At 74.5% G+C, this 107562-nt stretch carries 122 protein-coding genes and 2 pseudogenes (1 of these 124 running past the window's edge); 70 read left to right on the forward strand and 54 right to left on the reverse strand.

All coding sequences use genetic code 11. The features are described from left to right. From ACZ6Z8_RS22230 to ACZ6Z8_RS22250, 5 genes are all read left to right on the forward strand, one after another. Nucleotides 1-123, forward strand: the final stretch of a protein-coding gene (locus tag ACZ6Z8_RS22230) for an NUDIX domain-containing protein (RefSeq protein WP_465611789.1). Its footprint begins 384 nt before the window's first position; the window shows 123 of its 507 coding nt (coding positions 385-507); its start codon lies off the left edge, out of view; it ends in the stop codon at nucleotides 121-123. A 216-nt stretch (nucleotides 124-339) separates the two neighbouring features. Further along, on the forward strand, nucleotides 340-990 hold the full coding sequence (locus ACZ6Z8_RS22235; RefSeq protein WP_465611790.1) for a hypothetical protein: 651 nt from the start codon (nucleotides 340-342) through the stop codon (nucleotides 988-990). 328 nt (nucleotides 991-1318) lie between these two features. Then, nucleotides 1319-1615 (forward strand): hypothetical protein, encoded by a 297-nt coding sequence (locus ACZ6Z8_RS22240; RefSeq protein ID WP_465611791.1) that lies wholly within the window; start codon nucleotides 1319-1321, stop codon nucleotides 1613-1615. A gap of 370 nt (nucleotides 1616-1985) precedes the next feature. After that, nucleotides 1986-3395 carry an MFS transporter gene (locus ACZ6Z8_RS22245; RefSeq protein ID WP_465611792.1) on the forward strand — a complete coding sequence of 470 codons (1410 nt, stop codon included), beginning with the start codon at nucleotides 1986-1988 and terminating at the stop codon, nucleotides 3393-3395. 216 nt (nucleotides 3396-3611) lie between these two features. After that, nucleotides 3612-4715 carry an NADH:flavin oxidoreductase/NADH oxidase gene (locus ACZ6Z8_RS22250; RefSeq protein ID WP_465611793.1) on the forward strand — a complete coding sequence of 368 codons (1104 nt, stop codon included), beginning with the start codon at nucleotides 3612-3614 and terminating at the stop codon, nucleotides 4713-4715. Nucleotides 4716-4864: 149 nt separating this feature from the next. On the opposite strand, the gene ACZ6Z8_RS22255 is transcribed toward ACZ6Z8_RS22250, so the two are convergent. The 3 genes from ACZ6Z8_RS22255 to ACZ6Z8_RS22265 form a co-directional block, all read right to left on the reverse strand. Continuing rightward, nucleotides 4865-7063: a hypothetical protein gene (locus tag ACZ6Z8_RS22255; RefSeq protein WP_465611794.1), complete on the reverse strand. Its 2199-nt coding sequence runs from the start codon at nucleotides 7061-7063 to the stop codon at nucleotides 4865-4867. Nucleotides 7064-7065: 2 nt separating this feature from the next. Next, nucleotides 7066-7377 carry a hypothetical protein gene (locus ACZ6Z8_RS22260; protein ID WP_402825696.1) on the reverse strand — a complete coding sequence of 104 codons (312 nt, stop codon included), beginning with the start codon at nucleotides 7375-7377 and terminating at the stop codon, nucleotides 7066-7068. A 212-nt stretch (nucleotides 7378-7589) separates the two neighbouring features. Then, nucleotides 7590-8633 (reverse strand): hypothetical protein, encoded by a 1044-nt coding sequence (locus ACZ6Z8_RS22265; RefSeq protein WP_465611795.1) that lies wholly within the window; start codon nucleotides 8631-8633, stop codon nucleotides 7590-7592. A gap of 125 nt (nucleotides 8634-8758) precedes the next feature. Here ACZ6Z8_RS22265 and ACZ6Z8_RS22270 point away from each other — a divergent pair. After that, a pseudogene (locus ACZ6Z8_RS22270) lies at nucleotides 8759-8918 on the forward strand (RNA-guided endonuclease TnpB family protein); the annotation flags it as partial. 77 nt (nucleotides 8919-8995) lie between these two features. Here the strand turns inward: ACZ6Z8_RS22270 and ACZ6Z8_RS22275 are convergent. The 3 genes from ACZ6Z8_RS22275 to ACZ6Z8_RS22285 form a co-directional block, all read right to left on the reverse strand. Further along, entirely contained in the window at nucleotides 8996-9892 is an 897-nt protein-coding gene (locus tag ACZ6Z8_RS22275) for a hypothetical protein (protein WP_465611796.1), read from the reverse strand. Next, on the reverse strand, nucleotides 9889-10884 hold the full coding sequence (locus tag ACZ6Z8_RS22280; RefSeq protein WP_465611797.1) for a hypothetical protein: 996 nt from the start codon (nucleotides 10882-10884) through the stop codon (nucleotides 9889-9891). The genes ACZ6Z8_RS22275 and ACZ6Z8_RS22280 overlap by 4 nt, the downstream gene beginning before the upstream one ends. A gap of 61 nt (nucleotides 10885-10945) precedes the next feature. After that, on the reverse strand, nucleotides 10946-11872 hold the full coding sequence (locus tag ACZ6Z8_RS22285; RefSeq protein WP_465611798.1) for a hypothetical protein: 927 nt from the start codon (nucleotides 11870-11872) through the stop codon (nucleotides 10946-10948). 336 nt (nucleotides 11873-12208) lie between these two features. Between ACZ6Z8_RS22285 and ACZ6Z8_RS22290 the strand changes: the two genes are divergently transcribed. Both ACZ6Z8_RS22290 and ACZ6Z8_RS22295 read left to right on the forward strand, forming a co-directional pair. After that, on the forward strand, nucleotides 12209-12403 hold the full coding sequence (locus ACZ6Z8_RS22290) for a hypothetical protein (protein ID WP_465611799.1): 195 nt from the start codon (nucleotides 12209-12211) through the stop codon (nucleotides 12401-12403). A 130-nt stretch (nucleotides 12404-12533) separates the two neighbouring features. Continuing rightward, complete coding sequence (locus tag ACZ6Z8_RS22295) at nucleotides 12534-12956, forward strand: carboxymuconolactone decarboxylase family protein (protein WP_465611800.1); 423 nt, start codon at nucleotides 12534-12536, stop codon at nucleotides 12954-12956. Between the two features lie 34 nt (nucleotides 12957-12990). On the opposite strand, the gene ACZ6Z8_RS22300 is transcribed toward ACZ6Z8_RS22295, so the two are convergent. Then, on the reverse strand, nucleotides 12991-13809 hold the full coding sequence (locus ACZ6Z8_RS22300) for a hypothetical protein (RefSeq protein WP_465611801.1): 819 nt from the start codon (nucleotides 13807-13809) through the stop codon (nucleotides 12991-12993). Nucleotides 13810-13926: 117 nt separating this feature from the next. Here ACZ6Z8_RS22300 and ACZ6Z8_RS22305 point away from each other — a divergent pair, with 117 nt between their 5' ends. After that, nucleotides 13927-14916, forward strand: a complete 990-nt coding sequence (locus tag ACZ6Z8_RS22305; protein ID WP_465611802.1) for an ADP-ribosylglycohydrolase family protein — start codon at nucleotides 13927-13929, stop codon at nucleotides 14914-14916. Between the two features lie 98 nt (nucleotides 14917-15014). Here the strand turns inward: ACZ6Z8_RS22305 and ACZ6Z8_RS22310 are convergent, their stop codons facing one another. Continuing rightward, nucleotides 15015-16004, reverse strand: coding sequence for a GlxA family transcriptional regulator (locus ACZ6Z8_RS22310; RefSeq protein WP_465611803.1), 990 nt, complete (start codon nucleotides 16002-16004; stop codon nucleotides 15015-15017). 71 nt (nucleotides 16005-16075) lie between these two features. Between ACZ6Z8_RS22310 and ACZ6Z8_RS22315 the strand changes: the two genes are divergently transcribed. Both ACZ6Z8_RS22315 and ACZ6Z8_RS22320 read left to right on the forward strand, forming a co-directional pair. Next, nucleotides 16076-16399 (forward strand): cupin domain-containing protein, encoded by a 324-nt coding sequence (locus tag ACZ6Z8_RS22315; protein WP_465611804.1) that lies wholly within the window; start codon nucleotides 16076-16078, stop codon nucleotides 16397-16399. 197 nt (nucleotides 16400-16596) lie between these two features. Further along, nucleotides 16597-17226 carry a hypothetical protein gene (locus ACZ6Z8_RS22320; protein ID WP_465611805.1) on the forward strand — a complete coding sequence of 210 codons (630 nt, stop codon included), beginning with the start codon at nucleotides 16597-16599 and terminating at the stop codon, nucleotides 17224-17226. Between the two features lie 34 nt (nucleotides 17227-17260). Here ACZ6Z8_RS22320 and ACZ6Z8_RS22325 read toward each other — a convergent pair whose 3' ends face one another. Both ACZ6Z8_RS22325 and ACZ6Z8_RS22330 read right to left on the reverse strand, forming a co-directional pair. Continuing rightward, complete coding sequence (locus ACZ6Z8_RS22325) at nucleotides 17261-17689, reverse strand: hypothetical protein (protein ID WP_465611806.1); 429 nt, start codon at nucleotides 17687-17689, stop codon at nucleotides 17261-17263. Between the two features lie 46 nt (nucleotides 17690-17735). Further along, entirely contained in the window at nucleotides 17736-18257 is a 522-nt protein-coding gene (locus ACZ6Z8_RS22330; RefSeq protein WP_465611807.1) for a peptidylprolyl isomerase, read from the reverse strand. Nucleotides 18258-18350: 93 nt separating this feature from the next. Between ACZ6Z8_RS22330 and ACZ6Z8_RS22335 the strand changes: the two genes are divergently transcribed. Next, the gene (locus tag ACZ6Z8_RS22335) at nucleotides 18351-18578 is read left to right on the forward strand and encodes a hypothetical protein (RefSeq protein ID WP_465611808.1); all 228 of its coding nucleotides are present in this window, start codon (nucleotides 18351-18353) and stop codon (nucleotides 18576-18578) included. 163 nt (nucleotides 18579-18741) lie between these two features. Here the strand turns inward: ACZ6Z8_RS22335 and ACZ6Z8_RS22340 are convergent, their stop codons facing one another. Then, the gene (locus ACZ6Z8_RS22340; protein WP_465611809.1) at nucleotides 18742-20115 is read right to left on the reverse strand and encodes an ALF repeat-containing protein; all 1374 of its coding nucleotides are present in this window, start codon (nucleotides 20113-20115) and stop codon (nucleotides 18742-18744) included. A gap of 198 nt (nucleotides 20116-20313) precedes the next feature. Between ACZ6Z8_RS22340 and ACZ6Z8_RS22345 the strand changes: the two genes are divergently transcribed. Continuing rightward, on the forward strand, nucleotides 20314-21261 hold the full coding sequence (locus ACZ6Z8_RS22345) for an NAD-dependent epimerase/dehydratase family protein (protein WP_465611810.1): 948 nt from the start codon (nucleotides 20314-20316) through the stop codon (nucleotides 21259-21261). Nucleotides 21262-21379: 118 nt separating this feature from the next. Continuing rightward, entirely contained in the window at nucleotides 21380-21595 is a 216-nt protein-coding gene (locus ACZ6Z8_RS22350) for a hypothetical protein (protein ID WP_465611811.1), read from the forward strand. 22 nt (nucleotides 21596-21617) lie between these two features. Here ACZ6Z8_RS22350 and ACZ6Z8_RS22355 read toward each other — a convergent pair whose 3' ends face one another. Then, nucleotides 21618-21947 carry a DUF1330 domain-containing protein gene (locus tag ACZ6Z8_RS22355; RefSeq protein WP_465611812.1) on the reverse strand — a complete coding sequence of 110 codons (330 nt, stop codon included), beginning with the start codon at nucleotides 21945-21947 and terminating at the stop codon, nucleotides 21618-21620. A 181-nt stretch (nucleotides 21948-22128) separates the two neighbouring features. Between ACZ6Z8_RS22355 and ACZ6Z8_RS22360 the strand changes: the two genes are divergently transcribed. Further along, nucleotides 22129-22719 (forward strand): hypothetical protein, encoded by a 591-nt coding sequence (locus tag ACZ6Z8_RS22360; RefSeq protein ID WP_465611813.1) that lies wholly within the window; start codon nucleotides 22129-22131, stop codon nucleotides 22717-22719. Nucleotides 22720-22888: 169 nt separating this feature from the next. On the opposite strand, the gene ACZ6Z8_RS22365 is transcribed toward ACZ6Z8_RS22360, so the two are convergent. Next, nucleotides 22889-23680: a DUF4253 domain-containing protein gene (locus ACZ6Z8_RS22365; RefSeq protein WP_465611814.1), complete on the reverse strand. Its 792-nt coding sequence runs from the start codon at nucleotides 23678-23680 to the stop codon at nucleotides 22889-22891. 344 nt (nucleotides 23681-24024) lie between these two features. Here ACZ6Z8_RS22365 and ACZ6Z8_RS22370 point away from each other — a divergent pair, with 344 nt between their 5' ends. From ACZ6Z8_RS22370 to ACZ6Z8_RS22380, 3 genes are all read left to right on the forward strand, one after another. Beyond that, nucleotides 24025-24888: an alpha/beta fold hydrolase gene (locus tag ACZ6Z8_RS22370; protein WP_465611815.1), complete on the forward strand. Its 864-nt coding sequence runs from the start codon at nucleotides 24025-24027 to the stop codon at nucleotides 24886-24888. 213 nt (nucleotides 24889-25101) lie between these two features. After that, nucleotides 25102-25668, forward strand: a complete 567-nt coding sequence (locus tag ACZ6Z8_RS22375) for an SMI1/KNR4 family protein (RefSeq protein ID WP_465611816.1) — start codon at nucleotides 25102-25104, stop codon at nucleotides 25666-25668. Between the two features lie 122 nt (nucleotides 25669-25790). Next, nucleotides 25791-26342 (forward strand): hypothetical protein, encoded by a 552-nt coding sequence (locus tag ACZ6Z8_RS22380; protein ID WP_465611817.1) that lies wholly within the window; start codon nucleotides 25791-25793, stop codon nucleotides 26340-26342. Nucleotides 26343-26690: 348 nt separating this feature from the next. Here the strand turns inward: ACZ6Z8_RS22380 and ACZ6Z8_RS22385 are convergent, their stop codons facing one another. Together ACZ6Z8_RS22385 and ACZ6Z8_RS22390 are read right to left on the reverse strand one after the other, a co-directional pair. Further along, nucleotides 26691-27722: an aldo/keto reductase gene (locus tag ACZ6Z8_RS22385; RefSeq protein ID WP_465611818.1), complete on the reverse strand. Its 1032-nt coding sequence runs from the start codon at nucleotides 27720-27722 to the stop codon at nucleotides 26691-26693. Between the two features lie 44 nt (nucleotides 27723-27766). After that, nucleotides 27767-28120, reverse strand: a complete 354-nt coding sequence (locus ACZ6Z8_RS22390) for a hypothetical protein (RefSeq protein ID WP_465611819.1) — start codon at nucleotides 28118-28120, stop codon at nucleotides 27767-27769. A 419-nt stretch (nucleotides 28121-28539) separates the two neighbouring features. On the opposite strand from ACZ6Z8_RS22390, the gene ACZ6Z8_RS22395 reads away from it, so the two are divergent. From ACZ6Z8_RS22395 to ACZ6Z8_RS22410, 4 genes are all read left to right on the forward strand, one after another. Continuing rightward, nucleotides 28540-29115: an XRE family transcriptional regulator gene (locus ACZ6Z8_RS22395; RefSeq protein WP_465611820.1), complete on the forward strand. Its 576-nt coding sequence runs from the start codon at nucleotides 28540-28542 to the stop codon at nucleotides 29113-29115. A 113-nt stretch (nucleotides 29116-29228) separates the two neighbouring features. Further along, nucleotides 29229-29843 (forward strand): ParH-like protein, encoded by a 615-nt coding sequence (locus ACZ6Z8_RS22400; RefSeq protein ID WP_465611821.1) that lies wholly within the window; start codon nucleotides 29229-29231, stop codon nucleotides 29841-29843. Further along, complete coding sequence (locus tag ACZ6Z8_RS22405) at nucleotides 29840-31222, forward strand: MAB_1171c family putative transporter (protein WP_465611822.1); 1383 nt, start codon at nucleotides 29840-29842, stop codon at nucleotides 31220-31222. Before ACZ6Z8_RS22400 ends, ACZ6Z8_RS22405 begins: the two co-directional genes overlap by 4 nt. Then, complete coding sequence (locus tag ACZ6Z8_RS22410; protein WP_465611823.1) at nucleotides 31219-31347, forward strand: hypothetical protein; 129 nt, start codon at nucleotides 31219-31221, stop codon at nucleotides 31345-31347. The genes ACZ6Z8_RS22405 and ACZ6Z8_RS22410 overlap by 4 nt, the downstream gene beginning before the upstream one ends. Before the next feature lie 137 nt (nucleotides 31348-31484). Here ACZ6Z8_RS22410 and ACZ6Z8_RS22415 read toward each other — a convergent pair whose 3' ends face one another. After that, nucleotides 31485-32306 (reverse strand): DUF4253 domain-containing protein, encoded by an 822-nt coding sequence (locus ACZ6Z8_RS22415; protein ID WP_465611824.1) that lies wholly within the window; start codon nucleotides 32304-32306, stop codon nucleotides 31485-31487. A gap of 119 nt (nucleotides 32307-32425) precedes the next feature. Here ACZ6Z8_RS22415 and ACZ6Z8_RS22420 point away from each other — a divergent pair, with 119 nt between their 5' ends. Next, complete coding sequence (locus tag ACZ6Z8_RS22420; RefSeq protein ID WP_465611825.1) at nucleotides 32426-32920, forward strand: hypothetical protein; 495 nt, start codon at nucleotides 32426-32428, stop codon at nucleotides 32918-32920. Between the two features lie 147 nt (nucleotides 32921-33067). Continuing rightward, nucleotides 33068-33898 (forward strand): hypothetical protein, encoded by an 831-nt coding sequence (locus ACZ6Z8_RS22425; protein WP_465611826.1) that lies wholly within the window; start codon nucleotides 33068-33070, stop codon nucleotides 33896-33898. 726 nt (nucleotides 33899-34624) lie between these two features. On the opposite strand, the gene ACZ6Z8_RS22430 is transcribed toward ACZ6Z8_RS22425, so the two are convergent. Then, nucleotides 34625-34939 carry a hypothetical protein gene (locus tag ACZ6Z8_RS22430; protein WP_465611827.1) on the reverse strand — a complete coding sequence of 105 codons (315 nt, stop codon included), beginning with the start codon at nucleotides 34937-34939 and terminating at the stop codon, nucleotides 34625-34627. A 245-nt stretch (nucleotides 34940-35184) separates the two neighbouring features. Between ACZ6Z8_RS22430 and ACZ6Z8_RS22435 the strand changes: the two genes are divergently transcribed. Beyond that, entirely contained in the window at nucleotides 35185-35643 is a 459-nt protein-coding gene (locus ACZ6Z8_RS22435) for a hypothetical protein (RefSeq protein ID WP_465611828.1), read from the forward strand. Further along, nucleotides 35640-35990 (forward strand): transcriptional regulator, encoded by a 351-nt coding sequence (locus ACZ6Z8_RS22440; RefSeq protein ID WP_465611829.1) that lies wholly within the window; start codon nucleotides 35640-35642, stop codon nucleotides 35988-35990. The genes ACZ6Z8_RS22435 and ACZ6Z8_RS22440 overlap by 4 nt, the downstream gene beginning before the upstream one ends. Before the next feature lie 203 nt (nucleotides 35991-36193). On the opposite strand, the gene ACZ6Z8_RS22445 is transcribed toward ACZ6Z8_RS22440, so the two are convergent. After that, nucleotides 36194-36637, reverse strand: a complete 444-nt coding sequence (locus tag ACZ6Z8_RS22445; protein WP_465611830.1) for an ATP-binding protein — start codon at nucleotides 36635-36637, stop codon at nucleotides 36194-36196. 240 nt (nucleotides 36638-36877) lie between these two features. Here ACZ6Z8_RS22445 and ACZ6Z8_RS22450 point away from each other — a divergent pair, with 240 nt between their 5' ends. The 5 genes from ACZ6Z8_RS22450 (at nucleotide 36878) to ACZ6Z8_RS22470 (ending at nucleotide 40792) form a co-directional block, all read left to right on the forward strand. Next, entirely contained in the window at nucleotides 36878-37693 is an 816-nt protein-coding gene (locus ACZ6Z8_RS22450; RefSeq protein WP_465611831.1) for a helix-turn-helix domain-containing protein, read from the forward strand. 24 nt (nucleotides 37694-37717) lie between these two features. After that, complete coding sequence (locus ACZ6Z8_RS22455; RefSeq protein WP_465611832.1) at nucleotides 37718-37930, forward strand: DUF397 domain-containing protein; 213 nt, start codon at nucleotides 37718-37720, stop codon at nucleotides 37928-37930. 689 nt (nucleotides 37931-38619) lie between these two features. Further along, a complete protein-coding gene (locus ACZ6Z8_RS22460) occupies nucleotides 38620-39039 on the forward strand; it encodes a YciI family protein (RefSeq protein WP_465611833.1) in 420 nt (139 codons plus the stop codon). Beyond that, the gene (locus ACZ6Z8_RS22465) at nucleotides 39039-40370 is read left to right on the forward strand and encodes an RNA polymerase sigma factor (RefSeq protein ID WP_465611834.1); all 1332 of its coding nucleotides are present in this window, start codon (nucleotides 39039-39041) and stop codon (nucleotides 40368-40370) included. Before ACZ6Z8_RS22460 ends, ACZ6Z8_RS22465 begins: the two co-directional genes overlap by 1 nt. Before the next feature lie 116 nt (nucleotides 40371-40486). Further along, the gene (locus tag ACZ6Z8_RS22470) at nucleotides 40487-40792 is read left to right on the forward strand and encodes a hypothetical protein (RefSeq protein ID WP_465611835.1); all 306 of its coding nucleotides are present in this window, start codon (nucleotides 40487-40489) and stop codon (nucleotides 40790-40792) included. Nucleotides 40793-41246: 454 nt separating this feature from the next. Here ACZ6Z8_RS22470 and ACZ6Z8_RS22475 read toward each other — a convergent pair whose 3' ends face one another. Beyond that, complete coding sequence (locus ACZ6Z8_RS22475; protein WP_465390020.1) at nucleotides 41247-41324, reverse strand: 50S ribosomal protein bL37; 78 nt, start codon at nucleotides 41322-41324, stop codon at nucleotides 41247-41249. 102 nt (nucleotides 41325-41426) lie between these two features. Here ACZ6Z8_RS22475 and ACZ6Z8_RS22480 point away from each other — a divergent pair, with 102 nt between their 5' ends. Then, nucleotides 41427-42053 (forward strand): hypothetical protein, encoded by a 627-nt coding sequence (locus ACZ6Z8_RS22480; protein WP_465611836.1) that lies wholly within the window; start codon nucleotides 41427-41429, stop codon nucleotides 42051-42053. Nucleotides 42054-42147: 94 nt separating this feature from the next. Here the strand turns inward: ACZ6Z8_RS22480 and ACZ6Z8_RS22485 are convergent, their stop codons facing one another. After that, entirely contained in the window at nucleotides 42148-42936 is a 789-nt protein-coding gene (locus tag ACZ6Z8_RS22485; RefSeq protein ID WP_465611837.1) for an alpha/beta fold hydrolase, read from the reverse strand. A gap of 136 nt (nucleotides 42937-43072) precedes the next feature. Here ACZ6Z8_RS22485 and ACZ6Z8_RS22490 point away from each other — a divergent pair, with 136 nt between their 5' ends. After that, complete coding sequence (locus ACZ6Z8_RS22490; RefSeq protein WP_465611838.1) at nucleotides 43073-43999, forward strand: LysR family transcriptional regulator; 927 nt, start codon at nucleotides 43073-43075, stop codon at nucleotides 43997-43999. Between the two features lie 115 nt (nucleotides 44000-44114). On the opposite strand, the gene ACZ6Z8_RS22495 is transcribed toward ACZ6Z8_RS22490, so the two are convergent. Further along, complete coding sequence (locus ACZ6Z8_RS22495; RefSeq protein WP_465611839.1) at nucleotides 44115-44684, reverse strand: DinB family protein; 570 nt, start codon at nucleotides 44682-44684, stop codon at nucleotides 44115-44117. 941 nt (nucleotides 44685-45625) lie between these two features. On the opposite strand from ACZ6Z8_RS22495, the gene ACZ6Z8_RS22500 reads away from it, so the two are divergent. The 6 genes from ACZ6Z8_RS22500 (at nucleotide 45626) to ACZ6Z8_RS22525 (ending at nucleotide 49191) form a co-directional block, all read left to right on the forward strand. Continuing rightward, nucleotides 45626-46279 (forward strand): hypothetical protein, encoded by a 654-nt coding sequence (locus ACZ6Z8_RS22500; RefSeq protein WP_465611840.1) that lies wholly within the window; start codon nucleotides 45626-45628, stop codon nucleotides 46277-46279. A 196-nt stretch (nucleotides 46280-46475) separates the two neighbouring features. After that, the gene (locus ACZ6Z8_RS22505) at nucleotides 46476-47339 is read left to right on the forward strand and encodes a BPL-N domain-containing protein (protein ID WP_465611841.1); all 864 of its coding nucleotides are present in this window, start codon (nucleotides 46476-46478) and stop codon (nucleotides 47337-47339) included. 214 nt (nucleotides 47340-47553) lie between these two features. After that, on the forward strand, nucleotides 47554-47814 hold the full coding sequence (locus ACZ6Z8_RS22510; RefSeq protein WP_465611842.1) for a hypothetical protein: 261 nt from the start codon (nucleotides 47554-47556) through the stop codon (nucleotides 47812-47814). Further along, complete coding sequence (locus ACZ6Z8_RS22515) at nucleotides 47804-47944, forward strand: hypothetical protein (protein WP_465611843.1); 141 nt, start codon at nucleotides 47804-47806, stop codon at nucleotides 47942-47944. The genes ACZ6Z8_RS22510 and ACZ6Z8_RS22515 overlap by 11 nt, the downstream gene beginning before the upstream one ends. A gap of 204 nt (nucleotides 47945-48148) precedes the next feature. Continuing rightward, nucleotides 48149-48940, forward strand: a complete 792-nt coding sequence (locus ACZ6Z8_RS22520) for a MerR family transcriptional regulator (RefSeq protein WP_465611844.1) — start codon at nucleotides 48149-48151, stop codon at nucleotides 48938-48940. Next, nucleotides 48937-49191 (forward strand): hypothetical protein, encoded by a 255-nt coding sequence (locus ACZ6Z8_RS22525; protein ID WP_465611845.1) that lies wholly within the window; start codon nucleotides 48937-48939, stop codon nucleotides 49189-49191. The genes ACZ6Z8_RS22520 and ACZ6Z8_RS22525 overlap by 4 nt, the downstream gene beginning before the upstream one ends. On the opposite strand, the gene ACZ6Z8_RS22530 is transcribed toward ACZ6Z8_RS22525, so the two are convergent. Both ACZ6Z8_RS22530 and ACZ6Z8_RS22535 read right to left on the reverse strand, forming a co-directional pair. Then, nucleotides 49154-49585 carry a VOC family protein gene (locus tag ACZ6Z8_RS22530; RefSeq protein ID WP_465611846.1) on the reverse strand — a complete coding sequence of 144 codons (432 nt, stop codon included), beginning with the start codon at nucleotides 49583-49585 and terminating at the stop codon, nucleotides 49154-49156. The genes ACZ6Z8_RS22525 and ACZ6Z8_RS22530 overlap by 38 nt on opposite strands. Nucleotides 49586-49610: 25 nt before the next feature. After that, entirely contained in the window at nucleotides 49611-49961 is a 351-nt protein-coding gene (locus ACZ6Z8_RS22535) for a helix-turn-helix transcriptional regulator (protein WP_465611978.1), read from the reverse strand. Between the two features lie 147 nt (nucleotides 49962-50108). Between ACZ6Z8_RS22535 and ACZ6Z8_RS22540 the strand changes: the two genes are divergently transcribed. After that, a complete protein-coding gene (locus ACZ6Z8_RS22540; protein WP_465611847.1) occupies nucleotides 50109-51200 on the forward strand; it encodes a PP2C family protein-serine/threonine phosphatase in 1092 nt (363 codons plus the stop codon). Nucleotides 51201-51948: 748 nt separating this feature from the next. Here ACZ6Z8_RS22540 and ACZ6Z8_RS22545 read toward each other — a convergent pair. Further along, complete coding sequence (locus ACZ6Z8_RS22545; protein WP_465611848.1) at nucleotides 51949-52497, reverse strand: hypothetical protein; 549 nt, start codon at nucleotides 52495-52497, stop codon at nucleotides 51949-51951. Nucleotides 52498-53588: 1091 nt separating this feature from the next. Here ACZ6Z8_RS22545 and ACZ6Z8_RS22550 point away from each other — a divergent pair. Next, nucleotides 53589-54224, forward strand: coding sequence for a carbonic anhydrase (locus ACZ6Z8_RS22550; protein ID WP_465611849.1), 636 nt, complete (start codon nucleotides 53589-53591; stop codon nucleotides 54222-54224). Between the two features lie 327 nt (nucleotides 54225-54551). Then, nucleotides 54552-55187 carry a flavin reductase family protein gene (locus ACZ6Z8_RS22555; protein ID WP_465611850.1) on the forward strand — a complete coding sequence of 212 codons (636 nt, stop codon included), beginning with the start codon at nucleotides 54552-54554 and terminating at the stop codon, nucleotides 55185-55187. A 25-nt stretch (nucleotides 55188-55212) separates the two neighbouring features. Here the strand turns inward: ACZ6Z8_RS22555 and ACZ6Z8_RS22560 are convergent, their stop codons facing one another. The 4 genes from ACZ6Z8_RS22560 to ACZ6Z8_RS22575 all read right to left on the reverse strand — a co-directional run bounded on the left by ACZ6Z8_RS22560 (nucleotide 55213) and on the right by ACZ6Z8_RS22575 (nucleotide 64130). Continuing rightward, complete coding sequence (locus ACZ6Z8_RS22560) at nucleotides 55213-55860, reverse strand: hypothetical protein (RefSeq protein ID WP_465611851.1); 648 nt, start codon at nucleotides 55858-55860, stop codon at nucleotides 55213-55215. A 2199-nt stretch (nucleotides 55861-58059) separates the two neighbouring features. After that, nucleotides 58060-62193 carry a Pls/PosA family non-ribosomal peptide synthetase gene (locus ACZ6Z8_RS22565; protein ID WP_465611979.1) on the reverse strand — a complete coding sequence of 1378 codons (4134 nt, stop codon included), beginning with the start codon at nucleotides 62191-62193 and terminating at the stop codon, nucleotides 58060-58062. Between the two features lie 1318 nt (nucleotides 62194-63511). Further along, complete coding sequence (locus tag ACZ6Z8_RS22570; RefSeq protein ID WP_465611852.1) at nucleotides 63512-63898, reverse strand: DoxX family protein; 387 nt, start codon at nucleotides 63896-63898, stop codon at nucleotides 63512-63514. A 64-nt stretch (nucleotides 63899-63962) separates the two neighbouring features. Continuing rightward, a complete protein-coding gene (locus tag ACZ6Z8_RS22575; RefSeq protein WP_465611853.1) occupies nucleotides 63963-64130 on the reverse strand; it encodes a hypothetical protein in 168 nt (55 codons plus the stop codon). 261 nt (nucleotides 64131-64391) lie between these two features. Between ACZ6Z8_RS22575 and sigJ the strand changes: the two genes are divergently transcribed. Further along, nucleotides 64392-65354 carry an RNA polymerase sigma factor SigJ gene (gene sigJ / locus ACZ6Z8_RS22580; RefSeq protein WP_465611854.1) on the forward strand — a complete coding sequence of 321 codons (963 nt, stop codon included), beginning with the start codon at nucleotides 64392-64394 and terminating at the stop codon, nucleotides 65352-65354. A 205-nt stretch (nucleotides 65355-65559) separates the two neighbouring features. Next, nucleotides 65560-65937 carry a nuclear transport factor 2 family protein gene (locus ACZ6Z8_RS22585; RefSeq protein WP_465611855.1) on the forward strand — a complete coding sequence of 126 codons (378 nt, stop codon included), beginning with the start codon at nucleotides 65560-65562 and terminating at the stop codon, nucleotides 65935-65937. A gap of 132 nt (nucleotides 65938-66069) precedes the next feature. Here the strand turns inward: ACZ6Z8_RS22585 and ACZ6Z8_RS22590 are convergent, their stop codons facing one another. From ACZ6Z8_RS22590 to ACZ6Z8_RS22600, 3 genes are all read right to left on the reverse strand, one after another. Beyond that, on the reverse strand, nucleotides 66070-66843 hold the full coding sequence (locus tag ACZ6Z8_RS22590; RefSeq protein WP_465611856.1) for a DUF6193 family natural product biosynthesis protein: 774 nt from the start codon (nucleotides 66841-66843) through the stop codon (nucleotides 66070-66072). 72 nt (nucleotides 66844-66915) lie between these two features. Further along, the gene (locus tag ACZ6Z8_RS22595) at nucleotides 66916-67644 is read right to left on the reverse strand and encodes a dienelactone hydrolase family protein (protein ID WP_465611857.1); all 729 of its coding nucleotides are present in this window, start codon (nucleotides 67642-67644) and stop codon (nucleotides 66916-66918) included. Nucleotides 67645-67687: 43 nt separating this feature from the next. Next, complete coding sequence (locus ACZ6Z8_RS22600; protein WP_465611858.1) at nucleotides 67688-68026, reverse strand: hypothetical protein; 339 nt, start codon at nucleotides 68024-68026, stop codon at nucleotides 67688-67690. 278 nt (nucleotides 68027-68304) lie between these two features. Here ACZ6Z8_RS22600 and ACZ6Z8_RS22605 point away from each other — a divergent pair, with 278 nt between their 5' ends. From ACZ6Z8_RS22605 to ACZ6Z8_RS22635, 7 genes are all read left to right on the forward strand, one after another. After that, entirely contained in the window at nucleotides 68305-68538 is a 234-nt protein-coding gene (locus ACZ6Z8_RS22605) for a hypothetical protein (protein ID WP_465611859.1), read from the forward strand. 147 nt (nucleotides 68539-68685) lie between these two features. Further along, nucleotides 68686-68967 (forward strand): hypothetical protein, encoded by a 282-nt coding sequence (locus tag ACZ6Z8_RS22610; RefSeq protein ID WP_465611860.1) that lies wholly within the window; start codon nucleotides 68686-68688, stop codon nucleotides 68965-68967. A 155-nt stretch (nucleotides 68968-69122) separates the two neighbouring features. Then, nucleotides 69123-69632, forward strand: coding sequence for a hypothetical protein (locus tag ACZ6Z8_RS22615; RefSeq protein WP_465611861.1), 510 nt, complete (start codon nucleotides 69123-69125; stop codon nucleotides 69630-69632). 382 nt (nucleotides 69633-70014) lie between these two features. Beyond that, nucleotides 70015-70593, forward strand: coding sequence for a hypothetical protein (locus ACZ6Z8_RS22620; protein WP_465611862.1), 579 nt, complete (start codon nucleotides 70015-70017; stop codon nucleotides 70591-70593). Nucleotides 70594-70635: 42 nt separating this feature from the next. Beyond that, complete coding sequence (locus ACZ6Z8_RS22625; protein WP_465611863.1) at nucleotides 70636-71175, forward strand: EF-hand domain-containing protein; 540 nt, start codon at nucleotides 70636-70638, stop codon at nucleotides 71173-71175. A gap of 36 nt (nucleotides 71176-71211) precedes the next feature. After that, a complete protein-coding gene (locus ACZ6Z8_RS22630) occupies nucleotides 71212-71382 on the forward strand; it encodes a hypothetical protein (protein WP_465611864.1) in 171 nt (56 codons plus the stop codon). A 174-nt stretch (nucleotides 71383-71556) separates the two neighbouring features. Further along, nucleotides 71557-72342 carry an NAD-dependent epimerase/dehydratase family protein gene (locus ACZ6Z8_RS22635; protein ID WP_465611980.1) on the forward strand — a complete coding sequence of 262 codons (786 nt, stop codon included), beginning with the start codon at nucleotides 71557-71559 and terminating at the stop codon, nucleotides 72340-72342. Between the two features lie 159 nt (nucleotides 72343-72501). Here the strand turns inward: ACZ6Z8_RS22635 and ACZ6Z8_RS22640 are convergent, their stop codons facing one another. After that, nucleotides 72502-73068 carry a dihydrofolate reductase family protein gene (locus tag ACZ6Z8_RS22640; RefSeq protein ID WP_465611865.1) on the reverse strand — a complete coding sequence of 189 codons (567 nt, stop codon included), beginning with the start codon at nucleotides 73066-73068 and terminating at the stop codon, nucleotides 72502-72504. A 311-nt stretch (nucleotides 73069-73379) separates the two neighbouring features. On the opposite strand from ACZ6Z8_RS22640, the gene ACZ6Z8_RS22645 reads away from it, so the two are divergent. Further along, entirely contained in the window at nucleotides 73380-74675 is a 1296-nt protein-coding gene (locus ACZ6Z8_RS22645; protein WP_465611866.1) for a hypothetical protein, read from the forward strand. 197 nt (nucleotides 74676-74872) lie between these two features. After that, on the forward strand, nucleotides 74873-76351 hold the full coding sequence (locus tag ACZ6Z8_RS22650) for an eCIS core domain-containing protein (RefSeq protein ID WP_465611867.1): 1479 nt from the start codon (nucleotides 74873-74875) through the stop codon (nucleotides 76349-76351). 33 nt (nucleotides 76352-76384) lie between these two features. On the opposite strand, the gene ACZ6Z8_RS22655 is transcribed toward ACZ6Z8_RS22650, so the two are convergent. From ACZ6Z8_RS22655 to ACZ6Z8_RS22675, 5 genes are all read right to left on the reverse strand, one after another. Further along, a complete protein-coding gene (locus tag ACZ6Z8_RS22655; protein WP_465611868.1) occupies nucleotides 76385-77038 on the reverse strand; it encodes a DUF1707 SHOCT-like domain-containing protein in 654 nt (217 codons plus the stop codon). 140 nt (nucleotides 77039-77178) lie between these two features. Then, the gene (locus ACZ6Z8_RS22660; RefSeq protein ID WP_465611869.1) at nucleotides 77179-77676 is read right to left on the reverse strand and encodes a nucleotidyltransferase domain-containing protein; all 498 of its coding nucleotides are present in this window, start codon (nucleotides 77674-77676) and stop codon (nucleotides 77179-77181) included. Next, nucleotides 77673-78185, reverse strand: a complete 513-nt coding sequence (locus ACZ6Z8_RS22665; RefSeq protein ID WP_465611870.1) for a hypothetical protein — start codon at nucleotides 78183-78185, stop codon at nucleotides 77673-77675. Before ACZ6Z8_RS22665 ends, ACZ6Z8_RS22660 begins: the two co-directional genes overlap by 4 nt. A 550-nt stretch (nucleotides 78186-78735) precedes the next feature. Next, complete coding sequence (locus tag ACZ6Z8_RS22670) at nucleotides 78736-79200, reverse strand: MarR family transcriptional regulator (protein ID WP_465611871.1); 465 nt, start codon at nucleotides 79198-79200, stop codon at nucleotides 78736-78738. A 211-nt stretch (nucleotides 79201-79411) separates the two neighbouring features. Then, a complete protein-coding gene (locus ACZ6Z8_RS22675) occupies nucleotides 79412-79930 on the reverse strand; it encodes a MarR family winged helix-turn-helix transcriptional regulator (RefSeq protein ID WP_465611872.1) in 519 nt (172 codons plus the stop codon). A gap of 51 nt (nucleotides 79931-79981) precedes the next feature. Between ACZ6Z8_RS22675 and ACZ6Z8_RS22680 the strand changes: the two genes are divergently transcribed. Further along, nucleotides 79982-80464 (forward strand): hypothetical protein, encoded by a 483-nt coding sequence (locus ACZ6Z8_RS22680; RefSeq protein ID WP_465611873.1) that lies wholly within the window; start codon nucleotides 79982-79984, stop codon nucleotides 80462-80464. A gap of 27 nt (nucleotides 80465-80491) precedes the next feature. Here ACZ6Z8_RS22680 and ACZ6Z8_RS22685 read toward each other — a convergent pair whose 3' ends face one another. Next, entirely contained in the window at nucleotides 80492-81202 is a 711-nt protein-coding gene (locus ACZ6Z8_RS22685; RefSeq protein ID WP_465611874.1) for a DUF4232 domain-containing protein, read from the reverse strand. A 291-nt stretch (nucleotides 81203-81493) separates the two neighbouring features. Here ACZ6Z8_RS22685 and ACZ6Z8_RS22690 point away from each other — a divergent pair, with 291 nt between their 5' ends. Continuing rightward, nucleotides 81494-81859 (forward strand): hypothetical protein, encoded by a 366-nt coding sequence (locus ACZ6Z8_RS22690; protein ID WP_465611875.1) that lies wholly within the window; start codon nucleotides 81494-81496, stop codon nucleotides 81857-81859. Nucleotides 81860-82110: 251 nt separating this feature from the next. Next, on the forward strand, nucleotides 82111-83460 hold the full coding sequence (locus tag ACZ6Z8_RS22695; protein WP_465611876.1) for a bifunctional folylpolyglutamate synthase/dihydrofolate synthase: 1350 nt from the start codon (nucleotides 82111-82113) through the stop codon (nucleotides 83458-83460). 465 nt (nucleotides 83461-83925) lie between these two features. Here the strand turns inward: ACZ6Z8_RS22695 and ypfJ are convergent, their stop codons facing one another. Further along, nucleotides 83926-84819: a KPN_02809 family neutral zinc metallopeptidase gene (gene ypfJ, locus ACZ6Z8_RS22700; protein ID WP_465611877.1), complete on the reverse strand. Its 894-nt coding sequence runs from the start codon at nucleotides 84817-84819 to the stop codon at nucleotides 83926-83928. Nucleotides 84820-85415: 596 nt separating this feature from the next. Here ypfJ and ACZ6Z8_RS22705 point away from each other — a divergent pair. Beyond that, nucleotides 85416-86081: a class I SAM-dependent methyltransferase gene (locus ACZ6Z8_RS22705; protein ID WP_465611878.1), complete on the forward strand. Its 666-nt coding sequence runs from the start codon at nucleotides 85416-85418 to the stop codon at nucleotides 86079-86081. A 55-nt stretch (nucleotides 86082-86136) separates the two neighbouring features. Here the strand turns inward: ACZ6Z8_RS22705 and ACZ6Z8_RS22710 are convergent, their stop codons facing one another. Further along, complete coding sequence (locus ACZ6Z8_RS22710) at nucleotides 86137-86517, reverse strand: hypothetical protein (RefSeq protein ID WP_465611879.1); 381 nt, start codon at nucleotides 86515-86517, stop codon at nucleotides 86137-86139. Between ACZ6Z8_RS22710 and ACZ6Z8_RS22715 the strand changes: the two genes are divergently transcribed. Further along, on the forward strand, nucleotides 86516-86647 hold the full coding sequence (locus ACZ6Z8_RS22715; protein ID WP_465611880.1) for a hypothetical protein: 132 nt from the start codon (nucleotides 86516-86518) through the stop codon (nucleotides 86645-86647). The two genes, ACZ6Z8_RS22710 and ACZ6Z8_RS22715, sit on opposite strands and share 2 nt — an antisense overlap. Next, nucleotides 86644-86736, forward strand: a complete 93-nt coding sequence (locus ACZ6Z8_RS22720) for a hypothetical protein (RefSeq protein ID WP_465611881.1) — start codon at nucleotides 86644-86646, stop codon at nucleotides 86734-86736. The genes ACZ6Z8_RS22715 and ACZ6Z8_RS22720 overlap by 4 nt, the downstream gene beginning before the upstream one ends. A 188-nt stretch (nucleotides 86737-86924) precedes the next feature. On the opposite strand, the gene ACZ6Z8_RS22725 is transcribed toward ACZ6Z8_RS22720, so the two are convergent. The 4 genes from ACZ6Z8_RS22725 to ACZ6Z8_RS22740 form a co-directional block, all read right to left on the reverse strand. Then, nucleotides 86925-87377, reverse strand: coding sequence for a hypothetical protein (locus ACZ6Z8_RS22725; RefSeq protein WP_465611882.1), 453 nt, complete (start codon nucleotides 87375-87377; stop codon nucleotides 86925-86927). Between the two features lie 103 nt (nucleotides 87378-87480). Continuing rightward, the gene (fusA, locus tag ACZ6Z8_RS22730; protein WP_465611883.1) at nucleotides 87481-89613 is read right to left on the reverse strand and encodes an elongation factor G; all 2133 of its coding nucleotides are present in this window, start codon (nucleotides 89611-89613) and stop codon (nucleotides 87481-87483) included. Nucleotides 89614-90054: 441 nt separating this feature from the next. After that, the gene (locus ACZ6Z8_RS22735) at nucleotides 90055-90597 is read right to left on the reverse strand and encodes a hemerythrin domain-containing protein (RefSeq protein ID WP_465611884.1); all 543 of its coding nucleotides are present in this window, start codon (nucleotides 90595-90597) and stop codon (nucleotides 90055-90057) included. A 79-nt stretch (nucleotides 90598-90676) separates the two neighbouring features. Next, nucleotides 90677-91651: a DMT family transporter gene (locus tag ACZ6Z8_RS22740; protein WP_465611885.1), complete on the reverse strand. Its 975-nt coding sequence runs from the start codon at nucleotides 91649-91651 to the stop codon at nucleotides 90677-90679. A 48-nt stretch (nucleotides 91652-91699) separates the two neighbouring features. Here ACZ6Z8_RS22740 and ACZ6Z8_RS22745 point away from each other — a divergent pair, with 48 nt between their 5' ends. From ACZ6Z8_RS22745 to ACZ6Z8_RS22765, 5 genes are all read left to right on the forward strand, one after another. Next, nucleotides 91700-92239, forward strand: coding sequence for a MarR family winged helix-turn-helix transcriptional regulator (locus tag ACZ6Z8_RS22745; RefSeq protein ID WP_465611886.1), 540 nt, complete (start codon nucleotides 91700-91702; stop codon nucleotides 92237-92239). Between the two features lie 3 nt (nucleotides 92240-92242). Continuing rightward, nucleotides 92243-92617, forward strand: a complete 375-nt coding sequence (locus tag ACZ6Z8_RS22750) for a DUF6328 family protein (protein ID WP_465611981.1) — start codon at nucleotides 92243-92245, stop codon at nucleotides 92615-92617. A gap of 161 nt (nucleotides 92618-92778) precedes the next feature. Continuing rightward, entirely contained in the window at nucleotides 92779-93378 is a 600-nt protein-coding gene (locus tag ACZ6Z8_RS22755; RefSeq protein ID WP_465611887.1) for an AAA family ATPase, read from the forward strand. A gap of 237 nt (nucleotides 93379-93615) precedes the next feature. Further along, nucleotides 93616-94140: a P-loop nucleotide/nucleoside kinase family protein gene (locus tag ACZ6Z8_RS22760; protein WP_465611888.1), complete on the forward strand. Its 525-nt coding sequence runs from the start codon at nucleotides 93616-93618 to the stop codon at nucleotides 94138-94140. Nucleotides 94141-94232: 92 nt separating this feature from the next. Continuing rightward, the gene (locus tag ACZ6Z8_RS22765; RefSeq protein WP_465611889.1) at nucleotides 94233-94466 is read left to right on the forward strand and encodes a hypothetical protein; all 234 of its coding nucleotides are present in this window, start codon (nucleotides 94233-94235) and stop codon (nucleotides 94464-94466) included. Between the two features lie 42 nt (nucleotides 94467-94508). Here ACZ6Z8_RS22765 and ACZ6Z8_RS22770 read toward each other — a convergent pair whose 3' ends face one another. Together ACZ6Z8_RS22770 and ACZ6Z8_RS22775 are read right to left on the reverse strand one after the other, a co-directional pair. Continuing rightward, nucleotides 94509-94808 (reverse strand): hypothetical protein, encoded by a 300-nt coding sequence (locus tag ACZ6Z8_RS22770; RefSeq protein WP_465611890.1) that lies wholly within the window; start codon nucleotides 94806-94808, stop codon nucleotides 94509-94511. 137 nt (nucleotides 94809-94945) lie between these two features. After that, complete coding sequence (locus ACZ6Z8_RS22775; RefSeq protein WP_465611891.1) at nucleotides 94946-95395, reverse strand: winged helix-turn-helix transcriptional regulator; 450 nt, start codon at nucleotides 95393-95395, stop codon at nucleotides 94946-94948. Nucleotides 95396-95518: 123 nt separating this feature from the next. Here ACZ6Z8_RS22775 and ACZ6Z8_RS22780 point away from each other — a divergent pair, with 123 nt between their 5' ends. Further along, entirely contained in the window at nucleotides 95519-96457 is a 939-nt protein-coding gene (locus ACZ6Z8_RS22780; RefSeq protein WP_465611892.1) for an NADP-dependent oxidoreductase, read from the forward strand. Between the two features lie 144 nt (nucleotides 96458-96601). Here ACZ6Z8_RS22780 and ACZ6Z8_RS22785 read toward each other — a convergent pair. Continuing rightward, nucleotides 96602-96763 (reverse strand): annotated as a pseudogene (locus tag ACZ6Z8_RS22785) (AMP-binding protein); the annotation flags it as partial. A 76-nt stretch (nucleotides 96764-96839) separates the two neighbouring features. Here ACZ6Z8_RS22785 and ACZ6Z8_RS22790 point away from each other — a divergent pair. Beyond that, complete coding sequence (locus ACZ6Z8_RS22790; protein WP_465611893.1) at nucleotides 96840-97499, forward strand: GNAT family N-acetyltransferase; 660 nt, start codon at nucleotides 96840-96842, stop codon at nucleotides 97497-97499. Between the two features lie 342 nt (nucleotides 97500-97841). After that, the gene (locus ACZ6Z8_RS22795) at nucleotides 97842-98312 is read left to right on the forward strand and encodes an HIT family protein (protein WP_465611894.1); all 471 of its coding nucleotides are present in this window, start codon (nucleotides 97842-97844) and stop codon (nucleotides 98310-98312) included. Nucleotides 98313-98377: 65 nt separating this feature from the next. On the opposite strand, the gene ACZ6Z8_RS22800 is transcribed toward ACZ6Z8_RS22795, so the two are convergent. Continuing rightward, nucleotides 98378-99136 carry a maleylpyruvate isomerase family mycothiol-dependent enzyme gene (locus ACZ6Z8_RS22800; protein WP_465611895.1) on the reverse strand — a complete coding sequence of 253 codons (759 nt, stop codon included), beginning with the start codon at nucleotides 99134-99136 and terminating at the stop codon, nucleotides 98378-98380. 195 nt (nucleotides 99137-99331) lie between these two features. Between ACZ6Z8_RS22800 and ACZ6Z8_RS22805 the strand changes: the two genes are divergently transcribed. Then, complete coding sequence (locus tag ACZ6Z8_RS22805) at nucleotides 99332-99937, forward strand: SMI1/KNR4 family protein (RefSeq protein WP_465611896.1); 606 nt, start codon at nucleotides 99332-99334, stop codon at nucleotides 99935-99937. 82 nt (nucleotides 99938-100019) lie between these two features. Here the strand turns inward: ACZ6Z8_RS22805 and ACZ6Z8_RS22810 are convergent, their stop codons facing one another. Then, complete coding sequence (locus tag ACZ6Z8_RS22810; protein ID WP_465611897.1) at nucleotides 100020-100736, reverse strand: HAD family hydrolase; 717 nt, start codon at nucleotides 100734-100736, stop codon at nucleotides 100020-100022. 58 nt (nucleotides 100737-100794) lie between these two features. Next, nucleotides 100795-101832 carry a helix-turn-helix transcriptional regulator gene (locus tag ACZ6Z8_RS22815; protein WP_465611898.1) on the reverse strand — a complete coding sequence of 346 codons (1038 nt, stop codon included), beginning with the start codon at nucleotides 101830-101832 and terminating at the stop codon, nucleotides 100795-100797. A gap of 96 nt (nucleotides 101833-101928) precedes the next feature. Between ACZ6Z8_RS22815 and ACZ6Z8_RS22820 the strand changes: the two genes are divergently transcribed. Continuing rightward, nucleotides 101929-102378, forward strand: coding sequence for a VOC family protein (locus ACZ6Z8_RS22820; RefSeq protein ID WP_465611899.1), 450 nt, complete (start codon nucleotides 101929-101931; stop codon nucleotides 102376-102378). A 47-nt stretch (nucleotides 102379-102425) separates the two neighbouring features. Here ACZ6Z8_RS22820 and ACZ6Z8_RS22825 read toward each other — a convergent pair whose 3' ends face one another. Next, nucleotides 102426-102800 (reverse strand): ArsR/SmtB family transcription factor, encoded by a 375-nt coding sequence (locus tag ACZ6Z8_RS22825; protein WP_465611900.1) that lies wholly within the window; start codon nucleotides 102798-102800, stop codon nucleotides 102426-102428. A gap of 126 nt (nucleotides 102801-102926) precedes the next feature. Between ACZ6Z8_RS22825 and ACZ6Z8_RS22830 the strand changes: the two genes are divergently transcribed. Then, nucleotides 102927-104177, forward strand: coding sequence for an MFS transporter (locus ACZ6Z8_RS22830; RefSeq protein WP_465611901.1), 1251 nt, complete (start codon nucleotides 102927-102929; stop codon nucleotides 104175-104177). A gap of 221 nt (nucleotides 104178-104398) precedes the next feature. On the opposite strand, the gene pgm is transcribed toward ACZ6Z8_RS22830, so the two are convergent. The 3 genes from pgm to ACZ6Z8_RS22845 all read right to left on the reverse strand — a co-directional run bounded on the left by pgm (nucleotide 104399) and on the right by ACZ6Z8_RS22845 (nucleotide 107407). Then, the gene (gene pgm / locus ACZ6Z8_RS22835) at nucleotides 104399-106039 is read right to left on the reverse strand and encodes a phosphoglucomutase (alpha-D-glucose-1,6-bisphosphate-dependent) (protein WP_465611902.1); all 1641 of its coding nucleotides are present in this window, start codon (nucleotides 106037-106039) and stop codon (nucleotides 104399-104401) included. A gap of 183 nt (nucleotides 106040-106222) precedes the next feature. Beyond that, nucleotides 106223-106522 (reverse strand): YciI family protein, encoded by a 300-nt coding sequence (locus tag ACZ6Z8_RS22840; protein ID WP_465611903.1) that lies wholly within the window; start codon nucleotides 106520-106522, stop codon nucleotides 106223-106225. 9 nt (nucleotides 106523-106531) lie between these two features. After that, the gene (locus ACZ6Z8_RS22845; RefSeq protein ID WP_465611904.1) at nucleotides 106532-107407 is read right to left on the reverse strand and encodes a GNAT family N-acetyltransferase; all 876 of its coding nucleotides are present in this window, start codon (nucleotides 107405-107407) and stop codon (nucleotides 106532-106534) included. Nucleotides 107408-107562 lie beyond the last annotated feature (155 nt).

A 107562-nucleotide genomic window follows, 5' to 3' on the forward strand; every position in this document is an offset into this window, starting at 1 on the left:
TCCAAGCTGCGCGAGGTCATGGCCGAGGACCAGTACCGGCGCGTCGACGACGCCTGGGACGCCTGGGAGCACGGCGCCGGCCTCCCGCTCCTCATCCAGGGCGTCCCGGTCCCGGTGGGCTGAGACCGGCGCGGGTATTGACCGGACCGCCGCGCCCCGGACCGGACGAGCGTTTCGTCTCCCGTTCCACTGTCGAACGCCAACTCGGCCAGGACGGTCGGCCGCTGGGCCGTTCAGGCGATGCGCCCCTCCTTGTCCACCAGTGGCGGTTTGGGATGCTCGGGGCACCGGAAGCCTTCACCCCAGGAACATTGTTCTCTACACGAAGGGTCCGGTGCCATGAAAAGCCTCGCACGGAGGTTGCTGCTGCTCTCCGCCGCTACCGCGACGGCGGCCGCGGTCAGCGTTGTCCCGGCGCCCTTCGCCCAAGCCCGCACCGAACTGGTCTCTCCTCCGCAACTGGGCATCCGGTTCAACGCGGACGGAGATCCCGGCCAGTGCGGTGGAAGAACCGGCGACCAGTGGAAGAACGACTTCGACGCGACCGAACCGATCCGCTTCGACACGGACTCCCGACCCGGCGGCTGTCAGCTCTCGTTCGGCGTCTACGACCCGGAGGAGCTGCTGAGGGGTTCGTCCGTCACCTACACCTTCGCGGTCACCCCCGGCGGCGATCCTGCCCAGTGCGGAAACCCGGGCACCCACCAGATGCCGATCAGCAAGACGTCCCGGACCTTCGGCCCCACCATCCGGATCGACACCGACAACCGACCGGGCGGATGCGATCTCACGTTCGCCCTGTCGAGTCCCACGGGCATGAATATCGGTGTCAACTACTTCTCGGACGGCGACCGTTCCCAGTGCGGGAACGCCGGCCCGGATTTCGGCCTCTTCAGCCCCGTGGCCAACGACCGCCAAGTCCCCGTCCGCATCGACACCGACGACCGGCCCGGCGGATGCGGGCTCCAGCTCCGGCTGGCGAGCTTCTAGTCCGGGAGGAAACGGCCGCGGCGCTCGTCGCACCCGGCGCATCCCGAAGGGGGCGCCCCTGGGGGGCCGCCCCCGAGCCGTTGACATCGGTTCGCGTGCTCCACGAAGCTTCTGCTCCGTTTCAGATGATCGACGGCGGCGGCGCCGACACCTTCGCCTCCTCCCAACTGGCCCTTGCGCCCGCACGGCGTGCACGCCTACTACGGCCCCTTCATGGGCGTGCCCACCCTGCGCCCCACCGACCTGCCGAACAGCATCCTGCTCACCTATCCGGTGGTGCCCCCACCACGTCCCCACCCGCGAGGCCCTGCTGCGGCGCAGCGCCGAGGTGTTCGACCTGGTGCTGGAGGGGCGGTTGACCCAGCGGATCGGCGGCCGTTACCCGCGGGCATCCGCCGTCTGCAGGGCAGTGGCGAGGGTGGGGGCGGGGCTGGGTGCCGAGCGGGAGGCGGCGGCGTTGCCGGCGGGGGTGCAGGGCGGGGTGCTGATCCTGGTGACCACGGGCTCTGCCGTCCATCCGGAGGCGGCCCTGGACTCGGCCCTGGACTCGGGCCTGGACTCGGGCCTGGACTCGGGCCTGGACTCGGGCCTGGCGCGGTTGCGGGAGGCCCGGCCGGTGCCCTGACCCGGGTGCGCCGATGGTCTGGACCAGGAGTCGAAACTGTGGCACTCGCCACGCCCGCGGGCGCCCGTCGTGAGAAGGCTCACCCGCGGCGGTCCGGGCGGGCGACGGACGGCGACGACGCCCGTGAGGACTGGGCGAGCCTTGGTTCGGTACGGTCGAAGGCCTTGTCCGTTTCGGGACCAAGGTCATCGATCCGGTTGACCTTGGACCTGGTGGTCATCCCTGTGGATCCGGGCAACCGTGGACGGTCGCCCGGTGTGATCGGGCGGTGGCGCCGTCCAGCGTGGGCGGCGTCGTTCCCTGCCGTCTACCCGGCGCACGGCGTGTGTGAAGAGCGCGCGGCCGTACGCTCCGGAGGACCCCGAAGCCCATGCCCCAGACCATCGACAACGCCCCGTATACCGCCTTCCACCGCCGGCTGGCGCTCGCCTGTTCCGGTGGGCCGCTGCTCGACGGCTACATCCTGAGCATCGTCGGCGTCGCCCTGATCGGGATGCGCCCCGACCTGGGCCTGTCCACCGCGCAGGTCAGTCTGATCGGCGCCGCCGCCCTGGTGGGCATGTTCGTCGGCGGCGCCCTGTTCGGCGTGCTGACCGACAAGATCGGCCGGGAGGTGATGTACACCGCCGACCTGCTGGTGATGGTCGCCTGCTCGGTGCTCTCCTTCTGGGTGGACGACGTGTGGGCGATCGCCGTGCTGCGCTTCGTGCTCGGCATGGCTGTGGCCGCCGACTACCCGATCGCCACCTCCCTGCTCGCCGAGTGGCTGCCCGCCAAGCACCGCGGGCGGCTGCTCGGCCAGCAGATCGTCGCCTGGTACGCCGGCTCGGTGCTCGCCTACGTGGTGGGCTACCTGTTCCTGGAGCTGGCCGGACCGGGCAGCTGGCGGTGGATGCTGGCCAGTTCCACGGTGCTGTGCGTGGTGTTCCTGGTGATCCGGCGCGGCTCGCCGGAGTCGCCGCGCTGGCTGGCCGCCAACGGCCGGGTGGGCGACGCGGTGCGCGTGGTGGAGAAGCACCTCGGGGTGCGGGTGGACGGTCGTGAGCTGATGCCCGATCCGGCCGAACGCGCCCGGCGCAGCAGCGGGCTGCGGCTGCTGATGACGCCGCCGTACCGGCGCCGCACGCTGTTCTGCGGCCTGTTCTTCCTGTGCCAGGTCGGCCCGCTGTTCGCGATGCTGACCTTCGGTCCGCAGATCCTGTCCTCCTTCGGCATGCCCGGCGGCACCGTGATGGAGACCCTGGGCACCGGGCTGATCAGCCTGGTCTTCCTGCTGGGCTGCTACCCGGCGCTGCGCCTGATCGACACCAGGGGCCGGCGCCCCGTCATCATCTGGTCCTTCGCGCTGATGACCGTTCCGCTGGCGCTGCTGGGGGTGTGGCCCTCCGCGCCGGCCGCCGTGGCGCTGACGGCGCTGTGTGCGTACGCGTTCCTGTGCGGCGGGCCGAACGTGCTCGACTGGACCTACCCCAACGAGCTGTTCCCGACCGAGATCCGGGCCACCGCCGTGGGGGTTGCCACCTCGGTGAGCCGGATCGGCGCGGCGGTGGGCACCTATCTGCTGCCGCTGTCGCTGACCGGGCTGGGCACCGGGCCGACCATGCTGATCGCCGCGGGGACGACGGCGCTGGGGCTGCTGGTGTGCGTGCTGTGGGCGGAGGAGACCCGCGGCACGGCGCTGGGCGCGGCGCCGGCCGGCGACCCTGCGGCGGCGGCCACGGCGGCGGCGAAGGCGCCGGCCGTCCCGTCCCAGCGCGTACCGCAGACGGCGCGCGGCTGACGGCCGGCGCGTGAAGGCGGCGGCGCCGTCCGGGATGCTTCCCGGGCGGCGCCGCCGTCGTTGCTCACCGGTGGTCGTCCCGCGTGCCGTCGGCGCGGTCAACCGCGTCCGCCGGGCCCCGTTGAAAGTACCGTCCCGTGCAACTATTGTTCAGACGCATAAAGCGCATCAGCAAGCGCCTGCGTTCTGGCGCCGCCGATCCCACGGGAGTCCGACATGAGCACCACCCTCTTCACCCCGTACACCCTGCGGGACGTGACCGCCCCCAACCGGGTCTGGATGCCGCCGATGTGCCAGTACAGCGCCGCCCCGGCCGGGGACGCGGCCGGGGTGCCCACGGACTGGCACTACACCCACCTCGCGGCGCGGGCCGCGGGCGGCACCGGGCTGATCATCGTGGAGGCCACCGCGGTCAGCCCCGAGGGGCGCATCAGCCCCTACGACCTCGGGCTGTGGAACGACACCCAGCTGGAGGCGTTCCGCCGGATCACCTCCTTCCTCAAGGAGCAGGGCACCGTCGCGGCGATCCAGCTCGGCCATGCCGGGCGCAAGGCCTCCACCGAGCGGCCGTGGGTCGAGCGCGGGCGCGCCCTGGCTCCCGGGGAGGAGCATGGCTGGGTGCCGGTCGCTCCCAGCGCCGTGGCCTTCTCCCCCGATCACACCACGCCCGATGAGTTGACTGTCGATCAGATCCGGGAGCTCGCCGGGAAGTTCGCCGACGCCGCTCGGCGCGCGCGGGAGGCCGGCTTCCAGGCCGTCGAACTCCACGGCGCCCACGGCTACCTGATCCACCAGTTCCTCTCCCCGCAGAGCAACCACCGCACCGACGCCTACGGCGGCGACTTCCAGGGCCGCATCCGCTTCGCCCTGGAGGTCGTCGACGCGGTGCGCGCGGTGTGGCCCGAGGAACTGCCGCTGTTCTTCCGCGTCTCGGCGACCGACTGGCTCACCGAGAACCCCGAGGACGGCCGCCAGGGCTGGACCTCCGAGGACACCGTGCGCCTGGCCAAGGAGCTCCAGGCGCACGGCGTGGACCTGCTGGACGTCTCCACCGGCGGCCTGGTGCCCGACGCCCGGATCGAGGCCGCGCCCGGTTTCCAGGTGCCCTTCGCCGAGGCGGTGCGCAACGAGGCCGGGCTGCCGGTGGCGGCCGTCGGCCTGATCACCGACCCCGCCCAGGCCCAGGACATCCTGGCCGCCGGCCGGGCCGACGCCGTCCTGATCGGCCGCGAGCTGCTGCGCAACCCCTTCTGGGCCCGCCACGCGGCCGGCGCGCTGGGCGGCGAGGTCCACTCCCCCGTCCAGTACCACCGCGCCTGAGCACGGCCCACGGCCCCCGGGCGCGGACGAGGGGCGCCGCAGGACGGCTGTCCTGTGGCGCCCCTCCACCTTTTCACTCCCACCGGTTCAACGGCCGTACGGGCCGCGCGGGTTCACGGCCCCGGGGCCGAAGCCGCCGCCGGCGGTGGTCAGGAGTTGCCGCGGCCCAGGAAGTGGCCGGCGGTGGTGGCGCTGGTGGAGCGGCGGTCGTGCGAGGCGTCCTCGACGACGTGGATCATGCTGCTGTCCGGGTCCATGCCGCGGTCCTTGGCCCAGCCGCTGACCAGGTGGGTCATCTCGTTGTTGGCGTCCAGGTAGGTGTCGGAGATCTTGGCGTTGGCGATGCTGTTGTTGTGGTCCTTCATCTGGTTGTCCCACTCCCAGGCCCAGGTGTCGACCAGGCGCTGGGCGCTGTCGCCCACCCACGGGATGGGGGTCAGCGGCGCGCCGACGACGTGGTAGGCGACCTTGGCCTTCCAGTCGGCCTGGAGGTTGGCGTCGTCGCGCTGGCCCATCGCGACGTCGGCGCGGATCGCGTCGTAGACGCCCAGGCTCGCGGCGCCCTTGTTCATGACGTCCTGGATGTCGTTCTGCGAGGGGTTGGGCCCCATCGAGGACAGCTCCTGGGCGATCTTGGCGCTCTCGGCCTGGTGCAGGGTGGCGTAGGCGTCGGGATTGTCGGACAGCCCGCGCATCACGCGCACCAGGCTGTCCTCGCCGACGCCCATGTGGACGGTGCCGCTCGCGTCGGTCCACACCGCGCTGCCGTGGTCCATGTACTGGGAGTTGCGGCCGTTGAAGATCTCGTGGGTGTCGTTGGTGTAGTCCGCCAGGGCGTTGGCCAGCGGCTGGCGCAGGTTGGCGTTGACCTTGTTGCCGCCCTGTCCCTCGTCCAGGGTGGTGACGGTGTCGTGCATGATCCGGGCCTGGGCCTCGGTGTGGTGGCCGCTGTGCGGGGCGCCGGCCGGCTGGCCGGTGGTGGCGGCCTCCAGGGCCGCGCCCAGACCGCTCTGCGACAGCGGGTCGGGCACCTTGACCACGCCGGCGTACGGGTTGGCGATCCAGCCGTCGGGCCACTTGCGGTCCTTGAGCAGGTAGTGCAGGTGCTGGTTGCCGCCGCCGGACTTCGGGTCCAGGTAGGCGGTGGCGGCGTCGGGCTCGCGGCCCATGACGGCCAGCACGTTGTCCAGCGGGTCCGCGCCCAGCGCCCCGCCGTCGTGGCTGGCCTTGTAGCTCCACGCGTCGGGGTGCTTCTTCTCCGTCTCGGTGACGTCGTCGGCGAGGTCGCCGAGCATCGGGGCCGAGTACTTGGCGTCCCCCTTGGTCATCAGGGTGGTGAGGATCTGGTAGCCGTACACCGGGTCGGTGTTGGAGCCGTAGTTCTTGTAGCCGACGTCCTTCACGCCCTGGCGCCAGCGGCGGTAGAAGTCGGTGCCGGTGTCCTGGGTGGCGGAGGCCAGGGCGTGGGTGAGGCCGCCCTGCAGGTCGGTGTAGGCGGCCTTCTTGTCGCCGCCGGGGCTGCTCAGCTGCTGCGACAGCTTGATCATCCCGTCCGGGCCGAGCCGGTCGAGCAGGCCCTGGGAGAAACCGGGGCGGTCGGCCTTGTCCTTCATCAGGTCCTGCAGCTCGGTCAGCTGCTGCGGGGTGAGGTCGTCCAGGTGGGTGGCCAGGTCGGCGGCGCGCTGGGCGTCCCCGGCGTCACCGCCGCCCACCGCGTTGCCGTTGAAGGTGGTGTCCAGCGGGTTGCCGGCCTTGGAGGCGCCGCGCAGGGCGGCGGCGATGCGCTCGTCGGCGCGGGTGGCGGCCTGGACGCCGGCCGCGATCGCCTTGGTCCACTTGTCGGCCGCGTCCTGGTAGGACTGGCGGGCCTCGGGGTCGTGGTGCAGCGCCTGGCGGGTCGCGGGGTCGAGCGTGCTCTCGTCGAACACCGCGGTACCGGTGCCGGTGACCTTGAAGCCGTCCTTGACCGCGCCGTCCGCGGCGTCGCGGGTCTGCTTCTGGGCGGCGGCGAAGTCGGTGTGCGCCTCGTCGAGCAGCGAGGCCATCGCGTTGGCCTCGGTCTGGGCGTCGACGATCTGACCCTTGGTCGCCAGCAGCGCCGTGTTGGCCAGGTTCGCCGTGTTGCCGGTCCACCACGGGCCCCCGGCCAGGGCGTTGCCGGTGCCCAGCCCCCCGGTCCCGCCCGTGAACAGGCCGCCGCCGCCGATCCCGGTGCCGCTCCCGCCCAGGACGTCCTGCTCCATGGTGGTCTGCATGGTGTGGAAGCGCGTGGCCATCGCACGCCACTGGGTGGCGGCGGCGCTCAGCGCGTCGGTGTTGGCGTTGAGTACGTCTTCGTATCCGAGCATCGTTACGGCACCTGGAGGGACTGGGCGATGGACTGGTTGGTGGCGCGGTAGTTGGCGCCGGTGCTCTGCATCGCGGCGGCGTTGGCGTTCAGCCGGCCGGTCAGCGCCTGGACTTGCTGGTGCCACTCGTCCAGCGAGTCCTTCAACGCCCCGGCGCTGTCCCAGCCTTTGAGACCGGCGACGGCCGTCCCGGTCGCCTCGTCGGCGACCTGGCCCGCGCCCGGGCAGTCGTGGGCCAGATTGGTCAGCGTGGCGTGCGCCTTGTCCAGGGCGCCGTGGTCGACCCCGAATCCGCCTGGTGCTGGTGTGCTCATCCGTTCATCCCCCATGTGTGGTGACCCGATGGTGTGGTCACCGGGCGCCGATGATCGTAGATCCACCAGGGCCGGACTGGGCACGGAATTGATCAGGGATTCGTCACCGTTTCGTCACCGTCCGGCGAAACGGCCGCCGTTCGAGGCGGCGGCAGCCGCGCAGGGCCCCGCACCCCCGGGGAAGGGGGTGCGGGCCCTGGCGCCGGGTGCGGTCAGGCCAGCAGGTCGCACTGGAGGGTGACGACCTGGCGGAACGCCGTGGCCGGCACCCCGCGGGGATTGGTCATCGTGATCACGGCCACCACGTCGGAGGCCGACACGTACGCCACCCGCGTGGTCGGCACGCCCTTGCCCGTGCTCTCCTGGGAGTCCTTGCGGGTCACCTCGATGCCCGCGACGGTGTCCCAGCCGTCGCCGGAAGCCATCTTCGCGTCGGGGGCGGCCTTGAGCTGCAGGTCGGTGCGCCCGCGGAAGTAGGTCGCCCGGGCCTCGTTCGGGGAGCCGAAGCGCAGCAGCCGGATCCGGGTCATGGTGCCGTCGGAGGCCGTCCACTCCCGGACGGTGGCCGCACGGCACACGTTCTGCAGCAGCAGGCCGTGCAGCCTGGCCGGGTTCTGCAGATCGGATCCCATCGCCTCACAGGCCACCCAGTCGGCCGGGGCCGTCCCGCCGGGGGCGGCGGAGGCGGACGGCGCGGCGGAGGCGCCCGGGCTCGCCGAGGGGGTGTCCGAGGGCGCGGACGTCGCCGGGGCCGAAGCCGTGGCGGTGGCCGTGGGCGCGGTGGGCGCCGGGAAGACCGGCGGGTTCACCGAGCCGCCGGCCTCCTTGGGGGCGGGCAGCAGCAGGTAGCGCAGGTCCGCCTGGTGCAGGCCCTTGCTCTCGTCCTTCAGGTCCGGCGCGGCCTTGCCCGAGGGCAGCGGAGGCAGCGTCAGGGGCGCGAAGGTGTAGCGGCCGTCGTCGGCGGTGGCCAGACCGGGGATGTCGGTGCGCTCGGGCGCGGTGACGGCCAGCGCGGTGCCGGTGCCCGCGAGCGCGAACACCAGGACGGCGCAGCTCCAGCGCACCGCGGCCTTGCGGCGCCGGGTGCGGCGGGCGGCCCGCTCCTCCGGGCTCTCGGACGGCGCGGGGGTCTGAAAGGCGTCGGGCTGCGGGTCGTCGATCGTGACGGCGGCCCAGGGGTTCTCGCCGGCCCCGGGGGTGACGGTCTTGTCGTCCGGCTCCGGTGCGGGCTGCGGCGCGGTGGCGTGGTCGGTCATCCGGACTCCTTCGTGGAAGCCCCTGGCTTCAGCCCGGGGAGGAAGCGAAACTCCCGCGGAGCGGGGCAGGAACGGCCTCTTCGCCGCCAAGGCGGTACGGCGTCGCGGCAATTGATCTCCAGTAGGTGCAAGGGGCGTTCTCGAACTTCTGGCACAGACGGGCCAGATAGCCCCGGTTCAAGTCGAGGAAGAAATCCCGCGACAGCGCCGAATACACCACGTCCGCGTTCCGTTTCCGTGACGGAAAGCTGACGCTGGCCACGATGGCCGAGCCGCTGGATGGTCCCACCGCAGCGCCGAGGCGCAGCGGCTCAGCCGCGAGGCTGAGGGGAATTCCCCCGCCCTCAGGCGGGGGAGAGACGTCAAACGGATGCTCCGGGGCTGGCGAGGCGGTCGAGCTGCATGGTGAAGAGGCCGACGATCTTGTCCTTGGGCAGCGGTGCCACGCCCTCGACGCTCATGACCACCAGCAGGTCGCCCTCGGCGGCCGAGCACTCCAGGTAGTCGATCGGCGCGGAGGGCGGCGCGGGCATCAGGTAGCAGTGCGCCTCGGGGTGGCCCGGGATCTGCGGGCCGGAGCGGAAGATGCCGGTGTCGCCGGTGAACACCGCGGTGTACTCGTTGATCCGTTGCACCTCCTGCTGGTTGAACTGGCGCAGCCGCAGTCCGACCACCAGGTTGTTGCCGTCGTTGCGGTAGGTCCGCACGCCGGTGCCCTTGACGTGCAGCCCCTCCCAGTAGGAGCGCAGCTTGTCGCGCTTGTCCTTGGGGATCTGCTGGAGCTCGGCGTCCAGTTCGTCGGAGATCTGCCCGGCGCCGAGCTCGGTGTCGTTGCCGTGACCGCCCTCGTCGGGGCCGAGTTCGAAGCCGGCCGGGACGGGCAGCAGCAGGTCGCGCAGCGAGCCGAAGTGGCTGCCGTTGGACTTGGCGCCGTACGGCGTGGGGGTGGCTGTCGGGGTGGGGGCGCCGGCGGGGCCGGCGGCGGTGGCCGGGGCGGGGTCGTCGTACTGGGTCTTGATGATGCCGACGCCGATGACCACGCCCACCAGCGCGGCGGCCACCGTCGCGGCGCCCGCGCGCAGCAGGCGGCGGGAGGCGGGGCGGGGCGCGGCGGGGGGCTGCTCGGGGGTGGATTCGGCTGCGGGGTCGGGGAGTTCGGGTGCGGGCGCGGTGGTCTCGGGGGCGGTGGGTTGGGGGGCGGTGGGTTGGGGGGCGGGCGTGGTGGGCGGCGTCGCGGTCACGGTGTCGTCGTCGGTCATGCCAGTCGCTCCCACTGCTGCTTGGCCAGGGCCTTGAGTTCCTCGCCGTCCACGGGCTTCGGGCTGAAGATCTCCACCTTCATCTGCACCGTGCCGCGCTGGGCCTGGGCCTGCCCGTAGTAGTACCGGTCCTCGGTGTCGGACCACTTCCTGGGCGTGAAGTCCACGCTGTAGCCGCCGTTGGCGTCGGCGGCGAAGGGCATCCGGAAGCCGGAGGCGGCGGCCTCGGCCTCGTCGATGTGCTCGGGGGTGTACTGGGTGAGCGAGACGCGGTAGCGGGTGTCGCCCTTCATCCAGTCCACCTCGGCGGCGCGCCGGAAGCCGGAGGAGGCCAGGTCCTTGAAGACCCGGGCCGCGTCGCTCTTGCGCTCGGCGAGTTCGCCGATCGACATCCAGCCCGGCTTGTTCGGGTAGTCGCCCCAGGCGGTGCTGCCGTCGGGGGCGCTGACCAGCAGCTTGAGCAGGTCGCCCTCGATGGCCGGCGGCCCGGGCTGGACGGCGGCCAGGGCGGCCGGGTCGACCACCTCGGCCGGGTAGGCCGGCAGGGCCACCTGCAGTGGCGGCAGGGGCGTGGGCGGGCGCTGGGCCTGGATCGCGTAGCCGACGCCGCCGCCGGCCAGGGCGCCGACGACCAGCGCGCAGACGGACAGCAGCACCGGGCGGGGGCGGCGCGGGGCGCGCGGGGCGGACTCGGGGCCGGCGGACAGGAGGTCGGCGGCGTCGAGGTCCTGGTGCGGCGTCCGCTCGGCCTCCGGCCCGTCGGACGGCCCGTCGGACGGGCCGTCGGAGCCGAACGGGACGGGCGGCACGGGAGGCACCGGCGGGACCGGGGGCACGGGCGGGACCGGCAGTTCGTCCGGCACCGGCGGGAGCGGCGGCACGGGAGGCACCGGGGGTACGGGCGGCAGCGGCGGTTCGGCCGCCGCGGACGGCTCGGCCGGAGCGGACGGCTCGGCCGGAGCGGGCGGCGGCTGCTCGGGTTCGGTGGTCACGGAAGTGGCTCCAGACAGGAGGAAGGGAGGACGACGACGTGCGGCGGACGCGGGCGCGGGCTCAGCCGCCGGAGGCGAGCCACTCGCGCTGGCGCTTCATCAGGTCGTTGAGCAGCGCCTTGTCCGGCGTGCCCTTGACGTCGACGTCGACGGTGTACTGGACGTCGCCCTGGCTGGAGACGCCGGTCATCGAGCCGGTGTACGCCTCGTGCTTGGGTGCGCGGCGGAAGCCGTGGGCGTTGGGGTCGCCGTCGATGTCGATCGGCTCCTGCGACTTGATGGTGTAGCCCTGGACGAACCTGCTCGCCGTGTCGGCGGAGCCGAAGTGCAGCAGGGTGACGGTCACTTGGGCCTTGCCGTCGGCCGTGCGGTAGGTGCGGGTCGCCCCGTCCCGGTAGCCGAGCCGGTTGAGGATGGTGTCGATGTCGTCCTGCTTGCCGAAGATCTCGGAGACGTCGTCGTGGGTCATCGGCATCCCGTCCGCGGGCCCGTAGGACTCGCCGCCGGCGGGGATCGGGAGCAGGAAGTAGCGCAGGTCGCCCTCGTGCTTGCCGTTGCTGACCGTGCCCTTGACGGTGCTGGCCGGGGCGGGCTCGCTCGGCACGACGGTCGGCACCGGGACGGCGGAGGGCGTCGCACTCGCACCGGCGCTCGGCGAGGCGGTGGCGCGGGGCGCGGGCGCGGCGGCCGGGCGGCTGTCGGGCTTGCCGACCGCGACGGTCACCGCGGCGCTGGCCGCCGTGACGGCGAGCAGCCCGGCGGTGGCCAGCGCGACGCCGACGGCGCGCGGCAGCCGCCGCGGGGCCGGGGCCCGGTCCGGCGCGGGCACGGGCGCGGGCGCGGGCGCGGCAGCCGCTTCCGGCGCGGCTGCGGGCCCGGGTACGTCTGCGGGTGCGGCCGTGGGTACGGCGGCCGGTTCCGTCACCGCGGCAGCCGGCTCCGGCGGCGGATCGGCGAAGGCGGCGCTCTCGTTCTCGGGCGCGGACAAAGGACTCCCCCCAAAGGGAAAAATGTGGGATCTCGCACGCGGGCCACTGTCGGATCCCGCTCCCCCAAGCGGCTCGCCGGACCGTCCGTCACGTGTCTCAGCAGGGATTATGAGAGTCCGATGACATCGACGCCAACAAAATCAATCACCACACTCCCACCCATTGCTTGATCAATTGGACACTCCGTGATCCAACCGCAACACCGCCCCGGCGGCGGCGCCACGGTGGCCCGGTGACGGGCAGTCGGGCAGTCGGGCAGCGGTGCCGGTGGTGGTGCGGGGGCCGAGCGGGGGCGCAGCCACCTGTACTACCTGGACGTCGACTTCGCGGAGACGGTGCGCCGCCACGCCAGCCGGCCGCAGGCGGGCGGGTTCTCGCCCGAGGACATGGCCGGCTGGTACGGGGAGCGGGGCCTGCTGCCGGGCGGTGTCGAGCGGGTCGTCCCGCAGACCGGTGTGCTGGACGGGACGCCGGCGCGGATCGTCGCCGGCACCGCGCTGACCCCGCCCGGGTGGACGCCCCGGCCCTGAGGACGTGTCGTGCGGCCCGGGCTTGAGTTGGAGCGCACTCCAAGTCCTACGGTTCATGCCGTGGTCACGACCGCAACGGCCGGGACCACGGCACGAGCACGAGTACGGGTACGAGGAGAGGACAGGCGCCATGGGTGTTCACGACAGCGGGGCCGACCAGCGGCAGGAGCGTTTCGACCGGGGCATGGAGATGCTCACCCGGGTCGACGGCGAGGGCGGGCAGCGGGTGATCGACGCGCTGGCCGACATCAACCCCGAGCTGGGCCACCAGGTCGTCGCCTGGGGCTTCGGCGAGATCTACAGCCGCCCCGAACTGGCCCCGCGCGACCGTCAGTTGGTGACCCTGGGGATGCTCACCGCGCTGGGTGGCTGCGAGCCGCAGCTGGAGGTGCACATCAACGCCGCCCTCAACGTCGGCCTCACCCCCACCCAGATCACCGAGGCCCTGCTGCACTCCGCGGCCTACTGCGGGTTCCCCAAGGCCCTGAACGCGACCTTCGTCGCCAAGAAGGTCTTCGGCGAGCGCGGCCTGCTCCCGGTCACGGCGAACTGACGCCGCGCCGGGAGCGGTGGCCCGCCGCCCGGGCTCAGAGTGCGGACTCGTACGCGTAGACGGTCTTGCCGACGGCGTCCTGCAGCGAGGACAGGCGCTCGACGAGCTGCTGGCGGTCGGTGGCGCGGCCGTCGGCCCACTGGCCGAGGGCGACGAGCATCGCGCGGCCGCCGCTGCCGAAGGCCTGGACCATGCCGCTGTCCGGCGGCAGCGTCCGCAGCCCGGCGGCGGGCGGCGGGGCCTGGGCGGCGACCTCGAAGTCCTCGAAGTCCGCGGACAGCCGGGTGGCCAGGTGGACGGTCTCCCCGGGGTCCGTCATGGTGAACAGCGCCAGGTTGAACTGGTCGTCCTGGGCGTCCTTGTAGAGGGCGACCTGCTCGGCCACACAGCCCTTGCCCGCCCTGATCATGGCGATCAGGGCGGGGGCGACCGAGTCCCGCTCGGTGCACGAGGGCAGGGTGGCGGAGGCGACCCTGGCGTAGACGGCGCCGGAAGCCGTCTTCACCTCGGCGGGGAAGACCTGGTCCAGTGGTATCGGCGGGTGCTGCGCGGCGGCGGAGGAGGCGGGGGTGCCCGCGGCGGCGGCCGTCGGGGTGAGGGCGGCGACGGGGGCCGCGGCGGGCGGGGCGGGCGGGGCGGAGGTGTCCGCGGAGGGCTGCAGGAGTTCGACACCGAGCAGTGTCAGGGCGGCGGCTGCCAGGGCCATGGCCGCGTTGCGCGGCCAGACCCGCCTGGGCTGCGGTTCGGCGGCCCGGCGCTCTGCCTCCTCCTGCGCGGCCACGGCCTTCACGAACTCGTTCCACTGCTCGTCATCGGACTTGTCCCGGCTCGGGCCCGGGTCGTCGTTTCGCATACCGACGTACGGTAGTGATCATGACTGACACCTCCCGCCACGGGATGGTCACGTCTTGATCAACTTGTGCCGTCGGGACCTGGCCCACTGCGCCGGAAGCGGTGCGAGGATGCGGGGATGACATCATCCGCCGCACGCGACGCACTGGAGGGCCTGGCGCTCGGGGACGGCTTCGGGGAGCGGTGGTTCCCGCTCTTCCGCAAGCCCAAGCTGGCGTTCACACAGATCCGGGCCCGGCAGGTGCCGCCGGAGTCCCCGTGGCACTGGACCGACGACACCGCGATGGCGCTGTCGGTGTACGGCATCCTCACCGCCTACGAGGCGGTGCACCAGGAGAAGCTGGCGCAGGCCTTCGGGTCGACGTACCTGGCCGACGCCTACCGCGGTTACGGCAACGGCATGAGCGTGCTGCTGCCCAGGCTGGCCGAGCGGCCGTCGAGCTGGCGCGCCGAGTCGCGCAAGCTGTTCGACGGGCAGGGCAGCCTGGGCAACGGCGCGGCGATGCGGGTGGCGCCGCTGGGCGCCTGGTTCCACGCGGACCTGGACGAGGCGGCGGAGCAGGCGGCGCTGTCGGCCGAGGTGACCCACGCTCACCCCGAGGGGGTGGCCGGGGCGGTGGCCGTGGCCCTGGCGGCCGCGCTCGCCGCACGCGGGCGCGCGGTGGCGGGGACGGACGCGGTGGCGGGGACGGACGTGGCGGCGGGGACGGAGCCGGTGGCCGGGGCCGAGCTGCTGGCCGAGGTGGCCGGGCGCACGCCGCGCGGCCCGGTGCGCGAAGGGCTGGAGCGGGCCGCCGCCCTGGCGCCGGACACCGAGCCCTGGCGGGCCGCGGACCTGCTGGGCAACGGGCAGCGGGTGCGGGCCGGCGACACCGTGCCGTTCGCCCTGTGGTCGGCCGCGCACCACCTGGACAGCCTCACCGACGCGCTGTGGACCACAGCCGAGGGCTTGGGCGACGTGGACACCACCTGCGCCATCACCGGCGGCGTGGTCGCCGCCCGCACCGGCCTGGGCGGGGCGGCCGCGGCGTGGCTGGCCAGGCGCGAACCGCTGCCGGAGTGGGTGGCCCGGGCGGAGGACGAAACCCCGGTGCGGAACGGGAGTTGACCCATCCGGCCGCCCGCCGACCGGCCGGGGCGGCCGGGGCGGCGGCCGCCGGTCGGGCGGGGCCTCGCCCGGCTCCTCGAACTGACCGGGCGCAGCGGCTAGTTGGGGCTTCCGCCGAAGGTGCGGCGGTAGGCGCCGGGGGTGGTGCCGAGCGCGGCGTGGAAGCGGCGGCGCAGGTTGACGGCGGAGGCCAGGCCCACCCGGGCGGCGACGGCCTCCACCGGCAGGTCGGTCTGCTCCAGCAGGGCCCGGGCGGCGTCGATGCGCCGGGCCAGCAGCCACTGGCCGGGGCTGGTGCCGAGCTGCTCGGTGAAGCGCCGGGCCAGGGTGCGTCCGGACAGTCCGGCGCGGGCGGCCAGGTCGTCCAGGGTCAGCCGCTCCCCCAGCCGTTCCTGGACCCACTCCAGCAGCGGGGCCAGTGACTCGTCCGCGCGGGCGGGTGCCGGGGCGGCGGCGTACTGCAGCTGGCTGCCCTCGCGGTGCGGGGGCAGCACCATGTGCCGGGCGACCTGGGCGGCGTAGGCGGCGCCGTGGTCGCGGCGCAGCAGGTGCAGGCACAGGTCGATGCCGGCGCCGGAGCCGGCGCTGGTGGCGACGTCGCCGTGGTCGACGTACAGCACGTCCCGGTCGACGTCCAGTGCCGGGTGCTGGGAGGCGAGTTGGGCGGTGCGGGCCCAGTGGGTGGTGGCGCGGCGTCCGTCGAGCAGTCCGGCCTGGGCCAGGACGAAGGCGCCGGTGCAGATGGAGACGATCCGGGCGCCGCGGGCGTGGGCGGTGCGCAGGGCGTCCAGGACGGCGGCCGGTGCGGGCGAGCCGGGCGGCTGCCAGCCGGGGACGACGACGGTGTCGGCCCGCTCCAGCGCCTCCAGGCCGTCCTCGACCAGCAGCGGGACGCCGAGGGTGGTGGGCAGTGGGCCGGGGGCTTCGGTGCACAGGGCGAAGTCGTAGTGGGAGGGCAGTCCGGCGCGTTCGGTGCCGAAGGCCTCGGCGGCGCAGGCGAGTTCGAACGGTGCCTGGGGTGTGCCGAGCAGGGCCACGACCCGGTGGCGGGGTGCTGGCGCGGGTGCTTTCGCGGCAGGGGCGTTCATGGCAGGAATGTACCTGAGGATGTCTTTCGGGACACTGGGGCGGGCGGGGGCCGGGCGGTCACAGTGGGGGCATGGACGAGAACGACGCACTGAAGACGACCCTGCTGGCCGACGACGTGGAGCCGGTGGAGGTCGGGCCGGGGATCCTGCGGCGCCGGCTGACCGCCACCGGGTACGCCCGCGCCTGGCTGATCGATTTCGCGCCGGGCAGCCGGTGGCCGGAGGTGGACGTGCACGAGACCGAGGAGCGGTACTACGTGCTCAGCGGTGAGGTGATCGAGGGCGAGGAGCGCCATCCGGCGGGCAGTTACGTGGTGTTCGCGCCGGGCAGCCGGCACCGGCCGCGCACCGAGACCGGTGCGCGGATCCTGGGGATCACCCTGTCCGCCGTGTGACGGCGGGGCGGGCGCCGGCCGGTCGGCCTTGTCACCGTTGCGGGGTGGGCCTGGTCACGGGGGTCGGGCGGCCCGAGGATCGGGTACCGGGGCCACCGGGACGGGTGGCGGGGCCGTGGCATCGGGGGGCGGGGCTGGTGGGGGCGGGAGCGGTTCGGGCGGGAGCGGTTCGGGCGGCAGCGGGCGGGGACCGGCTGGTGCGGGGCTGCGTGGCGGTGGCCGTGGCGGCGGTGGTGACGCTGGCGCTCGCGGGCTCGGCGGCGGTGTGGCGGTGGTCGCAGGACGATCCGGTGGGCGGGTGGCTGTGGTGGCTGGGCGCCGGCGCGGCGGCGGTGGCCCTGGCGGTGTCCGTGGTGCTGCGCGGGCGTGATCCGCAGGCGCCGGCCGGGACGGGCGCGCGGGTGGTGGGGGCCTTGCTGCTGGCGTTGGTCGCGGTGTTCCTGGCCGCGCAGGTCGCCGGGACCGTGCGGGAGCGGCTGAGCCGTCCGCGCAGCGCGACGGCCCGGGTGACGGGCTGCCGGGTGAGCGGCCAGGAGCCGGGCGGGGAGGGCGGCGGCCTGGGGGCGAAGACCTACGCCTGCACCTTCCGCTGGAGCGTCGACGGGCGGGAGTTCGGCGCGGAGCGGCCGGAGGGGCCGTATCCGCAGGGCACGGAGGTCACGGTGTGGCTGGACGGGCGGGGGCGGATGAGCACCGGGCGGCCGAGCCGGCTGGCGGTGCCGCTGTTCGCCGCCCCCGTCCCGTTCGCCCTGTACGGGGCGGGGTTCCTGGGCCGCTGGGCGGCCCAGGACGCGGCGGGGTGGTGGCGCCGGGCGGCGCGGGACTGAACCGCCCGGCCCCGCCGTGTGCGGTGGCGGGCCGTCAGCGGGGCGGGCTCAGCCAGGGCCTGTCCGGCGTCCCGAGGAGGGCGAGCACCTCGCGCACCGCCGCCTGCCCGGCCCTGCGGTAGGCGTACTCGCTGGTGTCGACCTGGTGCACCACGGTGCGGTGCACCACCAGTGCCAACGCCACTGCGGTTCCGGGCAGTTGCCCGGCCAGTTCGGCGCGCACGCCCTGCGCCAGCGCCGCGTGGTAGCGGTCGAGGTCCTCCTGCGGCATGGGGCCGCCGTGCACGGTGGCGTCGGCGGCGACCTCCAGGTGCACGCCCTCCTCCCACGGCTCGAAGTCGACCAGGGCGTCCGCCATCGAGCTCGGGCAGCCCCCCTGCCGCACGAAGCGGGCCCGTACGCCGCGCACCGGCCGGGGCGGGAAGGCCTCCGGTCCGGCGCTCGCGGCGCTCACGGCCGTCACAGCGCGCTCACGGCGCTCACGGCGCTGACAGTGGTCACGGCGGCCGTCAGGAGTGGGTGATCTCGACCTTGGTGACCACCACGTCCTCGACCGGGCGCTCGCCGTCGGTCGGGGCGGCGGCGATCGCGTCCACCACGGCCTTGGAGGCGGCGTCGGCGACCTGGCCGAAGATGGTGTGCCGGCGGTTGAGGTGGGTGGGGGTGCCCACCGTGATGAAGAACTGCGAACCGTTGGTGCCCGGGCCGGAGTTGGCCATCGCCAGCAGGTACGGCTTGTTGAAGAACAGTTCCGGGTGGAACTCGTCCGCGAAGGCGTAGCCCGGGCCGCCGGTGCCGGTGCCGGTCGGGTCGCCGCCCTGGATCATGAAGCCCTTGACCACCCGGTGGAACGTCGTCCCGTCGTAGTACGGGCCGCTGCCCGGCTCACCGGTGCGCGGGTCGGTGTACTCCCGCGCGCCCTCGGCGAGTTCGACGAAGTTGCGGACCGTCTTCGGCGCGTGGAACGGGAACAGTTCCAGCCGGATCGGGCCCGCGGTGGTGTGCAGGGTGGCGAACCGGGCGTTGGCCACGGGTTTCTCCTTCTTCGTCGGTCGTGTTCGGTGACGGAAATCCTGGCACATGGCAGGATTCGTGGCCGAACCGGCGAGGGAGGAGCGGGGTCCGTGACGGTCGCAGCGGTGCTGGTCGCAGTCTTGGTGCTGGTGCTCGCCGGGTGCGGGTGCGTGGTGTGGGCCGAGCGCGGCGGCCCGCGCTGGGCGCGCGCGCTCGCGGCGCTGACGCTCGGCGCGGGCGGCCTGCTGCGCGGAGCGGAGCAGCGCCGGCGGAGGCGGGAACGGCGGGAGCGGTGGCTGCTGGGCAAGGGCGGCAGCGGCCAGGGCGGCGGGGACTGAGCCAACCGAACGCGGGCGCTGAGCGCGGGTTGCCGAGCGCGGGTTGCCGAGCGCGGGTTGCCAAGCGCGGGTTGCCGAGCGCGGGTTGCTGAGCGCGGGTTGATTGAGTGCTCGCGTCCCCGGCCGCCGCGGGGTGTGCGGCGGCCGGGGACGCGGGCGGGTGTCAGCTCTCGGTGGAGCGGCGGCGGCGCGAGACCGCGACCAGCGCCGCGCCCGCGGCCAGGGCGGCGGCGGCGCCGCCGGCCTCCCAGCCGAGGCCCTCGGTGCCGGTGGCGGCGAGCGAACCGGTGGCGGCGGCAGCGGTGGTGCCGCTGCCCGTGACGGCGGCGGTGCCGGTGTCGGTGGCCGTGGTCAGGCCCGCCTGCTGGACGGTCTGCGGCTGCCCGGCACCCTGGTCCTGCTGCCCGGCGCCCTGGTCGGCCGGCTTGTCGGCGGGCTTGTCCGCCGGCTTGTTCGCGGCGGCCTCGTCCGCGGCGCGGGCGGTGGCCCAGCCCTCGGCGAGGAACGCGGCGATGTCGGCGTCGCTGCCCTCGAACGCCTTGGCGGCGGCGGCGCGCACCGCCGGGCCGCCGGTCTCCATGAGCTGGGAGACCTTGATGCGGTTGTCCGTGGCGCGCAGCTGGGGCAGGTCGCGCAGGAACTGGGCGACGTCGGCCGGGGTGCCGGCGAGCGCCTTCTTGGCGGCCTCGACGGTGTGCGGGCCGGTGTTCTTGTCGGCCAGCGAGGCGACCACCGCGACGCGGTTGTCCGAGGCCTCGGCGGCGGGCCAGCCCTCCGCCAGCCACTTGGCGACGTCCGCGTCGCTGCCGTCCAGCGCCTTGGCCGCGCCCTCGCGCGCCTCGCGGCCGCCGGTGGCCAGGATCTGCGAGACCTTGACCCGGTTGTCGTCGGCGCGGTTCTTGGCCAGTTCGACCGTCAGGAAGTGCCGCAGCTCGGCCGCGCCGCCCTTGAGCGCCTTCTGGGCCGCCTCGCGCACGCCGCGGCCGGTGTTCGGGTCGGCCAGGATCTTCTGGATCTCGGCCCGGTCGGCGTCCTCGGCCTGGGCGGCGGGCAGATCCTCCGCGAAGAACCTCAGGACCGCCGCGTCGCCGCCGTCCAGCGCCTTGCCGGCCGCCGCGCGCACGGCCGGGCCGCCGCCGTCCATGGTCTGGGCGAGCTTCACCCGCAGGTCGTCCATGCGGTTCCTGGGCAGTGCGACCGTCAGGAAGTGCCGCAGCTCGGCGGCGCCGCCCTTGAGCGCCTTCTCGCCCGCCTCGCGCACCCCGCGGCCCGTGCTCGGGTCGGCCAGGATCTTCTGGATCTCGGCCCGGTCGCGCTGCTCCTGCCCCTCGGGGGCCTTGGGGCCGCTGCTGTTGCCCGGGCCGCCGTTGACGCCGTCGTCGCCGGGGGTGACGTCCGGCACGGAGCCCGAGGCGGTGTCAGGACCGGAGACCCCGGCCGGCTGGGGGGCGTCGGCGGCGGAGGCCGAGGAGGGGAACAGAACGGCGGGGGCCAGGACCGCGGCGGCGACGACGGTGGACACCCGGGGCAGCTTCATGCAGTGGAACCTGTTGTTTCCTGTGAAGAGATCATGAACGCCCCACAGCATAGATCCTCTTTTACGCTTGCCATACCAGATATTTGCCACCCTCCCCGGCCCCTCCCCGCCCTCTCCCCGGGCCCCTCCCCGGCCCCTCCCCGGGCCGCGCTCCGACGGCGTGTCACACCTGTCGGCGCCACCCCCTAGGGTGGGCGGGTGAGCTTCCATCTCGTCGTCGGACACGGGCCCGCCGGGGCCGCCACCGCCCGCCTGCTGGCCGAACAGGGCCACCGGGTCCGGGTCGTCACCCGCAGCGGGCGCCCCGCCGGACCGCCCGTCGACGGCGTCGAGCACCTCGCCCTGGACGCGACCGACCCCGCCCGCCTGGCACAGGCCGCCCGCGGCGCCGACGCGATCCACGGCTGCGCCGCACCGCCGCTGCCCCAGTGGGCCGCGCGCTGGGGCGCCCTCGCCTCCGCACTGTGCGCGGCCGCCGAGGACAGCGGCGCCGTGCTGGTCATGCTCGGCAACCTGTACGGCTACGGCCCGGTCGAGGCAGCGATGACCGAAGGCCTGCCGCTCGCCGCGACCGGTCCCAAGGGCCGGGTACGGGCGGCGGCCTGGGAGCAGGCGCGGGCCCTGCACGAGGCCGGGCGGATCCGCGCCGTGGAGGTGCGGGCCTCGGACTTCTTCGGCCCCGGCGTCACCGACGGCGGCCACCTGGCCTCCCGTGCGATGCCCAACCTGCTCAAGGGCCGTCCGGTCGCCGTCCTCGGCGACCCGGACGCCCCGCACAGCTGGACCTACCTGCCCGACGTGGCCCGCGCGATGGCCGAACTCGCCACCGAGGAACGGGCCTGGGGCCGCCCCTGGCACGTCCCCACCGCCCCCGCCCTGCCGGTGCGCACCATGGTCGAACGCCTCGCCGCCGAGGCCGGCACCGCCCCCGTGCCGGTGCGCCGCCTCTCCCCCGCCGTCCTCGCCGTGGCCGGCCTCTTCTCCCCCCTGCTGCGCGAACTGCGCGAGACCCGCTACCAGTTCGACCGCCCCTTCGTCATGGACTCCTCCGCCTACGAGGCCACCTTCACCCTCCGCGCGACCCCGCTGGAGCAGCAGCTCACGGCAACGGTCGGCTGGTGGCGCGAGCGGCTGCGGAGGTCCTGAGGGGCGGTGGGCGACGGGCTTTGCCGAGGACCGGGGGGATCCTTTTGTCCACGCCCGGACTTCCGGTCGCCGCCGGTGCGGTGGCCGTCGCCGCTGTCGCCGCCGTCGCCCTGACGGGGTGCAGGGCCGACACCGCGGGCCTGTCCGGCTCGCTGCGGGCCGGTGGTTCGCCTTCCGCGAGCGGCGGTTCCCGTCCGCCACCCAGGGGGTGCCGGCCGTCCGGATCGGCGACAAGGTCCGCTTCCTGGACGGCGACGACATCGTGGAACGGAGGCCGCACGCCGAGGAGTTCGCGGCGCCGATCGCCGAGCGCATCAAGGGCGTTGCGCCCTGACGGCTGCCGGGCGCTCGCCGACTCAGTGCTCCTTGAGGGCGTCAGCGCCCCGGTAGCCGGCCGGCACGCCCTCGATCAGGATGATGTCCGCCACCATGTGCCGGGTGCGCAGCGGCAGGATCTCCTGGTAGGCGGGCGAGTCCCACCAGGCGCGGGCCCGCTCCAGGTCGGGGAACTCGATGACGATCGTGCCGCCCGTGCCCCAGCGGCCCTCCACCGTCTCGTACGGGCCGCCGTGGACGATGAAGCGGCCGCCGAAGGGGTCGAGGGTGGCGTCGATGCGCTCCAGGTACTCGACGATGTCGGGGCCGAACTCGACCGAGTGGACCTGGGCGATCGCGTAGGCGGTCATGGGGTGCCTCCTGGGGGGGGCTCGTGGTGGGTGGTTCCCGCTGGCGTCTGCGACGGTACGGGGCGGCGGGGGCCGGGCGAATCAGTCACGCATCGGTAGGGGTGACGTACGTGCGGCCCTGATGGTTCGTGTAAAGTCCGCCCAGCTCAAGCGCTTGACCGAGACGAGACGGAGGGGCGGCGTGCCGGAGAGTGCCAAAGACGGGCCGCAGGGCGGCAGAACGACGACGCGGAACCGGCGGGCCCTCGCCGTCGCGGCGTGGGCGTGTGCCCTCGGCGTGGCGGGGATCGGCGGGGCGCAGCTGCTGACCGGCTCACCGGGCACCGCCCCGGCGGCGCCGGACGCGGCGGCCACGGCGGTTCCTTCGGCTGCGGCGTCGCCCTCGGCCTCGCCGTCCGCATCGCCGTCGGCGCAGGCGCCGACGACGGCCCCGGCGCCGGTCCCGGGCGAGACGCCCACGGTCGTCCCTGCGGCCGGGGAGACCGCGCCCGGCCCCGAGGCCGCGCCCGAACGCTCCGTCACCAATCCGTCCCCGGCCCGCCCCCGCACCGCCCAGGGCCCGGCCTCCCCCGCTCAGGCCCCGGCCGCGAAGCAGCCCGCAGCCAAGCAGCCGCCCGTCCCCGACCGGACCGTCCCGCCCCGCCCGGAACCCCCGGCCGTCGCACCGGTACGGACCGACGCACCCTGCCCGCCGCTCCAGGCCATCACCTACGCCGGGTGCCGCCCGATCGGCCCGGTCGTCACTCTCCCTCCGGCCACCCCGCACAGTTGATTGAACCGGGCACCGGGAGTGACGGGCGCGGGTGCCGGGACGTGGACACGGCTCGCACGCACGTACGGCGGATCCGCCCGAACCGGACATCGGGCCGGTGACGTTGACGGCCGCCGGAGCGGGGCGCAGCAGCGCCGGGTCCGGCGGCCGGGGCAGCGGCCGAGGCCGGTCAGTCCCACCAGAAGTGCCACTGGCGACAGCCGACCAGCAGCTCGGCGTAGGCGGTGAGGCTGCCGGCGCCCTGGTGGATCAGGTCGGGGCACAGGGCCGCGTGCTCGGCGGCCACCGGCAGTGCCTCGGCGAGGCCGGCCGGTGGCACCGGGACGCTCAACTGCAGGGTGTCGAAGCCCACTTCGACCACCTGGACGCCGAAGCGGCGTTCCCAGTCGGCGAGGACGGCGGCGATCTTCGCGATGTCGTTCTCGTGGTTGGTCGGGCCGCTCCACCCGCACGCCACCAGGGCCTGGGCCCCGCTGCGGGCCGGCACCAGGCCGAGCCGCACGTCCTCGACGGACCGCAGCGCCTCGGCCAGCCCCCGGGCCTCGGCGTCGGCCGCACCGTCGGGCACGGTGACGGCGGGGGCGGGCCCGGGCCAGCCGGAGCCGTAGGGGGCGAGGGCCTCGGCCAGCTCGCCGTCCTCGTCCTCGTTCTCCTCGTCGCCCGTCTCCCACCAGCTGCGCAGCAGCGCGGACGGGTCGTACCGGCCGGGGTCGGAGGCATGGGCGGGGTACAACTCCCCGGACAGCCACGGCCGGAAGTCCGCGTCACGGCGCAGCGGGCTGAGCAGCAGCGGCCACAGTCCGCTGCGCGCGTGCGCCCGGTGCAGTTGTTCCCACAGTCCGGCGGGGGCGGGCCCGTCGCTGATCCACAGCAGCGGCTGCGTCCCCTCCCGCTGCTGTCCGACGACGGCGCGGCCGGGCGGCAGCGCAACGGGCGGGTCGACATCGAAAGGCCAGGTCATGTCGTGATCGTAGGGGCGGGCACTGACAAGGGACCGCACCCGGGCGGGGTCACGGCCGCGATGCGCGCCGGCAGTACCCGGGCTCGCCGGGGTGGTGCAGGTGATCTTCCGGTGAGTAGGGTGAGCCCTCGGATCGTGGGCGGCCGTTCGTGTGCCGCCCTCGTGGATCCGCGCTTGACCGCTGATGCTTGCCATGCACGTGGCCCGTCTCTGCGGCGGGACGGTGCGCCGCGGAGCGATGTCCCGTTTCCCGGCCGCGAGGTGTTCGCGGTGTCGGGAGGGTCGGGCGACGTGCTTGCCGCCGCCGGGGAGCCGCAGGGGGCCGGAAAGTGAGTCGTAGACAGATGCAACCGACGTTCGTACTGGTTCACGGAGCTTTCGCGAACTCCTTCTCCTTCGCGCCGCTCCAGGCCGAGCTCGGCCTCCTCGGCCACCGTTCGGTCGCCGTCGACCTGCCGGGGCACGGGTTCGCCGCGACGTTCCCGCGGGCCTACCAGGCGCCGCAGGACCTCGCGGAGCTCGCGAGCGCGCCCGGGGCGATCAAGGGCGTCACGCTCGCCGACAACGTCGGGCACCTGATCGGGATACTGGAGCGGGCCAAGCGCAACGGGCCGGTCGTCCTGGTCTCGCACAGCCGCGGCGGTCTGACGGCCACCGTCGCGGCCAACCGGCGCCCCGACCTGATCGACCGCATCGTCTACGTCTCCTCCTGGTGCCCCGTCGACCTCGACGTCAGCGCCTACTACGCCGAGCCCGAGATGGCCACCGTCGACGCCGCGGGGCTGGCCTCGGCGATGGTCGCCAACCCCGCCGAAGTCGGGCTGCTGCGCTGCAACTTCCGCACGGCCGACCCCGGTGTCCTGGCGTCCTTCAAGGCGGCCTTCCTCGCCGACGGGACGGACGAGGAGTTCATGGTCTTCCTCAACACCTTCCAGCCCGACGAGAACCTCGACGCCGGCACCCCCGAGGACCGGGCGCAGGCCGACACCTGGGGCCGGATCCCCCGGACGTACGTCCGGCTGACCGAGGACACCAGCGTGCCGCTGGCCATGCAGGACCGGATGATCCGCGAGGGCGACGCGCTGACGCCCGACAACCCCTACGACGTGCGGACGCTGACCAGCAGCCACCTGAAGTGGCTGGTCGACCCGGCCCCGGCAGCCCGGGTGCTGGCACAGGTCGCCGCGCTGCTGCCGTCCGGGGCGTGACCGCAGCGACCGAACGGCCCGGCCCCGCCGCCCCCGGACACCGGGCGCGGCGGGGCCCTCGCATCGCGAGGCAAAGGAGCGAGGCGCAGCAGCGATTGATCGAGCGCCAGATGTACGGCCGCGCGGCCTTCAGCCTGCTCCGCACGAGGGTCGTCCTCGCCCCCTTGATCACGTGTCGGCGACAGATGACATGATCCGCAAGGAGGTGACGTCATGCGGACGGACGTCATGCAGTTCGCTGCCCTGGCCGACCTGGCGGCCGAGCCGGTGGGACCGCCGCTGCCGTGGGAGCGGTCGCGTGAAGCGCGCGGAGTCGAGTTCCCCGCGGACTACCGCGAGTTCATCGACCAGTTCGGGCCCGGAGAGGTCCGCGGCTACCTGGGTGTGAACGCTCCGTGGCCGTGGCGGGGCTCAGCGCAGGGCGGGGAGATCTTCCGCGTCTTCACATCGAGGACCTTCGAGGACTTCGGTCCGGTGTTCCGGGACATGCGCGACAAGGACCCGGCCCTGTGCCCGTACCCGCTCCTGCCGGAGCCGGGGGGACTCCTCCACTGGGGCAGCACCGTCCAAGGTGACCAGTTCTTCTGGCTCACCAGCGACCCGGACCCCATGGAGTGGCCGGTGGTGGTGTGGTTCCGAGGGAAAGATCTGCGAGAGGCGTGGCGGCGGTACGACATGCGCTTCGTCGCTTTCCTCGTCCATGCCTTGTCGGGCGAGGACCAGGACATGCGTGACCTGCTCAACTGGCCCGACGAGCCGATCTGGCGACGGGCCGGCTGAACCAGCCGCAGAGAGCAGGAACACCGGAGAAGTTGGGCCGGAACCACAACTGACCTAGGAAGCCGACCCGCAGGCCGCGGCAATCCGGGTGACAGGGCGGCCCGGTCGGCCATCATCGGTCGGTGGCCGAGACCGTGGACGTTCTGGAACTGCGCATCATCTGCCCGCCGGCTGCCGAGGTCGGCCTGGAGGTCCGCCCGGTCATCGGCGGGCGGGACGTGTTCGCCGGCTCCCCCTACCGGAGCGTCAGTCCACGGCACCTGCTGGGGTCGACCGGGCTTCTGCGGGCCACCACCACCCCTCGCGAGGTCCGCATCGCCGGGACCGGATGCGTGGAGGAGTGCTGCGGCGCCGTCCACGTGACGATCAGGCGCGAGAGGGGGCACGTGCTGTGGACGGGCTGGCGCAATCCGATGGACGAGGATTTCGGCCTGGCCGACTGCCGGTTCTCCGCCGCCCAGTACGACGCCGAGGTCGCCCGGGCCGAGGCGGACCGCAGGTGGCAGTGGCCCGGCACCGTGGTCGCCGACCTGCTCGAAGCGAGGCTGACGGGAGAGGGCAGCGGGCTGGCCGCGTGGGACTGCGAGCTCGAAGCGATCCGGGACGGCTGGAAGGGATCCCGAGCGGATCGACGTCGTGCTGCGCCATCCCCGCGGCTGCGACGAGCGCGATGACTTCTGGCTCCGGTTCGGGATCAGGCTGCCGGTCTGCGCGGACGGCCCGGCCGGCCGGGCGCAGCGACTCGACGCCCGGGCTGACCGGATCCCCGTGCCGCGGCGCAGGTCCGGGGCGGTTCGCAGGCGGCCGCCGAGAAGCCCGGCTACCGCCGGCCGCCGGAGTAGTGCCCCTGGGACTCGTGAGCGGGTGACCGTTCTTCCGGTCTGCGGGATACCCGCGCCATTCCGTCACGGTTGATCGCTCCCGCGGGCACGGGCCCGCTCGCCACGGGATCGCGGAACAAAGTCCGTGCCGCAGGAACCACGAGCGGGACAGCCGGGGGCGATCCCGCGTCGAGCGCGCGCTCAGGCCCAGGGCAGGCCGGCGCGAGTGCGCCAGTAGTCCTCGGCGGGTTCGGCCATCGCGGCCAGCGGGGCGAGGTCCTGCGGTGTGAGGGCGATGTCGGCGGCGGCGAGGTTGGAGGTGAGCTGGTCGAGGGTGGCGGCGCCGGACAGGACGACGTCGGCCCAGGGCTGGGCGGCGGCCGCGGCCAGGGCCAGGGCGTCGGGGGCGGTACCGGTGCGGGCGGCGAGGGCGCGCAGCGCGGCGGTGTCGTCCCCGGCGGCGTTGCGGCCGGCCAGGCGGCCGTTGGCCATGCCCTCCTTGACGACGACCAGCCAGCCGGCCCGGTGGGCCTCGGCGAGGGCGGGGGCGGCGGAGGTCTCCAGCAGGTTCCAGGTGGCCTGGACGGCGGTGAACAGCGGGCGGCCGTCCACGGTGACGTCCAGGGCCCGGCGGATGGCCTCGCCCTGGGCGGGGCCGCTGGTGGACAGGCCCACCCGTACGCCTTCGGCGGCGAGGGCGGCCAGGCGCCGGTGCAGGGCGGGGTCGGTGAGGGCGGGGCTGTCGGCGGTGACCGAGTGGACGAGGTAGACGTCCAGGTGGGGGCCGAGCAGGGCGCGGCTCTCGCGGATCTGGCGGTCGTACACCGCCGTCGAGTGTTCCTTGACCTCGTGCGCGGCGACGCCGCTGGTGCGCCAGTCGGCCGTGTAGGTGTAGCCCCACTTGCTGCCGACCGTCACCTGGGCCGCGGCCTCGGGGTGTTCGGCGAGCCACTGGGCGAGGAACTCCTCGGCGCGTCCGTAGGAGCGGGCGGTGTCGAGGTAGCGCACGCCGGCGGCGTACGCGGCGTCGAGCAGGGCGTGGGTGCGCTCGCGCAGGGCCTCGACGGTGCGTTCGGCGGGCAGGTCGTGCGCACGGCCGAGGGTGATGTAGCCGGGACGGCCGACCGCGGCGGTGCCCAGTCCCAGGCGCGCGGCGTGCGGACGCGCCGCGTGCGGGCCCGCGGCCTCGGCGGCGGGGGCGGCGGGCGTGGTGGCGGCGGGATCGGTCGGCACGGCGGGGTCTCCTCGGGCGGGCGCGGGGGTGCTCACCTGGGACTTTAGCCGCCGCCCGGTTCCGGGCCGGTGGCCGGCTGGTCCAGGCGCGGCACGAAGTTGACGTAGTCGCGCGGTTTGCCCGGCCGGTGGCGGTCGTTGCTGGTGAGCAACCGGCTGCGTACGCCGTCGCGTTCGGTGAGCGGCCCGGGGGTGGTGCGCAGGTTGGGCTGCCGGCCGCGGCCCGACGGGCGGTGTTCCAGGGCGAGCGTCCAGCTCTCCTCGTCCACCTCCCGTGCGGCCCCGGCCCGGCCGGGGAGCACCCGGGTGCCGCAGGGGCCGCGCACGAGCTCCCGTTGGCCGAAGTCGGGCGCGTGGCCGATCACGGTGATCCGCCACGCGCCGTGGAACCTGAGCACGTCCCTCTCCCGTCCTCGCGGCGCGCCGCCGCTGGGGCGCGCCCTCGAACGGGGCCAACGGGCGCGGGGCGCAGGGAGATCACAGGGGGGCGAGGCGGTGAGGCGGTGCGGCCGCCCGGGCCGTACGGGCGGCCCGGACGGAGAACAGGGTGCGGGGCGCAGGGCGCGGGGCGCTGGGTACAGCGGCGCCGCACAAGAGCCGTCGGAACAAGGAGCTCTGATGGAACGTCAGATATGTCGGCGGCGCCTGCGGGCTGCCCGTCCAGGATGTCAGCCGCCGCCACGAGGGTCAACTGCAGTTGATTGCGGGTACCTTCGAATCCATGCCAGCTGATGCCGTTCGGCTATCGTGACCTGGCCGGCCCTGTCCGTCCGCCGAGGTCGCGGCACGGAGGGCCCGGGTGTGAGGAAGGTGGGGAATGACGGAGTCGACGGGGGACGGCGTTCAGGTGGAACCGGAGGACGCTCCACCGGAGCTGAACGGCCACCCGGACGAGCACGGGCACGAGCACGGGGAAGGGCCCGGGGGCGAACACGGGAACGGATCCGGGAACGGATCCGGGGGCGGTCCGGCGAGCGTGGAGGCGAGCGGGCTGGCGGCCCGGATCGAGGCGCTGTTCCACACCGTCCGCCGCCCCGACCGCGAGCAGTACACCAACGAGGAGGTGGCCCGGGCCTGCCGCGAGGCGACCGGGGAGTCCTTCTCCACCACCTACCTGTGGCAGCTGCGCACCGGGCGCCGCGACAACCCCACCAAGCGTCATCTGGAGGCGCTGGCCCAGTTCTTCCAGGTCCCGCCCGCGTACTTCTTCGACGAGCGGCAGGGCGCCGAGATCGCCAAGGAGCTGGCGCTGCTCGGCGCGCTGCGCGACGCGGGCGTGCGCAGCCTGGCGCTGCGGGCGGTGGGGCTGTCGCCGGAGGGTCTGGACACCGTCAGCGAGCTGGTGGACGTGATCGCCCGCCGGGACGCGGCGCGCAAACGCCCCTCGTCCTGAGACCCGGGACCTGCGAGGGGTGGAGCCGGAGGGGAGCTGGAGGGGAGCTCGGCTTGTGGGGTGACTTATGGGGTGGCCGGGGCTACCGGTCCACGCTGCGGCGATGTCGCCGGATGGCCGAACAGCTGGAGCTGCCGCGCCCGTTCGACCCGGTGGCGCTGTTGGAGCAGCTCGCCGTGCGGCGCGGGCGGCCGATCGAGCTGCTGCCGGTGCCGGCCCGTCCGCACGCCCCCTGCGGGCTGCTGGTCTCCACCCTGGAGGCGGACTACATCCTGTACGCGGCGGACACCGGGGCGCTGCACCAGCGGCACATCCTGGTGCACGAGATCGCGCACCTGCTGCTCGACCACGCCGGGTCCGCGCCGCTGGCCCCCGCCGCCGCGCTGCTGCCCAACCTCTCCCCCGCGCTGGTGCAGCGGGTGCTGGGGCGCACCAGCTATGACGAGCCGCAGGAGCGGGAGGCGGAGCTGCTGGCCTCGCTGATCCTGAACCGGGCGGACCGGGCGGACCGGGCGGACCGGGCGGACGCCGCCGAACGGACGGGACCGGCGCCGGCACGCGGTTCGCTGGACGCGCTGGGGCTCCTGCTGAGCAGCGGCCGCAGCCCGGAGCCGGGGCCCGCTGACGCCGAACGGCCGGGCGCCGAACGGCCGGACGGCGAACGGCCGGACGGCGAACGGACGGACGGCGCACCGAAGGGTGGCGCACCGAAGGAGGGCCGCCCGTGAGCGACCTCGCCCTCTACCCCGTCGGCCTGTTCTTCGTTCTCAGCGGCGCCCACTTCGCCCGCAGCCGCGTCGACTCCCGCGCCGCCGCCCGCTACACCTGCTACGGCACCGCCCTGCTGGGCGCCGCCCTGCTGGTGCTCGCCCCGCCGACCGTACGGGCGGTGCAGGGAACGGGGGTTGCGGTGCTCGCGGTGCTGGTGATCGTGCTCGGCGACGGGCTGCGCGACGGCGCGGCCGCGGCGATCCGGCTGCTCGTACCGGCGCTGCGGGCGGCCGACGCCGCGCATGCCGCCGCACGGTCGGGGCACGCCGCCGCACGGCCGGGGGTCGGGGCCGTCGGGGACGCCGGGGACGCCGGGGCCGCCGCTCCGGCGGTGCGCCGGAGCGAGGTGCGGGGCGGGCTGGCCCTGCTGGGCACGGTGCTGGGGCTGCGGCTGGCGCTGATCACCGCGGCCGCGCCGGGCCTGGCGGGCGAGGACCTGACCGTCGGCCCCGAGCTGTCCGCGCGCCTGGCGCTGGCCGGGTACACCGCCGTGGGCATGCTCCACACCACCATGTGCCTGGTCGCGCTGCTGCGCGAACTCCTGCGGCGTTCCCGGGCGGCCGGCCCCGGGCGGCTGGGCACCGGGCTGCGGCTGCTGACCGGCGGGCTGGTGGCCGGGCTGCTGTGGAACGCCTGGAGCGTGGACGACGTGCTGCGCGCGGCCCTCACCGGTAGCCAGGACGGCCCCGAGGACACGCTGTGCGCCGTCCTGGGCGGGCTGTGCGCGGCCCTGATCGCCGCGGGCCTGGGCAGCACGCTGTGGCCCGCCGCGGCCGGGGCCGTGCGGGGCTGGCTGCGCGCGCACCGCCACTACCGGGCGCTCACCCCGCTCTGGCGCGACCTGCACACCGTGCTGCCGGAGATCGCCCTCGACCCGGCCCGCCGCCTGCCGCTGCCCCCGCTCGACCCGCAGTTCGCGCTCTACCGGCGGATCATCGAGATCCACGACGCCCGCCTGATCCTGCGCCAGCACTGCGACCCGCGCACCGCCCAGTGGCTCGACCAGGCCACCCGCCGCTTCCCGCCGCCCTCCACCCACGCGGCCGCGACCGCCGAGGCCGCGGCGCTGGCCACCGCCCTGGAGCTGGCGGCCTGCGGCGCCGCACCCGAAGCCGCCGCACCGGAAGCCACCGCGCCCGGAGCCGCCGCACCGGAAGCCGTCCCGTCCGCCGCCCCCGGGACGACCACCATGGACACCATGGACGGCGAGGCCGAGCACCTCGCCCACCTGGCCCGCGTCTACGCCACCTGCCCCGCCGTCGCCGAGGTCCGCACCCGCGCCCGCGCCCGCGCCCGCGCCGAACGCACCTCCCGTACCGAGGAGGCGCTGCGGTGAGCCGCCGCACATGGCCGGCCCTGCCGGCCCTGCCGGCCCTGCTCGTGCCGGCAGGGCCCGGCGCGGGCGCGCCGTGGTACCTGTTCGCGGTGGCGCCCGGGCGCATCGTGTCCTGCCGGGAGTGACCGGCCCGGGACGGATTCCCCTCAGGCGTCGAGCGGTTCGGTGACCGGCCGGACGGCCTGCGGCACCTTCGGGCAGTTGCTGGACGGGCTGCGCACCGGGTGAGCGCAAGCGCGGCCTTCGTCACCGGGCGCGCCCGTCAGTCCCACCAGAAGGACCAGCAGCCCTCGTCGACCAGTTCCTCGGCGTAGCCGGCCAGGCCCTGGTCGGACTGGAAGAGGTTGTCCGGGCAGAACGCCGCGTGCTCGGCCGCCACCGCCAGCGCCTCCTCCAGGCGCCTCGGCGGCGCCGCGACGCTCAGGTACAGCGAGTCGGCCCCCGCCTGGACGAGGCGGGCGCCGAAGCGCTCCTGCCAGCTGCGCAGCACGGCGGCGATCGCGCCGCTGTCGCCGTGGCCGTTGGTGCCGTTCCAGCCGCAGGCGGCCAGTGCCTGGGCGCCGTCGTCCGCGCGCACCAGTGCGATCCGCAACCCGGGCCGGCTGCGCAGCAGTTGGCGGGCCAGCGTGTGCGCGCAGTCGTCCGGATCCCGCGACGGTGCCGCAGCGGGGGCTGGCCCCGGCCAGGCGGCGCCGAAGGGCTCCAGCGTCTCCAGCAGGTGCGCCCGCTCCTGCGGATCACCGGTCGGGCACCACAGCACCGCGCGCTCCCACCATCCGCGCAGCAGGGCGGCCGGGTCGTACCCCTCCAGCGCGCGGACCCCCGGCTGCTGCGTCCCCAGGCCCAGGTCCGCGCCGTCGAGGTCAGGCCCCTCGCCCCTCGGATCCAGCAGCAGCGGCCACAGCCCCGAGCCCGCCCCGTGCTCCCGGTGCAGCCGCTGCCACGCCCCCTCCGGCGCCGCCGCGTCGCTCACCCACAGCGCGGGTGCGACCTGACGGCCCGGCAGCTGCGGCGCCGTACGGGCCTCGGCGCTGCGGTCGGGGAAGCGCCGGCGCAGGCCGCTGAGCAGTCGGGAATCGATCATGCGCCCACGGTAGGGGTGCGTACCGACAGGGCCGGTGCCGGCCGTGTCGGGGCCCTGTCGGGGCCGGGCGCTGGTCTCCCGTCGGCCGACGAGGCCGAACCGAAGGAGGAGGGGAGCTGGTGAAGACCGTCGGAGACTTCGCGCCGCCGCTCGCAGCGCCCGTGCGGGACATGGAGGGGCCGCTGGTGGAGGCGGTGGCCGCGTCCTGGTCGGTGGCGCTGCCCGAGGACTACGTGGAGATCGTCGGCGCCTGCGGCGACTCGGCCGTCGCGGACCGCCTCTTCCTCCTCGGGGCCCGCAACCTGCGCTCGTACTGCGCGATGATGGGCGGCCTGCTGGAGTGCTCCGGCGCCGTCCCCCACCGCGTCCTGCCGGCCCGGGGCGGTGCGCTGCTGTGGGCCAACAGCAGCGACGGCGACCAGTTCTTCCTGGTGCCGGCGCCCGACGGGAGGTGGACCGTGTCGGCGTTGCGCCGCCTCGACGCCGAGCACCGGTACGACTCCGGCCTGGGCTTCGGCGACCGGCTGTACCTGGCGCTGACCGGCGGGGTCGCGGCGGACTGGCTGCCCCGCTGGAGCACGCCGCTGCCGCACCGGGTCGAGGCCCAGGACTGAGCACCCCGAACCCTCGCGTCCCTCACGTTCCCGCAGGCCAGGGGCGGTTCGGCGCGCGAGCGGGCGGGTGGCGGTCCTAGGCTGAAGGAGTGCGGCAAGGTCGCCGTGTCCCCGGGGGCCTCCACCGCAGGCGCCTGGAGGTGGAGCATGCGTGGTGCATCCGGTTCGCGCCGGGCGGGGGTCCTGGCAGCGGCCGTGCTGCTGGCCGCGGGCGGCCTGTCGGCGCCCGCGGCGGGAGTGGCGCCGGCCGCCGCGAGCGTGCCCGTGCGGGCCTGTCCCGCGGAGGCGACCGGCCCGGGGCTGCCGGCACTGGGCGCCGTACCGGCCTCGGTGCCCGTACCGGACGGGGTGGACGTGCCGGCGACGGCCGCGGTGTACGGGGCCCGCTACCCGGGCGAGACGCACTTCCTGGTGGCGCCCGGCGGCTGGACCTGCGACGTGGTGTTCTTCGCCGCCGACGGCGGCGAGCAGGCGTTCGTCCACCCCGGCGCGCCGGCCGCCGATCCGCTCGACGCCCGTTTCGACGCGGTGGTGCGGGCCGTGTTCGTCAGCGGCGGCGCGCAGACGAACGTCGACCTGGTGTGCGGCCTGGTGCCCCCGGCCGGCGCCGCGCCCAACACCTGCAACGCACCGCCCCGGCTGCCCGTCGACCGGGTGCACCCCGTGCCCGCCGGCGCCCCGGACCTGCTGCTGACCGCCGTCGGCGTCCCGGCCGGCGCCCGCGAGCCGAACCTGCCCGCCGGCGGCGGCCCGAACCGCACGGTCGCCCTGCTCACCTTCCAGTCCCCCGCCGGCCCGGCCCAGGAGATCAGCTGCGCCCTGCCCGCCCCGGCCGACCCCGTCCGCACCTGCCAGGCCGCGCTCGGCCACTTCCTCGCCACCGGCGCCGCCTCGAAGCAACTCACCCGGGCCGCCCTGGCCTCGGCCCTGACCGACCTGGACGCCTTCGTCGCCGCCTACCTCACGCCGCCGCAGTAACGGCGCGGACCCGGGAGTTCGTTCGGTCGGCGGCGTCCAGGGCGGCCGGCAGGGCGGCCTGGAGGACTTCGAGGCCGCCGGCGCGGCCGCCGCCGCCTGGCCCGGACCTGCTGCAGCGGGTCTACGACATCGCCGCGGCGGACACCCGCGCCACGGTCACCCCGCGGCGCAGCGCGTGATCGTTGTGGATTCGAGTGCCCTGTCCGCGCCGGCCGCCGGTCACCCGCGCCTGCACCGGATCGTGGACTGCGCGCCGCACAGCCCGTTCCCGCATCCGCTGATTCCGGTGCTGTGCCTGGCCGGGGCCGAGATCAAGGACGGGGGTGGCGCGCACGCGGTCCTGGCGCTGCCCTCTGTGGGGTTCGAGCCGCTGGACGCGAGTGCCGCGGTGGTGGTGGTGGCGACGATGGTCCGCGACGGGTACGGGGGCCAGGAGCTGGCGCACGCGATCGCCACGAGTCCGCACAGCCCGGCGCGTGCGCAGCAGCACCTGATCCTGACGGCCCGCCCCGGGGCTCTGTCCGCCGGGGATCGTCGCCGTCGGCATCGACGACCCCCGCCCTGGAGCCGTGGGGCCGCTGCCGGCAGAAGCCGGGACGAGGTCCGCGCGGGCGACGGCTCGCGCGCATCCTCGCAGTACCTGCCAGGTGCTCACCCGAGCGTAGCCGCCCCGGCCGGGGCGCCCCGGCGGCGGTGCCCCGGCGGCGGTGCCTCGGCCGTGTCGTTTCAACCGGCCTGCGCGGTCAGCGCCTTGACCAGCGCGACGGCCTGCTTGAGGCTCAGGTCGGGGCGGGCGAGGCGCAGTTCGCGGACGGCCTTGACCTCGGCCGTGCGGGGGTCGATGCCGGCCAGCGCCAGGACGTTGCGCGCCCAGCCCACCCCGGCCGCGCCGCCGCTGGGGACGAAGTCCTCCACGATCCGTACGGCGCGGCGCAGGCCCGGGAGTTCGTGCTCGTCGGCGGTGTCCAGGGCGGCCTGCAGGGCGGCCCGGAGGGCTTCGAGGTTGGCCGGCTTGGCGCGGTTGGTCAGCGGGTTGAACACGGTGCTTCCTCTTGTTCCGATCGGATCCGGTCTGTGCTCCCGGGGGTCAGGTCCGGGCCGTGCGGGACGTCCCGGGTTCTCCTGCGGCCCGGGCGGCCGCGGGCGGGCGCGGCGTTCTCGCGGCCCCATGTCCTCGCCTCCCCCGTGCGCATGCCCATCACGCTAGTACTTGCCCGGCGGGAAAGTAAATGCCAGGATCACAGGTACGCTCAACCACGCTCACGTACTCCGGAGTTGGAGATCTGATGGCCGTTCACCACCCTGATCCCGCGGACGCCCTCTCCTCCCTGCGCGCCGCGCGCCGGGCCCAGGCGGCGGCCCGGCCCCGCCCGCTGCCGGGCTGGTACCCGGCCACGGCAGCCGGGCTGTTCGCGCTGGGGTTCGTCCTGCTCGGCCTGTCGCTGCTGCTGCCGCAACGGCTGTGGCTGCCGGCCGCGTGCCTGCAACTGGCCGCGGCCGCGGTCCTGATCGGCCACGTCGTGGTCAGTCACCGGGTCGAGCACCGGCCCGGGATCGTCCCGGCCCTGCCGCGCCCGGCCGCCTGGTTCCCGGCCGCGGCGGCCCACCTGCTGGCGCTGGCCGTGTCCGGGGCGCTGGGCCTGGCGTTCGGCCCGGCCGGGTTCCTGCTCACCCTCGGCCCCACCTGCGGCCTCGCCCACCTGCTGCAGCTGCGCCGCAAGCGGGCACGGGCGGGCACCGAGTGAACGCCGAACCGCCCGCCCCGGCCCCGGTCTTCGACGAGCTGATCCACCAGCCCACCCGGCTCACCGTGGTGGCCTTCCTCTCCGGCTGCGCCGAGGCGGAGTTCCGCACCGTACGGGAGAGCTGCGGGGTCTCGGAGTCGGCGCTGAGCAAGGTGGTCAGCACCCTGGAGGCCGCCTCCTACGTCAAGGTCCGCCGCGGCTACGTCGGCAAACGCCCCCGCACCTGGCTGCGCCTGAGCCCGGAGGGCCGCCGCGCCCTGGCCTGCCACCTGGCCGAACTCCAACGCATCGCCGCCACCGCCACCGCCCTCGCCGCCACCCTCGACCACCAGCCGCCCCAGGCCTGACCCATGCGCAGGAAGTCGGCCCGGCCGACTTCCTGCGCAGAAGACCCCCCACGACGAATGCGGCCGCCCACACAGGCACGAACCGAGGCGGCCAAGGCCACTCGCCCGCGCACCCCGCTGCCGCTTCGCTCCGCACAGGACGCTCCACCGGAGAGGGCGGGACCGTGGACACCACCACGGCCCCGCCCTCCGGCCTATCGCACTCATGCCTTCCCCACGAGCGGCGCGGGCACGGGCGCGCACTCGCACCACACCACCTTCCCGACCCCGCCCGGGCGCGGGAGGTGCCCCCACCCGGCAGCGAGGGCCTCCACCAGGAGCAGCCCGCGCCCGCACCCGGCGGTGGGGCCGGGCTGCCGGGGTACGGGCGGCCGGTCGCCGGCGTCGTGGACCTCGATGCGAAGCCGGGTGGCGTTGACGTCGAAGGACACCCAGATCAGCCGCCCCGGCATGCCCGAGTGCAGCACGGCGTTGCCCACCAGTTCCGTGGCGAGCAACTCCCCGACCTCGCAGTAGCGGTCGCCGTCGGGCACCGTGGCGAGCAGCTCGCGCAGCATCCGCCGCGCGAGCAGCGGCGATCGGCGGGACCGCGGGAACCAGCAGCTACGGACGGCGGTCGGGCCGACGGACGCGTCGGTTTCAGGCATGGCGGAGCCACCTCCGGTGGGGATGCGGGAGCGGGCAAGGGGATGCCCGGGCGGCCGATTGCAGAGAGTGTTCATCTCATCGACCGTGAGTAGCATGCTCCCCATGGTAGATCGTTAGCAATATTTCTTCGCGGAACATTTTCCGATCTTGGTGTGCGAGTAATCTGGCATCAGTTCCGGGCATTTTCCTGGGGAGTTGATCTCATGGGCCAACCGCGCCCCTCGGTCCGACGTCGCCGCGTGGCGAGCTTGCTCATCCGCCACCGTGAGGCGGCGAACAAGACGCCGGACGAGGCCGCGGCGCGCATCGACTGCCATCGCTCCAAGATCAGCCGGATGGAGAATGCCTGGCTGCCGATCTCCAGCAGCGAGTTGCGCGACCTGCTCACCTTCTACGGCGTGAACGATCCGGCCTACGTGGAGGAAGTGGTCACGCTCAACCGGCAGGGCTCCGAACGCGGTTGGGCGCAGCAGTTCGACATCACACCGCCGTCGTACGTCGACTACATCGACTACGAGGAGAGCGCCAGCCACATCCGCTCGTTCCAGCCGATGACGGTGGCAGGGCTTTTGCAGACGGCGGACTACGCGCGGGCCGTCTACCGGGCATCGCCGTTCGACATCCCTCCGGAGCGGATCGACGAGCTCGTGGCGGTCCGCCTGCAGCGGCAGAAGGTGCTGGATCACGCTGAGCCGCCACGGCTCAGCGTGATCCTGGGAGAAGCCGCGCTTCGAGGGCACGTGGGTGGCGTGGAGGTTCTGCGGAAACAGCTGGACCATCTGAGGAAGTTGGGCGACCGCCCGCACATCGACCTCCGGGTCCTGCCCTTCAGTGCGGGAGCCCATGCCGGAATCATGGGCTCGTTCGTGCTCTTCAGTTTCTCCACAGCCGCTTTCTCCGATGTGGCGTGCGTGGAGCACCAGGCAGGCATGCTCTATCTGGAGAAGCCCGAGGAGACTTCTGCCTATACGCTCACGTTCGACTCGTTGTGTTCGAGCGCGTTGGGTGCCTCCGAGAGCCTCGATCTGCTCACCCGGGTCATAAGAGAGCTGTAGCGGTGTCGACCGGAGGTACTGAAGGTGTCCACTCCCGATCTCAGCGGTGCGAACTGGCGGAAGAGCTCGTTCAGTGGAGAGACCGGGGCGTGCGTCGAAGTCGCGGACGGGGTCCCGGGGTTGCTTCCCGTCCGCGACTCCAAGGACCCGCACGGGCCCTGCCTCCTCTTCACCGCCGATGCCTGGACGGCCTTCCTCGCCGCTGTCCGCGCGGGAGAATTCCCCGCCCGGACCTGACCCCCGGCAGATCGGCGACCCACCTCCCGGCAGCCGCCACCGGCCCGCGACCACGGCTGCCAGGGCGGCCACCCGGGTCGGCGGCGGCGTACTGCACGGCGGCCGGGGCCCCGGCGACGACCGGTCGATGACCCGCACCTGGCTGCGCCCGAGCCCCAGGGCCGCCGCGCCCTGGCCTCCCACCCGTCCGAACTCCAACGCATCGCCGCCACCGCCACCGCCCTCGCCGCCGGCCGCCCCAGGGCTGACCCATGCGCAAGAAGTCGGCTAGGTCGACTTCTCGCGCAGAAGACCCCGAGGCGAAGGCGGCCGCCGACACGGGCACACGAACCGAGGCGGCGCACACCACTGACCCGCGCGCCCCGTCGCCGCTTCGGCATCGCCGCGGCGACGGCGTCCTCCGGAACCTCCTGCGCGGGAAGTCGGCCGGGCCGACTTCCCGCGCAAAAAAGCCGGGCGCTGCCGTCGCCGGGCGCTGCTGCGCGCTTGGCCGGAAGGCGTCCGGGCGGGTGGGCGGGTGGACCGGTGGCGTGCGGGCCGCGCCGCCGGGAGCGGATCGGGGTGGGATGCGTACGGGGGGCGGCGGAAAGGAATATGGTCCGTCTTCGTCCACCGTGTCGATCCGGCGTCGCGCCGTTCGACCTTGGGATGGAGAGGGTCGACGGGCGACCCCGTTGGAGGAGGTAGAGATGGCGAAGTACATGCTGATCATGCGGGGCACGGACGAGTCCATGGCGAAGATGATGGAGACGCCGTTCGAGGAGATGCTGGAGACCGTGGGCCGCTTCAACGAGGAGCTGATCCGGGCCGGCGTGCTGGTGGCCGCCGAGGGCCTGGACGACCCCTCGCAGGGCGCGGTCGTCGACTTCGCCGGCGAGGCCCCGGTGGTCACCGACGGCCCGTACGGGGAGACCAAGGAGCTGTTCGGCGGCTTCTACATCCTCGACGTCGCCTCGAAGGAGGAGGCCGTGGAGTGGGCCAAGCGGATGCCGGCGTTCCCGGGCTCCAAGTGCGAGGTGCGCAGGGTGCCGGGCATCGAGGAGTTCCCGCAGGACAACGAGTGGATCGTCAAGGAGCGGGCCTGGCGCGAGCGGACCGGCCAGCTCTGATGCCCGCAGCAGCAACCGGCGGCGGCCTGCCGGGCGGCGAGTGCGCCCGGCGGGCCGTCGAGGCCGTGTGGCGGATCGAGTCCGCCCGCATCGTCGGCGCGCTCACCCGCTACACCGGGGACTTCGCCCTCGCCGAGGACGTCGCCCAGGAGGCGCTGGCGGAGGCCCTGGTCAGCTGGGAGCGCGACGGCCAGCCGGCCAGCCCGGTGGGCTGGCTGCTGGCCACCGCCCGGCGCCGGGCCATCGACGCCTTCCGCCGCGCCTCGGCCCTCGACGAGCACTACGCCGCGCTCGCGGGCCCCCTCGCCGAGGGCGAGTTCAGCACGGGCGCGGCGGGCGCCCCGCAGCAGCCGGACGACCTGCCCTGGGACCCGGACCGGGTCGACGACGACGTCCTCGCCCTGATGTTCACCGCCTGCCACCCCGTGCTCTCCCCCGAGGCCCGGGTCGCACTGACCCTGCGCGTGGTGGGCGGCCTGTCCAGCGAGGAGATCGCCCGCGCGTTCCTGGTGCCGGTGCCCACCGTCCAGGCCCGGATCACCCGGGCGAAGAAGACCGTCGCCGCCGCGCACGTCCCCTTCGAACTGCCCCCGCGCCAGGAGTGGCGCGATCGCCTCGGCGCGGTCCTGAGCGTCCTGTACGTGATCTTCACCGAGGGCTCGACGGCGACCGCCGGCGAGGACCTGCTGCGCCCCGACCTCGCCCGCGAGGCCGTACGGCTGGCCCGGATGCTGGCCGCCCTGCTGCCCGCCGAGCCGGAGGTGCACGGGCAGCTCGCCCTGTTCGAACTCACCGCCGCGCGCTTCCCCGCCCGCACCGGGCCCGACGGGGAGCCGGTGCTCCTGGAGGACCAGGACCGGCGCCGCTGGGACCGCTCCGCGATCCGCCGCGGCCTGGCCGCGCTCGGCCGCGCCGCGAGCCTGGGACGCGGCCAGGGCCGGGGCCTTGGCCCCTACGGCCTCCAGGCCTCGATCGCCGCCTGCCACGCGATGGCGCCCTCGGTGGCGCAGACCGACTGGGAGCGCATCGTGCTGCTCTACGAGGCGCTCGGCCGCCTCGCACCGTCCCCGGTGGTCGAGCTCAACCGGGCGGTCGCCGTCGCGATGGCCGAGGGACCCCGGCAGGCCCTCGCCCTGGTCGACGACCTGGCCGTCTCCGGCAAGCTGTCCGGCTCGCACCTGCTGCCGGGCGTGCGCGGCGAACTGCTGACCCGCCTCGGCCGCACCACCGAGGCCCGCGCCGAACTGGAACTCGCCGCCCGGCTGTGCCGCAACACCCGCGAACGGAGCGTCCTGCTGCGCAAGGCGGCCGCGCTCGACACCCCCCGGTGACCACCGGCCACACGGGAGTCAAGGACGGGCACGGATAGCGGACGGCGACACGGCCGGGCCAGGGCGTGCTCCGGCGACCAGCGCCCGCGAGCACTCCCGAGAGGAACCACCGGCCGGTGAACGGCTTCACGTACGTCCTCGGCCACCTGCTGAGCCTGCCCGGCCGGGGCCCGGAGGCCTCGCGCCGGGCCTGGCCCAGCGACCGGCGCCTGGCCGCCCTCGCCGACTCCCCGACTCCCCGGCCGCCCGGGCAGGCCGGGCAGGCCGGGCAGGCCGAACGGGAGCGGATCGAGCGCACGGTGGCGGCGCCGGCGGCGGTACAGGGCGTGGAACACCTGCTGACCCGGATCAGCGACCACTGCGACCGGCCCGCGTCCTTCGACACCACACCCCCGGCCCCCAGGGACGCCTGGCCCTGGTGAGCCGGACGACCATCAGCGCCTCCTTCGCCACCCGCAAGGACATCACCGACCTGCTGCCCCGGATCCAGGCGGCCGGCCTGGCCCACTGCGACTCCCCCGACAACCGCACCGGCACCCCGCCCACGCGCTGCGCCGGCAACCGCGCCCAGACCACCGACGACGGCCGGCGGCTCAGCCCCGAAGGCCGACGGATACAGGCCCCCCACCTCAGCAGCCCCGGCGCCCGCCTGCACCGGGACCTGCCCGCCGAGGAGACCGGGCACGGCGCGCGCACGACCCGGCTTCGCAGTAACAGCGGGAGCACGACCCGGCGTCGCAGCAGCCCGTCCCGACGTCGAAGCGGCCGCCCTGCGCGCCGGCGTTCGGACGACCACTGCCGACGCCACGCCCGCCCGGCCCCGGCGACCACGCCCGGGCAGCGGCACCTGGGCGCCGCTGCCCGGGGCTCAGCCGCTCAGCTCTGGGGGCGGCGGCCGTGGTTGGCCCCGCGCCTGGCCCGGGCCTTCTTCTTGCGGCGGCGCTTGGACGACATGGCGACTCCTCTCACAACCGGGAACCCCCGATGTCCCACCGTTCCACACCCGGCGCCCCGCGGCCCGTCGAGCGCCGCCCCCCGCCCTGGCACACTGACCCGATGACGACCGACGAGGAGCTCCTGCACCGCCAGGGCGCCCTGCAGGCCGAGGCCGACGCGGTCCACGCCGACCTGGACCTGGACGAGCGCCTCGGCGCCCTCGGCACGCCGGTGCGGGTGGGCAGTTCGGCGCTGGGGCTGATGGTGCGCCGGGACCTGGACGTCACCGTGGTGTGCCCGCGCCTGGACCGGACCACCCACGAACGGGTGGCCGCCCTGGGCGCCCGCCTGGCCCTGCACGAGCGGGTGCGGCAGGTGCGCTGGCGCAACGACACCGGCGCCTGGAACGAGGACCCCGACGCCTACCCGGACGGCCTCTACCTCGGCCTGTCCTACCGCGCCCGGGCCGCGGATTCCTGCGGGCACTGCCCCCAGGGCCCCCGCAACTGGACCCTCGACCTGTGGTTCGTCGACGACACCGCCCGCCAGAGCGACCTCGCCCACCTGCGCGAACTGCCCCCGCGGCTGACCGAGCAGGCCCGCACCGCGATCCTGCGGATCAAGCACGCCTGGGCCGACAACCCCGAGTACGGGCGCAGCGTGCGCAGTTGGGGGGTCTACCGCGCCGTCCTGGACGAGGGGGTGCGCACCCCCGAGGAGTTCGCGCGCCACCGCGCCGGCGCCTGATCCCTCACCCGGCCGCGCCGCCGCCTGGTCCCCCTCACCCGGCCGCGCGGGCGCCTGGTCCCCCTCACCCGGCCGCGCGGGCGCCTGGTGCTCCTCATCCGGCCGCGCGGGCCATGTCCCGCACCACGGCGCGCAGCAGCCGGTTGAAGGCGGCGGGCTGTTCCTCGTGGGGCATGTGGCCGCAGTCCTCGACGACGTGCAGGCTGCCGTGCCGGGCGAGGCCGGCGAGGGTGCGGGAGACGGCCAGGGGGATCTGGGTCTCCTGGTCGCCGTGGAGGAAGGCGGCGGGCAGGTCGAGGCCGGGCAGCAGGGGGCGGGGGTCGTAGAGGGCGGCCTGGGTGAAGACGCTGTCGACGGCCGGGCTGGAGTGGAGGATCTGCGCGATGGTGGCGGCGTGCAGTTCGGGGCCGGCGGTGCTGCCGTACCAGGTGGGCACCCACGCGTGGACGAAGGCGGTGCGGTCGGCGGCGAGGCCGGCGCTCAGTTCGCGCAGTTCGGCGGTCATGCCGGTGCCGGGCCAGTGGCCGGAGCCGTCGACGGAGACGACGCCGGCGACCCGTTCGGGTGCGGCCGCGGCGGCCGCCAGGGCGTAGGTGGCGCCGATGGAGCTGCCGACCAGGACGGGCGCCTGCAGGTCGAGGGCGTCGATCAGGCACAGCAGGTCGGCGACGTTGCCGGCCAGGGTGTGGCCGTCCTGGGGGCGGCCGGAGCGGCCGCAGCCGCGGCAGTCCACGGCGATCAGCCGGTGGTCGGCGGCGAGGTCGGCGAACTGGGCCTGCCAGACCCGGCCGCTGGTGGCCCAGCCGTGGACGAGCACCAGCGGCCGGCCGGTGCCGTGGTCGCGGTAGAAGAGGCGGGTTCCCTGGACGTCGACGTACGGCACGGCGGTGCTCCCTGGTTGGTTGGCGCGCGTTCTGCGGTCCTGCTGGCGGGGTCCAGTCCACCGCGTGGGTGCCGGGTGTCCAAGGCGCATCCGGCTCGTACACTCATCAGGGATCGTGATCGGTCAGGGGGCGGGTGTGGAGCTGCGGCAGGTGCGGTACTTCCTGGCGGTGGCCGAGGAGTTGCACTTCGGGCGGGCGGCGGGGAAGCTGCGCATCGTGCAGCCGACCGTCAGTCAGCAGGTGCGGCGCCTGGAGCGCGAGCTGGGCGTGGAGCTGTTCGACCGCAGCACCCGCAGGGTGGCGCTGACGGCGGCGGGCAGCGCGTTCCTGCCGCACGCCCGGGCGATCCTGGCGGCCGAGCGGGCGGCGGTGGAGGCGATGGCCGAGCAGCGCGACGACCGGGAGCGGGTGCTGCGCATCGGCACCAACATCGGGCTGGGCGCGCGGCTGGAACAGCTGCTGGCGGCGTTGGCCGAACGGGCTCCGGGGCTGACGGTGGAGCTGTGCAGCGAAGCGGCGGCGGTGCGCCTGCAGCGGGTGCGCGACGGGGAGTTGGACGCGGCCTTCGTGCGCGGTCTGGAGCGCAGCCCGGGCCTGGAGCTGCTGCCGGTGTGGCCGGATGCGCTGGTCGCGGCGTTGCCGGCGGGCCATCCGCTGGCGGCGGGCGGGTCGGTGGAGCTGGCGCGCCTGGCCGTGCTGCCGCTGCGGATCGCGGCGCGCGAGGCGAACCCGCACCTGGTGGACCTGGTCACCGGCGCGTGCCGGGCGGCGGGCGTCGAGCCGGTGCTGGGGCCGGAGTTCACCACCGACCAGGACACGCTGGCCGCGATCGGCACGGGCCGGCCGAGCTGGACGGTCTTCTACGCCTCGCAGGCCGCGGTGCTGCCGGCCGGCCGTACGGTGTTCCGCCCGTTCGCCGAGCCGCTGGCCCTGCAGACCTACCTGGCGGTGCGCCCGAGCGCGCCGGCCCGCCGGCTGGCGCCGCTGCTGGAGGCCTGCCGCAGCATCGCCGAGGAGGCCGGCGCCGCTGCCGCGGGGGGACGGCAGGGGCGGCCGGCGTGAAGCCCGCCCTGCCGGCCGGCTCCTGCCTGCTGAGCGGCGAGGGGCCGGGCGCCGACGCGGCCCGGCGGCAGTTCCAGGCTCTGCCGGGGCGCGGCCTCCCCGGCGGCCCTTGACCTCACTGGCCCACGCGGCCGTCCACGCACTCGCGCAGCAGGTCGGCGTGGCCGCAGTGGCGGGCGTACTCCTCGACGCGGTGCACCTGCAGCTCCCGCACCGCGATGCCCCGCTTGCCGAGCCGCTCCCCCAGGTCCGGGTGGGCGGCCAACTCTTCGTCCAGGGCTGCCTGTTCGCGTTCCAGGTCGCGCCAGGCGGCCTCGACGACGGCGGGGTCGGCCACCGCCTGGTCGAAGTCCGCGTCCCGCGCGCCGTACAGCTTGGGCAGCGGCTCGCCGTCGGTGATCCAGTTGCGCCAGTCGCGCTCCACCGCCGCGAGGTGGCGCACCAGCCCGAGCAGCGACATCGTCGAGGGCGGCACCGAGCGCCGGGCCAGCTGCTCGGCGTCCAGGCCCTCGCACTTCATCCTCAGGGTGAGGCGGTAGTTGGTCAGGAAGTCGGCGAGGGTGGCGAGTTCGCCGTCCGGGGCGGGCCCTTCACTGTTGCGCGGGTCCTGGTCCGGGTCGGCCCACATGTCGGGGTAGACGCTCGCCTGGGTCCATCGCTCGGGTCGCTCAGTCATACTTCGCATGCTCGCCCACGACCTCCCCGTGCCGTCAAAGGGATTACGGCGGGCGGCGGGTGGCGGGTGGCGGGCACGGCGCCGCCCGGGCGGGCGGCGGCCGGTCGCGGTGCATCGCGGGGCGGCCGTCGAGCCGGGCCCAGGTGGTGCGGCGGCCGGGCCACCACCCCGGGCGGACCCGCACACCGTGGCCGGGGTCCACGGCGGACGGCGGGTGGCGGGTGGCGGGCACGGCGCCGCCCGGGCGGGCGGCGGCCGGTCGCGGTTCATCGCGGGGGCGGCCGTCGAACCGGGCCCGGATGGTGCGGCGGCCGGGCCACCACCCCGGGCGGACCCGCACACCGTGGCCGGGGTCGCCGGGCGGTTCACGCCCCACCTGGCCCCGGGCACGCCGTAAACCGGCATGTCCTCGACCGGCCCGCACGCCGCCGCGGGCCCGCGCGCCGCCGTCGGCCTGCGCGCCCAACTGCCGGACGGCGTCACCGTGGTGGACGCCCCGGCGGCCGCCGGGCCCTGGGCGTCCTCCAGGTCGGCGAGGACACCCGCCGGGACCGCGCCGAACCCGCCCCGGCCCGCCTCGGCCGGGTGCGGCGCCGCGGCGGCCCGGGCACCGGGAGCGGCACGGAAGGTGCTGGTGATCGGCGGCGCCCCGGCCTCGGCCACCGCACGGCGCGAAGTCCTTGCGGCTGCCGGGGAGTTGGGTGTGTCGCAGGACGTGGCGCTGCAGGTGCCGGCGACCGGGCCGCCCGCCGGGACCCTGGCCCGGGCGCGCGGACGGCGAGGACGCCGACCGGGACCGCGCCGAACCCGCCCTGGCCCGCCTCGGCCGGGTGCGGCGCCGCGGCGGCCCGGGCACCGGGGGCGGCACGGAAGGTGCTTGGTGATCGGCGGCGCCGTGGGCCTCGGTCACCATGCTCCGCGAAGTCCTTGCGGTTGCCGGGGAGTTGGGTGTGGCGCTGGAGGTGCCGGCGGCCGGGCCGCCCGCCGGGGCCCTGGCCCGGGCGCGCGGCACGGAGTCGGACGTCCCGGTGCGCCTGGCCGCCAAGGATTTCGCCCTGGCGGGCGACGGGCGCCCGGTGCTGTCGGCGGCCCGGCAGGTGCTGCCCGGGCGACCCGTCGATCGCGGACCTGGACCTGTCGGCGGTGGTGGGGGCACCGCGCACGGACCGGCGCGTCCGCGCGGGGCTCGGCTCTGCGCGCAGGCGGCGGGCGGCGAGGGTCTGGGCGTGCTCGGCGCCGAGCAGCTGCCCGCCTTCGAGGACCAGGGCCTCCAGGAGCCGCACGGCCTGTGCCCCGCAGCCGCAGCGCCCCACGGCGTGGGCACGGTTGCGGCGGATGGGAAGGGTGGCCAGGGTGCCCGGGTGGCCGGGGCCCAACGCCCGCAGGCGGTCGCGCACCAGGGCGTCGAAGAGCTCCGCGGCACGGTTGCACTCCCGGCCCGTCCGATGTTGACGCTGCCGGGCAGCGGGCTGATCGCCGGGCAGGGCCTGGCGGTGACGGCCGCCGGGCCGCCGGCCGACGATCAGCCGCCACACTGCGGCCTTCGCGCCGGCCTTCACGCCGGCCGCCGCCCCGGGCCCCGCCCCGCGGCCCCGCCCGCCTGAGGACCGCCCGAAACCCCGCGGCCCCGGCCGCCTGAGGGCCGCCCGGGTCCCCGAGGACCGCCCGTGGGCCCCATGCCCGTCAACCACCGTCCCCGGCTTCACCCGATCAGGGTGACCGGTGTGCAGGCCGGGGCAGCGGCCACGTAGCGTCGTAGCGTACGAAGCAAGGCCGGGGAGGGCGACAGGAGTGCAGGTCATGAGGGCTGGACGGGTCATCGCGGCGCTGGCGCCGGCGGTGGCGGTACTGGTGGCGACGGCCTGCGGGGCGCCCCCGTCCGGCAGCAACGACGACACCGCCGCCCGCACGGTCCAGGCGGCCAGGGCCGGCAAGGCCGCCCAGGACCCCGACGGCCGGCCGCTGGCCCTGGTCTACCGGGGCCCGGCCGCCTGCGAGGGCTGCCCGGAGGCCGCGCACGACATGCTGGAGCACGACGGCTTCGCGGTGCGCTACATCGGGCCCGGCGAGGCGCAGCACTTCGGCCCGGACGCGCTGTCCGGCGCGGCGCTGTACGTGCAGCCGGGCGGCACCAACGGGCAGGAGGTGAGCACCGCCTGGCGCCTGCTGGAGCGTGACCAGGGCTTCTCCCCGGAGCTGGTGCGCTCCTACGTGCGCGGCGGCGGCCACTACCTGGGCCTGTGCATGGGCGGCTACCTGGCGGGCCGGGAGCCGGGCTACGGCCTGCTGCCGGGCGACTCCGGCCAGTACATCAACTCCCCGGGCGCCGTCGTCACCGACGAGCAGGACCACCTGGTCGACGTCCTGTGGCGCGGGCGGGCGCAGAAGATGTACTTCCAGGACGGCCCGTACTTCGACGTGGACGGCCCCGGCACGCAGGTACTGGCCCGCTACACCAACGGCCGGGCCGCCGCCGTGGTCGCCTCCTACGGCGCGGGGCGGGTGGCGGTCAGCGGCCCGCACCCGGAGGCCCCCTCGGAGTGGTACCGCGAATACAACCTGCCCGACCAGTCCCAGACCGGCCTGGGCCTGGGCCAGGACCTGCTGCACACCCTGATGGGCACGGGCACTGCACCCGCGGGCACCCCCGCACCCACGCCCTGACCCCCCGGGGCCCAGTCCCCCGCCGCCCCCGCCGCCTTCCCCTGCCCCTGCCCCTGCGCGCGTGGACGGACACCGGGAGCCCCCCCTTGCGACCCGGCGGCCGAACCGGAGCGCATCCGCGCCGCCACCGACCCCCTGCCGCGCACCGCCGCCCGCCCGAGCAACGCCGACGTCCCCGGCGCCCTGGCCGCTGCCGGGCCGCTCGCACGAACACGTGCCGACGCACCTGGCGCACAACGCGGACGGCGAGCGGCGGGCGGCGGGCGCCGAGCCGGCGGCCGGTGTGCGCGCGAGCGCGGCCGCTGTCGAGGCCGGGCAGCGGCGGATGCCGGCCGGGGCGGGGCAGCGCCCGGTGCGGTGGACGCGCGGCCGGCAGCGGCCCGCCCTGCGGGTGGCGCACGCGCGCCGCTGCGAGGTGCTGGCGCACCCCGTGAACTCCTGGACGCCGGGTTCACGCCCGCCCGGTGGCCGGTGAACTCGCCGCCGCCACGGGCGACTTCACCACCGCCTACGCCCGCCACGAGGAGCTGGTGCGCCCCTGGGCGGCCCGCCCGGCAGCCGCCGCCCGGCGGCATGTCAGGGCTGTGCCCGCCGCGGTGCCCTGATGACCCGTCTGCGCGCCGCCTGCATGCGCTGGATGGGCCGCCGGCCGCCGCGCACCGTCCTGGCCGCCCGGTTCGCCAAGGCCGACGACATCACCCTGCCCCACTGTTCCCCTGCCCGGGCGCACCGTCTGAAACCGTGTTGCGTTCGCTGCGGGGCGGCCCCGGGCTTGCACCTCACGCGGCGTGAGGAGGAATGCTCGTGCCATGCCCTTTCGTGAAGAACAGAGCCGGTCCGGGGAACGGACCTGGAAGGTCGGCCCGCTCGCCGAGGCCAGCGCAGTGACCGTACGCACCCTGCACCACTGGGACGAGATCGGCCTGCTGCGTCCCTCCCGGCGTACCTCCTGCGGTCACCGCGCCTACACCGAGCAGGACGTCGTGCGCCTCTACCAGGTCCTCGCGCTGCGGCGCCTGGGCCTGGGCCTGGAGACCATCGCCACCTGCCTGGACGCCGGCGTCGAGGCGCGGCGGCTGGTGCGCGAGCACCTGGCCGCCACCGAGGCCTCGCTGGCCGCCCTGCAGACCCTGCGCGAACGCCTCGCCCGCCTGCGGGACGAACTCGACGCCGAACGCACTCCCGGCACCGCCGAGCTGCTGCGCCTGGTCCAGGCCGTCGGCGCCACCGGGCCGGGCGCCGGCGAGGCCCTGCGCCGCCACCTCGACGAGGAGCAGCTGCACGCCCTGGCCGACCACGCCGAGGCCCTGGGCCCCGCCGCCCACTACCTGCGGGAGGTCGAATGGCCCCAGCTCTACCGCCGCGCCGAGGCCCTGCGCGCCGCCGGCACCGACCCCGCCGACCCGCGGGTGCGGCGCATCGCGGCGCGTCTGGACGAACTCTCCCGCCTCTTCAGCGGCGGCGACACCACCCTGTCCGCGGCCGTGCGCACCGCCTGGCGCGAGGACCCGGCCGCCCTGTCTGGCGACCCCGCGGCCCCGGCCGACGCGTGGGCGCCGCTGCGCGCCTTCCTGGACCGGGCCCGGGAGGTGTCGCGATGACCGCCCCCGTGATGCCCCGGCGCCTGCGGCTGCGGGTCGCCCTGCTGAGCACCCTGCCGGTGCTGGCCGTGGCCGCCGCCGTGCTGCCCCCGCTGGCCGCGGCCGGCCTGCTCCCGTGGTCGCTGCTGCCCACCGTCGCAGCCGCCCAGGGCGTCCAGGCGTGGCTGGTCCACCGCCGTCTGGGCCGCACCGGCGACGGCGGCGGGCCCGCGGCTACGTGCCGCTCGGCTGGTTGCCGCGCGGCTGGTTGAAGCGCAGCATGTTGCCCGCCGGGTCGCGGAAGGCGCAGTCGCGTACGCCGTAGGGCTGGTCCATCGGCTCCTGGAGGACCTCGGCGCCGGCGGCGCGGATGCGCTCGAAGGTGGCGTCGCAGTCGTCGGTGCGGAAGATGACGCCGCGCAGCAGGCCCTTGGCCAGCAGTTCGGCCGCGGCCCGGCGGTCGTCCTCGCTGGCGTGCGGGTCGGCCAGCGGGGGTTCCAGGACGATCTCCACGCCGGGCTGCTGAGGCGAGCCGACGGTGACCCAGCGCATCCCCTCGAAGCCGACGTCGTTGCGCACCTCGAAGCCGAGCACGTCGCGGTAGAAGGCGAGGGCCTTGTCGTGGTCGTCGACGGCGATGAAGCACTGCGCGAGTTCGATGCTCATGCCCGTCACGCTACGGGACGCGGCCTCAGGTGCGCCGCACGGGACGGGTGCGGATCTTGGCGACGCAGGCGGGGATCGGTGCGCCCGCGGCGTGGTCGCGGGCGCGGTAGGCGCTGGGGCTCTCGCCGACCAGTTCGGTGAAGCGGGTGCTGAAGGAGCCCAGGGACGTGCAGCCGACGGCCATGCACACGTCGGTGACGCTCAGGTCGCCGCGCCGCAGCAGGGCCTTGGCCCGTTCGATCCGGCGGGTCATGAGGTAGCTGTACGGGGTCTCGCCGTAGGCGGCGCGGAAGCTGCGCGAGAAGTGGCCGGGCGACATCAGGGCGGTGGCGGCCAGCGCGGGCACGTCCAGCGGCCGGTCGTACTCGCGGTCCATGCGGTCGCGGGCCCGGCGCAGCCGGACGAGGTCGTCGAGGGGGACTCGGGTGGGCACACCGGCAACCGTACCGAGTGCGTCCGGCGCGCTCCCCCGCCCGGCGGCGGCCCGCTCGCCCTCGCCGCGCCGCTGCGGCCACCCTGGAGGGTGGCCGCAGACGACGAACCGCCCTCCCCGCGCGCCCCCGGCAACGGGGCGGTGGCCGCCGGGGTGCTGGTGGCCACCGCGCTGGTGCTGCTCGCCCAGGCGGCCAGCGGTCCCAGTTCCCGGCTGGTGCTGCTGCTGGTGTTCCTGCCGGCGCTGCTGGCGGGGCTGGGCACGGTGGCGCAGACGGTGGCCGCCTCGGTGTGGGTGAGCGCGGTGGTGGCGCTCCACGCGGCGCTGTACCCGCCGGTGGACCTGCCGGCCCGGCTGGGCACCCTGCTGGGCGTGGTGGCCGCCGAGGCCGCGGTGATCGGTTTGTGCGCGCGGCGGGTGCGGCGCGAGCGCCAGCTGTTCCGGATGCGTCAGAGCGCGGTGGCGCTGCAGCGCCAGCTGCTGCGGCCGCTGCCGGTGCGCACGGCGGAGCTGGAGCTGTTCGGGCTGTACCGGCCGGTGGAGGAGGACACCCTGGTCGGCGGTGACCTGTACGACGTGGCGCAGACCCCGTACGGCACCCGGGTGCTGGTCGGTGACGTGCAGGGCAAGGGCCTGCGGGCGATCGGCACGGGCTTCGCGGTGCTGAGTGCCTTCCGGGAGGCGGCGTTTCGGGAGGCGGAGCTGACGGCGGTGGCCGACGCGCTGGAGGCGGCGGTCGAACGCCACAACGCCTACGCCGTGCAGAGCGGCGAGCTGGAGCGCTTCGTGACCGCCACGGTGCTGTGCGTGCGGCGCGGCGGTGACGTACGGGCCGTCAACTGCGGTCACCTCGCGCCGTGCCTGCTGCACCCCGACGGCCGGGTGGAGGCCGTGGGGCTGGACGCCGGGGTCCCGCTGGGCCTGGCGGCGCTGAGCGGCCAGGCACGGACGGTGGAGCGCTTCGCGCTGCCCCCGGACGCGGTGCTGGTGCTCCTGACCGACGGGATCACCGAGGCCCAGGACGCCTCCGGCGCGTTCTACCCCGCCGAGCAGGGCCTGGCGGACCTGGCCGGCACCCCGGCCGCCGAACTGCCCGGAGCGCTGGACGGATGCGCCCGCCGCTGGAGCGGCGGGCGCTGCCGCGACGACGTCACGGTGCTGGTGCTACGCCCGGCCCACTGAACCCCTGCGACCAGGCCCCAAGTGGCGGGGCGCGGGAGGGGGCGGGCCGCGGGGCGCGGGCGACCATCGGCGCGGTGCCGTCCCGGGGCAGGACAACGAGGCAGCGCCAGAGGCCGTCCTTCGCACGGACGATCGAGACGGCCGGTGCGGTGAACGCGGCGTCGGGCGCACCCCCTTGGGTCAGGGCACCGAGCCGCGCGTGCCCGGCCAGGACAACCGGCAGGCCACCGAACCACACAAGCACGGGCACGGGCACGGGGACGGGGACGGGACGGGGACGGGCGCGGCGCAGCGCGCGGCCGGCAGTTCGTCGCACGGTGCGCCCGTCGGCGGCCGTGCGGGACACGCTCATGCAGGGCGCTCCCGGACACTGGGGCCGCGCCGGGCGCAGCCCCTTGGGTCAGGGCATCGAGCCGCGCCCCGGCCAGGACGTCCGGCGGGCCGCCGAACCACACGGCCGCGCCGCGGCGCTGCACGGCCGGCAGTTTCGCGCGGTGTGCCCGGGGCAGCCATGCGGGACACGCTCGTGCAGACACGCCGGGGCGGCGGTGATGGCGATCCCTGAAAACGGCCACCCCGGACTCAGGGGTTGGCCAGACCTGCCTCACCTTGATTCCCCACCTGCTGTTGGTTGAACTGGGGGAACGCCAGAGTTCCGGGCTGCCCGTTAGGCAGACTGGCACCGGGGCCAGCCTGGCCAGTCCAGGGTGAACGAAGCCCATCGCGTCAGCGACGCCGAAGGCGCCCTCTACTCAGGTTCTTCTTCTGCAGGGATCGTCCAACGCAGCAGGGTGGTGTTGCCACGCTGCTTCAGAGTGACTGCGTAGACCTGGTTCCAAGCTCGTTCGCCGTGGTGGCGCATGGAGTGGTCGCCGGGATCCCAGCCCAGGCCCAGGACCTGGCATCCGTCGATCTCGATCTGTCCGGCGAGCAGGGGGTGAGTCTGGCCGGCCCGGTCGAGGAGGTGAAAGTGGGTGTGCGCGTCCACGGAGACCACCAAGCCGGTTCGGGGCCCTTCCGCCAACCAGCTCTGGAGCTGGCTGGCGAACTCTTGGGCCTCGTGCACGGGAAGGTCGAGGCGCCCGTAGGGGCCCTCGACCTCGTACCGGGGTGTCCGTTCGCCGCCGAAGCGGGCGTGGGCGTCGTCCTCGTACTTTCCCCAGTAGGTGACGTCGGCGAGCCCGTTGATCGACTCGCCCGGTAGCCCGACGAACGAGTCGAGGGGCGCGGGCGTCCCCGAGGACCATGCCGCACCGGTCGATCGGCAGGTCACCAAGTCGGATCGGCTCTCCGTCATGTTTGTCCGGCCAGGGCAGGCCAAGGTCGACCTCCAGGACCGTGACGACCGGTCCGTCGTACGTTTCCCCGGTCTCGGCGCGCACCTTCAGCGGCCGGTCGGCTGCGGCTGGCACCGCGACTGCCTCGCAGGACCAATCCCGGCTCGGGCCGTCTGCGGGCTCGTGCAGATGGCCACCACCGTGCTTCACGGCGGCCAGTGCCCGCACGGACAACGGGTCGCCGAGCTCGGACCAGTGATCGATCCAGCTGGCCATGCCCAGGACCAGCACACCGGACGGCGCGGTGACGACTCCCAGGTCGACAGAGGTCTCACTCATCCGCTGATTCAACCAAGGCGGACTGTCATGGACAGCGACGGGCACCCATCGCCAACCATCGCTGACGGTCACAGCGGGCCGAACACTCAACGGACGGGCGGCCCGCGAACCTCGCTCGCTGAACCTCCCCACTCACTTCAAGGCTCAACAAGCTATGGAGTCGTGAGCGGGGGCGGGGAATTCCGAAGATTCTCATCAGCGGCGGGCGCAGCCCCCTGGGTCAGGGCATCGAGCCGCGCGTGCCCAGCCAGGACAACCGGCAGGCCGCCGAACCACACAGGCACGGATACGGGCACGGGCACGCCGCGGCGCAGCGCGGCCGGCAGTTCGCCGCGCGGTGTGCCCGCCGGCGGCCGTGCGGGACGCGCTCATGCAGGCGCTCCTGGACGCTGGGGCGGCGGCGGGGCGGCGGGGCGGCGGGGCGGCGGCGGCCAGATGCGGGCCGCGTGCGCAGGACCGGGCGCCGGTGCGGAATCCCGCACGGGTATCGGTAGTGGGGGGTGTCGGTGCGCAGGGTCCGCTCTCGGCCGCGGCGGCGTGTTCCGGTTCCGGGTCGTGGGGGTGAAGGCGTGCGGGCTGCGAAGGTGGCCGGCAGGCGGGCGGTGGCGAAGGAGCGGGTGGGCTCCGGGCGGGGTCCGGGCGGGTGTTCATGGGCGGGAGGCTGCCGCGGCCGGGTCCGGCGGGGCGTGCGCATGGCGGGTTCTGGGCCGCTCGTTTGGCGGTGAGGGGGCCCGGCTGCGGGTCCCGTCAGGGGCGTTCTAGGGTGGCTGGCATGATCCCTTCTCCGATGCCCGGTCCGATATCCGACCCCGACGAGGCCCTGCGGATGCTGCTGGAGGGCAATGCCCGGTTCGTCGCCGGCAGTCCCGAGCACCCCAACCAGGACGCCGGGCGGCGTGCGGCGCTCGCGCCGGGGCAGAAGCCCTTCGCCGTGCTGTTCGGCTGTTCGGACTCCCGGCTGGCCGCCGAGATCATCTTCGACCAGGGCCTGGGCGACCTGTTCGTGGTGCGCACCGCCGGGCACGTGACCGGTGCGGAGGCGCTGGGCAGCATCGAGTACGGGGTGGCGGTGCTGGACTGTCCGCTGGTGGTGGTGCTCGGGCACGACTCGTGCGGTGCGGTGGCGGCGGCGCTGGACTCCCTGGAAGGCCAGATGCCCGGCGGCTTCGTGCGGGACGTGGTGGAGCGGGTGACGCCCAGTGTGCTGTCCGCGCGGGCAGCGGGCATCAGCATCGAGGACCGGGACGCGATCGTGGACGAGCACATCCGCCAGACCGTGGACCTGCTGCTGGAGCGTTCCCAGCTGATGGCCTCGCGGGTGGCCGAGGGGCGGCTCGGGGTGGTGGGGCTGTCCTACCGGCTGCACGACGGCCAGGCCCGTACGGTCGCCTCCCGCGGCGTCAGCTGACCGCCCGGCACCGACCGGACGCGTAGGCGTCGGGCCGGCCGGGACGGGCACCGACCGGGAGGCAGGCACCGACCGGGACGGGCAGGCACCGACCGGGCGGGCACCGGCCGGCCGGGACGGGCGGCGGCCGGCCGGGGCGGCGGCAGGCGTCGGGCCGGCCGGGACGGGCGTCGGACCGGCCGGTAGGCGTCGGGTGGCCGGGACGGGCGCGGGAGCTGGATGTCCGATCCCCGCCGGTGACGGTGCGCGGGCGGGGGCAGAGTCGGTGGCCGGCGGCGGATCATCCCCGGTCCGTCCGCTTCCCCGATCCGAGGAACGGCTCTTCCCGTGCACAAGGTCACCGATCTCAAGGTCCTCTACTTCGGCACCCCGGTGGTGCTGATCGGCTCGCGCAACGAGGACGGCGGCGCCAACCTGGCGCCGGTGTCCTCGGCCTGGTGGCTGGGCCAGTCGTGCGTCCTGGGCCTGGGCAACAGCTCCCAGACGTCGGCGAACCTGCGCCGTGAGGGCGAGTGCGTGCTCAACCTGCCCAGCGCGGCGCAGGTCGACGCCGTCGACGCCCTCGCGCTGCTGACCGCCAGTACGCACATCGCCGAGTACCGGCGCGAGCAGGGCTACCGCCACGAGCGGGACAAGTTCGGCGCCGCCGGGCTGAGCGAACTGCCCGGGCAGCTGGTGCGGGCGCCGCGGGCCGCCGAGTGCCCGGTGCAGCTGGAGTGCCGGGTGGAGGCGGCCACGGCGCTGGCGGGCAACCCCGGGTGCACCGCGTTCGAGGTCACCGTGGTGCGCGCCCACGTGGACGAGCGCCTGATCGTGCCGGGCACCGACCACTACGTGGACCCGGTCGGCTGGGACCCGCTGATCATGAAGTTCTGCGAGTTCTTCGGCGAGGGAAGGCGCCTGACCCCCTCCCGGCTGGCCGAGGGCTGGCGCATGCCGGGCAGGCTGGCGGCCACGGCATAGCCGGGGCCGGGGCCCGTCCGCCGTCCTACGGTGCGACGGCCGTCCCGCACGAGTCGCACACCCGGGTCGCCGGCAGCTCCAGGAAGCAGGTGGGGCAGATCGCCGGCGGACGCGGCGCGGGCGCGGCGGCGCTCTTACGGGCGGCGGCGCTCCTGCCGGTGGCGGCACTCTTGCCGGTGGCGGCGCTCTTGCGGGTGGCCGCGGCCGTCAGCCGCGGGGCCAGCGCCGGGATGCCGCCGTCGGCGGGCAGGTCGGCGCCGAAGTGGCGGTAGCAGGCCAGCCGGGCGGCGGCGGCGTGCTGTTCGCGGTCCATCTCGTCCAGGATCGGCGGCTGTCCGGCCACCGCCAGCACGTCCTGGTAGGCGGCGCCGACCATGCCGTCGCCCGCGTGCACCACCAGGGCGGTCAGCGGCGGGTCACCACGCCGGTGGGCCTCGCGGGCCACCAGGGCCAGCACCTTGCCGATCCAGTGCCGCTGGTTGACGCTGGTGCGCACCCCGGAGGCCTGCTGGACGGCCTCGGCCAGCTCGGCAGGGGTGATCACCGCGTGATAGCGGCGTGCCACGTCCTCCAGGGCGGGGTAGGCCGCCCTGGTCCACACGATGTGCGCCTGACTGACGGCGACGGCCGAGCCGTCCGAGTCCCGCCAGTAGCCGCGTTGCTGCTGTGTCATCCGTCCGCCCCTGCTTCCGTTTCGCCTGCCGGCCCCCACCGGGAGCGAGGCTACCTGGCGCAGGTGTCCGTCCTCCTGCCGGGGCGGGCGGGCTTGACTTCAAGTGCTGTTGAAGTCGTTCCATGGGTGCCGGCCGCAGCCGTACGGGCTTCCGCGGTCGATGCCCCGCCCGTACGGAAACGCACCCGCAGCCGGGGCCGGGACCGCCTGTTACCGATCGTGCCACCGGCGGCCCCGGCCCCTGCTCACCCCGGCCCTTGTTCACCCCGGGCCGCGTCCCCCGCGACTACCGGAGACAGCGGATGCCGGGGACGACGGCGACTGCCGGAGACGGCCCCGGTCCCTGGTCACCCACGGACCGCGCCAACCGCGACCGGCCACAGCCGCACGCGCCTGCGCGGCCGATGCCCCGCCCCTACCGGAACGGACCTGGACCGGAACCGCCTGTCGCCGATCCCCCGTCGACGGCCCCCCTGCTCACCCCGGGCCCCGCCACCGCGACCGGCCACAGCCGTACAGGCTCGCGCGGCCGATGCCCCGCCCCTACCGCAACGCACCCCGGGCCGCAGCCGCCCATCGCCGATCACGCCATCGACGGCCCCGGGCCGCGTCCACCGCGGCTGCCGGGACGACGGCGGGTGCCAGAGGCGACGGCGGCCTCTGGTCACCCCGGACCGCGCCCACCGCGACCCGCCACAGCCGTACGCGCCTGCGCTGCCGATGCCCCGCCCCTACCGCAACGCACCCGGGGTCCGGAACCACCTGTCGCCGATCACGCCATCGACGGCCCCGGGCCCTACTCACCCCGGACCGCGTCCACCGCCGCTGCCTGAGGCGACGGCGGGTGCCGGAGGCGGCCCCGGTCCCTGATCACCCCGGACCGCGCCCACCGCGACCGGCCACAGCCATACAGGCTTGCCGGCCGCTGCCCCGCCCCTACCGGAACACACCCCGGGCCGCAGCCGCCCATCGCCGATCACGCCATCGACGGCCCCGGCCCCTGCTCACCCCCGGACCGCGCCAACCGCGGCTGCCGGAGGCGACGGCGGGTGCCAGGGGCGGCGGCAGGCGCCGGGGACGAGCGGCGACCGCCGGAGGCTGCCCCGGACCCTGGTCACCCCGGCCCGCGCCCACCGCGACCGGCCACAGCCGTACGCGCCTGCGCGGCCGATGCCCCGCCCATACCGGAACGCACCCTGGGCGCAGCCGCCTGTCGCCGATCACACAGGATTGCGTGGCCGATGCCCCGCCCCTACCGCAACGCACCCCCGGGCCTGGACCACCCGTTGCCGACCACGCCATCGACGGCCCCGGCCCTTGTTCACCCCGGCCCTTGTTCACCGCGGCTGCCGGAGGCGACGGCGGGTGCCAGGGGGGCGGCGGCAGGCGCCGGGGACGAGCGGCGACCGCCGGAGACGGCCCCGGACCCTACTCACCCCGGACCGCGCCAACCGCGGCTGCCGAAGGCGACGGCGGGTGCCAGGGGGGCGGCGGCAGGTGCCGGGGACGGCGGCGACCGCCGGAGGCGGCCCCGCTCCCCTCACCCACGGACCGCGCCAACCGCGCCCGTACAGGCTTGCGCGGCCGATGCCCCGCCCCTACCGGAACGCACCCCGGGCCGCAGCCGCCCATCGCCGATCACACCGTCGACGGCCCCGGGACCCCGCCCACCGCGACCGGCCGCAACCCGTACGCGCCTGCGCTGCCGATGCCCCGCCCCTACCGCAACGCACCCCGGGCCGCAGCCGCCCATCGCCGACCACCCCGTCGACGGCCCCAGCCCCTGCTCACCCACGGACCACGCCCACCTCGGCTGCCGGAGGCGACGGCGGCTGCCGAGGCGGCGGGCGGGTGCCAGAAGCGACGGCGGCCCCTGGCACCCCGAACCGCGTCCCAGGATTTCGCGGTCGATGCCCCGCCCGTACCGGAACGGGCCTGGGCCGGGGCCGGGGCCGCCCGTTGCCGATCACGCCGTCGACGGCCCCGGCCCCTGCCCACCCCCGGGCCGCGTCCACCGCGGCTGCCGGAGACGACAGCGGGTGCCAGGGGGCGGCGGGCGGCTGCCGGGGGGGGTTCCACCAGTGGTGTGCCCGGGCAAAGTGGTGCGCCAAGGGGCGGGCAGAGCCGAAAAAAGGGGGGGCGGTGCGGTCACGGCGGGGCCGTGTCCGCACCGCCCCTTCGGGGGTGCCGGGGTGGGGGCTAGGTCACGGCGCTGCGGCGCCGGGCGGCGCGGGCGGCGCGGCGCCCGGGGGGCGGGGTGGGATCGGCGTTCCAGGCGGCGACGGGGTTGCCGAGCCAGCGGGTGTCGCCGGGCACGTTCTCGCCGCGCATGACCAGGGAGGCGGGGCCGACCGTGGTGTTCGCGCCGAGGGAGGAGTTGAGCAGCACGATGGAGTGCGGCCCGGTGGTGGAGCCGGCGCCCAGGTGGACGGGGCCCAGGCGCATCACCCGGTCGTGGAACAGGTGGGTCTGCAGCACGGTGCCGCGGTTGACGCTGGCGCCCGCCTCGACGGTGACCAGGTCGCTCTCGGGCAGCCAGTGGGTCTCGCACCACACGCCGCGCCCGATCCTGGCGCCGAGGCTGCGCAGCCACAGGTTCAGGTAGGGGGTGCCGGTCATGGCGCCGCCGCCGAAGGGCATGGCGAGTTCCTCGACGAAGGTGTCGTAGAGCTCGTTGCGCCAGACGAAGGACGACCACAGCGGGTGCTCGGCGACGCGGAAGCGGCCGACCAGCAGCCACTTGGCGAGGGTGGCGATGGTGCAGGCGGCGATCGCGGCGGCGATCAGGACCGGGCCGGCGGCGCCCAGGGCCGCGCCGAGTCCGTAGCCGTTGCGGATCGCCTGCAGGGCGGCGAAGACCAGGTCGGCGAGCAGCGCGGCGATGATCACCGGCAGGAGCCGGCAGACCTCGACGCCGGCGCGTGCCCACATCAGGCGCTTGGGCGGGTCGTAGGTGCGGGCCTCGCCGCCGCCTTCGGCCACCCGGGGCAGGGCGAAGGCGGGCCGGCCCAGCCAGGAGGAGCCCTGGGGGGCGTGGGCGGGGGTGTCGGAGAGCACGCCGACCAGGCAGTTGTCGGGCAGCGAGCGGCCGGGGCCGACGATGCCGGAGTTGCCGACGAAGGAACGCCGTCCCACGTGGGCGCGGCCCAGGTGCAGCCAGCCGCCGCGCAGCTCGTAGGGGGCCACGAGGGTGTCGTCGGCGAGGAAGGCGCCGTCGTCGACCCGCATCAGGCCGGGCAGGGCGAGCACGGTGGAGGCCTCCACCCGGCGCCCGATCCGCGCGCCGAGCAGGCGCAGCCACACCGGGGTGAAGAGGCTGGCGTACAGGGGGAACAGGGTGCGCCGGGCGCTGTCGCTCAGGCCGCACACGGCCCAGGCGCAGAACGCGACGCCTCCGGTGGCCGGGTGGAAACCGGGACGCAGGGGCAGGGAGAACAGGCGGATCAGCAGGGCTATCAGGGCGGCGTGGCAGATGACGGTGAGCGCGGCCAGCGGCACGGTCAGCGGCAGCAGTCGCAGCAGCGCGGCGCTCAGGGTCGGCTCGGCGGCGACCATCGGGTAGGCGATGGACAGGGCGGGCAGGGCGGACAGGAGCGGCAGGAGACCGAAGAGGACCAGGGCCGCACCGTAGGCGGCGTTCCACAGGCGCTGGGGGCGGGCGGGGCCGGCGGGCCAGGCCGTGGGGGTGTCGGTGCTGGGGCGGGCCGGGGAGCCGTGCCAGTGTTCGCCCGGCGGGACGGTGCCGGTGACACACGCGCCGGGGGCGATCTGCGCCCGGGCACCGACACGGGCACCGGGCATCAAGGTGGCGCGGTGGCCGACGCTGGCGCCTTCACCGACCTCGATCCGGCCGAGCTGCAGGGTGTCGCCGTCCAGCCACCAGCCCGCGATGTCGACCTCCGGTTCCAGGCAGGCACCCGCGCCGATACGGGCCAGCCCGGTCACCGGAGGCGCGGTGTGCAGCTGCACACCCCGGCCCACGCGGCAGCCGAGCATCCGCGCGTACCGCGCGGCCCACGGGGTACCGGACAGGGAAGCGGTGGCGAACAGGGCGGTGTAGCGTTCGGCGGCCCACAACCGCAGATGGACCTGGCCGCCACGCGGATGGCTGCCCGGGCGGATACCCGCGGTGATCACACGGGCTCCGGCAGCGGCGAGCACGGTACGGCCAGGAGCACTGTAGAAAAGGACCCCGGCCGCGGCCACGGGCCACCAGGAACTGTGAGGCGCCCACAGCAGACGCGAGCCCAGGAGATTGTCGACCGCGATCAGCACGATCACCCAGCGCAGTCCGGCCAGGGCGAACAAGGCCAGCAGCATCAGACTCTGCCACACCGCGGCACTACGCGGAGTGGGACGCACCCCACGCCGCACCCGGCCCACCACCCCACCCTCCACACCCGCACCCGCACCAGCACCCGCACCAGCACCAGCACCAGCACCGGACCCGGACCCGGCGGTGGCCTGGCCGGTGGCCTGGCCGGCGGGGCCGAGGGAGTCCAGGTAGCGGGCCAGGTCGGCCAGGACCGGATGGGCGTACAGGTCCGCGACGGAAACCCCGGCATGACGCGCACGCAGATCGGACACCAGACGGGCAGCGGTGAGACTGGAACCGCCCAGGGCGAAGAAGTCGTCACCGAGACCGGGAACCGTACCCAGCAGCCGCTCCCAATGACCGGCCAGCCAGCCCGCGGTGCCCTCCAGACACCCGCCCGGACCCTGACCACCACCACCGCCACCACCGCCACCGCCACCACCGCCACCGGCACCGCCGCCACCGGCGCCACCGGCGCCACCGGCGCCACCGGCGGCGGTGGGCAGCGGCCAGGGCAGCGCACCCCGGTCGACCTTCCCGGACGTCTTGGTGGGCAGCGAGTCGACGAGAGCGAGCACGGGCACCAGCGGCGCCGGCAGGCGTTCGAGCAGCTCCCGGCGGGCGGCGGCGAGATCGGGAACCGCACCCGGCCCGGCGACCAGATAGCCGACCAGCAGGTCCGCGCCGGCCGGGGTCTTGCGCACCGCGGCCGCCGCCGCCCGCACCTGCGGCAGAGCCTGCAGAGCCGCGTCGATCTCACCCAGCTCGATCCGGCGCCCGCCGAGCTTGACCTGGTCATCCGCACGCCCTAGGAAAATCAGGCCCTCAGGGTCGTTACGGACCAGGTCACCACTGCGATACACCCGCGCACCGGCAAGCGCGGGATGAGGACCGTACTTCTCCGCGTCCTTCACAGGATCGAGATAACGCGCCGTACCGACACCACTGATCAGCAGCTCACCGCTCTCGTACCAGGGCACCGGATGACCGGCCGGGTCGACCACCGCGATCTCCCAGCCGTCCAGCGGCGCCCCGATCCGCACCGGCTCACCCGGCAGCATCCGCGCCGCGGTGGCCACCACCGTCGTCTCGGTCGGACCGTAGGTGTTCCAGAACTCCCGGCCCGGCACCGCCAGACGCTCCACCAGCTCCGCCGGACAGGCCTCACCACCGACGATGATCAGACGCACCCGCTCCAGACACTCCAGCGGCCACAACGCCAACAGCGTCGGCACCGTGGAGACCACGGTGATACCCCGCTCCACCAGCCACGGCCCCAGATCGGTACCCGCCTTGACCAGCGAACGCGGCGCCGGCACCAGACACGCACCATGACGCCAGGCCAGCCACATCTCCTCACACGACGCATCGAAAGCCACCGACAGACCCGCCAGCACACGGTCCCCAGGACCCAGCGGCTGGCGACGCAGGAACAAACGCGCCTCCGCATCCACGAACGCCGCAGCACTACGATGAGTGACCGCCACCCCCTTCGGACGGCCGGTCGTCCCCGACGTGAAAATCACCCACGCGTCATCACCCGGCCCCGGCCACGCCGGACACCCCGACGGCCGCGCCCCCGGACCCGCCACCAGCCGGCCCCCCGCCCCCACCACCGCACACACCCCGGCGTCCTGCCAGATCATCTCCGCACGCTCGTCCGGATCCTCCGCGTCCACCGGCACATACGCCGCACCACAGCGCAACACCGCCAAAACCGCCACATACAACTGCGCCGTCCCCGACGGAACACGCACCCCCACCCGGTCCCCGCACCCGATACCGTGCCCCGCCAGCACACCCGCCAACGCATCGACCTCCCGCATCAACGCGCGGTAGTCCAACACCACGTCCCCGGTATCCAACGCCGGCGCCTGCGGAAACGCCTCAGCCGTCGCGGCCAGGACATCGAGCAGACTGCGCGCAGCAGCAGGCTCGGCCACCGGCCACAACGCAGCCAGCCCGGGATGAGGACGGTGCAGCGTGCCAGGGCCGACCGTGTCGTGACGTGCGTCCATGAAAATGGGTTCCTCGGCTCCGTAAAAAAAATTTTCCACAACAGCGCGCATCGCTCACCACCACCAGCGACGCCGATGACCCCGACGTCACCACCACCACCCGGTAGACGCGCCCACACACCAGGACTCCACCAGGAACCAGCCGGATGCAGCGACAACACAGTCAAAGAAAATTCTCATCATCGATGCCGTACACGACGGCCCCGACAGACATTCGAAAGTCGTACCGCTGATCCTCCAACGATTCCACCACCCCACACCAACCCGACCACACCCACAACCCGACACCACCCACCCAACAACGATCAACACACAGCACCCGAAACGGTACCTGCCGTAACCACCCAACCACCCAACCCGAGAACCCCGCCGGCGCCCCACCCGGGGCGAACCGCCCACACCGAACCCGGCTCACGGAACCAACCTGCACGCCCCACACCCACCCGGCCACCCATACGCAGCCCTCCGGACGGCACCAACCCCCCACCCACTCAAACCCACACCCGCGCCAGACCGCCCCCACCCCGACCGCCCCCGACCCCACCCGCACCGGCCACACCGCCCCACACTCACCCGCCCACGACGGCCCGCAGCAGCAGGACGGCTTCCCACCACCCGCCCTCACCCACACGAGTGCCACACACACCCACCCCACCCACACACGAAACACACCACCCACCTGGCCCCGGCCAGGCCCAGACCCCGACCACCGGCCGCGACCCGCCGGGCACGGCCACCGGCCACCACCAGGCCCCACCGCGCGAGGGCCGCACCCAGGACACACGCCTGGCGCCCACCCTCACCCGCCCCCTAGCCCGGCCGCCACCGACCTCACCACGCCCCGGCCGCCGACCCGGCCCAGTCCCGCCACTGCAGCCCCTGGCCCGCCGCCGACCACCACGCCACCCGCCCCGGCACGGCCGGCCACCCGACCGTGGGAACAGTCGCGGCTCTGCTGGGCTGAACGGGCTACCAGCCCCACCACGGCCACACCGCAGCAGCCCGGGTAGGGCGCACAGCCGGGCACTGGACGATCCGAACGGCGGGAGCGGGCCGAACGACGGGCCGAACGGCGATCCACACCATCCACCGTCGACACCGGCAACAGCCCGCCCCCAGTCGGCGCCGCCTCCCGGCACCACCGCCCATCCCGTGCAGGCCGTCGCCCCACCGCCGCACCCGCGCGCCCTGCTGTGCACCCCGTCACGCCTTCCGCGCCCACCCCCGCCCCGCAGCATGCCCCCTGGGCCGGGCGGAAATGCAACCACCCTGTATTGAACGGGCGTCAGGGGCGGCCGGTGGCGGCGGGTCCGGGTGGTCAGTGGAGGTAGGACTCCGGGCCCACGCGTCCCCAGAGCACGAACGCCGCCAGCACGATGTACAGCACGTCGACCGCCACCAGGCCGTACTCCCGACGCCGGACACGCACCACCGCCGCACCGACCATCAGCAACACCAGCCCCAGCGCGGCCAGCGGCACGAAAACCCGCGCGACACCGAGCACGGCCGGCAGTACGAGAGCGACAGCGGCCAGCACCTCCACCCCGCCGATCGCCTTCACCCCGCCCGCGCTGAAGTCCCCCACCCAACGGCCGCTGCGCCCGGCGGCAGCGATCCTCTCCCTGGGCACGAGCACCTTGAAAGCGCCGCCGAGCAGGTAAGCGGCGGCCAGCAGCACGGTCACGATCCACAATGCGACGTTCACGACGTTTCTCCTTACGGGCAGAGCGAGTTACCGGATTCGGAGCCCGGAGGGCAGGGTTCGAAGGTCAGGGCTTGAGGGCGGGGGGCTCGGAGGGCGGGGTGCTGTCCGGCCCGGTGGCCGTCGGCGGGCTGGCGGGTGAGGACGTTGCCCCGGTGAAGGCGTTGATCACCGCGATCAGGCCCACCAGGGCGGCGAGTTGCTCCTCGTCGTCGTGCCTCGCCGCAGTTGCCACCTCGCCTCGCTCACCCCGCCCGCCGCGTCCGCGGGGCGGGTGCCCTCCTCGGCCAGGAGGAGGGTCGCCCGCTCGGCGCCGGTGAAGACCTTGCCCATCACCGGGCCGGCGAAAAGGGGGTCCGGGCGGGCTCGCATCGTGTTCTCCTCGCTACCTTGTCCGCTGGTGCCCTCTTGGACAGGGCAGCCCGGCCGCCTGTGACAGGCGCGCCGGTGTGACGCGCGCCACCCACCGCGGTGGCGCCGGAAAGGACGGGGCTGCATGACGGGACCGGCAGACGTGGCCAACGTGGCGGAGGCGGCCGGGTATCGGCCGCTGCTGTTCTCCATCGCCTACGGCATGACGGGCTCGGTCGCCGACGCCGAGGACCTCGTCCAGGACACCTTCCTCAACCTGACCCGCGCCCAGCAGGCGGGCACCACCGTCACCAACCTCAAGGCGTACCTGACCACCTCGGTCACCCGCCTGGGCATCAACCACCTCGGCTCCGCACGGATGCGGCGCGAGACCTACGCCGGCGAATGGCTGCCCGAACCGGTCGTCACCTTCGCCGAGCACCCCGGCAACGCCCCCGCCGAACACGCCGAACTCACCGACTCCCTGTCGATGGCGTTCCTCGTGATGCTGGAGGCCCTCTCCCCCGTGGAACGCGCGGTCTTCCTACTGCGCGAGGCCTTCGGCTACAGCTACCCCGACATCGCGCAGCTGACCGGCAAATCCGAGGCGAACTGCCGTCAGATCCTCACCCGCGCCAGAAAACACCTCACGGCCTGCACCACCGACACCCCGCCCACGCCCCCGGCCCGGCGAGCGCAGGGCGACGAACTGGCCCGCCGCTTCTTCGAGGCCGCCGCCGGCGGGAACCTGGACGAACTGCTCGCCATGCTCGCCCCCGACGTCGTCCTGCACGGCGACGGAGGCGGCAAGGCCCGCGCGATCGGCCGCCCGGTCACCACCTCCCTGCCGGTCGCCAAACTCATCGTCAACGCCGTCCACCGGATCACCGAACTCGGCGCCCGCCTGGTACCCGCCCGCATCAACGGCCACCCGGGCATGGTGGCCTACGACACCGAAGGACGCGTCCTCAACGTCCTCGCCCTCGACATCACCAGGGACGGCACCGTGCGCGAAATCCACGCCGTCGCCAACCCGGACAAGCTCGGCCACCTCGGCCCGGTCTCCGACCTCGGCCTGCGCACGCCCCGGGAACACCGGAGGCGGTAGGCACACGACGCCCTTCGGGTCAACCGGCGCCGCGCCCGCCGCGGGCCCGGACCCGCCACCCCCAGCCCGCCCCCACGCCCGCCCCGCGGCCCGTCCGCCGCAGGGCGGGCGTTTCTTCCCCCGGTGCTGCGACCGGCACCCTCCACCGCGACCGGAAGGCGACGCACAGGACGAACGCACGCGAAGCGGCTGGTATTACTAGGGCATGCAGGAAGAAACGGCACGCACCGCGATCGACACGTTCATCTCCGCTTTCAACGCCTCCAACGACAGCTACGTCACGGCCCTGCTCTCCCAGGCCCTCACCTCAGACGTGATCTTCTGGGGGCCCCTGGGCCGCACCGAAGGAATCGCGGCGGTCGAGCGGTTCGTGCTGGACCTCCGGCGCCACCCGGCGGGGACCGGCACGATGACGCGCTGCTCGCAGGTGGACATGCCTGACGAGTGGGCCCGGTACCGGTGGGTCTTCACCACGCCGGACGGAGGTCCCCGCCTGACGGGAACGGACGTCGTCCATCTGCGGCGCAACCTCATCGACCAGGTCATCGTCTTCGCCGGCGAGATCGAACCGTCCGCCTCCTGAGTCATCCTTCGGTCACGGTCGCCGCACCTCCGACCGCCACGGCCGCCACGGCCGCCAACCCCGCGCACCCGTACGGCCACAACACCAGACACCCGCCCTGATCAACCGCACACACCTCTGTCGAGAGTGACCTCACGGGCCGAGGGGCGAGTCGGGGGCCGGCGGGACGGCGTCGTCGGGCAGGGCGGCCAGGATCAGCGCGACGGCGGACGGCGCGCCGTCCGCCTCCCGCACCCGGCGGTCGGCGAAGGTGACCTCGTAGCGGCCCTCGCCCAGCGGCCTGGTCCTCGGCAGGTCGTGGCAGACCGGCGGCTCGGCGCGGCGGCTGAGGGTGAACCACCACATCGACCGCCCGGGCGACAGGGCCCGCAGCCGTGGCTCGGCGTGGGCGGCCTCGACGAGGTCCCGGAAGTCGGAGTCCTGCCGACGGGCGGGGCCGCGGAGCATCATCCGCCACCGGGCCGGGACGGCCTCGCCGCGCTCGTGGGCCTCGGCCAGCTCCCAGGTCCGCAGGAAGGGCCACCGCTCGGTGAGTTCGCGCACCCCGGCGCCCGCCCGTACCCAGGTGTGCATCGCGCCGGCGACCTCGGCGAGGTCCTGGGCCGAGCCGCCGGCCATGTGGATCCCGTTGGTCCAGCAGTTGAGCGCGAAGTGGCGTTCGCCGGCGCGCAGCATGCTGACGGTCGCCAGGCGGGCGCCGGCTTCCGCCTTCGCGGCCACGTGGCGCCAGCCCGGTGAGGACGTCAGCTCGACCGTGAGTTCGTGGCCCGCGCGGTCGGCCGCCGCCTGGAGGGCGTCACGCACCGAACCGGCCCGCGCCACCTCGGGGTAGAGCTGCGCGTACTCGTGCAGCGGGTCGGTGTCGTCGCCCGGCGCCGTGCCGGGGAGCCGTTGGGGTTCGGACATGCGGTCGAGTGTGCCAGAGCGGCCCGTGCCCCGGCCGGGGCCCGCAGTCGCCGACCGGCCGTCAACCGGCCGTCAACCGGCCGTCACGGGCAGGCATTCGGCGAGCAGGGCGAGGACGTCGCGCCAGGCACGCTCGGCGTGCCGCGGGTGGTGGGCGACGCCGGGCACGACGGCCTGGTCGACGGGCGGGTGGTGGAAGGCGTGCCGGGCGCCGCCGTAGACGGTCAGGCGCCAGTCGACGCCGGCGGCCTGCATCTCGGCGGCGAAGGCGTCCCGCTGGGCGGCGGGCATGATCGGGTCCTCGGATCCGACGCCCGCCCAGACCGGGCAGCGGATGTTCGCGGCTTCGCCGGGCCGGCCGGTGGTCAGGGCGTTGACGGTGCCGATCGCCTTCAGGTCGGCGCCGTCGCGCCCGAGTTCGAGGACGACGGCGCCGCCGGTGCCGTAGCCGATGGCGGCGATGCGCCCGGGGTCGGTGCGCGGCTGGGCGCGCAGCACGTCGAGCGCGGCGTGGCCGATGCCGCGCAGCCGGTCGGGGTCGGCGAGCAGGGGCAGGCAGCGTTCCAGCATGTCCTGGGGGTTGGTGAACCACCGTCCGCCGTGGAGGTCGAAGGCCAGGGCGGTGTAGCCGAGTTCGGCGAGGGCGTCGGCCCGGCGGCGCTGGAAGTCGTTCAGGCCGGTGCCCTCGGGCCCGATCAGGACGGCGGGCCGGCGGCCGGTGCCGGCCGGCAGGGCGAGGTGTCCGACCATCGTGAGGCCGTCGGCGGGGTACTCGACGGTGCGGGTGGTGACGGTGTCCATGGGTTCCGACGGTAGTGGCAACCGGACGGCGGCGGGGCCGGGCTTAGCCGTCGGCAGAAGCAGAAGCAGGAGCGGCGTGGGTGGGCGGGAGTACCCGGCCGCTCAGCGCACGGAGCAGCTTGCCCCCGAAGGTCCTGGCGGACCGGCCGGGTTCCACCTCGGCGGTCAGCGCGCCCTGGCAGTTCGCGTCGGCATGCACCGGGACCGTGGAGTCGGTGTGGTTCTGGAGGGAGACCGGCGAGGAACTCGGGCAGCAGCCGCGCCGGCGGTTCTCGTGGGGCACGCCGTTCACCACCACCCCGGTGGCCGCCTCGGCGGGTGCGGCGAGCGCGAACGTCCCGGCGGCGGCCGTCATGACGGCCCCGATGATCTGTCGGCGCATGGATGCCTCCCTGTGTCGTTCCCCTGCGCAGGATCGTGTCGGCGCCGGGCCGGATACCGCAATCCCTCGAACTGGCGACGGCAGAGCGGAAGTTGGGCGCCGCCGCAGCCCGGTAGTCGGCTGGCCGCACGGCCGCGGCGGCGGGGGCGGCCGTGCGGTAGGCCTGGGCGGAGCCGGGGTCGGTGAGCGGGGGACGTCCGCGCCCGCGCCTTCGACTGCCCGCCTGTTCGGAAGGACCCACCCGGCATGAAGCCGGTACGGCGCGCGGCCGCCGCCGTGTGCACCGTCGCCCTCGCCCCGCCCTGGCCCTGGGCGCTGCCGCCCTGCTCGCCCCGGCCGCGCACGCGACGCCACAGGCGTGCCTGGCCCACGTCGCGGCCCGGGTGGAGGTGCCCGCAGGCCTCGCCGTCGAGGCCCGCCGCCTCGTGCCCGAGCCGTACGTGCCGCCGCTGCGCGCGCAGCGAACGAATAGCGGGCGCAGCGCGCGCAGTGGGCGCAGCGGCACTCCCTGAGGGTGATCTCGGTCGGGTGTCGGCGCGGCGCCCGGCCGAACGGGGTGGGGCCTGCGGTAGTCATGTGCCGGGCCGGGCGCGACGGGTTGGTTCGCGTACCCCCGCCGGCTCTCTCGCACCCACCCTGATCGGAAGGATCCGACCATCATGAAGCTGTTCCGCCGCGCCGCTGCCGCCGGCTGCACCCTCGCCCTCGCCCTCGGTGGTGCCGTCGCTCTCGCCCCGGCCGCGAGCGCGACCGCGCAGGGCTGCTTCTACTACGTCCTGGAGAAGGCACCGAACGCCGACCAGCAGGTCGTGCAGGATGCCTGCGAGATCGGCGCGGCCGGGGGCAAGGAGGCCTTCGACGCGTGTTACCGGCTCCTGCGCGACGACTACGTGCCCGCCGTGATCGCGGCCAACGGTTGCCGCAAGGCACCCATGGAGTAGTCCGCCCGGGCGGGCACCCGGGTGCGTGGGGCGTCGGCCGGGCCGGCTTCCCGTACTCCCCGTGCCGGGGCGGGCGGTGGTTCGTTTCCTGACTGCGCGTCGATCGTTGAGCGTTGCACAAACGGTTTCGCGCAGTCTCAACGGAAAGCCACCCCATGCCCGTTCGTTCCCGGCGCGCGGCGACGGCGCCCGCCCTCGCCGTCCTGCTCCTCCTGCCGGCCACCGCGAGTGCCACCGCGAGCGCCACCGCCCGCGCGGCCACCGGCCCGGCACCCACCTACTCGCTGCGCAACGCCCGTACCGGCACCTGCCTGCACCACACCTTCGGCACCGAGCAGGTGCGGCTGGAGCCGTGCGAGGCGGTGCCCGAACAGCGCTGGGAGCTGCGGCCGGAGGGCGCCTGGGTCAACCTCGCGGCGTTCGACCCGGACAAGGACGCCGTGGGCTGCGTGGCCATCGGCGACAACTGGAGCGTGCGCTACGGGCAGTGCCGCGCCACCGAGTCCGCGTGGAGCATCACGGGCGCCGGCCGCTGCCGGGTCCGGTCGGGATCGGACCTCAACGACAACGACCTCTACCTGACCGAGACCCCGACCGGATCCCTCGGCGCCCAGCCCGGCGGCACCACGCCCTCCGCGGACTGGTTCGTCACCGAGAATCCCTGAGCTTCCCGTACGGGTGAACTTCCGTATCGGCGGGGCCGGGGAAGGGAAGCGACCCGGTCATGGGACCCCTTTCACCGCCGTCCTTCCACATGCCGTTCGAGCCCCGCCGAGGCCACCGCCCTGGTCGACGGCCTGCTCACCGCCCGGGTCGACACCCTCGCCCACGCCTCGGCGGTCGTCCCGCCCCAGGCGGTGCGCTTCACCGAGTCGCTGCAGGAGGCGCCGGCGGGCTCCTACCGGTGACACCAACTGACCGGCCGCTTCGAGCGTGCCGGCGCCGCGGCCGTCGAAAAGCCCCGGGGGCTGGGCACCTCCGCGGCCTACGCCTTCTCCTGAGCACCCGCCCGGATTCACCCCCCAACTCCCGCTTGGAGCACACCACATGACAATCTCCGTCCGCCGCACCTCGCTGGCCGCCGCCTCCTCGCTGCTGGCCGCCCTCCCCCTGCTCACCGGCGCCGCCGCCCCGGCCCGCCCGGCCCCGGCCCGCCCGGTGCCCGTCGCGCCCGTCACCGACGCCACCTGCGTCATGAACGCCCACGGCGTCTTCGCCAACGCGGTCGGTGCCGGCGCCACCAACCTGCCGCTGCCCGACACCCTGGCCATGACCGGCACCCTCTCGTGCGTGGACGCCTCCGGCGCGCCCTCGGCCACCGGCACGTTCGAGCGCACGGTCACCATGCCGGCCACCGAGTGCACAGGCGACGAACACGGCGACACCTCCACCACCACCGTCCACTGGGCCGACCTGACCACCTCCACCCTGGAGTTCACGCACACCGATGTCGTGAAGGTGAACGGCACCGCCTCACTCGTCGTCACCGGCGCCGTCACCCCCGACAGCGCCCGCTTCGCGGGCGACGCCCTCACCGCGATCGGCACCAGCAGCGGCGCCGGCTGCGGCACCCCGGCCGGCGAGACCACCCTCGACTCCACCCTCGTGCTGCGCCTGACCCACTGACCGGCCCAACTCCCCGCTCCCGCTCACGAAGGAAGACCCGACATGCCACAGCCCCAGGCCGCACCCCGGCCGGCCCCGGCCGACGCCCTCACCGCCACCCCGAAGGGCCGCGTCTACGCGATGCTCGACACCGACGGGGACGGCATCGCTTCCCGGCACGACTACTTCGTGCGCATCGAACGAGCCCGACAGGCCACCGGCCGCACCCACGACGACCCCCTGGTGATCGCCGCGCAGACCACCGGAGAGCGGGCCTGGGCCGCGATGGACGCCAACGGCGACGGCGTGATCACCTACGAGGAGTACGTCGCCTGGGTGGACGCCGACAAGTTCGACAACGTCTGCCGCTACGCCCTGGGCGCCCTGTTCGACCTCGCCGACGCCGACCAGGACGGCGCCCTGGACCGCTCCCAGTTCACGGCGCTGCGCCAGGCTCTGAACAACCGGGCGGACAACGCCGGCGCGGCGTTCGACGCCCTGGACACCGACGGCGACGGGCGCGTCAGCCGCGCCGAGTACCTGGCCGCCATCCGCGCCTACGTCACGGGCGACGGCTCGCCGATGGGCGATGCCCTGTACTGATCCCCACCAGCCCCCGGCGGGCCGTGGCATCCCCTCGTGCACCAACGACCCGCCGGGGCCACCGCAGGCCCGGGATCGGTGACCGGCAACCTCCTCGGCCTGCCCGTCGGCAACCCACTCAACCCGTGCGGGGACGCGGACTTCTCCGCTGCCGCCGACAGCCTCATCAGCATGGACCTGCCCATCACCATGCTCTCCGGGCAATAGGGGGGATCCCCAGCGCCGCACTGACCACGGACCCTACCCGAGGAATCGCGCTGCCGGGCCGGAACCGCCCGTCCCGTTCCCGCGACCGGCCGTCAGGTACAGTCGCGATCCACCGCGTTGGACCGCGGGGCCGGTTCGGGCCCGCGAGAAAGGCCCAGGGGGACACAGCACATGGTGAACCAGCCGCGACTCGTCCTGCTCACCGGCGCCGCCGGCCGGATCGGCACCAGCCTGCGGGAGTCGCTGCCCGCCTACGGGTACCGGCTGCGCTGCTTCGACCGCCTGCCGGTGCCCGGTGAACCGCAGGCGGTCACCGCCGACCTCCAGGACGCCGGCGCCCTGGCAGAGGCGATGGAAGACGTGGACGCGGTGGTGCACCTGGCCGGGATCCCGGGCGAGGCGCCGTTCGCCGACATCCTGGCCGCCAACATCGACGGCACCCACCGGGTGTACGAGACGGCCCGGGCGGCGGGGGTGCGCCGGATCGTCTACGCCAGCAGCAACCACGCGGTGGGCTTCACCGAGCGGCCCGCCGGCGGTGCGATCGTGCCGGTGGACACCCCGCAGCGCCCCGACACCTTCTACGGGCTGTCCAAGTGCTTCGGCGAGAACCTGGCCTCGCTGTACGCCGACCGGCACGGGATGGAGAGCGTCTCGCTGCGGATCGGCTCCTTCGCCGACCAGCCGCGCAGCATCCGGGCCCTGGCCACCTGGCTCAGCCCCGGCGACTGCGCCCGCCTGGTGCACGCCGCCCTCACCGGCCCGGTGAACGGGCACACCGTGGTCTACGGCATCTCCGCCAACACCCGTGCCTGGTGGGACCTTTCGACCGCCCGGGCACTCGGCTACCAACCGCAGGACGACGCCGAGCAGTACGCGGAGGAGCTGATCGCCGAGCTCGGCGACCTGCCCGCCGACGACCCCGAGTACCGCTACCTGGGCGGCCGCTTCACCCGCTGACCCATCCGCGGTCGGTGCCGCGAAGGCCTCGGCAAAGACCGGCGTCCGCCTCGTGAACCCCGGGCACCGTCGTCGCCCGAACCTCCCTGATCGTCGGCGGGCGGCGGTCGGACCACGTGCGCACGGTGCACGACCTCGCTGAGACGGCGGGGAAGCGGCTCAGCGCCTCGTCTCGTACCTGGTCAGGACCACGCCGCCGGGGAACGTCCGCGTCTCGACCAGGTTCAGGTTCACCCAGCTGTCCAGCGCGGTGAAGAACGGCGTGCCGCCGCCGACCAGGACCGGATGGGAGGCGATCATGTACTCGTCGATCAGTCCGGCGCGCATGGCCGCCCCGGCGAGCGTTGCGCCGCCGATGTGCATCGGGGCGCCGTCCTCGGCCTTGAGCCGGGTGATCTCGGCGATCGCGTCGCCGGTGACCAGGCGGGTGTTCCAGTCGACCTCGTCGATCGTCGAGGAGAACACCACCTTCGGCGTGTCCCGCCAGGTCCGCGCGAACTCGATCTCCGCCGCGGTGGCGTCGGGCTGCCGGTCCCCGGTGGGCCAGTAGGAGCTCATCGTCTCCCACAGCTTGCGCCCGTACAGCGACAGGCCGCTCGCCTTCTCCTGGTCGAGCCACCACTGGAACAGCTCGGGGCTCGGCGGTCCGCTCCAGCCGATGTCGTCGCCGGGCGCGGCGATGTAGCCGTCCAGGGTCAGGTTCATGCCGTAGACCAGTTTCCGCATGTCGCCAGCCTTCCGTCCGTGGGCGTCCGGCTCTCGACCTCGCCCCCGTGAGGGAATACCACGGGTTCAGGACCGAGCACGAGTGACAGGGCCGTGGGACAGCCGAGGACGCCGAGGCCACGCAGGATCAGGCGGGCGAGTCGGCGGGCCCCTCCTCCGGGGCCGGCGGGGCCGCACCGTGACCCGGGCGGGTTCCGCCGCCGAACGGTCCGCCTCGATCGCTTGTGACCAGTACCGGTCCACACCTGGTGCGGTGAGTAGTCGAACCAATACGGTCGGCCACGAATCACCCCCGACCGAGGCGGTAAGTCATGACTGCGGCACCCCGTATCGACGTCTCCACCTCCCTGCGCACCAGCGCGGCGGAACCGACGCCGGCCGAACTCGCCGAGCTGGCGGCGGGCATCTCCTCCGACGTCCTGTTCACCACCGAGATCGGCGCCCCCGGCAGCCGCGTGCCCGACACGACCTGGCCGCTGCCCGGCGGCGAGGCGGCCGTCTACTACGGCAACGGCCGCACCCACCTGGAGAAGCCGTTCCTGTTCGCCGACGGCTTCAACTACGGCAAGAGCGACCTGCCCGCCCTCTTCGCCCACTTCAACACCCCGTACGAGGAAGACCGCCCGGGCTTCTTCGACCAGCTCCTCGCCCGCGGCTACGACATCGTCCTGATCGGCTTCGACGAGCGCCACGCCCGCATCCAGCACAACGCCCGGGCGGCGATCGCCGCGATCCAGCAGGCCGGCGCCGAGCGCAGCGGCTCCGCACCGCTGACCGTCGGCGGCGTCAGCATGGGCGGCATCGTCACCCGCTACGCCCTCGCCAAGCTGGAGAACGAGGGCATCGACCACGAGACCGGCACCTACCTGTCCTGGGACTCCCCGCACAACGGCGCCTGGATCCCGCTGATCCTCCAGCAGATGGCGTACTTCTTCGAGAAGCTCGCCCCCGCCAAGCCCGGTCTGCCCTCCCAGGCCGACCTGATCCGCAGCCCCGCCGCCCAGCAGCTGCTGTGGGCGTGGGTGCCGGACGCCAAGTACTCCGGCGAGGTCGCCACCGCCAGCGAGCTGCGCACCGAGTTCGTGCGCGAGCTCGCCGACCTCGGCAACTTCCCGCAGCGCCCGCGCCTGCTCGGCGTCTCCAACGGCACCGGCGACGGCACCGGCCGCCCGCTGCCCGCCGGCGAGGTCGCCTTCGACTGGCAGGCCCTGATCGCCAGCGCCACCGCCCGCTTCCAGCCCGACCGGGGCACCGAGCAGCGCATCGGCGGCATGCACGTCGGCCTGGAGCTGCGCCGCTCCACCACCAGCGAGGTCCCGGCCCTGGACGGGGTGCCCGGCGGCATCCTGGACTCCTTCGGCAAGGTCGCGGACGCGATCAGGGCGAAGATCAGCGAGGAGTACCGCAGCGGCGCCTTCGTCCCGGCGGTCAGCGCCGCGGCCGTCAAGTACGACCCCGTCGTCTGGGACGTCGACCCGAACCTGGACCTCAACTCCCAGTCCCCCGAGCGCTTCCACCTGCACGAGGTCGCCTTCGACACCGAGAACACCGAGCACGGCCACGTCTCCGGCGTCCTCGTCGAGTGGATCCTCGACCGCCTGTCCTGAGCCTTCTGTGCCGGGTGCCGGGTGCCGGGTGCCGGGAGTGGGAAGTCGGCCGGTCCGACCTCCCACTCCCGGCGCCGTGTTCATGGGGCCCTCCGAACTGCCCGTACGGGCACGGACCGCTGCCCCCACGGCCCTTCCGTCCCACCACCCCGCCGGTTGACCATGGAACGTCGGCAGGAACCCGGGGGGACACACCCATGCGCACACACGACGGCGAGCGCGGGCACGGCAGCCGGGACACGGTCACCGACCACCCCGACCACCCCGACCGCACCGGGCGGGCACCCGGCCGCCGACTGCTCGTCCTGCAGGCCAGCGTGGGCAACGCGGCCGTCGTCCGGATGCTGCAGCGATCCCCCGGGCCGGCCGCCGCCGTGCAGCGCTCCACCGTCCACGACGTCCTGCGCACCGCGGGCCGCCCCCTGAGGGAGGCGACCCGCACCGAGATGGAGGCCCGCCTGGGCGCCGACTTCTCCGACGTCCGGGTCCACGACGGCCCCGCCGCCCGCGCCTCCGCCGCCGAGGTCGGCGCCCGCGCCTACACCTCCGGCAACCACGTCGTCATCGGCGAGGGCGGCGGCGACAAGCACACCCTCGCCCACGAGCTGACCCACGTCATCCAGCAGCGGCACGGCCCCGTGGCCGGTACCGACCACGGCGACGGCCTGCGGGTCAGCGACTCCTCCGACCGGTTCGAGCGCGAGGCGGAGGCCACCGCGCGCCGGGTCATGTCCGCACCCGCCCGTCCGGTTGGGCCGGACGGGCGGCAGGAGCGGACGGCCGCCTTCGGCGGGGTGGTGCAGCGCAGCGCCTCCGACGACCTGCCCCAGGCCGACGAGCCGTCAGCGGTCGTGCCCGAGCTGCCCGTCGCCCTGGTCACGCAGCTGGAGCAGGCGAAGGCCGCCACCGGGACGAGCGCGAGAGCCGTACGCCAGGCGGCGCTGGACGCGCTCCTGCGCTACGTCCTCGACCGGCTGCCGGGGGCCGTGGAGGAGGAGAACCTCGTCCTCGGCTACAAGCACTCCCGCCAGGGCGCAGGCAAGCCCATGGCCCTGACCAGCACCGGGACTTCGGGCGACAAGGTCACCATGGCGCTGTACCGGAATCTGTTCGACGACTACGGCCCCGCCGAGATCCACAGCACGCTGCGCCACGAGCTCATCCACGCGGCCCAGGCCATGCTGATGCCCGACGAGGGCGCCGCCGACGGCGCGGACCCCCACATCTACATGGACGTGCTGAGCGACACCGGCCACGAGACCTTCGCCACGCTCCAGCAGCCGATGCGGGAGATCGAGACCCACGTCTGGGAGTTGGAACACGCGGGCCGCACCGGGATCAGCAGCGGCTACCTGGGCGAGACCGTCGGCTACCTCGTGCAGTACGCGGACGAGCTGACCGCCAACCTCGCCCGGCCCGCCACCACCGAGCAGCACCTCGACTACTGGCGCGCGTACCTGGAGAACTCGGTCGCCGCACTGGGCCGGGCCGCCACCACCCCCGCCGTCACCGGACACACCGACCAGGCCCTGGCCGGGCAGATCACCGGGGCGCAGCAGCGGCTGCGGGAGGCCATCGACGCCAGGGAGCGGGCGAGCGCGCCGGCCGGGAAGCGGCCGGGGGGTCCGGGCCGGGGTTCCACGGGCACCCGCAAGCGGGGGAAGACCGAACAGTGACCACGACCAGGTCCTGATGCCCGGTCGGCGGGGTCAGTGCCCGGCGGGCGGGGTGGTGGTGCGCCGGCCGGGCAGCCAGCGGCGGGGGCGGCGGACGGTGACACGGCCGAAGCTCTTGCGGCCGATCAGCTGGATGCGCAGCCTGACCGGGGCCTGCGGGTCCGGGGTGTGATGGTTCTTCACCTGGCTGAATTCCATGGTCAGGCCGCCGGGGTCGACGGTGATGCCCGGTCCGACGATCAGGATCAGGTTGCCGCCCTTCATGTCGACGTCGATCTCCAGGGTGTCCCGGGTGATCACGGCCTGGGTGAAGTCGAGCGTCACGCTGCACCACTCGGCGGCGATCTCCAGGCGCCGGGGCGGCACCCAGGGGCCGGTGCGCTCGGTCTTGCTGTACCTCTGCTCGATCCGCAGGACGTCCTTGGGCTCGGCCGCCGTCCCGCCGAGGCCGCCCACCGGGGCCGGCAGGGGCGGCAGGTCGGCGGTGAGGTCGGTCAGTTCGTCGAGTGTGCGGGCCGACAGTGCGGCCTCCACCCGCTCGTCCAGCTCCTGCGCCGTCAGGCGGCCGTCGGCCGCCGCGACGCTCAGTGCCGCGACCACCTGGTCGCGGTCCGCGTGCGAGGCCCTCAGCGCGGGCCGCGCGCTGCGGGCGGAGCTGCTCCCGGCGGTCGCGATCTCTCCCGGCATGCTTCCCGTCCCCCAAATCCGACAAAGGGTCCACGCGCTGTGGGCCCGGGGGTTGAGGGGCTCAGCGACGCGCGGACGGCAACTTACGCTATATCGCGATACGTTATATCGCGTTACGCGTTCCCGCCAGGCCCGGGCGCTTACCCGGCATGCCGGGTGGACACGGCCGCTCCCGTACGGGCGTGCAGCTGGGCCAGGTCGTGACGGTCCTTGTCGCGCGGCGGGTAGCCGAGGTGGCACCGCACCTGGGTGGCGGCGTCGACGCAGGGGACGGTGCGGCCGCCGATGGTGCCGGTCACCGGGGCCGGGTAGCGGAACTTCCCGCCGTCCGGGAGGAGTTGGTGGCCGCCGTCGCGGGCGGAGCCGGTCACCGGGTGGAGGTCGACGGAGCGGCCGGCGCCGTCGGCCAGGGCGAGGGCGGAGGGCAGCAGGTCCCGCAGGAGGGTGGTGAACCCGGCGGCGGCCAACGCCCGCCGGGCCGCGTCGAGCTGGTCGTGCGGCAGGACCAGGTCCAGGTCGTCATGGGGACGGGTGGTGTGCCCGACCAGGGCGTCCACGCCCCAGCCGCCGTCCACCCAGGCGCTCACGCCCGCGTCCGTCAGGAGGTCCAGGACGCGGAGGACGTCGGTCTCGTTCACGAGGCGCCGTTCTTGCGGAAGCGCTTGGCCAGGGCCGGGTCCGACTCCCACCACAGGCCGGTGCCGCCCGGCTCCTCCTCGGCGGGCTCGGCAGGTTCCGTGGCCGGCGCCGCCGGGAGGGCGGAGTCGCCGACGGCCCTCAGGCGGAACAGCAGGCCGGGGACGGCCCAGAAGACGGCGCCCATCAGCAGCAGGAGCGCGAAGACGTAGTACGCGGGAACCATCGCGACGGGGGCCAGCGGCGGCACCAGGAGGGCGTACACCAGGCCGGTGCTCCGGCTGGTGACCAGGAACTCCCGGTCCTCACCGACCTCGACGCTCACCGCGTTGGAGCGGCTCCGGTCCCGGGCTGCGATCCGGACGGTGCGGGTTCCGGCGGGCACCGGGAAGCGGGCGGTGGCGCCCCGTCTGACCGTGCCGACCCGCACGCCGTCGATCACCACCCAGTAGCAGCCCCTCCGCAGGGCCACCACCGGCGATTCGGCGTGCACGACGACGGTTCCGGTCATCAACGGTCCCCCTGGATTCCGGTGATCATGGCGTGAGAGCGCGCCCATGATAGGGGACTACGGCGTCGGCCCGGCTGCCGCGCTGCAAGGTTCTCCGGGCCCGGGCCCGCCCGGTTGGTGGCGTAGCGCGGGACGGCTCCGGCTCGTGAGCAGCCGTGGTGGCGCAGCAGGTTCAGTGGTGGCGCAGCAGGTTCAGGATTCAGGACGGGGTCGAGCGCGCCCGCCGGGGTGCAGGGGGCATCCCGGGCGCACGGCGTGCCGTCGAGGCGGGCGCCGCGGTGCGCCGCTCCCGGCCCGTACGGGTGGAGCCCTCCACGAACCTCGGGGGTGCGGGGAGGGCTCCGGTGAACCCGTCCGGCGGTGGGGGCCGTTGGGCTCTGGTGGGGGCTCGTGGGCCGGTGGACCGCGCCCGCGCAGGGCGTCGCCCCCCGTCGACTCCCTGCGCGGGCGGGCGGTTCCGGTCGGCGCCGTCGGCGGGGTGACGGCCCCGCCGACGGCGGCCTCGGTGCACCCGGCCGTCAGGGGCCGGGCGCACCGGGTCGGGGGCCGCTCAGTCGGGCAGGTTCCCGTCGCCGCCCAGGTTGGCGGTGATGCGGCGCAGGACGTTGACGGTAGACACGAACTCGGCCTCGTCCACGCCCTCGTGGGCGCGGCGGTGCACGTTCAGGTTGCGTTCGCGGGCCCGCAGGCGTGCGGCCTCCCCCGCCTCGGTGAGCGACATGCCGCCCGTCGCCGCGTCCTCCAGCAGCCAGCCTCGGGAGGCGAGGTCGTCGAAGACCTCGCCGAAGTCGATGCCGAGGTCCTCGTAGCGGGCCAGGCGCACGGTCAGCGTGGTGCGGTTCCAGGCGCCCGGGGCTCCGGCGGCGTGGTTGAGCGTCCACCAGTGCGGCTGGGTGAGGCCCTCCACCGCCAGTTGTTCGCGCAGCGCTCCCACCACCCGCCGGTACACCTCGCCGGTCCAGGCGCCGATGGGCTGAGCGGCCAGGGCCTCGTGCGGGTACTCCTTGAGCGTCACGGCGACGCGCCTCCTTCTCCGTCGGATCACCGGAACGCGATCACCGTAGGACCTCAAGTCGACTTGAGGTCAAGGCGGTTCGTGCGCGGCGCCCCGATGGCCGGATGTGGTCGGTCAGGACGGCCCCCAGCGGCGTTCCGAGGCCGCGGGGGCGTTCCGAGGCCGCCGGCGGCCGTCGGCGGCCGTCGGATTCGGCGGCGTTCGGGGGTGTTCAGCGGTCTTCGGGGGCGGCCGCGGTGGCCTGGCCGAAGCCGTCGACGAACGCGGTGATCAGACGGGCGAACTCGGTGCGGTCGTGCTCGCTCCAGGTGGCCATCGCGCGGGCGAAGACGGCACGGCGGAAGCGGTGGGCGGTCTCCAACTGCCCGCGTCCGGCGGCGGTGAGGGAGAGCAGGGTGCGGCGGGCGTCGCGCGGGTCGCTGCCGCGCTCCAGCCAGCCCTCCTCGACGGTGCGCAGCACCAGGCGGCTGGCGCGGGGCTGGTCGACGCCGAGGGCGGCGGCAACGTCGGTGACGGCACACGGCCCGTCGTGGGCCTCGACGGCGTCCAGCACGCCGAACAGGGTGGGGTCGATCGCGCGGGCGCCGTCGGGCGGGGCGATGCGGCCCAGGGAGCGGCGGGTCTGGCTGCGGCGGATGGCGATCATGGCACGTTCGACGGCGGCGACGGCTTCCCGCTCGCGCGCACTGGCGTCCTGGGTCCGGTCCGGCGTCTTCTCCCGATTCGACATGCATGCTAGGTTACAACCATTGTAAAAAGACATGCATTGAGGGGGACCCGCATGCTCACCACTACCCCGTCCACCACCACCCCGTCCGCCGCCGCCCTGCCCGACGTGCGCCGCCAGCGCCCGCTCGGCTACTGGCTGCGTCACATCGACGGCGCCATCGAGCAGTCCATGGCCCGCCTGTTCGCCGCCGACGCCCTGAGCCGACGCGCCTGGCAGGTGCTCAACACCGTTGCCGGCGGGCCGCTGAGCACCGCCGACGTCGACGCGGTCATGGCCGCCTTCCTCTCCTCCGACGAACCGACCATGCGCCCCTACCTGGACGCCCTGGCCACCCGCGGCTGGATCACGGCCGACGCGCACGGCGCCCTCGCCCTCACCCACGAGGGCAGCGCCGCCCACCGGCGCATCAGCGCCCAGGTCGCCGAACTGCGCACCCGGATGACGTCCTGCGTGACACCGCAGGAGTTCACCACCCTGATGACCCTGCTCACCCGCCTGGCCGGCCACCTCGACACCCTCGCCGAGACCGACTGACCCACGACCGCGCAAGCCTCTCGGGGCTCACTTGCCGGCCGTCGCCGCGGACGCGACCGCCTCCGCGACGCCGGCCCGGTACAGGCCCATCCGGGGGTTCAGCACCCGCACCCCGCCGGGCAGCGGGAAGTTGCGGGTGTTCGCCAGAGGCATGTTGGTGCCGTCCTGGTCGACCAGCACATTGATCTCGTTGACCCCCTGGGCGGTTCCGGCGGTGGCGCCGCTGGGGTCGAGGTCGACCACCGCGTAGGCCTTCTGCCCGGCCTGGACGGTGTAGCGCGCCGTGCCGCTGGCCAGGACCGGCTTGATGTTGTTGCTGCGGTCCTGCGCGGCGGAATCGCCCAGGTCCACCGCCGGCAGGGAACTCAGACTGCAGGCCCCGCCGCCGGTGTTGCGGACCTCGATCACCCACTGGTTCGGCGCGCCCGGGCGTGCGGAGGCGCTGATCGACAGGTTCTGGATGTCACACGGACGCCCCTCCGCGGAACCGCCGCCCGACCTGCTCGCGCCGGCCTGGCCGGCCTGGCCGGACGTGGTGTGCGGGGCCGGGCGCGAGGGCGACGTGGTCGCCGGGGCGCCGCCCGCCGGGGCGCCCGCCGTGACCGGCGCGGAGGCGGACGCGGAGGCCGCCGGGGCGGGCGAGTCGGTGTTGTCTGGCCCGCAGGCGGTCAACGCCAGGCCCGCCCCGGCGACGAGGACGACGGAGGCGAGCAGCGGGCGGCGGCGGAGGACGGACATGACAGCTCCCGATCGGTACGTGTCGACTGCTGTGGACACAGGACAGGACGGCCGTTCGACCGCTTCCGGTGGCATGCACAGCGTCACAATCACGCGGACACGACAGAGACGGGGCCGTGACATTGCGTCATACCCCACCTCCGGCCCACTACCAGGCACCGGCGCCCGCCGCGCGCCGACGCGCCCCTGTCGGATGTCAGGGACCACAACCGGGTCCGCATTCCTACGCTGACAAGCACCGGGTCCGGCCCTCGCGGCCGGACCGCCGCGAACAGCAAGGGAGAACCAACCATGCGCAGGATCACCCGTGCCCTGGCCGCCCTCGGGGTGGCGGCCGCCGCGATGACCGCCGTGGGCACCGGCAGCGCCGGAGCCGCCGACGGCTCGTGGGCGGGCTGCCCGTACGGCGCCGTGTGCCTCTACCCGCAGGACCAGAACCCCGCCTCCTCCCCCAGCGCCGTGTACTGGAGCTACGGCGCCCACAACCTGAGCGGCCAGTACGGCAACCACTGGGTGCTCAACAACCAGTCCGGCGGCGCCCACGCCCACCTGTGCCAGAGCTACGGCGGCGGCAACTGCGTGTACGACATCCCCGCCCAGAACGGCGTCTACTACGACCTGGGACCCATCAACTCCATCACCCTCGACCGCCCCTGACCGCACGCCACCCTGCCGAGGGGTGCCCGCCGTAACAGGGGAACGGCGGGCACCCCCACCCCCGACCCGCCCACGGACGTGGTCAGTGACGCGATCACGACCGTGGCGAGGTGCGTCGGTGTCCTGGGGTACGTCCCGGTCCAGGGCCGGGGGCAACGGGGCGCCCGTGCAGAGCGGCGCGCCGCGCTCACCCGATCGCAGGAGCCATCACCGGCCACCCCGGCTCCGGGCCGGTGGCAGCATGGCGCCCCATGGACTACCAGCAGTGCGCCGACCACCTGGCCGGGCTGTACCGGATCACGCCTGCGCAACGCGACGCCAGGCGCCACAACCTGCCCCCGCTGCTGGCAGCGCTCGGCCGCCCGCAGGACGGACTGCGCGGAGCCATGGTCACCGGGACCAACGGCAAGGGCTCCACCACCGCCTTCGCCGTCGCGGCACTGTCCGCCGCCGGACACCGCGTGGGCAGCATGCCCAGCCCCCACCTGCAGGAACCGCGCGAACGAGTGCGCATCAACGGCCGGCCCATCAGCCGGGCCGAGTACACGGCCGCCTACACCCAGGTGTGGGAAGCGACCCAGCAGCACGACCTGCCGCTGTCCGTCGCCAGCATGTGCACCGCGGTCGCCGCCCTCCACTTCCGCCACGCCCGCGTGGAGCAGGTGGTCGCCGAGGCGAGCATCGGCGGCAGCCAGGCCGCCGTACGGGCACTGGGCCTGGACGTGAAGGTACTCACCGGCGTCGGCCTGGACCACACCGCCATCCTCGGCGACACCCTGGCCCAGATCGCCACCGCCAAGGCCGGTGCCGTCCACCACGGCGACCACGTCCTCCTGGGCCGCCTGCATCCCCAGGCTCAGCGCGCCGTCGAGGAAGTCCTCGCCACCCGCACCGGCCTCACCCTGTGGCAACTCGACCGCCAGATCCACTACACCAGCCACCCCACCCCCGACCCCGGCGACGGCGCGGTCCTGGACATCGCCACCCCTCACGGCGAACACCGCGCCCTGCCCTGCCCGTTGACCGGCACCCACCAGCACCACAACCTCGCCCTCGGCCTGGCCACCGCCGCCGCGCTCGCCGAACGCGGCCACGCCCGCACCCCCACCGACGAACACCTGCGCCCGGCCCTGGCCGCCACCCGCTGGCCCGGCCGCCTCGAACTGCTCACCGACGCCCGCCTCGACACCTGGCACGGCCGCGCCCTGCTCGACGGCGCCACCAACCCCCAGGGCATGGCCACCGTGGCCCCCGAGATCCAACGCCTCGCCAGGCCCGCCCCCGGCACCCGCACCCCGCCCGCCGTCGCCGTCGTGTTCGCCGCGATGCACGGCAAGGACGTGCCCGCGATGCTCGCCCCACTGCCCACCACCTGGCCGCTGGTCCTCACCCGCACCACCTCCCCCGACGCCGCCGACCCCCACGCCCTGCACGCCCAACTACCGCCCGCCCGATGCGCACACGCCCTCACCGCACCCGACACCGTCAGCGCGCTGCGCCGGGCAGCGGCCCTGGTGGGCCAGGGCGGACTGATCGTGGTCCTGGGCTCCCTGCGACTGATCGGCGAGAGCCGCACCGCCTTCGGCCTACCCCCGGCCTGAAGCCGCCCGGGCCCCGCCACCGCCGGCGTCACCGCGCCCCAACCAGGTGAAGGCGCTTCGGTGTTACGGGGCCCGGGCGAGGCGCAGGCCGCCCGGGTGGCACGCGAGCCTGGGGTCGGATCGGCCCGGAGGAGGCGACACACCGGGCAAAGTCGCCGCCACGGCGGCAGCCGGTGATAACCCAGGCCCCTCGCGCCGGCCGTCGCAGCCATGCGCCCAGGCCTCCAGGTCGATCCCGCCGATGGCCCGCGTCCGGACCCGGCCGTCCGCCGACCACCCTGATCACGTCCCGATCGCGCCCAGCAGGACCCGTTGGACCCGCAGGCCGTGACCGTCCTCGTGGGCGACGACATAGAACCCGGCGAAACAGGCCGCCCCTGGCGCCGAAGCGGGTGGACAGCCCGTCGAAGAAGCCGAGACCGACGCAGGCCCTCCGGTCACCTGGGCAGCAGAACCGGCCGGGGATCAGATCTTCCCGGAGAAGGTGTCGCACTGGGCGAGGTCGCCGCCGCGGTAGCCGGTGGTGAACCAGGCCTTGCGCTGATCGGCGGAGCCGTGGGTCCAGGCCTCCGGGTTGATCCTGCCGGTGGCCTGCTTCTGGATCCGGTCGTCGCCGACGGCCGCGGCCGCGTCCAGGCCCTGGGCGATGTCCTGGTCGGTCAGCGTGGCGAGCAGGGGACGGCCGGTGGAGGCCTGCGGGGTGGTGGTGGCGTGGTGGGCCCACACTCCGGCGTAGCAGTCGGCTTGCAGCTCCAGGCGCACCGAGGCACTGTTGGCGCCCTGGCGGTCGCTGCCGACCTTCTGCATGGTGCCCAGCAGGGTCTGCAGGTGGTGGCCGTACTCGTGGGCGACGACGTAGGACTCGGCGAACGGGCCGCCCTTGGCGCCGAAGCGGGTGGACAGTTCGTCGAAGAAGCCGAGGTCGAAGTAGGCCTTCTGGTCGCCGGGGCAGTAGAACGGGCCCACCGCCGAGGTCGCCGGGCCGCAGGCGGTGGAGACCCGGTCGGTGAACAGCACCGTCTGGGCGGGCCGGTAGGGCGTCTTGGTACGGCGCGGCAGCTCTGCGCTCCAGAACTCCTGGAGGCTGTTGGTGACGGCGGTGATCCGGCAGTCCTGACGCTTGTTGGCATCGGCGCCCGTCTTGCAGGACTGCTGCACCTGCCCGTCGGTGCGCGCCCCGGAGGACGTGCCGCCGCCGGAGGACAGGCCCAGCAGCTGGGGGTCGACCCCGAGGACGGCCGCCAGCAGCACCGCGAGCAGGCCGACCGCCCCGCCCCCGATGGCAACCTTCCCGCCCGGGATGCCGCGCCGGTCGTCCACCTGCGAGGTGTCCAGTTCCCCCTGGTCGTCGAACTGCATGCCCCTGCCCTGCCCGCTTCCCGTCGTCCCGCCGACGCGCCGGAGTGCCGGTGCGCCGGAGTTGTCGATATGTTCGCGTTGTCGATGTCTAGCTTCGCCGCTTTGGTGGCGTTTCATGCCGCCCGCGGCCCGCCCAGCCTACGGGCAGCGGCCCCTGACGCGCCGCAGCCGCCGTGTCACACCGGGCAGCCCCCGGGCCCGCCGCACATGCCCTACGGGCCGACATCGACCACCCTCGGCAACTCCGGACGGAAGGCGGCCCGGGCGCCCGCGGCAGCGGCGTGCGCCAGCAACAGCCGGCCCAGCCCAGCCCACCCGAGGCCTACACCTCGCACAACGCCTCATACCCGGCCAGGTGATACAGGTGGTCCCGCTCGCCCTCACTCAGCCGCAAGAGCCCTGGCCAGCGCCGCCGACAGCTCCGCCTCCCTCCGTCTCGGGGGTGCGACGCCAGGCCCCGGAGGCCAGGCCGACGTCGGCGGGGGACACCGGCGGGCACGGGAGCGAACGCATGGCGCGCAGCATGGCGCGAGCCGGGACGCGCAGCCAGGGACCGGCGGTGCCTGGCGGGCGCTCGTGGTCTAGGGTCGTCACCCGTGCCTGACTTCTCGTCACCCTCCTCGCCCGCGCCCGCGCCTTCCCACCTGGCCGCCACCGCCGAGGCCTACGACGCCGTCGCCGAGCTCTACGCCGACTTCGTCAAGGACGGCCTGGCCCAACTGCCGCTGGACCGCTCCTTCGTCGCCGCCTTCGCCGACCTGGTGCGCACCGCCGGCCCCGCCCCGGTGGCCGACCTGGGCTGCGGCCCCGGCTACCTGACCGCCGCCCTGCGGGAGGCAGGCCTCGACGCCTTCGGCATCGACCTGTCGCCCGCGCTCATCGCCATCGCCCGCCGCACCTACCCGGGCGTGCGCTTCGAGGTCGGTTCGATGGCCGCCCTGCAGACGGCCGACGGCACGCTGGGCGGCGTGGTGTCCTGGTACTCGCTCATCCACACCCCGCCCGAGCAACTGCCCGCCCACCTCGCCGAGTTCCGCCGCGTCCTGACCCGGGGCGGATACGCGCTGCTGGGCTTCTTCGAGTCCGAGGGCGACCCGGTCACCCCCTTCGACCACAAGGTGACCACCGCCTACCGCTGGCCCCTGGACACCCTCGCCACCCTCGCCACCGAAGCCGGCTTCACCGAAACCGCCCGCATGCTGCGCCAACCCGGCGACAACGAACGCTTCCGCCGCGGCCACCTCCTCCTGCGCGCCGCCTGAGAACCGCTGACAGAATGCGTGTTCCGGCGAACTCGTGCCAGGTGGCGCCGAAACCTCACAGGTTCGACCTGCGTGCGGCCCGGAAGTCTTGGTACTCGTCGCAGACGACACCAGCGTTGATCCAGCGTTGGGGGTCCGCGGCTAGTTCGTGCTCGGCCAGCTGCAGGGCTTCCTCGGGAGTGGGCAGGACGGCGACCTCCCGGCCCCACGCCTCCTCGTCGGGGTCCAGGGGCGGGAACTCGGTGATGTCGAGGAAGGTGTCGGTGCCGACGTCCTCGACATCGCTCAGATAGATGGTGACGCCCGTGCGGCCGGGGCTGATGGCGATCCAGCGGAGTCCGTGCCGGCCGTCGGTCTCGGTGGCGCCGAGGAACTGCTCGATCTGCTTTCCGCGCCGGAGGGCACCGAGGGCGAAGGCGGGGGTGAGGTGCCGCATGTCAGTTCCTTTGCTGGTGCTGGTCGGGCAGGCGTCCCGGGTCGACGTGGTCGGCGAGGTAGATCATGACGCCTTCGGGGTCGCCGAGGGCCGCGGCGACGAGTTTGGGGTCGAGGGTGTTTGCAGGTGACAGTCAGCCTTCCTCTCTCGCCGCCGACCGACTGGATCGAGGATCACCGTGCGCGCCTTGAGAACGTGCGGCGGGTGCTCGCAGGCTGACATCCCGGCCCGGTGTTCGGGTTCCCGCCCAACGATCTCCGCCGACCACCGCACTCCTTCCGCGGCTACAGGGCTGCCGTTGGCGGCGCCGGCTGACTCGGGGAGCTTTGGAGTGATCCAACCATGTCGAAGATCATTCGTCAGGAATTCCCAAGGGGCTTGCTGAGGCCCTGCTTGGTCCGGCCCGGTCAATCGCTCAGGAGGACCTCGTGCCGGAGGCAGCGCCGTTGCGCGACGCCGGGATCACGGTCGGCGATGAATACGAAGAAGTCCCTCAGACATGACCAGCGTTCGACGCTGTCCTCGGAGTTCACGATCCCGAGGATCCAGTACCAGCGCCAGGCCGTATCGACATAGGCGCTGATCGACGAGTTGATGAACCGGTCGCTCGGACGCCAGCTGGTCAGCGGGACCTGCCCCGACGGGATCGCCGCCGCCACTTCGACGTCGGCCAGAGGCCGAGACCGTAGTAACGGGGCATGTTCGCCATGGTTCCGGCATCGCTCAGGACGTCCGGCAGTTGCCAGGGCGAGTCGGCCGGCCAGGCCGTGGGGCGTGGCGGCGGCGATCGCGGCTCGGAAGGCGGCCGAGCGTCCGTCGATCAGCCGCAGCAGATCGGGGACGTCCGGGTTCTTTCGCACCCCGGCTGTCCATCACCGTCGGGCGGCGCGGACCAGCGGGTGGCCCGGAAGACCGGCGGTCCCGGCCCTCCCCCGGTGGAGAGGGGGAGGGCCGGAGCGCGGCTCAGCCGGCCGGCGCCGGGGCCGGGGCGTAGCCGGCGGGGCTGGTGGTGAAGGTGCCGCGGCCCTGGGTGCGGCTGCGCAGGCGGCCCGCGTAGCCGAACAGTTCGGCCAGCGGCACCAGCGCGCTGACCCGGGCCGTGCCGCCGTGGCCGTCGTGGCTGCCGTAGCCGCTGTGGCCGGTCGTGGTGGTGGCCTGGACGGTGGCCCGGCGGGCGGCCAGGTCCCCCAGGACGGCGCCGAGGGCGTCCTCGGGCACGGTGACGGTCACCTCCGCGAGCGGTTCCAGCAGGTGCAGCCGGCAGGCGCGCAGCGCTTCGCGCAGGCCCAGGCGGGCGGCGGTGCGGAAGGCGAGTTCGGAGGAGTCCTTGGGGTGGGTGGCACCGTCGGTGAGGGTGACGGCGAGGCCGGTGACGGGGTGGCCGCCGAGCGGGCCCTCGGTGAGGGCGTCGCGGCAGCCGGCTTCGACGGCCTGGACGTATTCGCGCGGTACGCGTCCGCCGGTGACGGTGGAGGTGAAGGTGAAGCCGTCGGCGGCGGGCGCCAGGTCGAGGACGAGGTGGGCGAACTGGCCGGCGCCGCCGTCCTGTTTGGCGTGGCGGTGGGTGAAGCCGGTGACGCCTTCGACGAGGGCTTCGCGCAGGGCGACCTGGGGCCGTCCGACCACGGCCTCGACGCCGGTGTCGCGGCGTACCTTCTCCACGGCGACCTCCAGGTGGAGTTCGCCCAGTCCGGACAGGGTGCGCTGGCCGGTGTCGGGGTCGGTGGCCAGGCGCAGCGACGGGTCCTCCTCGGCGAGGCGGGCGAGGGCGGCGGTGAGTTTGTCGGTGTCGGCGGCGCGGCGGGCTTCGACGGCGACGGTGACGACGGGTTCGGCGCTCACGGGTGCCTCCAGCAGGACGGGGTGGTCGGGGTCGCACAGGGTGGCGCCGACCCGGGCGGTCTTGGGGCCGATGACGGCGACGATGTCGCCGGCCAGGGCGTGGTCGATCTCGGTGTGGCGCTCGGCCATCACGCGCAGGATGCGGGCGATGCGCTCGGTGCGGCCGGTGGCGGTGTCGAGGACGGTGTCGCCCTTGCGCAGGGTGCCGGTGTACAACCGCAGGTAGGTGAGGCGGCCGGTGGGTGCCGCGGTGACCTTGAACGCCAGTGCGGCCAGGGGTTGTTGGGGGTCGGCGCCATCCCGCCCGTCGCGGTCGGCGCCGCGCTGCCGGTCCCGGTCGCCGGAGGGTGCGGGCACGGTGTCCAGGGGTGAGGGCAGGTAGGCGACGGCGGCGTCGAGCAGGGGTTCGATGCCGCGGTTGCGGTAGGCGGAGCCGCCCAGGACGACCACGGCCTCGCCGCTGCGGGTGAGCCGGCGCAGGGCGGCGGTGAGGGTGGCGGGGGCGAGGGCGCCGTGGGTGCAGTACTCCTCCAGGGCAGGGGGATCGACTTCGGCCACCGCCTCGTCCAGGGCGTGGCGGCGGGCGGCGGCCCGCTCGGCGAGGTGGGCGGGGACGGGGCCCTCGGTGAGGGTGCCGTCCTCGTCCCAGGTGAGGGCGCGGTGGTGGACGAGGTCGACGACGCCGGTGAAGGCCTCCTCGGCGCCGATGGGCAGGTGGACGGCCAGCGGGTGGGGGTGCAGGCGCTCCCTGATGGAGGCGACGGCGGCGTCGAGGTCGGCGCCGGGGCGGTCGAGCTTGTTGATGAAGGCGATGCGGGGCACGCCGTGGCGTTCGGCCTGGCGCCACACCGACTCGCTCTGCGGCTCGACGCCGGCGACGGCGTCGAACACGGCGACGGCGCCGTCCAGGACCCGCAGGGACCGTTCGACCTCGTCGGCGAAGTCGACGTGGCCGGGGGTGTCGATGAGGTTGATCCGGTGTCCGGCCCAGGCGCAGCTGACGGCGGCGGCGAAGATGGTGATGCCGCGGTCGCGTTCCTGGGGGTCAAAATCGGTCACGGTGGTGCCGGTGTGGACTTCGCCGCGCTTGTGGGTGGCGCCGGTGAGGTAGAGGATCCGTTCGGTGACGGTGGTCTTGCCGGCGTCGACGTGGGCGAGGATGCCGAGGTTGCGGACCGCGGCGATGCTGCTGTTCGTCGCGCCGGCGGTGGTGGTGCTGCTGGTGGTGCTGCTGGTGGTGGTGTCGGTGCGCATGGCCCGGTTGCCTTTCAAGGCGGTGTCTGCGGGATTGGGCGCGCGATTGAGTCAGTGCCGCTCGTGTCGTGACGGAGCGTCAGATCAGATGCCGGAAAGGGACCGTGCCGCGCGAAGGAACGCACCCGGACGCGCACGGACGCACCGAAGCGCGTAAGGACACGCACGGACGCGGGGCGCGGGTGGGCGGACGGTCAGGCGGTGGCGGCGCTGCTCCGGTGCCGGCCGCGCAGCGGGCACCGGAAGGACGGGGACACCAGGATCACCTCGTACCGCGACGCGGGAGAGGGGGCGGCGGCGCTGTGCTCGGGCATGGCCGCTGCACCCCCTCTCTCCGTGTGTGCTCTCGTGTGCCGGTACGGTCGTTGGCGCGTCCGCACCCCCTGGGGTTGCGGCCGCGTGGCGAGTGTAGGCGGCCCGGAACCGGCGGGGCCAAGGGTTTTACGGTTCCTGCGCGCCCTTGGGGCCGTACGGTGGGCGGAAGCGCAGCACGGCCTGCGTCCAGCCGTCGTCGGCGTGCACCGCGCCGCCCGGGTCGACATCCAGGGCCGCGTCCAGGGCGGCGCCGACAGCGCGTTCCTCGTAGCCGAAGTGGGACTCCATGACGGCCGCCAGGCCGTCGAGTTCGCGACCGATCGCCTCCAGGGCGGCCCCGTCCTGCCCGGCGGCCTGGCCGGCGAGGTCGCGGACCCGGGTGAGGATGGCGGCGATGAAGCCGTGGTCCTCGACGAGTTTGGCGACGGTGGGTGCGAGATCGGGTCGTTCGCGCAGCAGGGCGGTGAACATCCCCTCGTCCTCGCCCTGATGATGGTTCGTCAGGGCGGCGCAGAAGGCGAGGCAGTGGGCGGTCAGGGAGTCACCGCCGGCGGCCGGGCCGCGGCCCAGGGCGGAGCGGACGCCTGCCAGGCGGCGACGCAGTTCGTTGTGCGCTTGGGAGAGTTGGAGGCTGAGGGCGGCCGTACGGCCGGTACTGGGGGAGGCCACGTGCGGGCGGTCCCTTCGTTCGGGCACCTCCATGCCTGGCGCGGTCCGCCACCGACACGCGATGCCGGCGCCCATCCGATCACGGCACGCGCCGACCGGACAAGCCCACGCCCCGGCCCCTGCCCGCGGCCGGCGCGCCGGCTGCGGTGTCGGCGCCGGCTGCGGCCTCGGTGCCGGTGCCGGTGCCGGTGCAGGCCTCGGCACCGGTTCGGGTGCGGGGCCGTCCGAGCAGGATCCCGGCGGCCACCAAGGCCAGTCCCAGCCCCTGGCGCGGCCCCAGTTCGTCGCCGTCCAGCGCGGTGCCCAGCAGCACGCCGGTGAGCGGGTTGAGCAGTCCGAGCAGGCCGACGGTGCCGGCCGGCAGGTGCCGCAGTCCGGTGAACCAGCAGGCGAAGGCGAGGGCGGTGGCGGCCAGGGTGACGTAGCCGAAGGCGAGCAGGGTGGGGCCGTGCAGCGGCGGCGGCGCGCCCTCGGCGCCGGCGGCCAGCGGCAGCAGCACCAGGCCGCCGGCGGTCAGCTGCCAGGCGGTGGCGGCGAGCGGGTCGGCACCCTCGCGCCAACGGGCGGCGAGCACATAGCCGACGGAGGAGACCAGCATCGCGCCCACGGAGGCCGCCAGCCCGGCCCGGTCGGCGGCGCCGCCCGACCCGAGGACGGTCAGCGCCACCCCGGCCAGGCCCACCACCGCCCCCACCAGGTGGGCGCGGTGCGGGTGCTGCCCGGCCAGCACCCAGGCGGTCAGCAGCATGGCCAGCGGGGAGGCGGCCATGACGGTGGCAGCGGTACTGGTGGGCAACAGCTGGGAGGCGAGGTAGAGCAGGACGAAGAACACGGCGGTGTTGAGCAGTCCGAGCAGGGCGCTGCGCCACCACCAGGGGCCGCGGGGGCGGCGGCGGACGAGGGCGAGCAGCAGCAGTCCGGCGGGCAGGGCGCGCAGGGCGGCGCCCCACAGGGGGTGGTCGGCGGGCAGGTAGGCGTGGGTGACCCAGTAGTTGGCGCCCCAGGCGATCGGGGCGAGGGCGGTCAGCAGCACCCACCGCACATTGGCTTCCATGGAAGACATTATAGCTTCCCCGGAAGCTACCGGGGGTAGGATGGCGCCATGGAGCACCAGCACCAGCAGCACCCGGACGACGACGGCGACCACATCGCGCTCATCCAGGCCGCGTGGCACCGAGAGCGTCCCGACCTCGACGTCTCCCCCCAGGCCGTGATCGGGCGCCTGCACCGCCTCGCCGCCCGCCTGACCGCCGAACTCACCCTCGTCTACCAGCGCTACGGGCTGAGCGAGGGCGAGTTCGACGTGCTCGCCGCCCTGCGCCGCGCCGGCGCCCCCTACGAACGCGCCCCCGGGGAACTCGCCGCGCACACCATGGTCACCACCGGCGCGATGACCAAGCGGATCGACCGCCTGGAACACGCCGGCCTGGTCACCCGCCGCACCGCCGAGGATGACCGGCGCGGGCGCGTGGTCGCCCTCACCGACGCCGGACTGCGCCTGATCGACGAGGCGTTCACCGCCCACATGCGCAACGAGCACCGCCTGATCTCCCACCTGGACCCCGGCGAGGCCGCCGCCCTGGAGGAACTGCTCACCGCCTGGCACCGGCGCCTGGAGGGGTCCGGGCCCAGCACGATGTGACGCCTGGACACCCCTCCTCCACCCGGCCGCGACCACGGTTCCAGCAGCGGCCCCGAGCGTCCCGACGAGCCCGCTCCGCCGGGATGGGAGAACCCGGCGGAGCGGGCCGACCGGCGCCTGGTGGAACTGCTGCAGGAGCTGCGGGCGCTGCGGTGCTGTGGACCGGCGTGCAGATCGTGTTCGCGTTCCTGCTCGGCGTCGCCCTTCACCCCGCGCTTCGCCGAACTCCCCGACGCCCAGCAGGGCATCTACGTCGCCACCCTGCTGCTGACCGTCCTGGCCGCCGCCGTCCCAGCCACCCCCCCCGTCGCCCTGCACCGCGGCCTCTTCCACCACCCCGCCCGGACCGTACCCCCTGTCACCACCGCCCGCCCCTGAGGGCTCACGGGCAGGCGGCGGTGGCGGGGACCGGGCCTTGGGCCGGCTGCGGGGCGCCGGGGGCCGGGCCGGGAAGCCGCCGCGACCGCGGGCGCCTCCCCCACTCCTTCCGACGCAGCCGGTGCCCCGGACGGATGACCGCCCGCCATTAATGTGACCGTATGCACACCGACCACCGCCCCTGGGACGTCCTGCTGATCGGCGGCGCCTCCGGCGTCGGCAAGAGCCGCGCCGCCGGCCGCCTGGCCGCCGTGCACGGCGCGTTCACCGTGGAGTTCGACGATGTCGTCGCCGCCCTGCAGGCCGCCACCACGCCGGCCACCCACCCCGGCCTGCACCACTTCACCACCGCCCGTGCCCAGGTCCTGGACACCGAACGGGTGTTGGAACTGCAGATCGCCACCGCCCACGCCCTGGACGAGGCCCTGCTCGGCGTCGTGCGCAACCGCCTGAGCGTCGACGTGCCCGCCGTCGTCGAGGGCGACTACCTCACCCCTCGCGCCGCCGCCCGCGCCGCCGCCGAGGCCTCCGCACACGGCCGGCGCCTGGCCGCGGTGTTCCTCCACGAAGGCGAGGCGGCCCGCATCAGCGCCAACTACGCCCGGCGCGAACCGCAGGCCGGCGCGCAGAGCGAGCGCGCCGCCGTCAGCGCCCGTTACTCCCACTGGCTCGCCGCCCAGGCCCGCGCCCACCACCTGCCGGTGGTCGACTGCCTGCCCTACGACACCCTGTCGCAGCGCCTGGCCGCCGCCTGGGCCTGAACCGCCGCCCGGGCAGCCGGCGCCTGCGGCCGTACCGCCCGCTACGAGGCGAAGGCGTCCCCGAGGTCCGGGATCAGCCCGGTGCCGGCGCTGAGCGTCCCTGCGTACGGCCCGGGGCGGCGCGGGTTTCGGGTACAAAGGGCCCGACAGGCGGTGCACGCGGGCAGTGCGCGCGGACGGTGCACGCGGACGGTCAACGCGGGCAGTCACGCGGGCGGGTCGGACGGGAGACGAGCGGTGCTGATCGTGGTGAGCGGCGGGCCGGGCAGCGGGAAGACGACACTGGCGCACGCGCTCGCCGACGCCGTCGGCTGCCCCGCCGTGTGCCGCGACGAGATCAAGGAGGGCCTGCTGCACGCCGGCACCCGCTCCCCCGCCCCTGACGAGGCGGTGCGCGACGCCTTCTTCGAAGTGCTGGACGTGCTGGTCCGCGCCGGGGTGAGCGTGGTCGCCGAGGCCGCCTACCAGGACCGGGTCTGGCGCCCGCGACTGGAGCCGCTGGCCGCCCGCACCGAACTGCGGGTGGTGCACTGCCGGGTGGACCCGGCCCTGGCCCGGCGCCGCATCGCCGAGCGCCTGGCCACCGGCCGCCACCGCGCCGCCCACGCCGACCGCGCCCTGCTCGCCGCCCCGCCCAGCGCGGGCAACCTGCTGGACGACTTCACCCCGCCGGCCATGGCGGGCGCACCGCGGCTGTGCGTGGACACCACCGACGGCTACGACCCCCCGCTGACGGACATCGCCGCCTTCGCCCGCCGCTGATCGCCGCTGACCCTCGCTCAACGCCACTCGACGCCGCTCGACGCCGCAAACCCGGTCGCGGCGTGTGCCGCCGGGCGTGCGAGGATCCCGGCATGCAACTGGTCACCGACGGAAGCACCCCGGTCCCGCGGTTCGTGATGGTCGACGAACTCGGGGCGGACTTCGGCTACTTCTGCGAACTGGCCGAGCCGCTGTTCCTCGCACCGGGCGACCGGATCCTGTTCAACGGCATGCGAGCGACCCTCACGGTCACCCGCGTCGACGGCGCGACATCCTCCCCGTCCGCCCGCTGGAGTGTGCGCTGCGGCCGCGGCCCGCGGATCTGATCTGACCCGGAGATCGCGCGAGCGCCGCGCTGAGCGGCGGTGTCAGCGGCGCACCCAGGGCATGGCCAGCGCGGCCGTCCGGCCGTCCCACCGCTCGGCCGTCCAGCCTCCAGCGCGCCAGTACGCGAAGCCGCTCAGGCCCTCCCCGGCGCTGCGCCGCGGGCTGGTGACTCCCCACTCGCCGTTGAAGTTCACCGCACCGTACAGGTCGATGAACGCCCGGTAGTCCGACGGAAGTTGGACGCCGAGCTCGGCAGGTGCGAGCTCCCAGGGCACCCGGGCCGGGGTGTAGGCCGGCTCCCCCATGATCGCGCGCAGCCGCTCGAACTCCGCCGTGGCCATGTGCCGCCCCTGTCGTTCCGTCTTCCAGCTGCCGGACGGGCCCCACCGTAGACGAACCCACCGACAGACGCGTCCCGGTCGGCCGGGGCCGCGGTCCTGCCGTACGGTGCCGGTGCCCTTGCGGCCGGCGCCGGTGGCTACCTCTCCGCGGTGCCCGTCGCTGCCTCTCGGTGCGGTCGGTGACCGTCGGTCTGGCGGTGGTCGTAGTCGGCGCGGGCGGCCAGCACGTGGGGCATGTGGGCTTCCGCCCAGGTCTTGATCGAGCGCACGAGCGGCAGCAGGCCGTGGCCGAGCGGGGTGAGGGCGTAGTCGACGCGGGCGGGGACGCTGGGGGTGACGGTGCGGTGCAGCAGGCCGTCGCGTTCCAGGGTGCGCAGGGTCTGGGTGAGCATCTTCTCGCTGACCCCGGCCAGGCGCTTTCTCAGGTCGCTGTAGCGCTGCGGTCCGTCGGCGAGGGCGTTGACGACGAGGGTGACCCACTTGTCGCCGATGCGGTCGAGGAGTTGACGGGCCGGGCACTCGGCGAGGTAGGCGTCGTAGCCGGCCCGTTCGGCGGCGCGGCGCTGGGCGGCGGTCATGGTGGGCATCGGCCTGCTCCTCTCCTCGGGGTCGGTTACGCACCTTGGGGTGCGTCCTTCCCATTGGAGAGCAACTCTCCCTAGGTTGGGCGGTGTTCGCAAGGGTTTCTGTTGACGAAGGAGTGGAGTGCGATGCGCGCGGTGGTGGTGCGGGACTTCGGCGGGCCCGAGGCGCTGGAGCTGGTGGAGGTGGAACGGCCGGTGGCGGGCCCGGGACGGGTGCGGGTGCGGGTGGAGGCCGCGGGGGTGAACCCGGTGGACGCCCTGACCCGCTCGGGTGCGCTGGCCGGGGCGGGGCTGATGGGCCGGCGGGAGGTGACGGGCATCGGCTGGGACGTGGCCGGGGTGGTGGACGCCGTCGGGCCGGGGGTCGCGGACTTCGCGCCGGGCCAGCGGGTGGTGGGGCTGCGGGACCGCCTGGACGTGGACCTGGGCGGGTACGCGGAGTTCGTGGTGCTGGACGCGCAGGCGCTGGCGCCGGCCCCGGCGGGCGTGGACCCGGCGCTGGCGGCGACGCTGCCCCTGAACGGCCTGACCGCGCTGCAGGCCCTGGACCTTCTGGAACTGCCCGCCGGTGCCACCGTGCTGGTGACAGGCGCGGCGGGGGCGGTGGGCGGCTTCGCGGTCGAGCTGGCGGCACTGCGCGGGCTGCGGGTGGTGGCGCTGGCCGCCGAGGAGGACGAGGAACTGGTGCGGGGACTGGGTGCGCGCTGGTTCGTGCCGCGTACGGTGCCCGATGTGGCCGCAGCCGTAAGGGAGTTGGTGCCCGGTGGGGTGGACGGCGCGGTGGACGCGGCCCGGCTGGGGGTGGCGGCGCTCGGTGCGGTGCGCGGGCGCGGGGCGTTCGCGGCGCTCGCCGGCGGCAGCGAGCCGGTGGGGCTGCGCGGCATCCGGGTGGTGAACGTGTGGGTGAGCGCCGACGGGCCGGCGCTGGCGCGGCTGTCGGCGCTGGCGGCCGACGGCCGGCTGACCCTGCGCGTGGCCGACACCCTGCCGCTCCAGGACGCGGCGCGGGCGCACGAGCACCTGGCCCGCGGCGGGTTGCGGGGACGGCTGGTGCTGGTGCCCTGAGCAGGCCTCCCCGCGGGCGCGCCGTCGCGCTCAGCAGCCGTCGCATTCAGCGGGCCGTCGCCGCCTCGCGCAGACGCTTCTTGTCCGGCTTGCCGACGGACGTCAGCGGGATGGCGTTCACCTGGTGCAGGGCCTCGGGGGCGTACCGTAGCCGCTCACCAGCACCGGACCGAACACCTTCAGGGCCTCGCGGATGCGGGTCGGGGAGGCCGCGCAGCCGCCGTAGGAGACGCGGCGCAGGCTGGACAGGTCGGTGCGGCCGACGGCCGGGTGGTCGAGGAGTTGGTAGAGCAGCGGGGGCAGGACCCGCGGTGCCGCCGGCCCGCCGGGCGGCCGGGAAAAGCCGTGGTGCGGTCGCGGCGGCTTGGGCACACTGTGCCGGATGATCACCGACTACTGGCCGCTGGCGGGCCTGCGCGTCACCACGCCCCGCCTGGAACTGCGCCTGCCCACCCAGGACGAGCTCGGCGAGGTCGCGGACCTCGCGGCGTGCGGCGTCCACCTGCCGGCCGAACGCCCCTTCCTCACCCCGTGGGGAGAGTTGCCGCCCGCCGAACGCGCCCGCCACGTCCTCCAGATGCACTGGCGCCGGATGGGGCGCTGGACGGCGCAGCGCTGGGCGCTGCCCCTGGTGGCCTTCCACCAGGGGCAGCCGGTGGGCGTGCAGGACATGCGGGCCGAGGAGTTCGCGGTGCGGCGCGAGATCACCTCCGGTTCCTGGATCGGCCTGGAGCACCAGGGCCGGGGACTGGGCACCGAGATGCGTGCCGCGATGCTCCATCTCGCCTTCGCGGAACTGGACGCGGTGTCGGCGACGTCGCTGTCCTTCGCCGACAACCACTCCTCTCTCGCCGTCTCCCGCAAACTCGGCTACCGCCCGGACGGCATCAGCCGCGACGTCCTGGACGGACGCGTGGTGGAGACCCAGCGCCTGCGCCTGTCCCGCGACCACTGGCAGGGCCCGCCCGTCCCGGTCACCGTCACCGGCCTCACCCCCGCCTGCCGCACCGTCTTCGGAGCCACTCCCACCCCGCCCGAATAACTCCCACAAAAACCCAACACCCACCCCCCGCGCCGATCGGCCTGCCACCCGCAACCGGCCCATCGGAACGACGGGTCGGCCAGCCCGACCTCCCATACGCACGCTCCTGGGAGCAGCGCGCCCCGCCCCAGGGCCACCGATGCTCCCGTGCGTAGGAAGTCGGACCCGCCGACTTCCTAGGCACGGGCCCCGAATTCTCTTGTGCAGCAGTGGACTTCTCGCACGTCGGAGCCCTGGAGGGGGCGCCAAGACGGGACGAAGCCCTCCGGTGGTACGAGCAGTGCCGTCCGCACGAAGTGCGGCACCCGTTCCTTGCTGCCGCAGTGCCGTAACCTCTGGTTCGTGGCCAGGACATGGGCGGATTCGTGGGAAGCGGAATGGGCGGGCGAGGGGTGCGCCAAGTGTGCACAGGGTCGCCCGGACGAGGACGAGTGGGGCGTCCGCTGGTACGCCGATTCGTTCGCCGACGCGTATCTGCTGAAGCGGCCTGCGAGCCCGGGGTACAGCGTGGTGGTGTTCCGGGGTCGGCACGTGCCCGATCCCGCACTGTTCACCGACGCGGAGGTCACGGGCTACTGGTCCGCGGTTAGGACTGTCGGCGCTGCGATCCATCGCGTCTACGCGCCCGCGCAGATCAACTACCAGTGCATGAACAACTCCGTGGCCCACGTGCACACCCACGTCCTGCCACGCTACGTGGACGACTCAGGACCGCGCACCATGCTCCCGGACCAGGCATTCGCCGGCGCCCGCTCGCTGGCCCCGGCCGAGCTGCTGGCGCAGCTGGGCCGCCTGAAGGCAGCACTGCGGTAGGGTCCCGCGAGCACGCCGCCGATGAGTCGCCTTCACGCACCGCATTTCGTCAGGCGTTCTCAGCCTCAGTCCTGCAGCCGCTGGAGCAGGTCGGAGTCGCCCTCCATCCGCAGCGAGCCGGCCGGGATGCGCATGTACATGAGCAGGGCCATCTCGCTCGCCGTGCCGTAGACGGCGGCGGTGGGCTTGCTCTCGGCGGCCTCCGCCGCGGTGAGGCGGGTGAAGCGGGAACCGGCGGCGTCCACCGTCTGGCGCCAGGAGCCGGCCTCGGCTGCGTGGTAGTCCATGGTGGCGGGCTCGCCCGGCCACGGGACCGTGACGGTGCAGACGGTGGCGAGGAACTCCTCGATGGCGTCGACCGCCTCGGTCGTCGGCAGCTCCTGCGGGGCACCGGAGGCCAGCTGGGCGTCGTAGGTGTGGATCAGCGACTCCGGGACGCGGCGGCGGGCCACGGCGGCCACCGTGTGCGGCGAGGCCAGCGGCTCCCACCAGGCCCAGCAGCCCCGGTCCGGGCCGGCCTCGCGCAGAGCGGTGAGCAGTTGCTCCGTAGAGTCGGCCAGCCAGGTGATGAGGGCCTCGCGCTCCCTGGGCGCCGCCAGCCCGTCCTTGCTCGGCCGCTCGTCGCCCGGCGCGGTGTTCAGCGCTATGTAGGCCCAGAAGCGGTCACCCTCACTGAGGTGGTTCGCGAGGTCGTACAGCGTCCAGCCCGGGCAGGAGGGGACGTCCGCGTCGAGGCTGGGGGCCGCGGCGACGGCGGCGCGGAACGCGGCGGACCGCTCGTCAATCATCCGCAGCAGGGTGGAGAAGTGGAGATGTTCAGTCACGCAGAACTTGTATCACCGGGACTGGGACGCTCGCACTCGATTAAGACTGACCTGCAATTGGGTCACTTGAGGGGGCGTGTGGTGGGGCCGCACGCGGAGCGCGACGAGTGCGGCAGCTGAGGAAGGAGGTCCTGCTCGCAGGATGAGCTCTGGTGCCGTGCGATAGATTGCGGGCGACACGAGAGAAGAACTCGCATGGACTCCCGCATCCCGCGGTTGCGACGCAAACTGGCACGCATCCCCTACGCGCCCACCCGAAGCCACTCCTTCGGGGAGGAGCGGCACGAGTTCCGTCTCGGCCCTCGTCTCACCGAAAAACAGACGTACGCCTTTGAGGCCGACCACGACGTGGAACTTCCGCAGCCCTATCGGGACTTCCTCACCAACATGGGCGGCAGCGGCGCGTCTCCGTACTACGGACTGATCCCGTTGGAGGACTGCAAGCTCTTCACGATGAACTCCCGAGACGCCGGCTCGGGCCCGCGAGGATTCAGCCGGGCCTGCCGTGCCACCCGCCGTGGTGACCTGTTCCTGCACGTCGTCGAGTGCGGCTGCAGCGATCTCGCCCTGATATGCCTGACCGGACCGCTCACCGGGCGCATGCTCATCGGCAACGCAGACGGCTTCTGGGGTCCGAACGTCTCATCGGCCCCGAACTTCCTCGCCTGGTACGAACGATGGCTCGATCACATGGCTGCCGGACAGGACAACCGGGCCCTGGCTCTCACCTCACCCCGGCTCCCCACCCGTCCCGTTCGCCGGCGGATCGCTCACTCGGTGTGGCCGCATCACAGAAGTTGACCGTGCAGGAAGTCGGGGCCGCCGACTTCCTGGGCGGATGCGGCGGCGGGGCGGGGGCTTGCCTGGTGGGGGTGAGCGCCGGTCAGGGGGTGAGGGCGTGGGGGAGGGCGGTGAGTGAGTGGAGGACGTGGATGCCGTCGGCGACGGGGGTGTCGGTGGCGGCGCGGTCGAGCCAGAAGGCGTGGAGGCCTGCGTTACGGGCGCCTTCGGCATCGAGGGTGTACTTGTCGCCGACGTAGGCGACCTCGTGCGGGGGCAGGCCCAGGGCGGCGCAGCCGGCGTGGAAGATGCTGGGGGCGGGTTTGGCTTCGCCGTGCTGGTCGGAGCAGACGAGGGCGTCGCCGAAGTGGTCGAGCAGGCCGATGGCGCGCAGTTTGCGGCGCTGGTGGTCGGCGTCGGAATTGGAGACGATGCCGAGCCGGTAGTGGGTGGCGAGCCGGCGCAGGGCGGGTCCGGCGTCGGGGAAGGCGGCCCAGGCGGCGTCCCGGTGGGCGGCGTAGCCGGCGAACCAGGCGGCGGCCTGGTCGTCGCTGAGGTGTTCGGCCCCGTCCTGGCCGAGGCGGGCGAGGAACTGGCGGGTGCGTTCGTACTGCTGGCCGCGGAAGGTGAGTTGCCCGGCGAGGTAGCGGGCGTACTGGTCCTCCATGACATCGCGCCACAGGGTGAGTGCCGCCTGCGGGCAGGGGAGGCGCTCCAGCAGGCCGGTGTCCCGGAGGTGGGCGAGGATGCCCGCCTGCTCCGAGCGCGTGTAGTCGAACAAGGTGTCGTCGACGTCGAAGAGCACGCCCCTGATCGGCATGGACCGTCCTTTTTTCCGTTCCGGTTGCGCCGCGAATGGCCGCGCCCTGGTTGGGACCTTACGTGTCGCCGTCGCGGGCGCCGCGGGCGAGGCGGTTGGCGAGGGTGGTGACGAGGTCGCGCAGTTCCTGGGGCCGCTCGATGGCGAAGGGCCGGTCGAGTGCGGCGAGCACCGGGGGAAGCCAGGTGAGGTGCTGTGCGCGCAGTTCGACGCGCAGCCAGCGCTGCTGCCCGGGTGCCCCGTCCGCCCGGGCCGGGCCGGGCTCGGTTTCCGTCAACTCGGCGACGGTGGCGGGCAGGTGGGCGCGGATGTGTTCGGGGGTGGCGTGGATGCGCAGGGTCACGCGGTGGCGGTAGTCGGCGGTGGCGAAACCGGTGATCAGGCGCTGGGCGGGGTCGGGGCCGTCCGGGCCGTCCGGGCCGGCAGGTTCCTGGAAGGTGCCGGGCAGGGTCCGGGCGTCGGTGACGCGGTCGAGCCGGAAGGTGCGTTCCTCGTCGAGGAGGGTGTCCGTGCCGGTGAGGTACCAGCGGTCCCCGTGGTTGACGATCCCGTGGGGGTGCAGGGTGCGCTCGCTGGGGCGGTTGTCGCGGTCGGTGTAGCGGATGGCGAGGGGGCGGCGGTGGCGCACCGCGTCGGCGACGGTGAGCAGCACGTCGGCGTCGGGGGTGGCGGTGGTGCCCGCACCGGTGGGCGCGGGCGGGTCGGTGTGGGCGACGGTGTCCTGGAGGGCGTCGAGGCGGCGGGCGGTGTGGCGGGGCAGGACCCGACGGATCTTCGCGGCGGCTGTCTCGTTGGCGGTGCGCTGGGCGGCGGTCAGGGCGGTGCGGCGGGCGGCGAGCAGACCGAGCAGCACGGCCAGCGCCTCGTCGTCGCCGAGCATGAGCGGGGGCAGGCGGTAGCCGGGGGCGAGGCGGTAGCCGCCGTAGCGGCCGCGCACCGATTCCACGGGCACGTCCAGCTCGATCAGGTGGTCCACGTAGCGGCGCACGGTGCGCCCCTGGACGCCGAGGCGCTCGGCGAGTTCGGCGACGGTGCGGGTGCCGCCGGACTGCAGCAGTTCCAGGAGGGTCAGCACGCGGGCGGTGGGTCGGGGCACCGGAAGAACCTACCGCGGATACCGGACCGGTTCTGTCCGGTATCGGCCCTAGCCTGCGGAACGCAAGGTTTCAGCACGCACGGCCAGGGAGATTCCATGGACTTCGTCTCGATCCGCATCATCACCGGCGACGTGGCCCGCCTCGTCGGGTTCTACGAGCGGGCGACGGGGGCGCGGGCGGTGTGGGCCACCGAGGACTTCGCGGAGCTCAGGACCGCCAGGGCGACGCTGGCGATCGCCTCCACCCGCACGGTGGCGCTGTTCGCCCCGGGCAGCGCCACGGCGGCGGACAACCGCAGTGTGATCACCGAGTTCCTGGTCGACGACGTGGACCGGGTGCACGCGGACCTGACCGGCGCCGACGCAGGTGCCGGTGCCGATGTCGGTGCCGATGTCGGCGCCGGCGCCGGTCCGGTCGACGTCGTCGCCGGGCCCGCCACGATGCCCTGGGGCAACCGCTCGCTGCTGGTCCGCGACCCCGACGGCAACCTCGTCAACTTCTTCGCGCCCGTCACCCCGGAGGCGGCCGCGCGACTGGCACGCTGACACCGCCGCGGCACCGGCGTGCGCCCCACGCCCGAGGCCCCCGGGCCTCAGGCGGTCGCGGGCGCCGATGCGAGGAGGGCGTCCAGCAGGCCGGGGAAGCGGGCGTCCAGGTCGGCGCGGCGCAGGCTGACGAAGCGATTGCGGCCCGCGACGCGGGTGGTGGTGACGCCGGCCTCGCGCAGGACCCGCATGTGGTGGGAGACGGTCGACTTGTGCAGGTGCTCCAGGCCCAGGTCGCGGGGGGCGCAGGAGTGCTCGGCGCCGTCGGCGTAGCTGAGCAGCAGGCGCATGCGCACCGGGTCGCCGAGGGCGTGCAGGACGGTGACGAGGTCGATGTCGGCGGTGGCGGGCTGGGGCAGCCGCTCCTCCCCCGTCGGCGCGGCGGTCACGGGCGGCGCGGGGGGCGCGGGCGCGGGGGTCATGGTGGCTCCGGTCCTCGGGGGTGCGGCGGCAGTGGATGGTTTGACAATCATCCACCAATCACGGATTGTTTGGCGAGCATCAAACCGTTGCATGGTCGTCCAACAATAGCCTCGGGGGGCTTTCCCGTGCCCGTACGCCTGCTCCTGCTCGCCCTGGGCACCTTCGCCATGGGCACCGACTCGATGGTGGTGGCCGGCATCCTCGGCCCGATCTCCGCCGACCTGGACGTGTCGGTGGGCGCCGCCGGCCAGCTGGTCACCGTCTTCGCGCTCGGCTACGCGCTGCTGGCCCCGCCGCTGGCCGCCGCCACCGCCCGCTGGCCGCGCCGGCGCCTGCTGCTGACCGCGCTCGCCGTCTTCAGCGCCGCCAACGCCCTCAGCGCCCTCGCGCCCGACTACGGGCTGCTGCTGGCCACCCGGGTGCTGGCCGCGGCCGGCGCCGCCCTCTACACCCCCACCGCCAACGCGGTCGCCACCACCCTGGTCGCCCCCGAGCGGCGCGGCCGGGCGATCGCCACCGTGCTCGGCGGCATGACGGTCGCCACCGCGCTGGGCGTGCCGCTGGGCACCTGGGTCGGACGCGCCGACTGGCGGCTGACGATGTGGCTGGTCACCGCGCTGGGCCTGGCCGCGTTCGCCGGACTCGCCGCCCTGCTGCGCGGCCTGCCCGCCCCCGCCGCCGCCGCGACCCTCGGCGCCCGCCTCGCCCCGCTCGCCCAGCGCCGGGTACTCGGCGCGGGTGCCACCACCCTCGCCTTCTTCCTCGCCTTCCAGAGCGTCTACATCTACCTGGCCACCGCCGTTCACGGCGCCACCGGCGGCGACGCCGACCGGCTGAGCCTGGTCCTGTTCACCGCCGGCGTGATGTCGGTGGCCGGCAGTTGGCTGGGCGGACGCCTGGTCGACCGCGCCGGGGTGCGCAGGGTGCTGCTGGCCGGCTCCGCCGTCGCCGCGTGCGCCTTCGCCGCGCTGCCGTGGCTGGGACGCAGCATGCCCGGGGCGCTGGCGTACTCGGTGGTGGTGCCGCTGGCCGGGTGGGCGGTGTCGGTGGCGCTGCCGCACCGGCTGGCCTCGATCGACCCGGTCAACGCGCCGCTGCTGATCTCGCTGAACAGCAGCGCCCTGTACCTGGGGACGGCGGCGGGCGGGGTGGCGGGGTCGGCGGCGATCGCGGTGCTGGGCGAGCGATGGTTCCCGCTGGCGGCGGCGGTGCTGGCACTGGCGGCGTGCGCGATCGCCGCAGCCACCACCCGCGACCAGCGCGCACACACCCCGGCCCCGGGCACCCCGGCCCCGGGCACCCCGACCCCGGCAGGCGCAGCGGCCCCGGCAGGCGCAGCTGCGGTGGCGCACGGCCGGGAAGCCGTGCAGGGCTGAGGAACAGGCCTTCGCCGGTGACGGGCCGTCGTCCGTGCCCCAGCGGCGGGGACCGCGGCGGGACCGCGCCGGTGCGGGCTCCGGGGGCCGCCCTGCCTCCCGGGCGGCCACGGTCCGTGCGCGGCCGGAGTACTGCCCCGGCCCGTACGGCCAACCGCCAACGCCCGGTGCCCCGCCCGCCCCCTTTCCGAGGGGCGGGTGGGGCACCGGGCGGGTGCGCGTCAGGCCCCGAGGACCTCGCCGACCAGCGTGCGGGCCTCCTGCTGCACCCGCGCCAGGTGGTCGTCGCCCAGGAACGATTCGGCGTAGATCTTGTACACGTCCTCGGTGCCCGAGGGCCGGGCGGCGAACCAGGCGTTGTCGGTGCACACCTTCAGGCCGCCGATGGCCGCCCCGTTGCCGGGCGCGTGGGAGAGCACCGCGGTGATCTTCTCCCCCGCCAGCTCCCCGGCCGTGACCTGCTCGGGCGACAGCCGGGCCAGGCGGGCCTTCTGCTCGCGGTCGGCGGGGGCGTCCACCCGGGCGTAGGCGGGGGCGCCGTGACGCTCGGTCAGGTCGCGGTAGTAGGCGCTGGGCGTGGTACCGGTGACGGCGGTGATCTCCGAGGCGAGCAGGGCCAGCAGGATGCCGTCCTTGTCGGTGCTCCACACCCCGCCGTCGCGGCGCAGGAAGGAGGCGCCGGCGCTCTCCTCGCCGCCGAAGGCGATCGAGCCCTCCAGCAGGCCCTCGACGAACCACTTGAAGCCGACCGGGACCTCCACCAGGGTGCGGCGCAGGTCGGCGGCGACGCGGTCCAGCATCGAGGAGGAGACCAGGGTCTTGCCCACCGCCGCGTCGCCGGGCCACTCGGCGCGGTGGCGGTAGAGGTAGTCGACGGCCACCGCCAGGTAGTGGTTGGGGTTCATCAGGCCGCCGTCGGGGGTGACGATGCCGTGCCGGTCGGCGTCCGCGTCGTTGCCGGTGGCGATGGCGTACTCGTCCTTGCGGCCAATGAGGGAGGCCATCGCGGCCGGGGAGGAGCAGTCCATGCGGATCTTGCCGTCCCAGTCCAGCGTCATGAACCGCCAGGTCGGGTCGGTGACCGGGTTGACCACCGTCAGGTCCAGGCGGTGGGTCTCGGCGATGCGTCCCCAGTAGGCCACCGACGCCCCGCCGAGCGGGTCCGCGCCGATGCGCAGCCCCGACGCCCGGACCGCGTCCAGGTCCACCACCGAGGGCAGGTCCTCCACGTAGGCGCCCAGGAAGTCGTGGCGCCCGGTGGTGGCCGCGGCCAGCGCCCGCGCGTACGGCACCTTCCTGACCCCGCGCAGGCCCTCGCGGATCAGCTCGTTGGCGCGGTCCTGGATCCAGCCGGTGGCCTCGGAACCGGCCGGGCCGCCGCTGGGCGGGTTGTACTTGAAGCCGCCGTCACGCGGCGGGTTGTGCGAGGGCGTCACCACGATGCCGTCGGCCAGTGCCCGCGGACTGCGCCGGTTGTGGGCCAGGATCGCGTGGGAGACCGCCGGCGTGGGCGTGTAGCCGTCGGCGGCGTCGATCAGCACCTCCACGCCGTTGGCGGCCAGCACCTCCAGCGCGGTCGCCTTCGCCGGCTCGGACAGGGCGTGGGTGTCCGCGCCCAGGAACAGCGGGCCCGCCACCCCCTGCCCAGCCCGGTACTCGCAGATCGCCTGCGTGGTCGCCGCGATGTGGTCCTCGTTGAACGCCGCGTCCAGCGAGGAACCCCGGTGCCCCGAGGTCCCGAACGCCACCCGCTGCGCCACCTCCTGCGGATCCGGGCGCAGCGCGTAGTACGCCGTCACCAGCCGTGCCACGTCCACCAGATCCCCGGGCTGCGCCGGCTGCCCGGCCCGTGCGTGTGCCATCCGTCCACTCCCGCCGAAATGCCGAAATCCCGAAACACGCGTTACGTCCTCGCCCCGCGCTCACCGATCGTAGCCAGAACACGACCGTGCCCCGAACCGCATCAGCGGGTTCGGGCCACTCGGGGCGCACCGCGCCCGGGCCGACGACGCCCCTCCCGCCCGGACGGGCGACGGCCGTTCGGCTCAGGCGGGCAGCTGCTGGCGGTGGGCCTCCAGCACCGGGGCGGTGACGGTGGCCAGGAACTCCGTCACCCGGTACTCGGTCAGCCCCAGCCGCACGAACGGGTCGGTGGCCACCAGTTCCTCGATGTGGGCCCGGTCCTCCCCCACGGCCAGGATCACGCCGCCGTCGCGCGGCACCTTGCGCCCCGAGGCCAGGAACGTGCCCGCCTCGTAGTGGCCGTTGAGCCACTGCACGTGCTGCGGCAGCGCTTCGTCGATCCGCTCCAGCGGGGCGGTGTAGGTCAGCTCCAGGATGAACATGGCGTCAGGCTAGTTCCCCGGGACGGGACGGGGCGAGGCCCACCAGGTCGCCGGTGCCGCGACGGTGTAGCCCAGCGACTCGTACAGCGGCCGGCCCAGCTTGGAGGCGGTGAGGGTGGCGGGCAGGCCGGCCAGGCCTGCGAGGGAGGCGAGCATGACGGCACGGCCGGCGCCGCGCGAGCGCAGGAGCGGGCTGGTGCCGACCCAGTAGTGGCTGGCGAAGCCGTCCTGCACGAGCCTGACGCAGGCTCCCGCGGCCACACCGTCGTGCCGGGCGAGGAACACGTCCACGCCGGGCTGCTCGATCAGTGCCGCGGGGAACAGCTCGCCGGGGCGGTGGGGCTCGAAGGCGGCCAGCTCGAAGCCCGCGATGACGATCCGCTCGGCCTCCCGAAGGTCCTCGGGCCGCCGCACTCGCACCACCTCCAGCGCCGGCTCACCGACGGGCGCGGGCGGGCGCAGCATCACGGGCATCTGCCAGTCGCGCATGCCCAGGTGGCTCAGGTCAGTGGTGCTGTACGGGTCCTCGGCGTTGACGGGGCCCGCGGCCCGGCGTACGAGATCGCCCAGCTCGGCGAGGTCGTCCTGGTCCAGGTCGGGCTCCTGGATCAGGACCCGCAGGCCGGCGCGCTCGTCGCCGTCGACGGCGACGAAACCTCGGCGCCGGATCACCCGGTGCCCGCGGCTTCGGCCGACCGCGCTCCAGAACGCGGCGGAGTTACGGGCCTGACGCATCGGCGCCTCGGCCAGGGCCCCCGCCGAGGGAACAGAAGCAGGGGCAGGAGCAGGGGCAGCGACGGCGGGGGTCTGGGCCGTGGGGGTCGTGGGGGCCGTTGCGGCGGTGGTGGGGGCGGGGCGGTCGGTCGCGGTGGATCCCGTTGTCATGGTGCCCACCGTAGTGCCGAATTGACCGAACGGAGGGACCAATTCCCCACGGCCCCACTGGGCCACCTCCGGACCGCGGCGCCGCACGACGAAGCCGCGACACCGCGTAGCAAGGGGACGGTGCGCCGTGCGGCGGGGGTGTGGCGCGCGGTGCG

Source organism: Kitasatospora sp. NPDC101108 (genome assembly GCF_055584725.1).

Coding starts and splice junctions, on each gene's coding strand:
- ACZ6Z8_RS22235 (WP_465611790.1), top strand. CDS start 340: ATGAAAAGCCTCGCACGGAGGTTGCTGCTGCTCTCCGCCGCTACCGCG.
- ACZ6Z8_RS22245 (WP_465611792.1), top strand. CDS start 1,986: ATGCCCCAGACCATCGACAACGCCCCGTATACCGCCTTCCACCGCCGG.
- ACZ6Z8_RS22250 (WP_465611793.1), top strand. CDS start 3,612: ATGAGCACCACCCTCTTCACCCCGTACACCCTGCGGGACGTGACCGCC.
- ACZ6Z8_RS22255 (WP_465611794.1), bottom strand. CDS start 7,063: ATGCTCGGATACGAAGACGTACTCAACGCCAACACCGACGCGCTGAGC.
- ACZ6Z8_RS22260 (WP_402825696.1), bottom strand. CDS start 7,377: ATGAGCACACCAGCACCAGGCGGATTCGGGGTCGACCACGGCGCCCTG.
- ACZ6Z8_RS22265 (WP_465611795.1), bottom strand. CDS start 8,633: ATGACCGACCACGCCACCGCGCCGCAGCCCGCACCGGAGCCGGACGAC.
- ACZ6Z8_RS22275 (WP_465611796.1), bottom strand. CDS start 9,892: ATGACCGACGACGACACCGTGACCGCGACGCCGCCCACCACGCCCGCC.
- ACZ6Z8_RS22295 (WP_465611800.1), top strand. CDS start 12,534: ATGGGTGTTCACGACAGCGGGGCCGACCAGCGGCAGGAGCGTTTCGAC.
- ACZ6Z8_RS22300 (WP_465611801.1), bottom strand. CDS start 13,809: ATGCGAAACGACGACCCGGGCCCGAGCCGGGACAAGTCCGATGACGAG.
- ACZ6Z8_RS22305 (WP_465611802.1), top strand. CDS start 13,927: ATGACATCATCCGCCGCACGCGACGCACTGGAGGGCCTGGCGCTCGGG.
- ACZ6Z8_RS22310 (WP_465611803.1), bottom strand. CDS start 16,004: ATGAACGCCCCTGCCGCGAAAGCACCCGCGCCAGCACCCCGCCACCGG.
- ACZ6Z8_RS22315 (WP_465611804.1), top strand. CDS start 16,076: ATGGACGAGAACGACGCACTGAAGACGACCCTGCTGGCCGACGACGTG.
- ACZ6Z8_RS22340 (WP_465611809.1), bottom strand. CDS start 20,115: ATGAAGCTGCCCCGGGTGTCCACCGTCGTCGCCGCCGCGGTCCTGGCC.
- ACZ6Z8_RS22355 (WP_465611812.1), bottom strand. CDS start 21,947: ATGACCGCCTACGCGATCGCCCAGGTCCACTCGGTCGAGTTCGGCCCC.
- ACZ6Z8_RS22365 (WP_465611814.1), bottom strand. CDS start 23,680: ATGACCTGGCCTTTCGATGTCGACCCGCCCGTTGCGCTGCCGCCCGGC.
- ACZ6Z8_RS22370 (WP_465611815.1), top strand. CDS start 24,025: ATGCAACCGACGTTCGTACTGGTTCACGGAGCTTTCGCGAACTCCTTC.
- ACZ6Z8_RS22375 (WP_465611816.1), top strand. CDS start 25,102: ATGCGGACGGACGTCATGCAGTTCGCTGCCCTGGCCGACCTGGCGGCC.
- ACZ6Z8_RS22395 (WP_465611820.1), top strand. CDS start 28,540: ATGACGGAGTCGACGGGGGACGGCGTTCAGGTGGAACCGGAGGACGCT.
- ACZ6Z8_RS22400 (WP_465611821.1), top strand. CDS start 29,229: ATGGCCGAACAGCTGGAGCTGCCGCGCCCGTTCGACCCGGTGGCGCTG.
- ACZ6Z8_RS22415 (WP_465611824.1), bottom strand. CDS start 32,306: ATGATCGATTCCCGACTGCTCAGCGGCCTGCGCCGGCGCTTCCCCGAC.
- ACZ6Z8_RS22425 (WP_465611826.1), top strand. CDS start 33,068: ATGCGTGGTGCATCCGGTTCGCGCCGGGCGGGGGTCCTGGCAGCGGCC.
- ACZ6Z8_RS22435 (WP_465611828.1), top strand. CDS start 35,185: ATGGCCGTTCACCACCCTGATCCCGCGGACGCCCTCTCCTCCCTGCGC.
- ACZ6Z8_RS22445 (WP_465611830.1), bottom strand. CDS start 36,637: ATGCCTGAAACCGACGCGTCCGTCGGCCCGACCGCCGTCCGTAGCTGC.
- ACZ6Z8_RS22460 (WP_465611833.1), top strand. CDS start 38,620: ATGGCGAAGTACATGCTGATCATGCGGGGCACGGACGAGTCCATGGCG.
- ACZ6Z8_RS22465 (WP_465611834.1), top strand. CDS start 39,039: ATGCCCGCAGCAGCAACCGGCGGCGGCCTGCCGGGCGGCGAGTGCGCC.
- ACZ6Z8_RS22475 (WP_465390020.1), bottom strand. CDS start 41,324: ATGTCGTCCAAGCGCCGCCGCAAGAAGAAGGCCCGGGCCAGGCGCGGG.
- ACZ6Z8_RS22480 (WP_465611836.1), top strand. CDS start 41,427: ATGACGACCGACGAGGAGCTCCTGCACCGCCAGGGCGCCCTGCAGGCC.
- ACZ6Z8_RS22495 (WP_465611839.1), bottom strand. CDS start 44,684: ATGCGAAGTATGACTGAGCGACCCGAGCGATGGACCCAGGCGAGCGTC.
- ACZ6Z8_RS22505 (WP_465611841.1), top strand. CDS start 46,476: ATGAGGGCTGGACGGGTCATCGCGGCGCTGGCGCCGGCGGTGGCGGTA.
- ACZ6Z8_RS22520 (WP_465611844.1), top strand. CDS start 48,149: ATGCCCTTTCGTGAAGAACAGAGCCGGTCCGGGGAACGGACCTGGAAG.
- ACZ6Z8_RS22525 (WP_465611845.1), top strand. CDS start 48,937: ATGACCGCCCCCGTGATGCCCCGGCGCCTGCGGCTGCGGGTCGCCCTG.
- ACZ6Z8_RS22530 (WP_465611846.1), bottom strand. CDS start 49,585: ATGAGCATCGAACTCGCGCAGTGCTTCATCGCCGTCGACGACCACGAC.
- ACZ6Z8_RS22535 (WP_465611978.1), bottom strand. CDS start 49,961: ATGGACCGCGAGTACGACCGGCCGCTGGACGTGCCCGCGCTGGCCGCC.
- ACZ6Z8_RS22545 (WP_465611848.1), bottom strand. CDS start 52,497: ATGACGGAGAGCCGATCCGACTTGGTGACCTGCCGATCGACCGGTGCG.
- ACZ6Z8_RS22550 (WP_465611849.1), top strand. CDS start 53,589: ATGATCCCTTCTCCGATGCCCGGTCCGATATCCGACCCCGACGAGGCC.
- ACZ6Z8_RS22560 (WP_465611851.1), bottom strand. CDS start 55,860: ATGACACAGCAGCAACGCGGCTACTGGCGGGACTCGGACGGCTCGGCC.
- ACZ6Z8_RS22565 (WP_465611979.1), bottom strand. CDS start 62,193: ATGGACGCACGTCACGACACGGTCGGCCCTGGCACGCTGCACCGTCCT.
- sigJ (WP_465611854.1), top strand. CDS start 64,392: ATGACGGGACCGGCAGACGTGGCCAACGTGGCGGAGGCGGCCGGGTAT.
- ACZ6Z8_RS22585 (WP_465611855.1), top strand. CDS start 65,560: ATGCAGGAAGAAACGGCACGCACCGCGATCGACACGTTCATCTCCGCT.
- ACZ6Z8_RS22590 (WP_465611856.1), bottom strand. CDS start 66,843: ATGTCCGAACCCCAACGGCTCCCCGGCACGGCGCCGGGCGACGACACC.
- ACZ6Z8_RS22595 (WP_465611857.1), bottom strand. CDS start 67,644: ATGGACACCGTCACCACCCGCACCGTCGAGTACCCCGCCGACGGCCTC.
- ACZ6Z8_RS22600 (WP_465611858.1), bottom strand. CDS start 68,026: ATGCGCCGACAGATCATCGGGGCCGTCATGACGGCCGCCGCCGGGACG.
- ACZ6Z8_RS22610 (WP_465611860.1), top strand. CDS start 68,686: ATGAAGCTGTTCCGCCGCGCCGCTGCCGCCGGCTGCACCCTCGCCCTC.
- ACZ6Z8_RS22615 (WP_465611861.1), top strand. CDS start 69,123: ATGCCCGTTCGTTCCCGGCGCGCGGCGACGGCGCCCGCCCTCGCCGTC.
- ACZ6Z8_RS22620 (WP_465611862.1), top strand. CDS start 70,015: ATGACAATCTCCGTCCGCCGCACCTCGCTGGCCGCCGCCTCCTCGCTG.
- ACZ6Z8_RS22625 (WP_465611863.1), top strand. CDS start 70,636: ATGCCACAGCCCCAGGCCGCACCCCGGCCGGCCCCGGCCGACGCCCTC.
- ACZ6Z8_RS22640 (WP_465611865.1), bottom strand. CDS start 73,068: ATGCGGAAACTGGTCTACGGCATGAACCTGACCCTGGACGGCTACATC.
- ACZ6Z8_RS22645 (WP_465611866.1), top strand. CDS start 73,380: ATGACTGCGGCACCCCGTATCGACGTCTCCACCTCCCTGCGCACCAGC.
- ACZ6Z8_RS22650 (WP_465611867.1), top strand. CDS start 74,873: ATGCGCACACACGACGGCGAGCGCGGGCACGGCAGCCGGGACACGGTC.
- ACZ6Z8_RS22655 (WP_465611868.1), bottom strand. CDS start 77,038: ATGCCGGGAGAGATCGCGACCGCCGGGAGCAGCTCCGCCCGCAGCGCG.
- ACZ6Z8_RS22665 (WP_465611870.1), bottom strand. CDS start 78,185: ATGACCGGAACCGTCGTCGTGCACGCCGAATCGCCGGTGGTGGCCCTG.
- ACZ6Z8_RS22675 (WP_465611872.1), bottom strand. CDS start 79,930: ATGTCGAATCGGGAGAAGACGCCGGACCGGACCCAGGACGCCAGTGCG.
- ACZ6Z8_RS22680 (WP_465611873.1), top strand. CDS start 79,982: ATGCTCACCACTACCCCGTCCACCACCACCCCGTCCGCCGCCGCCCTG.
- ACZ6Z8_RS22685 (WP_465611874.1), bottom strand. CDS start 81,202: ATGTCCGTCCTCCGCCGCCGCCCGCTGCTCGCCTCCGTCGTCCTCGTC.
- ACZ6Z8_RS22690 (WP_465611875.1), top strand. CDS start 81,494: ATGCGCAGGATCACCCGTGCCCTGGCCGCCCTCGGGGTGGCGGCCGCC.
- ACZ6Z8_RS22695 (WP_465611876.1), top strand. CDS start 82,111: ATGGACTACCAGCAGTGCGCCGACCACCTGGCCGGGCTGTACCGGATC.
- ypfJ (WP_465611877.1), bottom strand. CDS start 84,819: ATGCAGTTCGACGACCAGGGGGAACTGGACACCTCGCAGGTGGACGAC.
- ACZ6Z8_RS22715 (WP_465611880.1), top strand. CDS start 86,516: ATGTCAGTTCCTTTGCTGGTGCTGGTCGGGCAGGCGTCCCGGGTCGAC.
- ACZ6Z8_RS22710 (WP_465611879.1), bottom strand. CDS start 86,517: ATGCGGCACCTCACCCCCGCCTTCGCCCTCGGTGCCCTCCGGCGCGGA.
- fusA (WP_465611883.1), bottom strand. CDS start 89,613: ATGCGCACCGACACCACCACCAGCAGCACCACCAGCAGCACCACCACC.
- ACZ6Z8_RS22740 (WP_465611885.1), bottom strand. CDS start 91,651: ATGGAAGCCAATGTGCGGTGGGTGCTGCTGACCGCCCTCGCCCCGATC.
- ACZ6Z8_RS22745 (WP_465611886.1), top strand. CDS start 91,700: ATGGAGCACCAGCACCAGCAGCACCCGGACGACGACGGCGACCACATC.
- ACZ6Z8_RS22755 (WP_465611887.1), top strand. CDS start 92,779: ATGCACACCGACCACCGCCCCTGGGACGTCCTGCTGATCGGCGGCGCC.
- ACZ6Z8_RS22765 (WP_465611889.1), top strand. CDS start 94,233: ATGCAACTGGTCACCGACGGAAGCACCCCGGTCCCGCGGTTCGTGATG.
- ACZ6Z8_RS22770 (WP_465611890.1), bottom strand. CDS start 94,808: ATGGCCACGGCGGAGTTCGAGCGGCTGCGCGCGATCATGGGGGAGCCG.
- ACZ6Z8_RS22775 (WP_465611891.1), bottom strand. CDS start 95,395: ATGCCCACCATGACCGCCGCCCAGCGCCGCGCCGCCGAACGGGCCGGC.
- ACZ6Z8_RS22780 (WP_465611892.1), top strand. CDS start 95,519: ATGCGCGCGGTGGTGGTGCGGGACTTCGGCGGGCCCGAGGCGCTGGAG.
- ACZ6Z8_RS22790 (WP_465611893.1), top strand. CDS start 96,840: ATGATCACCGACTACTGGCCGCTGGCGGGCCTGCGCGTCACCACGCCC.
- ACZ6Z8_RS22805 (WP_465611896.1), top strand. CDS start 99,332: ATGGACTCCCGCATCCCGCGGTTGCGACGCAAACTGGCACGCATCCCC.
- ACZ6Z8_RS22810 (WP_465611897.1), bottom strand. CDS start 100,736: ATGCCGATCAGGGGCGTGCTCTTCGACGTCGACGACACCTTGTTCGAC.
- ACZ6Z8_RS22820 (WP_465611899.1), top strand. CDS start 101,929: ATGGACTTCGTCTCGATCCGCATCATCACCGGCGACGTGGCCCGCCTC.
- ACZ6Z8_RS22825 (WP_465611900.1), bottom strand. CDS start 102,800: ATGACCCCCGCGCCCGCGCCCCCCGCGCCGCCCGTGACCGCCGCGCCG.
- pgm (WP_465611902.1), bottom strand. CDS start 106,039: ATGGCACACGCACGGGCCGGGCAGCCGGCGCAGCCCGGGGATCTGGTG.
- ACZ6Z8_RS22840 (WP_465611903.1), bottom strand. CDS start 106,522: ATGTTCATCCTGGAGCTGACCTACACCGCCCCGCTGGAGCGGATCGAC.
- ACZ6Z8_RS22845 (WP_465611904.1), bottom strand. CDS start 107,407: ATGACAACGGGATCCACCGCGACCGACCGCCCCGCCCCCACCACCGCC.